Origin of the sequence: Flavobacterium hungaricum (genome assembly GCF_015182285.1) — a bacterium.
In the GTDB taxonomy this organism is placed as follows: Bacteria; Bacteroidota; Bacteroidia; order Flavobacteriales; family Flavobacteriaceae; genus Flavobacterium; species Flavobacterium hungaricum.
Genome location: NZ_PRDM01000008.1, coordinates 1 through 115,343 on the forward strand (window position 1 = coordinate 1; position 115,343 = coordinate 115,343).

Annotated in this window: 99 protein-coding genes, 2 tRNA genes, 3 rRNA genes and 2 riboswitches (1 of these 106 running past the window's edge); of the genes, 61 read left to right on the plus strand and 43 right to left on the minus strand. The window is 36.2% G+C overall.

Annotated features, from left to right (window positions below; genetic code table 11):
- From C4F50_RS25000 to rrf, 5 genes are all read left to right on the plus strand, one after another.
- A 16S ribosomal RNA gene (locus C4F50_RS25000) occupies positions 1 to 82 on the plus strand; the annotation flags it as partial.
- A 125-nt stretch (positions 83 to 207) separates the two neighbouring features.
- Positions 208 to 281, plus strand: a tRNA-Ile gene (locus tag C4F50_RS25005).
- Between the two features lie 158 nt (positions 282 to 439).
- Positions 440 to 513, plus strand: a tRNA-Ala gene (locus tag C4F50_RS25010).
- Between the two features lie 137 nt (positions 514 to 650).
- Positions 651 to 3,531, plus strand: a 23S ribosomal RNA gene (locus C4F50_RS25015).
- Between the two features lie 154 nt (positions 3,532 to 3,685).
- Positions 3,686 to 3,795 (plus strand): 5S ribosomal RNA (rrf, locus tag C4F50_RS25020).
- 296 nt (positions 3,796 to 4,091) lie between these two features.
- Here rrf and C4F50_RS25025 read toward each other — a convergent pair.
- Positions 4,092 to 5,744: a serine hydrolase domain-containing protein gene (locus C4F50_RS25025; RefSeq protein ID WP_194141367.1), complete on the minus strand. Its 1,653-nt coding sequence runs from the start codon at positions 5,742 to 5,744 to the stop codon at positions 4,092 to 4,094.
- Positions 5,745 to 5,824: 80 nt separating this feature from the next.
- Complete coding sequence (locus C4F50_RS25030; protein ID WP_194141368.1) at positions 5,825 to 6,631, minus strand: AraC family transcriptional regulator; 807 nt, start codon at positions 6,629 to 6,631, stop codon at positions 5,825 to 5,827.
- A 172-nt stretch (positions 6,632 to 6,803) separates the two neighbouring features.
- Here C4F50_RS25030 and C4F50_RS25035 point away from each other — a divergent pair, with 172 nt between their 5' ends.
- Positions 6,804 to 7,163 carry a hypothetical protein gene (locus C4F50_RS25035; protein WP_194141369.1) on the plus strand — a complete coding sequence of 120 codons (360 nt, stop codon included), beginning with the start codon at positions 6,804 to 6,806 and terminating at the stop codon, positions 7,161 to 7,163.
- A gap of 98 nt (positions 7,164 to 7,261) precedes the next feature.
- Here C4F50_RS25035 and C4F50_RS25040 read toward each other — a convergent pair whose 3' ends face one another.
- From C4F50_RS25040 to C4F50_RS25055, 4 genes are all read right to left on the minus strand, one after another.
- On the minus strand, positions 7,262 to 7,804 hold the full coding sequence (locus C4F50_RS25040) for an NAD(P)-binding domain-containing protein (RefSeq protein ID WP_194141370.1): 543 nt from the start codon (positions 7,802 to 7,804) through the stop codon (positions 7,262 to 7,264).
- A gap of 298 nt (positions 7,805 to 8,102) precedes the next feature.
- Positions 8,103 to 8,873, minus strand: coding sequence for an alpha/beta hydrolase (locus C4F50_RS25045; RefSeq protein WP_194141371.1), 771 nt, complete (start codon positions 8,871 to 8,873; stop codon positions 8,103 to 8,105).
- Between the two features lie 7 nt (positions 8,874 to 8,880).
- Positions 8,881 to 9,420 carry a hydrolase gene (locus tag C4F50_RS25050; protein WP_194141372.1) on the minus strand — a complete coding sequence of 180 codons (540 nt, stop codon included), beginning with the start codon at positions 9,418 to 9,420 and terminating at the stop codon, positions 8,881 to 8,883.
- A 104-nt stretch (positions 9,421 to 9,524) separates the two neighbouring features.
- On the minus strand, positions 9,525 to 10,136 hold the full coding sequence (locus C4F50_RS25055) for an isochorismatase family protein (RefSeq protein WP_194141373.1): 612 nt from the start codon (positions 10,134 to 10,136) through the stop codon (positions 9,525 to 9,527).
- Positions 10,137 to 10,358: 222 nt separating this feature from the next.
- Here C4F50_RS25055 and C4F50_RS25060 point away from each other — a divergent pair, with 222 nt between their 5' ends.
- The 8 genes from C4F50_RS25060 to C4F50_RS25095 all read left to right on the plus strand — a co-directional run bounded on the left by C4F50_RS25060 (position 10,359) and on the right by C4F50_RS25095 (position 18,533).
- A complete protein-coding gene (locus C4F50_RS25060; RefSeq protein ID WP_194141374.1) occupies positions 10,359 to 11,255 on the plus strand; it encodes a carbohydrate kinase family protein in 897 nt (298 codons plus the stop codon).
- A gap of 245 nt (positions 11,256 to 11,500) precedes the next feature.
- Entirely contained in the window at positions 11,501 to 12,022 is a 522-nt protein-coding gene (locus tag C4F50_RS25065; protein ID WP_194141375.1) for an RNA polymerase sigma factor, read from the plus strand.
- Between the two features lie 46 nt (positions 12,023 to 12,068).
- The gene (locus C4F50_RS25070) at positions 12,069 to 12,278 is read left to right on the plus strand and encodes a hypothetical protein (RefSeq protein ID WP_194141376.1); all 210 of its coding nucleotides are present in this window, start codon (positions 12,069 to 12,071) and stop codon (positions 12,276 to 12,278) included.
- Entirely contained in the window at positions 12,263 to 13,129 is an 867-nt protein-coding gene (locus C4F50_RS25075) for a FecR family protein (protein ID WP_228012141.1), read from the plus strand. The genes C4F50_RS25070 and C4F50_RS25075 overlap by 16 nt, the downstream gene beginning before the upstream one ends.
- A 99-nt stretch (positions 13,130 to 13,228) precedes the next feature.
- Positions 13,229 to 15,841, plus strand: a complete 2,613-nt coding sequence (locus C4F50_RS25080; protein WP_194141377.1) for a TonB-dependent receptor — start codon at positions 13,229 to 13,231, stop codon at positions 15,839 to 15,841.
- Positions 15,842 to 15,845: 4 nt separating this feature from the next.
- A complete protein-coding gene (locus tag C4F50_RS25085; RefSeq protein ID WP_194141378.1) occupies positions 15,846 to 16,685 on the plus strand; it encodes a DUF4249 domain-containing protein in 840 nt (279 codons plus the stop codon).
- A 106-nt stretch (positions 16,686 to 16,791) separates the two neighbouring features.
- The gene (locus tag C4F50_RS25090) at positions 16,792 to 17,430 is read left to right on the plus strand and encodes an NAD(P)H-binding protein (protein WP_194141379.1); all 639 of its coding nucleotides are present in this window, start codon (positions 16,792 to 16,794) and stop codon (positions 17,428 to 17,430) included.
- A gap of 548 nt (positions 17,431 to 17,978) precedes the next feature.
- Positions 17,979 to 18,533 (plus strand): REP-associated tyrosine transposase, encoded by a 555-nt coding sequence (locus C4F50_RS25095; protein ID WP_194141380.1) that lies wholly within the window; start codon positions 17,979 to 17,981, stop codon positions 18,531 to 18,533.
- Positions 18,534 to 18,731: 198 nt separating this feature from the next.
- Here the strand turns inward: C4F50_RS25095 and C4F50_RS25100 are convergent, their stop codons facing one another.
- Positions 18,732 to 20,222 (minus strand): aminotransferase-like domain-containing protein, encoded by a 1,491-nt coding sequence (locus C4F50_RS25100; RefSeq protein WP_194141381.1) that lies wholly within the window; start codon positions 20,220 to 20,222, stop codon positions 18,732 to 18,734.
- Between the two features lie 66 nt (positions 20,223 to 20,288).
- On the opposite strand from C4F50_RS25100, the gene C4F50_RS25105 reads away from it, so the two are divergent.
- The 13 genes from C4F50_RS25105 to metQ all read left to right on the plus strand — a co-directional run bounded on the left by C4F50_RS25105 (position 20,289) and on the right by metQ (position 37,320).
- A complete protein-coding gene (locus tag C4F50_RS25105; RefSeq protein WP_194141382.1) occupies positions 20,289 to 22,151 on the plus strand; it encodes a TonB-dependent receptor plug domain-containing protein in 1,863 nt (620 codons plus the stop codon).
- Positions 22,152 to 22,331: 180 nt separating this feature from the next.
- Positions 22,332 to 22,532, plus strand: a riboswitch (cobalamin riboswitch).
- A gap of 112 nt (positions 22,533 to 22,644) precedes the next feature.
- Entirely contained in the window at positions 22,645 to 24,690 is a 2,046-nt protein-coding gene (locus C4F50_RS25110; protein ID WP_194141383.1) for a TonB-dependent receptor, read from the plus strand.
- A complete protein-coding gene (locus tag C4F50_RS25115) occupies positions 24,687 to 25,832 on the plus strand; it encodes a DUF5074 domain-containing protein (protein ID WP_194141384.1) in 1,146 nt (381 codons plus the stop codon). Before C4F50_RS25110 ends, C4F50_RS25115 begins: the two co-directional genes overlap by 4 nt.
- Before the next feature lie 5 nt (positions 25,833 to 25,837).
- Positions 25,838 to 27,121, plus strand: a complete 1,284-nt coding sequence (locus C4F50_RS25120) for a PKD domain-containing protein (RefSeq protein WP_194141385.1) — start codon at positions 25,838 to 25,840, stop codon at positions 27,119 to 27,121.
- 39 nt (positions 27,122 to 27,160) lie between these two features.
- Positions 27,161 to 28,402: a hypothetical protein gene (locus C4F50_RS25125; protein ID WP_194141386.1), complete on the plus strand. Its 1,242-nt coding sequence runs from the start codon at positions 27,161 to 27,163 to the stop codon at positions 28,400 to 28,402.
- Between the two features lie 4 nt (positions 28,403 to 28,406).
- A complete protein-coding gene (locus C4F50_RS25130) occupies positions 28,407 to 29,630 on the plus strand; it encodes a hypothetical protein (protein WP_194141387.1) in 1,224 nt (407 codons plus the stop codon).
- 64 nt (positions 29,631 to 29,694) lie between these two features.
- Complete coding sequence (locus C4F50_RS25135; protein ID WP_194141388.1) at positions 29,695 to 30,639, plus strand: DUF4465 domain-containing protein; 945 nt, start codon at positions 29,695 to 29,697, stop codon at positions 30,637 to 30,639.
- Between the two features lie 177 nt (positions 30,640 to 30,816).
- Positions 30,817 to 30,915: riboswitch (SAM riboswitch) on the plus strand.
- 237 nt (positions 30,916 to 31,152) lie between these two features.
- Complete coding sequence (locus C4F50_RS25140; RefSeq protein WP_194141389.1) at positions 31,153 to 32,136, plus strand: TlpA disulfide reductase family protein; 984 nt, start codon at positions 31,153 to 31,155, stop codon at positions 32,134 to 32,136.
- A gap of 199 nt (positions 32,137 to 32,335) precedes the next feature.
- The gene (locus C4F50_RS25145) at positions 32,336 to 33,811 is read left to right on the plus strand and encodes an aminotransferase class V-fold PLP-dependent enzyme (RefSeq protein ID WP_194141390.1); all 1,476 of its coding nucleotides are present in this window, start codon (positions 32,336 to 32,338) and stop codon (positions 33,809 to 33,811) included.
- Between the two features lie 71 nt (positions 33,812 to 33,882).
- Positions 33,883 to 34,347, plus strand: a complete 465-nt coding sequence (locus tag C4F50_RS25150) for a cupin domain-containing protein (protein WP_194141391.1) — start codon at positions 33,883 to 33,885, stop codon at positions 34,345 to 34,347.
- Between the two features lie 440 nt (positions 34,348 to 34,787).
- Positions 34,788 to 35,819, plus strand: coding sequence for a methionine ABC transporter ATP-binding protein MetN (gene metN, locus C4F50_RS25155; protein ID WP_194141392.1), 1,032 nt, complete (start codon positions 34,788 to 34,790; stop codon positions 35,817 to 35,819).
- A complete protein-coding gene (metI, locus tag C4F50_RS25160) occupies positions 35,812 to 36,465 on the plus strand; it encodes a methionine ABC transporter permease MetI (RefSeq protein ID WP_194141393.1) in 654 nt (217 codons plus the stop codon). The genes metN and metI overlap by 8 nt, the downstream gene beginning before the upstream one ends.
- Before the next feature lie 42 nt (positions 36,466 to 36,507).
- Entirely contained in the window at positions 36,508 to 37,320 is an 813-nt protein-coding gene (metQ, locus tag C4F50_RS25165) for a methionine ABC transporter substrate-binding lipoprotein MetQ (RefSeq protein WP_194141394.1), read from the plus strand.
- A 114-nt stretch (positions 37,321 to 37,434) separates the two neighbouring features.
- On the opposite strand, the gene C4F50_RS25170 is transcribed toward metQ, so the two are convergent.
- Both C4F50_RS25170 and C4F50_RS25175 read right to left on the minus strand, forming a co-directional pair.
- Positions 37,435 to 37,896 (minus strand): DUF1810 domain-containing protein, encoded by a 462-nt coding sequence (locus C4F50_RS25170; RefSeq protein WP_194141395.1) that lies wholly within the window; start codon positions 37,894 to 37,896, stop codon positions 37,435 to 37,437.
- Between the two features lie 301 nt (positions 37,897 to 38,197).
- The gene (locus C4F50_RS25175; RefSeq protein WP_194141396.1) at positions 38,198 to 38,533 is read right to left on the minus strand and encodes a winged helix-turn-helix transcriptional regulator; all 336 of its coding nucleotides are present in this window, start codon (positions 38,531 to 38,533) and stop codon (positions 38,198 to 38,200) included.
- A 428-nt stretch (positions 38,534 to 38,961) separates the two neighbouring features.
- On the opposite strand from C4F50_RS25175, the gene C4F50_RS25180 reads away from it, so the two are divergent.
- The 3 genes from C4F50_RS25180 to C4F50_RS25185 all read left to right on the plus strand — a co-directional run bounded on the left by C4F50_RS25180 (position 38,962) and on the right by C4F50_RS25185 (position 41,174).
- Entirely contained in the window at positions 38,962 to 39,705 is a 744-nt protein-coding gene (locus C4F50_RS25180; RefSeq protein WP_194141397.1) for an SDR family oxidoreductase, read from the plus strand.
- Between the two features lie 284 nt (positions 39,706 to 39,989).
- On the plus strand, positions 39,990 to 40,118 hold the full coding sequence (locus C4F50_RS25795; RefSeq protein ID WP_255521144.1) for a hypothetical protein: 129 nt from the start codon (positions 39,990 to 39,992) through the stop codon (positions 40,116 to 40,118).
- A gap of 93 nt (positions 40,119 to 40,211) precedes the next feature.
- Complete coding sequence (locus tag C4F50_RS25185) at positions 40,212 to 41,174, plus strand: hydrogen peroxide-inducible genes activator (RefSeq protein WP_194141398.1); 963 nt, start codon at positions 40,212 to 40,214, stop codon at positions 41,172 to 41,174.
- Between the two features lie 116 nt (positions 41,175 to 41,290).
- On the opposite strand, the gene C4F50_RS25190 is transcribed toward C4F50_RS25185, so the two are convergent.
- The 4 genes from C4F50_RS25190 to C4F50_RS25205 form a co-directional block, all read right to left on the minus strand.
- Entirely contained in the window at positions 41,291 to 42,076 is a 786-nt protein-coding gene (locus tag C4F50_RS25190) for an alpha/beta hydrolase (RefSeq protein WP_194141399.1), read from the minus strand.
- A gap of 214 nt (positions 42,077 to 42,290) precedes the next feature.
- Positions 42,291 to 42,707 carry an OsmC family protein gene (locus C4F50_RS25195; RefSeq protein WP_194141400.1) on the minus strand — a complete coding sequence of 139 codons (417 nt, stop codon included), beginning with the start codon at positions 42,705 to 42,707 and terminating at the stop codon, positions 42,291 to 42,293.
- 354 nt (positions 42,708 to 43,061) lie between these two features.
- Positions 43,062 to 45,398 (minus strand): hypothetical protein, encoded by a 2,337-nt coding sequence (locus C4F50_RS25200; protein WP_194141401.1) that lies wholly within the window; start codon positions 45,396 to 45,398, stop codon positions 43,062 to 43,064.
- 269 nt (positions 45,399 to 45,667) lie between these two features.
- On the minus strand, positions 45,668 to 45,895 hold the full coding sequence (locus C4F50_RS25205; protein WP_194141402.1) for a hypothetical protein: 228 nt from the start codon (positions 45,893 to 45,895) through the stop codon (positions 45,668 to 45,670).
- A gap of 464 nt (positions 45,896 to 46,359) precedes the next feature.
- Here C4F50_RS25205 and C4F50_RS25210 point away from each other — a divergent pair, with 464 nt between their 5' ends.
- The 6 genes from C4F50_RS25210 to C4F50_RS25235 all read left to right on the plus strand — a co-directional run bounded on the left by C4F50_RS25210 (position 46,360) and on the right by C4F50_RS25235 (position 51,650).
- The gene (locus tag C4F50_RS25210; RefSeq protein ID WP_194141403.1) at positions 46,360 to 46,773 is read left to right on the plus strand and encodes a cupin domain-containing protein; all 414 of its coding nucleotides are present in this window, start codon (positions 46,360 to 46,362) and stop codon (positions 46,771 to 46,773) included.
- Positions 46,774 to 47,241: 468 nt separating this feature from the next.
- Positions 47,242 to 48,234 (plus strand): alpha/beta fold hydrolase, encoded by a 993-nt coding sequence (locus tag C4F50_RS25215; protein WP_194141404.1) that lies wholly within the window; start codon positions 47,242 to 47,244, stop codon positions 48,232 to 48,234.
- A 221-nt stretch (positions 48,235 to 48,455) separates the two neighbouring features.
- A complete protein-coding gene (locus tag C4F50_RS25220) occupies positions 48,456 to 48,866 on the plus strand; it encodes an organic hydroperoxide resistance protein (RefSeq protein WP_194141405.1) in 411 nt (136 codons plus the stop codon).
- An 83-nt stretch (positions 48,867 to 48,949) separates the two neighbouring features.
- Positions 48,950 to 49,690 carry a DUF1223 domain-containing protein gene (locus C4F50_RS25225; protein ID WP_194141406.1) on the plus strand — a complete coding sequence of 247 codons (741 nt, stop codon included), beginning with the start codon at positions 48,950 to 48,952 and terminating at the stop codon, positions 49,688 to 49,690.
- A 195-nt stretch (positions 49,691 to 49,885) separates the two neighbouring features.
- Positions 49,886 to 50,902, plus strand: coding sequence for a sensor histidine kinase (locus tag C4F50_RS25230; protein WP_194141407.1), 1,017 nt, complete (start codon positions 49,886 to 49,888; stop codon positions 50,900 to 50,902).
- A complete protein-coding gene (locus C4F50_RS25235; RefSeq protein ID WP_194141408.1) occupies positions 50,883 to 51,650 on the plus strand; it encodes a LytR/AlgR family response regulator transcription factor in 768 nt (255 codons plus the stop codon). Before C4F50_RS25230 ends, C4F50_RS25235 begins: the two co-directional genes overlap by 20 nt.
- A gap of 151 nt (positions 51,651 to 51,801) precedes the next feature.
- Here the strand turns inward: C4F50_RS25235 and C4F50_RS25240 are convergent, their stop codons facing one another.
- From C4F50_RS25240 to C4F50_RS25250, 3 genes are all read right to left on the minus strand, one after another.
- Positions 51,802 to 52,197, minus strand: coding sequence for a DoxX family protein (locus C4F50_RS25240; RefSeq protein ID WP_194141409.1), 396 nt, complete (start codon positions 52,195 to 52,197; stop codon positions 51,802 to 51,804).
- A 432-nt stretch (positions 52,198 to 52,629) separates the two neighbouring features.
- Positions 52,630 to 53,511 (minus strand): DMT family transporter, encoded by an 882-nt coding sequence (locus tag C4F50_RS25245; RefSeq protein WP_194141410.1) that lies wholly within the window; start codon positions 53,509 to 53,511, stop codon positions 52,630 to 52,632.
- A 30-nt stretch (positions 53,512 to 53,541) separates the two neighbouring features.
- Entirely contained in the window at positions 53,542 to 54,066 is a 525-nt protein-coding gene (locus C4F50_RS25250) for a GNAT family N-acetyltransferase (RefSeq protein WP_194141411.1), read from the minus strand.
- 177 nt (positions 54,067 to 54,243) lie between these two features.
- Between C4F50_RS25250 and C4F50_RS25255 the strand changes: the two genes are divergently transcribed.
- Positions 54,244 to 55,107, plus strand: coding sequence for a LysR family transcriptional regulator (locus C4F50_RS25255; protein ID WP_194141412.1), 864 nt, complete (start codon positions 54,244 to 54,246; stop codon positions 55,105 to 55,107).
- An 89-nt stretch (positions 55,108 to 55,196) separates the two neighbouring features.
- Here the strand turns inward: C4F50_RS25255 and C4F50_RS25260 are convergent, their stop codons facing one another.
- The 9 genes from C4F50_RS25260 to C4F50_RS25800 all read right to left on the minus strand — a co-directional run bounded on the left by C4F50_RS25260 (position 55,197) and on the right by C4F50_RS25800 (position 65,434).
- Positions 55,197 to 55,643 (minus strand): GNAT family N-acetyltransferase, encoded by a 447-nt coding sequence (locus tag C4F50_RS25260; protein WP_194141413.1) that lies wholly within the window; start codon positions 55,641 to 55,643, stop codon positions 55,197 to 55,199.
- A gap of 288 nt (positions 55,644 to 55,931) precedes the next feature.
- A complete protein-coding gene (locus C4F50_RS25265) occupies positions 55,932 to 57,152 on the minus strand; it encodes a DUF763 domain-containing protein (protein ID WP_194141414.1) in 1,221 nt (406 codons plus the stop codon).
- A gap of 365 nt (positions 57,153 to 57,517) precedes the next feature.
- Complete coding sequence (locus C4F50_RS25270) at positions 57,518 to 57,844, minus strand: DMT family transporter (protein ID WP_194141415.1); 327 nt, start codon at positions 57,842 to 57,844, stop codon at positions 57,518 to 57,520.
- 73 nt (positions 57,845 to 57,917) lie between these two features.
- Positions 57,918 to 58,478 (minus strand): Crp/Fnr family transcriptional regulator, encoded by a 561-nt coding sequence (locus tag C4F50_RS25275; RefSeq protein ID WP_194141416.1) that lies wholly within the window; start codon positions 58,476 to 58,478, stop codon positions 57,918 to 57,920.
- A gap of 134 nt (positions 58,479 to 58,612) precedes the next feature.
- Positions 58,613 to 60,079, minus strand: coding sequence for a TolC family protein (locus C4F50_RS25280; protein ID WP_194141417.1), 1,467 nt, complete (start codon positions 60,077 to 60,079; stop codon positions 58,613 to 58,615).
- A 145-nt stretch (positions 60,080 to 60,224) separates the two neighbouring features.
- Complete coding sequence (locus C4F50_RS25285; protein ID WP_194141418.1) at positions 60,225 to 63,347, minus strand: efflux RND transporter permease subunit; 3,123 nt, start codon at positions 63,345 to 63,347, stop codon at positions 60,225 to 60,227.
- 49 nt (positions 63,348 to 63,396) lie between these two features.
- On the minus strand, positions 63,397 to 64,491 hold the full coding sequence (locus C4F50_RS25290) for an efflux RND transporter periplasmic adaptor subunit (protein ID WP_194141419.1): 1,095 nt from the start codon (positions 64,489 to 64,491) through the stop codon (positions 63,397 to 63,399).
- A 232-nt stretch (positions 64,492 to 64,723) separates the two neighbouring features.
- Positions 64,724 to 65,083 carry a hypothetical protein gene (locus tag C4F50_RS25295; protein ID WP_194141420.1) on the minus strand — a complete coding sequence of 120 codons (360 nt, stop codon included), beginning with the start codon at positions 65,081 to 65,083 and terminating at the stop codon, positions 64,724 to 64,726.
- A gap of 228 nt (positions 65,084 to 65,311) precedes the next feature.
- Complete coding sequence (locus C4F50_RS25800; protein ID WP_255521145.1) at positions 65,312 to 65,434, minus strand: hypothetical protein; 123 nt, start codon at positions 65,432 to 65,434, stop codon at positions 65,312 to 65,314.
- A 196-nt stretch (positions 65,435 to 65,630) separates the two neighbouring features.
- Between C4F50_RS25800 and C4F50_RS25300 the strand changes: the two genes are divergently transcribed.
- From C4F50_RS25300 to C4F50_RS25330, 7 genes are all read left to right on the plus strand, one after another.
- Positions 65,631 to 66,170: a phage tail protein gene (locus tag C4F50_RS25300; RefSeq protein ID WP_194141421.1), complete on the plus strand. Its 540-nt coding sequence runs from the start codon at positions 65,631 to 65,633 to the stop codon at positions 66,168 to 66,170.
- A 39-nt stretch (positions 66,171 to 66,209) separates the two neighbouring features.
- Positions 66,210 to 66,749, plus strand: coding sequence for a phage tail protein (locus C4F50_RS25305; protein WP_194141422.1), 540 nt, complete (start codon positions 66,210 to 66,212; stop codon positions 66,747 to 66,749).
- A gap of 15 nt (positions 66,750 to 66,764) precedes the next feature.
- The gene (locus tag C4F50_RS25310; RefSeq protein WP_194141423.1) at positions 66,765 to 67,304 is read left to right on the plus strand and encodes a phage tail protein; all 540 of its coding nucleotides are present in this window, start codon (positions 66,765 to 66,767) and stop codon (positions 67,302 to 67,304) included.
- Positions 67,305 to 67,373: 69 nt separating this feature from the next.
- Positions 67,374 to 68,504, plus strand: coding sequence for an ABC transporter substrate-binding protein (locus tag C4F50_RS25315; protein ID WP_194141424.1), 1,131 nt, complete (start codon positions 67,374 to 67,376; stop codon positions 68,502 to 68,504).
- The gene (locus tag C4F50_RS25320; protein ID WP_194141425.1) at positions 68,501 to 69,439 is read left to right on the plus strand and encodes a formyltransferase family protein; all 939 of its coding nucleotides are present in this window, start codon (positions 68,501 to 68,503) and stop codon (positions 69,437 to 69,439) included. Before C4F50_RS25315 ends, C4F50_RS25320 begins: the two co-directional genes overlap by 4 nt.
- A gap of 15 nt (positions 69,440 to 69,454) precedes the next feature.
- The gene (locus C4F50_RS25325; RefSeq protein WP_194141426.1) at positions 69,455 to 76,423 is read left to right on the plus strand and encodes a T9SS type A sorting domain-containing protein; all 6,969 of its coding nucleotides are present in this window, start codon (positions 69,455 to 69,457) and stop codon (positions 76,421 to 76,423) included.
- A 53-nt stretch (positions 76,424 to 76,476) separates the two neighbouring features.
- Positions 76,477 to 77,328, plus strand: a complete 852-nt coding sequence (locus tag C4F50_RS25330; protein WP_194141427.1) for an outer membrane beta-barrel protein — start codon at positions 76,477 to 76,479, stop codon at positions 77,326 to 77,328.
- Between the two features lie 246 nt (positions 77,329 to 77,574).
- Here C4F50_RS25330 and C4F50_RS25335 read toward each other — a convergent pair whose 3' ends face one another.
- Positions 77,575 to 78,756 carry a hypothetical protein gene (locus tag C4F50_RS25335; RefSeq protein ID WP_194141428.1) on the minus strand — a complete coding sequence of 394 codons (1,182 nt, stop codon included), beginning with the start codon at positions 78,754 to 78,756 and terminating at the stop codon, positions 77,575 to 77,577.
- 87 nt (positions 78,757 to 78,843) lie between these two features.
- On the minus strand, positions 78,844 to 81,192 hold the full coding sequence (locus tag C4F50_RS25340; RefSeq protein ID WP_228012142.1) for a mechanosensitive ion channel family protein: 2,349 nt from the start codon (positions 81,190 to 81,192) through the stop codon (positions 78,844 to 78,846).
- Between the two features lie 423 nt (positions 81,193 to 81,615).
- Here C4F50_RS25340 and C4F50_RS25345 point away from each other — a divergent pair, with 423 nt between their 5' ends.
- Positions 81,616 to 81,909 (plus strand): winged helix-turn-helix transcriptional regulator, encoded by a 294-nt coding sequence (locus tag C4F50_RS25345; protein WP_194141430.1) that lies wholly within the window; start codon positions 81,616 to 81,618, stop codon positions 81,907 to 81,909.
- 124 nt (positions 81,910 to 82,033) lie between these two features.
- Here C4F50_RS25345 and C4F50_RS25350 read toward each other — a convergent pair whose 3' ends face one another.
- From C4F50_RS25350 to C4F50_RS25360, 3 genes are all read right to left on the minus strand, one after another.
- Positions 82,034 to 82,363 carry a DUF4870 domain-containing protein gene (locus C4F50_RS25350; protein ID WP_194141431.1) on the minus strand — a complete coding sequence of 110 codons (330 nt, stop codon included), beginning with the start codon at positions 82,361 to 82,363 and terminating at the stop codon, positions 82,034 to 82,036.
- Between the two features lie 133 nt (positions 82,364 to 82,496).
- Positions 82,497 to 83,237, minus strand: coding sequence for a LytR/AlgR family response regulator transcription factor (locus C4F50_RS25355; protein WP_228012143.1), 741 nt, complete (start codon positions 83,235 to 83,237; stop codon positions 82,497 to 82,499).
- A gap of 2 nt (positions 83,238 to 83,239) precedes the next feature.
- Positions 83,240 to 85,255, minus strand: coding sequence for a sensor histidine kinase (locus C4F50_RS25360; protein ID WP_194141432.1), 2,016 nt, complete (start codon positions 85,253 to 85,255; stop codon positions 83,240 to 83,242).
- A 247-nt stretch (positions 85,256 to 85,502) separates the two neighbouring features.
- Between C4F50_RS25360 and C4F50_RS25365 the strand changes: the two genes are divergently transcribed.
- Genes C4F50_RS25365 through C4F50_RS25380 form a run of 4 tightly spaced genes read left to right on the plus strand, consistent with a single transcriptional unit; the run spans position 85,503 to position 87,474 of the window.
- Positions 85,503 to 85,952 carry a hypothetical protein gene (locus C4F50_RS25365; RefSeq protein WP_194141433.1) on the plus strand — a complete coding sequence of 150 codons (450 nt, stop codon included), beginning with the start codon at positions 85,503 to 85,505 and terminating at the stop codon, positions 85,950 to 85,952.
- A gap of 2 nt (positions 85,953 to 85,954) precedes the next feature.
- Positions 85,955 to 86,422, plus strand: coding sequence for a hypothetical protein (locus C4F50_RS25370; protein ID WP_194141434.1), 468 nt, complete (start codon positions 85,955 to 85,957; stop codon positions 86,420 to 86,422).
- A gap of 49 nt (positions 86,423 to 86,471) precedes the next feature.
- Complete coding sequence (locus tag C4F50_RS25375; RefSeq protein ID WP_194141435.1) at positions 86,472 to 86,912, plus strand: hypothetical protein; 441 nt, start codon at positions 86,472 to 86,474, stop codon at positions 86,910 to 86,912.
- A 19-nt stretch (positions 86,913 to 86,931) separates the two neighbouring features.
- On the plus strand, positions 86,932 to 87,474 hold the full coding sequence (locus tag C4F50_RS25380) for a hypothetical protein (RefSeq protein ID WP_194141436.1): 543 nt from the start codon (positions 86,932 to 86,934) through the stop codon (positions 87,472 to 87,474).
- Between the two features lie 292 nt (positions 87,475 to 87,766).
- Here C4F50_RS25380 and pdeM read toward each other — a convergent pair whose 3' ends face one another.
- From pdeM to C4F50_RS25410, 6 genes are all read right to left on the minus strand, one after another.
- A complete protein-coding gene (gene pdeM / locus C4F50_RS25385) occupies positions 87,767 to 88,399 on the minus strand; it encodes a ligase-associated DNA damage response endonuclease PdeM (RefSeq protein ID WP_194141437.1) in 633 nt (210 codons plus the stop codon).
- 5 nt (positions 88,400 to 88,404) lie between these two features.
- The gene (locus C4F50_RS25390; protein ID WP_194141438.1) at positions 88,405 to 90,864 is read right to left on the minus strand and encodes a ligase-associated DNA damage response DEXH box helicase; all 2,460 of its coding nucleotides are present in this window, start codon (positions 90,862 to 90,864) and stop codon (positions 88,405 to 88,407) included.
- A gap of 147 nt (positions 90,865 to 91,011) precedes the next feature.
- Positions 91,012 to 92,613, minus strand: coding sequence for an ATP-dependent DNA ligase (locus tag C4F50_RS25395; protein WP_194141439.1), 1,602 nt, complete (start codon positions 92,611 to 92,613; stop codon positions 91,012 to 91,014).
- Between the two features lie 383 nt (positions 92,614 to 92,996).
- A complete protein-coding gene (locus tag C4F50_RS25400; protein WP_194141440.1) occupies positions 92,997 to 93,998 on the minus strand; it encodes a ligase-associated DNA damage response exonuclease in 1,002 nt (333 codons plus the stop codon).
- 19 nt (positions 93,999 to 94,017) lie between these two features.
- Complete coding sequence (locus C4F50_RS25405; RefSeq protein WP_194141441.1) at positions 94,018 to 94,377, minus strand: YidH family protein; 360 nt, start codon at positions 94,375 to 94,377, stop codon at positions 94,018 to 94,020.
- Positions 94,378 to 94,417: 40 nt separating this feature from the next.
- A complete protein-coding gene (locus C4F50_RS25410; RefSeq protein WP_194141442.1) occupies positions 94,418 to 94,732 on the minus strand; it encodes a hypothetical protein in 315 nt (104 codons plus the stop codon).
- A gap of 209 nt (positions 94,733 to 94,941) precedes the next feature.
- Here C4F50_RS25410 and C4F50_RS25805 point away from each other — a divergent pair, with 209 nt between their 5' ends.
- On the plus strand, positions 94,942 to 95,073 hold the full coding sequence (locus C4F50_RS25805; protein WP_255521146.1) for a hypothetical protein: 132 nt from the start codon (positions 94,942 to 94,944) through the stop codon (positions 95,071 to 95,073).
- A 202-nt stretch (positions 95,074 to 95,275) separates the two neighbouring features.
- Here C4F50_RS25805 and C4F50_RS25415 read toward each other — a convergent pair whose 3' ends face one another.
- From C4F50_RS25415 to C4F50_RS25440, 6 genes are all read right to left on the minus strand, one after another.
- Positions 95,276 to 95,908 carry a DsbA family oxidoreductase gene (locus tag C4F50_RS25415; protein WP_194141443.1) on the minus strand — a complete coding sequence of 211 codons (633 nt, stop codon included), beginning with the start codon at positions 95,906 to 95,908 and terminating at the stop codon, positions 95,276 to 95,278.
- Between the two features lie 395 nt (positions 95,909 to 96,303).
- Positions 96,304 to 97,422 carry a DNA polymerase III subunit beta gene (gene dnaN / locus C4F50_RS25420; RefSeq protein ID WP_111283020.1) on the minus strand — a complete coding sequence of 373 codons (1,119 nt, stop codon included), beginning with the start codon at positions 97,420 to 97,422 and terminating at the stop codon, positions 96,304 to 96,306.
- A 108-nt stretch (positions 97,423 to 97,530) separates the two neighbouring features.
- Positions 97,531 to 99,216: a gliding motility-associated ABC transporter substrate-binding protein GldG gene (gene gldG, locus C4F50_RS25425; protein WP_194141444.1), complete on the minus strand. Its 1,686-nt coding sequence runs from the start codon at positions 99,214 to 99,216 to the stop codon at positions 97,531 to 97,533.
- A complete protein-coding gene (gldF, locus tag C4F50_RS25430; protein WP_194141445.1) occupies positions 99,216 to 99,941 on the minus strand; it encodes a gliding motility-associated ABC transporter permease subunit GldF in 726 nt (241 codons plus the stop codon). The genes gldG and gldF overlap by 1 nt, the downstream gene beginning before the upstream one ends.
- A 210-nt stretch (positions 99,942 to 100,151) precedes the next feature.
- Positions 100,152 to 100,448 (minus strand): putative quinol monooxygenase, encoded by a 297-nt coding sequence (locus C4F50_RS25435; protein ID WP_194141446.1) that lies wholly within the window; start codon positions 100,446 to 100,448, stop codon positions 100,152 to 100,154.
- A gap of 360 nt (positions 100,449 to 100,808) precedes the next feature.
- Entirely contained in the window at positions 100,809 to 101,636 is an 828-nt protein-coding gene (locus C4F50_RS25440; RefSeq protein ID WP_194141467.1) for an SAM hydrolase/SAM-dependent halogenase family protein, read from the minus strand.
- A gap of 256 nt (positions 101,637 to 101,892) precedes the next feature.
- Here C4F50_RS25440 and C4F50_RS25445 point away from each other — a divergent pair, with 256 nt between their 5' ends.
- The 11 genes from C4F50_RS25445 to C4F50_RS25495 all read left to right on the plus strand — a co-directional run bounded on the left by C4F50_RS25445 (position 101,893) and on the right by C4F50_RS25495 (position 112,931).
- A complete protein-coding gene (locus C4F50_RS25445; RefSeq protein ID WP_194141447.1) occupies positions 101,893 to 102,843 on the plus strand; it encodes a PhoH family protein in 951 nt (316 codons plus the stop codon).
- A 157-nt stretch (positions 102,844 to 103,000) separates the two neighbouring features.
- The gene (locus C4F50_RS25450) at positions 103,001 to 103,393 is read left to right on the plus strand and encodes a c-type cytochrome (RefSeq protein WP_194141448.1); all 393 of its coding nucleotides are present in this window, start codon (positions 103,001 to 103,003) and stop codon (positions 103,391 to 103,393) included.
- Positions 103,390 to 103,902: a hypothetical protein gene (locus tag C4F50_RS25455; protein WP_194141449.1), complete on the plus strand. Its 513-nt coding sequence runs from the start codon at positions 103,390 to 103,392 to the stop codon at positions 103,900 to 103,902. Before C4F50_RS25450 ends, C4F50_RS25455 begins: the two co-directional genes overlap by 4 nt.
- A 141-nt stretch (positions 103,903 to 104,043) precedes the next feature.
- Positions 104,044 to 104,415, plus strand: a complete 372-nt coding sequence (locus C4F50_RS25460) for a DUF1801 domain-containing protein (RefSeq protein WP_194141450.1) — start codon at positions 104,044 to 104,046, stop codon at positions 104,413 to 104,415.
- Positions 104,416 to 104,548: 133 nt separating this feature from the next.
- Entirely contained in the window at positions 104,549 to 105,376 is an 828-nt protein-coding gene (locus C4F50_RS25465) for a Cof-type HAD-IIB family hydrolase (protein WP_194141451.1), read from the plus strand.
- A gap of 267 nt (positions 105,377 to 105,643) precedes the next feature.
- Positions 105,644 to 107,989: a S9 family peptidase gene (locus C4F50_RS25470; RefSeq protein ID WP_194141452.1), complete on the plus strand. Its 2,346-nt coding sequence runs from the start codon at positions 105,644 to 105,646 to the stop codon at positions 107,987 to 107,989.
- A gap of 160 nt (positions 107,990 to 108,149) precedes the next feature.
- Positions 108,150 to 109,103, plus strand: a complete 954-nt coding sequence (locus C4F50_RS25475) for a phosphoribosylaminoimidazolesuccinocarboxamide synthase (RefSeq protein ID WP_194141453.1) — start codon at positions 108,150 to 108,152, stop codon at positions 109,101 to 109,103.
- A complete protein-coding gene (locus C4F50_RS25480) occupies positions 109,104 to 109,895 on the plus strand; it encodes a hypothetical protein (protein ID WP_194141454.1) in 792 nt (263 codons plus the stop codon).
- A 100-nt stretch (positions 109,896 to 109,995) separates the two neighbouring features.
- Positions 109,996 to 111,147: a glycoside hydrolase family 26 protein gene (locus C4F50_RS25485; RefSeq protein WP_194141455.1), complete on the plus strand. Its 1,152-nt coding sequence runs from the start codon at positions 109,996 to 109,998 to the stop codon at positions 111,145 to 111,147.
- Between the two features lie 488 nt (positions 111,148 to 111,635).
- The gene (locus C4F50_RS25490; RefSeq protein ID WP_194141456.1) at positions 111,636 to 112,019 is read left to right on the plus strand and encodes an ankyrin repeat domain-containing protein; all 384 of its coding nucleotides are present in this window, start codon (positions 111,636 to 111,638) and stop codon (positions 112,017 to 112,019) included.
- Between the two features lie 528 nt (positions 112,020 to 112,547).
- Positions 112,548 to 112,931: an ankyrin repeat domain-containing protein gene (locus tag C4F50_RS25495; protein ID WP_194141457.1), complete on the plus strand. Its 384-nt coding sequence runs from the start codon at positions 112,548 to 112,550 to the stop codon at positions 112,929 to 112,931.
- Positions 112,932 to 113,200: 269 nt separating this feature from the next.
- Here the strand turns inward: C4F50_RS25495 and C4F50_RS25500 are convergent, their stop codons facing one another.
- A protein-coding gene (locus C4F50_RS25500; protein ID WP_194141458.1) for an efflux RND transporter permease subunit crosses the window boundary here: on the minus strand, positions 113,201 to 115,343 show its 3' portion. Its footprint extends 956 nt past the window's final position; 2,143 of the gene's 3,099 nt are visible here — the last part of the coding sequence; its start codon lies off the right edge, out of view; it ends in the stop codon at positions 113,201 to 113,203.

The following is a 115,343-nucleotide window of genomic DNA, read 5'->3' on the forward strand; positions in this document are numbered from 1 at the left end:
GCTGCCTAGGGTAAAACTGGTAACTAGGGCTAAGTCGTAACAAGGTAGCCGTACCGGAAGGTGCGGCTGGAACACCTCCTTTCTAGAGCCTTGGTGTTAGTCTTCGGACACGCCTTGGAAATAAGATGGATATTTGATGTTTTGGAATTCCAAGACTGTATTACTCTTGCTGTTAATTTGAAAAAAAATGAAAATTAAGTAAAACAGAGTCTCGTAGCTCAGCTGGTTAGAGTACTACACTGATAATGTAGGGGTCGGCAGTTCGAGTCTGCCCGGGACTACTATTTGACTTTAGATTTAAGATCTCAGATTTTAGATTTAAAACAATAGACTGAAAAGCTTGATTTAAAGGAAATTCTGGAAGCTGGGATTCACCAAAGGAAATTAGATCAGAATCAGTAATCTAAAATCTGAATTCTAAAATCTAAGATTTAAAAATGGGGGATTAGCTCAGCTGGCTAGAGCGCCTGCCTTGCACGCAGGAGGTCAACGGTTCGACTCCGTTATTCTCCACTGGTTTACTATAAGCATAGTAAATAAAAGTTCATTGACATATTGAGATAAGAAAATAATAAAAGTAGAAAGCGTTTTTTACAATTTTATTGTAAAGAACAAAAAAAAACGGTCGTAATTAATTTTATGACTGGGTACAATAAGCAAAATAAGGGCGTATGGGGGATGCCTAGGCTCTCAGAGGCGATGAAAGGCGTGATAAGCTGCGAAAAGCTGCGGGGACGGGCACACACCGATTGATCCGCAGATACCTGAATGGGGCAACCCGTTATGTTGAAGACATAACACACCGATAGGTGGGCAAACCCGCTGAACTGAAACATCTAAGTAGGCGGAGGAGAAGAAAACAAAAGTGATTCCGTAAGTAGTGGCGAGCGAACGCGGAACAGCCCAAACCAGTCTTGTTACGGCCTGACTGGGGTTGTAGGACCACGATATTTTATGCACAAGGAACCGGAAGTTGCTGGAAAGTGACGCCGCAGAGGGTGAAAGCCCCGTATGGGCAACAAGTGTAATAGATAGTGGTATCCTGAGTAGGGCGGGGCACGTGAAACCCTGTCTGAATTTGGCGGGACCATCCGCTAAGGCTAAATACTCCTGAGAGACCGATAGTGAACCAGTACCGTGAGGGAAAGGTGAAAAGAACCGTGAATAACGGAGTGAAATAGATCCTGAAACCATACGCTTACAAGCGGTCGGAGCCCTTTCGTGGGGTGACGGCGTGCCTTTTGCATAATGAGCCTACGAGTTAACGCTGCTGGCAAGGATAAGTACTTCAGGTATGGATCCGCAGCGAAAGCGAGTCTGAATAGGGCGCTTTAGTCAGTAGTGTTAGACGCGAAACCGTGTGATCTACCCATGGGCAGGTTGAAGCTGTGGTAACACACAGTGGAGGACCGAACCGGTTGACGTTGAAAAGTCTTCGGATGACCTGTGGGTAGGGGTGAAAGGCCAATCAAACTCGGAAATAGCTCGTACTCCCCGAAATGCATTTAGGTGCAGCGTTATTTTAGTTATACAGAGGTAGAGCTACTGATTGGATGCGGGGGCTTCACCGCCTACCAATTCCTGACAAACTCCGAATGCTGTATAATGATTGATAACAGTGAGGGCTTGGGTGCTAAGGTCCAAGTCCGAGAGGGAAAGAACCCAGACCATCAGCTAAGGTCCCCAAATATATGTTAAGTTGAAAGAACGAGGTTTGTCTGCCCAGACAGCTAGGATGTTGGCTTGGAAGCAGCCATTCATTTAAAGAGTGCGTAACAGCTCACTAGTCGAGCGGACGAGCATGGATAATAATCGGGCATAAACATATTACCGAAGCTATGGATTTACAGTTTACTGTAAGTGGTAGGGGAGCATTCTGACAGGGCTGAAGGTGTTCCGTAAGGGATGCTGGACTGGTCAGAAAAGAAAATGTAGGCATAAGTAACGATAATGCGGGCGAGAAACCCGCACACCGAAAAACTAAGGTTTCCACAGCTATGCTAATCAGCTGTGGGTTAGTCTGGACCTAAGGCGAACCCGAAAGGGACAGTCGATGGCCAACGGGTTAATATTCCCGTACTGCTTATTACTGTGATGGGGTGACGGAGTGATGAAAGCGCCGCGAACTGACGGAATAGTTCGTTAAAGTACCTAACTATAGGCTCTACAGGCAAATCCGTAGAGCTTGGTGAAATACGATAGTACTCGGAGTCTTCGGACAAAGAGATAGTGCGCCTAAGGGCTTCCAAGAAAAACCTCTAAACTTCAGGTAATAAGCACCAGTACCGTAAACCGACACAGGTAGTTGAGGAGAGAATCCTAAGGTGCTCGAGAGATTCATGGCTAAGGAATTAGGCAAAATAGACCTGTAACTTCGGGAGAAAGGTCGCCCCGAGCAATCGGGGCCGCAGTGAAGAGGTCCAGGCGACTGTTTATCAAAAACACAGGGCTCTGCAAAATCGTAAGATGAAGTATAGGGCCTGACACCTGCCCGGTGCTGGAAGGTTAAGAGGAGATGTTATCTTCGGAGAAGCATTGAATTGAAGCCCCAGTAAACGGCGGCCGTAACTATAACGGTCCTAAGGTAGCGAAATTCCTTGTCGGGTAAGTTCCGACCTGCACGAATGGTGTAACGATCTGGACACTGTCTCAGCCATGAGCTCGGTGAAATTGTAGTAACGGTGAAGATGCCGTTTACCCGCAGTGGGACGAAAAGACCCTGTGCACCTTTACTATAGCTTAGTATTGACCTTGGATAAATGATGTGTAGGATAGGTTGGAGACTATGAAGCGGCGTCGCCAGGCGTTGTGGAGTCATTGTTGAAATACAACCCTTTGTTTATCTGAGGCCTAACCCCATATTGTGGGGGACATTGCTTGGTGGGTAGTTTGACTGGGGTGGTCGCCTCCAAAAGAGTAACGGAGGCTTCTAAAGGTTCCCTCAGTACGCTTGGTAACCGTGCGTAGAGTGCAATGGCATAAGGGAGCTTGACTGAGAGACATACAGGTCGATCAGGTACGAAAGTAGAGCATAGTGATCCGGTGGTTCCGCATGGAAGGGCCATCGCTCAAAGGATAAAAGGTACGCCGGGGATAACAGGCTGATCTCCCCCAAGAGCTCATATCGACGGGGGGGTTTGGCACCTCGATGTCGGCTCGTCACATCCTGGGGCTGGAGAAGGTCCCAAGGGTTGGGCTGTTCGCCCATTAAAGTGGCACGCGAGCTGGGTTCAGAACGTCGTGAGACAGTTCGGTCTCTATCTACTGCGGGCGTTAGAAATTTGAGTGGATCTGATTCTAGTACGAGAGGACCGAATTGGACTAACCGCTGGTGTATCTGTTGTCCCGCCAGGGGCACCGCAGAGTAGCTACGTTGGGAAGGGATAAGCGCTGAAAGCATATAAGCGCGAAACCCACCACAAGATGAGATTTCTTTTAAGGATCGTGGAAGATGACCACGTTGATAGGCTATAGATGTAAAGGCAGTAATGTCATAGTCGAGTAGTACTAATAATCCGTAAGCTTATGTACACCCTTTTCCCGGGTCCAAAGACCCGGGAGGAAACTTTCTAACCAAATTTATTGTATTTCTTTATCTCAGTATGTTAAGATATTGGTTTTAATTATGAATTGTCAATTATCAATTGTTAATTAAAACAGATTGCCCAAAGCAATTATAACTTCTTAAGGTGGTTATTGCGGCGGGGCTCACCTCTTCCCATCCCGAACAGAGAAGTTAAGCCCGCCTGCGCAGATGGTACTGCAGTTATGTGGGAGAGTATGTCGTCGCCTTTCTTTTTAAAACCCTGTTTCTATTGAAACAGGTTTTTTTGTTTTGAAACGGTTTGCAAAACAGGCGCATGTTTGGAATCATTCTTAAAAGCAGGGATAATCTGAAAAAAGAAGAACTCTGTCTTTCTTACTCCTCTGAATTGGCTTCTAAAAGCTCTTTTTGCGTTAAATAATTAAGTTACTAGCCAGCTCGCTTTTGCGGGCACGGATTGCAAATCTGCGCTGGCATTGTCTGCTAACTTTGCCTACGCTAACGTTGCGTTTGTTGAAGTGGTAAAACTTTTTTTTTATTCGATACGTTAGGGTTTAATTACAGCGGGAAGAATAAATTCCTGCATCATTCTAAATACCTGCGGATGAGCATAAGGTTTATTATAAGCTGTCGCTGTTATTACAATAACTAAGGGAATATCTTTAAAAACATAAACTTTGTTTCCTCCATTACCGCTGCAGCCAAAAGCTTCGTATTTTTTTTCATTTACGGTAAATATATCTTTCCAAAACAAATATCCATAACCTGTGAGATTTTCGTTTTGAGGGAAATAATTCGTAAAGCTTTTCTCTATCCAATCTTTAGACAGTATTCTTTTTCCGTTCCACGTTCCTTTGTTTTGGTAAAGTTGTCCGTATTTAGCTAAGTCTAATGTTTGTAAACCTAAACCTCCAGCTGTATTGGCTACTTTTTGCGGAGTGTACTTCCATTTGTAATTTTTGATTCCTAATGGTGAAAATAATTTCTTTTCGGCATAAGCTTCCAAACCGTTTGGAACTTGTTTGTGTATTATATCTCCTAATATAACGACGCCCGCAGTAAAGTAATCCCAGTTTTTTCCAATTTGTTTTGTAGAATCCATTGGAAGATCAAGTCCAAATTTGACCCAATCGCTTGTTGGATACATGTTTTCTTCATTTCCGGGAGAATCAGCATTTTGATCAGAGCCGTCAAAAGCAGAGCTCATTGTCAAAAGACTTTTTAGAGTAACTTGTTCTTTTTCGATAGAATAATTTTTATATTTTTTTAAATCGTAAAACTGGTTTAAGGATGCATTTTCATTTTTAATATAATCCTCTTTTATGGCTATTCCCATCATGGTAGAGGCAAACGATTTCCCGACAGATCTGGTATCGTGTAGTGTATTGCGATCTGCACCGTTAAAATATTCTTCGAGAAGTAATTCTCCGTTCTTTATAACAGCGATACTTGTTATATTTTTAAATCTTTTTTCCTCTATTCTTTTATTCAATTCACGAATAACAATGGTATCATATGCATTTTGTGAATTTTTCCATTCGCTTTGAGGAGCTATTTTTTGGATAGAAACTTGATTTTCATTTATCTCAATTTTTGCAGCTTCAATTTTAAGGCTTCCTTCCGCAATGATACTTCCAGTTTTTGTTTTGCCATCGGTTTTTAGATAAGGTCTAATCTCAATTTTTAGAACATGCGTACCAATAAATAATGCATCTTCACCGCCATTCCCGTAATAAAAGCGGCTCCATAAAAAACGGCCCCAAGATTCTTCCTGTAAAGTACTGAAAAAAGGAAGCTGAATAGTAGTCGATTTATTTTTGATTTGTGGAGTTCCCGCTCCTAGATTTAAATTTTCAGTATAAAGGAGTTTATTATCAACGTAGAAGGTAAACTGAAAATTTCCATTTTTAATTAATTCTTCCGCAGATAGACTGGTGTTTAGTTGGTGGAGATAGTTGGTTAATGAATTCCCCATGAAAATACGAATATAGAGATTGCTTTCTTTTTTAATTGGAAAGGTTTCCAAAAAATCACTTTCTTTTAGCTGTTCAAGTGGTATAGCGTTTCGTAGAAATACAATCTTTGCGATATTGGCGGCCTGTAAAGAATTTGTTATTACGTCTGGCTGTAAAACATTTTGAGATTTAGCAGTGAAGCATAGGATGAAAAAGCAGTATATAAAGTATAAATTTGTTTTCATTCTGATTATTTTTTAGTTTGGTATGTACAAATATATGTAATACAGTGCTTTATAAATAGAATGAAATTAACATCATACTTTTATAAAAGTGATTTTCGATATTGCAAAGGCGTTTTTCCCATTTGCTCTTTAAAGCATCTTATGTAATGACTTTGATCGGAAAAATTGGTTTCATAAGCAATTTCTGCTATTGATTTGTTTTTATGAAATAATAAAGAAAGCGATTTTTCGACTTTAAGTTTACGATTGTATTCTCCTAAAGTGGCGCCAAAATATTTTGGAAAATATCTGGAAAGATGAACAGGATGTATGTCTAAAAGCTCTGACAATTGTATGAGCGATAAATCGCCAGCTTTATTTTCGTGAAGAATTTCTTTTATAGTCTTAATCCATTTCGGAACTGAATTGTAGTTTTTTTGATTATTACATTTTATGTTTTGAAGCGAATTTATTAGCAAAGTATCAATTGTTGTATTTGTAAAATCATCATTCCTTTTGCTTTCGGTAAAAAGTTTGTAGAATAACATTTTTACATATGGAATTTCTACAGCAATATTACCTTTTAATGTATCCAATGAAAGATCAAACTGCTGCAGCCAATTTTGTTCTATTTCGATATGGAAACCACGAGTATATCCGGGAGGTTTTATATTATAATGGGCATCATCCCAATTATGGAAGAGAAGAGATCCTGGTGTACATTGATAAATTTCATTTTTATTACCTTCTAAAACTTTTCCTTCGAGTATAAAGGTAAAATAAGGTTTTTCATGATAATGCCAGTCCACTGTATCATGAGTATATTCGGTATCTGTAATAGTAAGACCGCCCAATTGAATATACCTATTGGTCTGTCCAAAAAATTGTCCTGTTTTTAGCTGTTTCATTTTACTTAAAACAATTATTGAGGTGTTTTTTGAGAATGTAATGTAGTGAATTTTTGTATAGGAATATAAAATATAAATAAACGGATGCTTTAGAAAAAGTACTCTTCATTTTTAAAATTACTAATTTTACGAGCTATTAGAAAATTTATAATGCTATTTTAAAAAGAATTAAATGATATTGCAAGATTTACCGGGGGAATATAAAATAATGGGGAGCAATCAGGATGAAAGTGATGAAATGACGTACAATGGGACTTTGAGTTTAAAGTTGGACCATAATAATCGAATAGTTGCAGATTGGCTTATTAATGACAGTCAAAAACAAAAAGGACACGGTTTTTTTAAAGACAATATTTTGGTAATTAATTTTAGTTATAAAGGAGATGATCGTAAAACCTACAAGGGAGTTGCGGTTTACAAATGCTTAAGCAAAGACGTTTTGGAGGGATTTTGGTCAGAAAAACATGGAAATCCGCTTTATCTGGGAACGGAAAAATGTTTACGAATAAAAAGTTCTGAACGGCTAAATTAATTATTATTCTATTACGAGGTTTTAAGCATCGTTTAGAAAAATCAATTTAACCATTCGGAATTTTTAAATACTTTAAAAATAGATCCTGTTTAAAATAGTTATTCAATCAGTTCAGCAAGATTCAAAAGAGTAAAATTTAGGTCTGAAAGCAGGTTTTTTACCTTCTCGTCTGCTTGAAGATTGTTTGAAGCATAGTATAAAATCTTTGCTTCATTTTTCATATTTAAATTATTTCGAGATGCTTCCAGGAGACTGTAAACTTTAACAACCGCAGCGTTAGGGAAAAGTGATGTTAAAGTTTGTGCGACAGTGTTTTTGTAAAAATCTTTTGTAATAGTCTTGCTGGATATCAGATAATTATGATGGATAATTATTTTATTAGAAAGATCGGGCAGTTGATTAATAATGGTTGTTAATTTTTCTTTTGGCACAAAAAGGATAATAATATCACTTAAAGCAGCTGTTTCTTGTATGGTTGAAATGGTTACGCTGCCGCCAATTTTTTCTGCAGCATTTTTAATTGTGTAATTGCAATCTATGGAGCTGATCGAAACTTTGTATCCAAAATCTGCACTTCTTTGTGCGAAATCTAAAGTAAAAGAGCCAACACCAATAATTCCAATGGTATTTTTTTTATTCATTAAATTGTAGAAATCCTATTGTTTTTTTGCTAAAAGTATGGATATAAAGTCTAAAACGCAGGATAGGGGAAATAATTTTAAATTGTTTTAAATTAAGATTGTTTATTTTTTAGGGGTTTTCTAAATCCATTTTTACAGTAATAGTTTAAATTGCAGCAAGAAAGCGAAAAAGAACCCCTTAAGAATTCTTTTCGTTACATAATAAGGGGTTCCAAAAATTATTAAGAATTTTATTTAACTCCAACTATTTTGAGTAGTTTGAAATCATTAAAAGATAAATTAAGTTCAAAATTTAAAACTACAAAGACTCATACCAATCTACAATATAGTCTGCAACAGTTTCCCAGCCTGGTTCACCGCAGATAAAGTGACTTTTTCCTTCAAAAATTTTGAGCGAAACCTGACTCCCTGCATCTTTGTATTTTCCAGCAATTGTTTTTGTGAGAGCAGGTGGAAAGATATGGTCGCTGCCGCCTCCAATAAATAAAATTGGGGCATGCGGTTTTTTAAAATCAATGTTCGAAAACGAATTTAAAACCAATTCACGGCTCACTTTATAACTTTCTGGCACGGCAAATTTTTCAAATGCTGTTCGTTTTTCATTTTCAGGAATTGTATTAAAGAAAGCATAGTCGTACCAGTCTCGGCTTCCCATAAAGAACTTTTTGGAAGAGAAGAATCCAAATGCGGGAATAACTGTTTTTAGCGTCTGAAAAGGCGGAAAAACATTCTTTGGCGGCGCACCGTCAATACTGACACCAGCAATAGCTTTGTCCATTTCTATTAACTTTAAAACCGCCATGCCGGCCATAGAATGCCCGATTATCAAGGGTTTTTCGGGTAATGTATTTAGTAAGGTATTGATATTGTTTACAATGTCAATAAAACCAGTTGCTGTAAGTTCGGGATGTACTTTGGCGCGCAATTCAGCTGGATTCCCGTCGTGGCCGGGATTCGCTGGAGCATAAACCTGATATCCTTTTTTTTCATAATGCTGTTTCCAATCGGCCCAAGTTTTTTCGTTTACAAAATTTCCGTGTATGAGCACAATAGTTTTTGATTTTGCCATGATTACTTTATTTAATTAGGTTTAAGATTTCTTTAAAATTTTCGTTTTTGGAGTTTTTAACCAATTCATAAAGGCACATTTCGACAGATGTAATCGAAGCACCTTTGTTTTGTAATTTATTTAAAGCCAGAATTTTATTTTCTTCTGTACGGGAAGAAATACAATCTGCAGCGATTTCCACTTCAAAACTGGCATCCAGCAGCCCTATTACGGTTTGGTAAACGCAAATGTGTGACTCGATGCCGCAGACAATCCACCGTTTTCTTTTAGACTGAATAATTGCTTCTTTAAACAAATTATTTTCTAAAGCGTTAAAAGAGAATTTTGCAATGGGTTTTTGGTTAGCAAATAGTTTTTGAAGCTCAGGAACCGTTGAGCCGAGTCCCGCAGGATTTTGTTCAGCACAAATAATCGGAAGAGACAGTATTTGACATCCTCGAATCAGTTTTTCCAGATTTTGAATCAGTTTTTCGCTTTCATGTACAATACGTGCCAATTTGCCCTGCACATCTATTACAATCAAACCGGTATTTTCTAGTTGCAGCATTTTTCTAATTTTGGATTGATTAAATACTTTTTCATGAAATAAAGTTAGTTAAAATATTTGTTTTCAGTGTTTTGTGTGTTTTTTTTTGTTTCTATTTAAAAAGATTACAGACTATTGATAAATTCTTGGGTTGAAACTAAACGATGCCCATAATGCGGAAAATTTGTTTCGACAGTTGCTTTAATTTCTTCCCAATTAAATGCTCCAATTGCATCTTTTATTAAGGTTATATGATAGCCGAGTTCTACACCATATCTTGCTGTAGAATCGACACACGTATTGGCCCTCATACCCGCGATAACAATTTTGTTTATTCCGTGTTGTTTTAATAGAAAATCAAGATCTGTATTTGCAAATCCGCTTGCAGTCCAATGATTTTGAGCTATTAAATCGCCTTCCTGCGGCTGCAGTTCAGGATGAAATTCTCCTCCCCAGCTGTTGTTCTCAAAAAGGTTTAAATTAGAAGACCCAAGGTGAGAGGGCGACAAAAAGTTCCAGTTCAAATAATCTCCTTTTTGTGTTTTTCTATGAGGAGCGTAAATAATCTGCAGCTGTTTTTTTCTGCACTCGGTTAGTATTTTTTTCAAATTAGAAACTACATTATTTCCAATAACCGTTTCTTTGACCGTATCCCATAACTTGCCGCCTTCTGAAAGAAAATCATTAAAAGGATCGATTACGATGAGTGCTGTTTTATTGTATTGAAGTGCTTCCACAATTTTTATTTTTTTGTTTGGAATGCCATAATTGTACCTAAAATTATAAGGCGCTTAAAACCAGTAAAATGAAGTGTTTTGGATTTTGCTATTCGCTATATTTAGAGAATTTGATTAAGGATTTACTTTATTTCAATAATAATTTGATTGGAGATTAGTACCTGTTTTTAATTGAAATTTTATAATTTTAAGGAATACCATTAATTATAAAACAAATTTAGAATGAACAACGGAAAAAAACTTAAGGCAGTTGCGTACGGAGAAGTGCTTTGGGATGTTTTTACGAACGAAAAAAAGATTGGCGGAGCGCCTTTGAATGTCGCTTTACGAATGAAGAGTTTAGGCGCCGATGTTGCGATGATTAGTTGTGTCGGAAATGATGAAGATGGGGAAGCCATTATAAATTATGTAAAAAACCTCAAATTAGAGACTGATACAATTGTAAAATCAGAAACTTTCCCAACGGGCTTAGTAACGGTAACTTTAGATAAAACGGGTTCTGCAAGTTATGATATTAATTATCCGTCTGCTTGGGATAAAATCGTTTTAAATGATCTGGCAAAAAAGAAAGTAGAAGAAGCAGACGTCTTAATTTTTGGTAGTTTGGTTTGTCGTGACGAAGTTTCTAGAAATGCTTTAGAAGCCTTATTACAAAATGATGTCTATAAAGTATTTGATGTCAATTTACGAAAACCGCATTATACTTATGATATATTAAAACACTTAATGAATAAAGCTGATTTTATTAAGTTTAATGATGAAGAGATAGCAGAAATTGCTGCGGCTTTAGAGTCACCATTTAAAACTTTAGAAGAGAATATTGACTTTATTGCAAAAACTGTAAACGTAAAAGGAATATGCGTTACAAAAGGCGGAGATGGAGCTGTTTTATTATGGGAAGGCAAACTATATAACAATGACGGTTACCCCGTTAAAGTGATTGATACAGTGGGAGCTGGAGATTCTTTTTTAGCAACATTAATAACGTCACTTCTAACAGGTAAATTACCGCAGGAGGCAATTGATCTGGCCTGCGCAGTAGGGGCTTTGGTTGCGGCGTCTCCAGGTGCAAATCCTGAAATTTCTGAAGAAAGAATTCACAATTTGATAAGCATATAAATAAGAAATATTTGACCTTGATTTTTGAAAAACAGCCTTAAGGCTGTTTTTTTGTTTTATGGTTGTAATTGAAAGAAATTATTGCTTAAGATTTCAATTAAATTGCAGTTATTTGCAGCGATATTTAAATTGGTAATGAAGACTGTTTTTCGAGGCTTTTTTTTATGCTTTGAAATAAATTGAAAACAGCTGCGTTACTACACTATTTGGAAAATCTGCCTTAAGAGAAATATCCAATCTGCTTTATGGAGAATAGAAAATTAATAATACGTTTAAAGAAAGGAAATGAAGCTTCTTTTAAGGAGGTGTATTTAAACTATTATGATAAACTCATTCATATTGCCAGAAAATTTGACTTTAAAGTCCTTACTCCAGAAGACTTTGTTCAGGAAACTTTTTTAAGACTTCATGCCAAAAGAGAACTGCTCAACGAAGAAGTTCTTTTTGACAAGCAATTGTTTACGATCTGCAAGAACATTATTATCAATCATGTTAATCGCGAAAACAAGATCATTTCGCTGGAACCATTAGGAATTGATCTTGCTGAAGAAGTTTCTGAAACAGGAATTTTTGAAGAAAGAAAAGAAAAATTTGATTCCTACATCAATCTGCTTCCAGAACAGCAGCAAAAAATATACACACTTCATAAACTAGAAAACCTTAGTTATAAGGAGATTGCAGCAATGACAGATCTTTCTGAAAAGACTATTGCCAATCATATTTATCTCGCTAGTAAATTTATTAGAAAAAAAATCGAAAACCATTAGGAACTTTTGTGATCTCGTTTGTTATATATAAAAACGAAGCACAGAAATGAATATTGAATCGTACAAAACAGATGTAACAAAGTTAGAAGATGCCGATATTTTGGTACAGCTTTTACAATTTGTTATATCCGACTGCGTCATGAATTTTGATTTGGAACATACTGATCATGTTCTAAAAATTCAAACCAACAGAGAAATCAAAGAAATGGTTTACGGCGTTTTTACCAAACAAGGGTTTAATTGTCAAATAATGTAAGGCTGAAAGAAATGGACGAGAAAAAATTAGAAGAAGAATTAAAGAAAATCTGGGACGAAACTCCTGTTTTACATTCTGAAAATGCAAAGGAAGCTTCGTGGGAAACTTTTCAATCAAAAGCTTTTGCTGCCAAAAAGTCAAAATTTAAAGTCTGGCAGTTTGCTGCGGCCGCTGTTTTGGTGTTTGGAGTTGCAGGATCTGTTTTCTTTTACAACAGTAATTCGCTTCAAAATGAGCTTTTGTTAGGTTCTACTGTAGTTGAGAATACCACATCGGTTGTAAAAACGGTTATACTTCCAGATAGTTCTAAAGTAGAATTGAATGCCAATTCTAAAATTACTTATGCCGCTAATTTTACAGTAAACAGAAAAATTGAAATTGAAGGTGAAGCTTATTTTAAAGTAAAAAAAGATAAAAAACATCCGTTTCAGGTTTTGTGTAACGATATTACAACGACTGTTTTAGGAACTTCTTTTATTGTGAAAGAACAGGCTCAAAACGGAACTATAGTAGAACTTTATGAAGGAAGCGTTCAAATCAATATCAAAAATCAGGATAAAAAATGGGTTCTTGAGCCTGGTGATAAGTTTACCTATCGCGAAAAAACAGCTGCGATTACCGATTTTAACCGATTTACGGATTTTGATAATGATAAACTTTCTGCTGTAACAGCTTATATTCAAAAAACTTATGGTTATAAAGTAACAATGCCGGAAGAATATCTTGGTAAACCAATTACGATTAGAATAAACAAAAAAGAAGATCTAAAAGATTTGACCCAATTAATAGCTGAAATGTATAATCTAAACTTTGAAATAAATGAAGAATTAAAAGAAATTGCTTTTCAGTAGAAAAGAAAAGGATGCACTAGCCGCGAAACTACACATCCTCCTCAAGGTCAGGATAGCAAGAGACTATCCGTTTAATATAAATCAAAAATACAAAAATTCATGAAGCATATAATTTCCGCGTGCTTTTTTTTATTCAGTTTATCGATGTTCTCACAAAAAGTGACGGTAACAGTAGATAAAACATTGACATTGAAAGAATTCTTTAAACAAATCGAAAGTCAAACCGACTTTAAATTTGCTTTTACAGATCAAATAGATACCAGCCAAAAGTATTTTACAGAAAAGAAAACGTTTACAAACGTCGACATTAAAAATCTGATTAACGAACTGAACAAGAATGCTGTGATTCAGTTCTCTATAACAGGTAATAATATTTTTGTAAAACAAAAAACAGCTAAGACGACTAAAAAAAAAAGCCGGCTGAGTGGAAAAGTTTTGGACGAAACAAATCAGCCGATTATAGGGGCTAATATTTTTATTAAAGAATTGCAAATTGGAGCGACTACAGATTTAAACGGGATGTTTTCGATTGATCTAGACAAAGGAAATTATACCGTTGTTATTAGTTATCTGGGTTATCAAAACAAGGAAAAACAGATTGCAATTGATAAAGATTTTAGAACTGATTTTAATCTGGAATCGAACAGCCAGGAATTGGACCAGGTAATTGTAAAGACATCCAAAGCGACTGATGTACGAAATACACAAATGAGTGTCAACAGGCTGACGATGGAAGATATTAAGCGTATTCCTGTCGCTATGGGAGAACCAGATCCTTTAAAATCGATTTTGAGTCTGCCAGGTGTTACGAACGGAGGCGATTTATCTTCTGGTTTTAACGTTAGAGGAGGCGCGGCCGATCAAAACTTGGTAATGCTTGACGGTGCGCCGGTTTACAGCGATTCGCATATGTTTGGATTTTTCTCTGTTTTTAATGCCGATGTAATCAGCGGATTGGATTTGTACAAAGGAGGAATTCCGTCTAAATATGGAGGGCGTGTATCGTCTGTACTAGATGTAAGCCAGCAGACTGGAGATTTTGACGAATATAAAGTCAATGGAGGAATCGGATTAATATCGAGCCGTCTTTTGGTTCAGGGCCCGCTTCAGAAAGAAAAAGGTTCTTTTATTTTGGCTGGAAGAACTTCGTACGCACATTTATTCTTAAAACTGGCAGATAATAAAAACTCTGCCATGTTTTATGATTTGAATGCCAAATTGAACTACCGTTTTAATTCTAAAAACAGTCTTGCATTTTCGGGTTATTTTGGAAGTGATGTTTTTGATATAAACGAAAGATTTGCCAGCACTTACGGCAATACAATGGGAAATTTAAACTGGAAACATAGTTTTTCTGACCGATTGATTACCAATATGTCCGTTTTTTACAGTGATTATAAATTTAGTCTCGGAATGTCGGCAGAAAATTTTGAATGGAACAGTAACATTAAAAGTTATGGTTTAAAATACAATTGGAACTATACGCAATCAGAAAAATTGAAAGTCAATTACGGAATCGACGGATTGTATTATGATTTTAATCCGGGTGTTGTAAAACCAACCAGTTCGACTTCGCAGTTTAATTACAAACAATTAGATAAAAAATACGCTTTAGAATACAGTGCTTATCTGGATTTAGAAAATCAGTTTTTTGATAAATTGACGATTCGTTACGGTCTTCGTTACAGTTCTTTTTTCCGTTTAGGAGGCGAAGAAATCAGTACTTATGAAGATGGAAAAGCAGTAATTTACAACCCGTTGTATAATATTTACGAGGAAGGAACTCCAACTGGTTCAACTTATTATAAAAAAGGGCAATCGATCAGCAATTTCAATAATTTCGAGCCAAGAGCGGCGATTTCGTTTGCTTTTAATGATAATACATCGATTAAAGCAAGTTACAACAGAATGGCGCAATACATTCATATGTTGTCTAATACACAATCGCCAATGCCAATGAATATATGGACTCCAAGCGGACCGTTTACAAAACCACAGCTTCTAGACCAGTATGCAGCAGGATATTTCCAGAATTTTAAAGACGGAGATTATTCTTTTGAAGGGGAGCTTTTTTATAAAAAAATACAAAACCGAATCGATTACATAGATGGAGCTAATATTTTGGCTAACAACAATATCGAACAGGTTATTTTGAACGGTAGAGCGAGATCGTACGGAATGGAAATTTTACTTAAAAAAAATACAGGAAAATTGACGGGTTGGCTTTCGTACACATTGTCGAGAGCAGAACAGCAGACTCCAGGAAGAACGCCGGAGGAGCCTGGAATTGCAGACGGAAAATGGTATTTATCGTCTTACGACAAACTGCATAATTTGAATATTGTTGGAAATTATTTATTTAACCCAAAGTGGTCCTTTAATGCCAACTTCACCTTACAATCCGGACGTCCGGCAACTTATCCAGACGGTTACTATGAATTTGGGGGTATTAATATTCCGAATTATTCTTTACGAAATGAAAACAGACTGCCATTATACCATCACTTAGATCTGGCTGCAACGTATACACCAAAACCAGACAAAAAGAAAGGCTGGCAAAGCTATTGGGTGTTTAGTATTTATAATATTTACAACAGAAAAAATACCGCTTCAATGCGATTTACTACGAACGAAGATACGGGTGTAAACGAAGCGAGAAGTTTGTCTATTTTCGGAATTGTACCGGGAGTATCTTATAATTTTAAATTTTAATATCATGCAGCGATTAAGAAAAGATATTTGGAAGAATAAAGTATTGGCTTTATTTAGTTTGATGATGATAATCCTTTTTTCGTCTTGCGAAGAAGTTGTAGATGTTGATCTGCAGACTGGAGAAGCAAAAATTGTTATTGATGCCGAAATTGTGTGGCAGAAAGGAACTGCGGGGAATGAGCAGGTCATAAAAATTAGTAAGATGGCTTCGTATTACAGTACCACAACACCAAAAGTTTCGGGAGCAGCTGTTAGAATTGAAAACAGTAATGGAGATGTTTTTACGTTTTCAGAATCTGAACCTGGAGTATACAAATGCACTAATTTTGTTCCAGTTCTTAATTCAGATTATAAGTTGTTTGTAACCGCCGAAGGAAAAAGTTTTACGGCTGTAGAAAAACTGACTTCGGTTGCGCCGATTAATAAAATAGAACAAAAAATGGTTCCTGATTTTTCGGGAGAAGATGCGATCGAATTGACTTTTTATTACACCGATCCTTTAGAGGAAACCAATTATTATCTAACCGATTATCAAAGCAGTTTCTTATTGTTTCCAGAATATGAACTTACAGATGATGATTTGTATAACGGAAACGAAATCAGCACTCGTTTTTCTAATGAAGATATGAAATCGGGAGACGTTGTAAATATTTTGCATCGCGGTATTTCTAAGAATTTCTATAATTATATGAATTTAATTTTAGAAGCTCAAAGCGCCAATCCGTTTATGGCACCGCCGGCAAATATTAGAGGTAATATCGTAAATGTCAACGAACAGAATAATTTTGCGCTGGGTTATTTCAGGCTTTGCGAAGCTGATAAAATAAGTTATCAGGTACAATAATTCTAAAAAAAATATCCGGCATTTGAGCAAAAGTTCTGCCGGATATTTTTTTTGTATCTTAGAAGTTTAATAATTTCAGTTCAATCTGATTTTTAAACTTCATTCTATGAAAGCAATTGTAATTGGCGCAACAGGTTCAACAGGAAAACACCTTGTAGATACACTTCTCGATGACAAAGATTATGAAACGGTTGTTATTTTAGTTAGAAAAACAACAGCGATAAATCATCCCAAATTAATAGAAGTGATTACTGATTTCTCTGATCTTGGAGCACTTCGTGATTCTATTAAAGGTGATGTTGCATTTTCGTGCCTAGGAACTACCTTGGCTGATGCAGGATCAAAAGAAAAACAATGGAAAATTGATTTTGATATTCCAGCTGCATTTGCGCAGATTGCCAAAGAAAATGGAGTAAATTCTTTTGTTTTAGTTTCTTCTTATGGCGCCTCTTCCAAAAGCAGTGTTTTTTATTCTAAGATGAAAGGTGAATTAGAAGAAAAAATAGAATCGTTTCTATTTAATCAATACATTATTTTTCAACCTGGTTCTTTAATACGCGAAGGCTCAACTCGTATGGGAGAAAAAATCTCAGTCAATCTGATTACTTTTTTGAATAAAATTGGAATTTTAAAGAAATTCAGACCGCTTTCTACTTCACTTTTAGCACAAAAATTAGCTAAGTCACCAAAAATTCTACCTCAAGGAAAAACGATTATCAAGTTGGAGCATATTTTTGAGTTTTAGCCAAATTTACAAACTTAACGCACAGTAACCGCAACGTACGTATACATAATAGTTAGCGCAATAGTTAGCGCAGATTTACAACCCAATAGTTAGCGCAGATTTGTAATCTGTGCCCGCAAAGCTTATACGCAAAGAAAAAAACATTCGCATACTCAATCTGTGCCCGCAAAGCTTAGCCCCAAAGTAAAAAAAATTCCAATGCTCAAAGCCCAGCACCAACACAATAATTAGCGCAGATTTGCAATCTGTGCCTGCAAAGCTTAGACGCAAAGAAAAAAACATTCCCATACTCAAAGTCCAGCATGAACCCAATAGTTAGCACACAATAGTTAGCGCAGATTTGAAATCTGTGCCCCGCAAAGTTAAACGCAAAGAAAAAAAATACATTATCATACTCAAAGAAATGAAATAGTAAATTTCAAGTCTACATTTTGTCGGCACAGACACAGCTTTTAAAGTTGCCGTAGCTAACTTTTACGATAGAGTTAAATACAAATTTTTTTTGTAAGTTAAATTTTACTTTTATATTTTTGCTTGAAAAATAATACATGTCGACAAAATATAAAGCAACGACCACAGAAGACGCTTATTTTATAACAATAACGATTGTGGAGTGGATAGATGTCTTTACCAGGCTAAATCAAAAAAACGCTATTATTGAAGCTTTGAAATATTGCCAAAACCACAAAGGTCTAGAAATATATGCATATTGTATTATGACTAATCACATTCATATGATGTGTAAAGGCATAAATGGATTTGTTTTGTCGGATATTATTCGGGATTTTAAAAAATTCACATCCAAGAAAATAATTCAAAATATTATTAATGAGCCAGAAAGCAGAAGAGATTGGATGCTTGAGAATTTTAAAAAAGCATGTGATCACTTAAAGAAAGAACAAAATTTTAAAGTTTGGCAAAACGGATATCACGCAGAACTTATTTATAGTAATAAATTTATAAGACAAAAAATAAATTATATTCATAATAATCCTGTAAAAGACAAAACTGTGAGCGCTCCTGAAGATTATTATTTTAGTTCTGCTAGAAATTATTCAAGTTTAGAAAATGATCTAGAGGTAGTGTTAATTGATTTAATTTAAACACTTTTTCTTTATTTTTCTCTCAAACTTTGCGGGCGCGGATTATAAATCTGCACTAACTGAGGTTTTTTTTTAACACTTTTTCTTTATTTTACTTTCAAGCTTTGCGTGCACGGATTACAAATCCGCGCTAACAAATCCGCGCTAACAAATCCGTGCTAACGATTGCGTAACGATTGCGTATATATAGACAACAAATTACAAACCGACAATACTTTTTAAAGAACTGCTCAAAATCGAAACTGCTTTTTCCATTTCCTCCTTTTCCAAATGACCAAATCCCAAACGTGTTGCTGTTAAATCTTTAGTTTGATAGAGGATAGTTTTAGGCAGAAACAATCCATTTGCGGCACATTCTTTTTGAAATTGAATTAAGTTAAAACGATCCAGCCATTCGACCCAAACAGCCAAACCTCTTTGCGGTACTTTAAATTTGATGCTGCCATTTAATTTTTCATTGAGAAGTGCGGTAAAATGATCGCGTCTTTCTTTGTAGATTTTTTTATTTTTTTTTGAAAGCCGATGCGCTTCACCCTCAGAAATCCATTCCGTTAAAACCTGCTCTTTAATCACATCGATTCCCGGTTCTAAAATATTTTGATGTTTTTCTAATTCCTTTATAAATTCGGAAGGAGCAGTAACAAAACCATAACTAAATCCAGACGGAAGCGATTTACCAAAAGATCCGATGTAGATGACACGTTGCTGCGAATCAAAAGCGGCTAAAGGCAGAACAGGATTATTGTCATAATGAAAATCAAAATCATAATCATCTTCCAAAATAATAAAACCGTACTGATTCGCCAGCTCCAATATTTCCATTCTTTTTTTCGCGTTAAGCGGAATCGTCGTTGGGTAATGATAATTAGAAGTCAAATATAAAATTCGAATTTTTGAAGTTTCGCAAATCTCTTTCAATCTTTTAGTATCAATTCCGTCCGCATTTACCGGAATCGAAATAATCTGTGCACCAGTATTGGTCAGCGTCATATTCGAATTGTAATAACCTGGAGAAGCCACAACCACTTTATCACCTTTAGCAATCAAAGCTTTGGTTACAAGATACAGACTAATTTCGTGACTGCTCGTAGTAAGAAGATTGGAAGTAGCAATACGCAAACCACGCGTTAAATTCAGATAATTCGAAAAATGAGTTTTAAAATTAGAATGGGAGCGAAGCAGAATCTGCTCGTAGGTTTTTGAGGTTTTCTGTCTTTTGAGTTTAGAAACATATAATCTCGCCAAAACATCGGTCTGAACCAAACGTAAATCGGGTAGTCCGTCGTTAAACTGATACGGCAGACTGCTGATCTCTGTCGGATTTTCTAGAATTGTAGATTTTTGAAATGAAAAACCAATAGCTGCATCAGAAGAGATTGGTTCTTTAGAAACGGTAAAATCGGCTTTGCTTTTTTGTTTTTGCTGTGATAATATAAATGTTCCTTTGTTCGGCAGCGTTTCAATCCAGCCTTGCGATTCCAGATCCTGAAACGCCTTTATTAAAGTATTTCGATTCACTTCTAACACTTTACACAATATTCTGGTTCCTGGAAGTTTGGTTCCTTCAGGAAGAAATCCCGTCTGAATAGCCTTTATAAACTCAAAAACAATCTGTAAATAAAGGGCTGTGCTTTCTTCGGGTTTAAGCAGAATGAAGCTTTTAAAAGGAATTTCAACCGGACTATTCATAATTACAAAACTGGTATACTTGATTAGTACGGCAAGGTACTACTTTTGCCAAAATTTTTAACCAAAATGAAAAAAATCTATCTATTGGTACTAACATCTATCTGTACTAATTTTTACGCTCAAACCAAGAAAGATTCGATTTTCGAGTTTGACGAGGTAATTATTAATCAGAACCGTTTTAGTACGCCTATTTCTAAAGAAAATAGAAATGTTTATGTAATTACAAGCGAAACTATAAAAAAGCTGCCGGGAAGAACCCTTCAGGAAGTTTTACAATATGCTAACGGAGTTGATATCAGACAAAGAGGACCGTTTGGAACTCAAGCAGACATCAGCGTTGACGGCGGTAGTTTTGAACAGACAGTTGTTTTGCTAAACGGCGCCAAAGTGATTGACTCGCAAACGGCTCATAATATGTTGAATCTGCCTCTTCCGGTAGAAGCAATCGAAAGAATCGAAGTGGTGCGAGGACCAGCGGCAAGAACTTACGGAATCAATAGTTTAACGGGAACGATTAATATTATTACTAAAAAAGCAAGTGATTCTGGAGTTTTAGTAAGTACGTATGCCGGCTCTAATTTTGAAAAAGATACTGAAGGAAGCGGGGATACTTTTTACGGAAACGGTGTTCAGGTTGGTGCTGTTCTAGGAAAAGAAAAACAACAGCACATGATTTTTGCATCACACGATAAGAGCAACGGTTACCGCTATAATACGGCTTTTGAAAACAATAAAATTTTCTACCAAGGAAATGTACAGTTTAATGAGGCTAATGAAATTCAAGCTTCGGCAGGTTACATCAACAACGGATTTGGTGCGAACGCATTCTACGCGGCGCCGGGCGACAAAAATTCAAGCGAAGCTGTACAAACTACTTTTACCAATATTCAGTCCAAACATTCGATTACAGACAGCTGGAAAATTATGCCGCGGGTAACTTACAGATACAATTATGACGATTATCGTTATTTGGGAATGGCTAATCTGAATGTGGGAAGAAGCCAGCATTACACCAACTCAATTGCAGGAGAATTAAACTCGACGGTAAAATTAGGAAAAGGCGAATTGGGTTTTGGAGCCGAATTTAGAAACGAAAATATTCATTCGTCAAATATCGGAGATCACGACCGCGAAAATGTGGGAGTCTACGCAGAATACAGAACCAATTTTACGGAGAAATTAAACGTAAATATCGGAACTTATTTAAACTACAACTCAGACTATAAATGGCAGCTTTATCCCGGAATTGATGCGAGTTACGAAATTACAGACGAATTTAAAGTAATCGCTAATGTAGGAACAAGCCAAAGAATACCGTCCTTTACCGATTTGTATTTGAAACAAACCGGAAATATCGGAAACGCCGATTTAGATTCTGAAAATGCTTTTCAGAGCGAAATCGGATTTAAATTCAACAGAAAAGCCTTGAGTTTAAATGCGAATTATTTCTATAGAAAAATTGATAATTACATCGATTGGATGCGTAACCTGACGACACAGCCTTGGCAGAGTCAGAACACAGGAGATTTAAACACCAACGGCGTAAACCTTCGCGGTACTTATAGATTTGATTTTTCTAAAGATTCAAGATTAAATATTGTTTTAGGATACACCTATTTGGATTCCGAATTCAAGAGTTCGCGAACAGAAATATATTCTAAGTATTTAATTTCTTCTTTAAAACATCAAGTAACCAATACAATAGATTATCAGTATAGAAATCTATCGGTATTATTTGCTACACGTTTTAACCAAAGAATCACAGGACCTTCTTACTGGATTAACGACTTTAGAGTTAGTCAGTCGATTAAGAAATTCACCATCTTTTTAGATGCCCAGAATATCTTTAATACCACCTATTATGAAGTGGGGGCAATTCCGCTGCCATCAAGATGGTTTACATTGGGAGCTAAATTTGTAACGTTTTAGTTTTACTTATTTTTTAGGATTAGTTAATGGAGAAAAGCCCTGCACGAGATATCTTTTGATATTTTGTGCAGGGTTTTGTATGTTTAAAATATACTTTCTATGAAATCGACTCGTTTACTGAAATTATTTTATAACACACATAAAACCTATTTAAACATCGTTTTTTATAAAGTTAGTTATATCTTTGCCATCGATTTTGGTCTGTTTTTTCATCAGAAAAAATAGTTAAAAGGGAATCAGGTGTAAATCCTGAACAGACCCGCTACTGTAAGTTCTATACAAGTCTTTAAACATTACTTATGCCATTGTCTCGCTTGCGGGATGAGAAGGCCGTTTGAAGATGGAACAAGTCAGGAGACCTGCCACGATCACATAGTTTAAAACTTTCGTGGTATGAAGTTGATGACACAAGATGGTAACCTGCTGCAGGACAGCGGGCCTATATCTATGTTTTTGTAATACATCACCGAGAGTTTTTTTTAAATAAATCGTGATGTATCATTTTAGAAAAACGTTTTTAGCTTTTATTTTATTTTTTCCTTTTTTGCTTCATTCGCAGACAGTGACCGATAGTTCGCGTGTTTTAAAAGAAGTTGTTTTAAAAGGAAAACCCTATCAGGAAGTGATTCCGGTACAAAGTCTTTCGGGAGTTCTACTCGAAAAATTGGCGAGCCATAATGTGGCCGATGCGCTCCGGTATTTTGCAGGAACCCAAATCAAGGATTATGGCGGCGTGGGCGGACTAAAAACGGTCGACGTCCGTAATATGGGAACCCATCATGTTGGTGTTTTTTATGACGGAATCCAACTCGGAAATGCCCAAAACGGTGTGACGGATCTCGGAAAATATTCGCTTGACGACATGGAATCACTGACGATGTACAACGGTCAAAAAAGTGAAATTTTTCAGTCGGCTAAAGATTTTGCTTCGGCCTCGGCTATTTATTTAAGAACCAAACGCCCTGTTTTCTCTGGGAGTAAAAAATCAAATCTGCTCGTTCGTTACAAAACGATGTCAATTGATTATCACGATCCTTCTTTTAGATGGGAACAAAAACTGAGTGACAAAGTAAGCCTGAGCGTGAGTTCTGAATACATTAAATCGAACGGAGAATATAAATTTAGATACAAAAGAAAAAATCAGGACGGAAGCGTTGCCTACGATACCACTGCAACAAGATACAACAGCGACATTGAAGCCTTTCGATTTGAATCGGGTGTTTATGGAAAAATAAACAACGGTTCGTGGGATGCCAAAGTGTATTATTATGATTCTGAAAGAGGCGCACCGGGAGCCATTGTAGAAAATAAATTCAGGGACGGATTCAGGCAGTTTGATAAAAACTTTTTTGCACAAAGCTTTTTTACCAAAGACATCTCTGAAAAATATAAATTTCAGGCAAAAGGAAAATTTGCCTATGACTACACGCATTACATTGCACGTGACACGACTAGTGTTTTAGGTGAAATAGTGACTGAGGGTGCACAGTCTGATGACAGCTATTTTCAGCAGGAAGCGTATTTCTCAGCCGTAAATCTCTACAGCATTTTACCAACTTGGGATGTTTCGCTGTCAACCGATTTTCAATACAATAAATTAAATGCAACCCGAAGAGGAATTCAGACCCAGTTTTCTTTTCCGCAGCGTTATACTGCACTGGTTTCGCTTGCCACTTCTTATCGCTATGAAGGTTTTAAAGTTTTAGGAAATGTCCTTGCAACCCGCGTAATAGAAGAAGTAAAATTCAACGCCAAAGCGCCTAATAAAACCGAATTCACACCCGCTTTATTTCTGGGTTATACTCCCTTCAAAAAATACGATTTCAATTTAAGGGCTTTTGCCAAGCGAATTTTCAGAATGCCGACTTTCAACGATTTGTATTATACGATGGTTGGTTCCAGTACTTTAAAACCAGAATACATGAACCAGTACGACGTTGGCTTTACCTGTAATTTTGGTGTAAAAGAAAGCTTTTTAGACAAATTTTCGATTCAGGCAGATGCCTATTATACCAATACGAAAGACAAAATTGTCGCAGCGCCTACAGGAAATTTATTCCGCTGGATGATGACCAACATCGGACAGGTAAAAGGAAAAGGAATCGAAACGGTTGTCAATTTAGGAACTCATATTGATAAAGTAAATCTCGCCGCCAATCTGACTTATGCCTATTCTCAAAGTCAGGATTTTACCAAATTTTCTGGTCTGGAATTATCTTCTTACGGCGATCAGATTCCGTATACGCCGTGGCACAGCGGTTCTGGAATTCTGAATGCAGGTTACGAATCTTGGAACTTTAATTACAGTTTTATCTACGTTGGAAAACGCTATAACGGAAACGTCAATAATATTAAAGTAAATGAAGTCCAGCCGTGGTATACGCACGATTTGGCCGTTCAAAAAGCATTTACTTTCAATAAATACAAATTGAATGGCACGATAGAAGTGAACAATGCTTTTAATCAGCATTATGAGGTGATATACAATTATCCGATGCCGGGGAGAACATTCAAATTTATAATCAGTTTTGAGATATGAAAAAGAGCATTATAAAAATACTATTTGGTTTAACCATTGCTGTTTCGCTGGTTTCCTGTCGCGAAGACGAAACAATATTTCTTTCGTCAGACGTAAGTGTTGCCGCACCGAGAAGTGACGGAAAGATTGAAGGATTTTATCTTCTTAACGAAGGTAATATGGGAATGAACCGAGCGAGTATCGACGTTTTTAATTACCGTACAGGAAATTATACCACCGATGTTTATTCGGAACGAAATCCGAATGTGGTAAAAGAATTGGGCGATGTCGGAAACGATATTCAGATTTATGGCGATAAGGTTTATGCAGTTATAAATGTTTCGAATAAGGTAGAAGTTTTAGACAAATGGTCGGCAAAACGCATCAAAAAAATCGACATTCCCAATTGTCGGTATGTGGCTTTTTACAAAGACAAAGCCTATGTGAGTTCGTATGCCGGTCCTGTTGCGATTGATCCGAATGCCGAAATTGGTTTTGTTGCCGAAATTGATACTACTTCTTTAGAAATAAAAAGAAAAGTAACCGTTGGTTATCAGCCCGAACAAATGGTGGTGCATAACGGGAAATTGTATGTGGCAAATTCTGGCGGTTATCGCGTTCCAAACTACGATCGAACAGTTTCTGTGATTGATTTGGAAACCTTTACAGAAATCAAAAAAATTGATGTCGGCATTAATCTTTACGGAATGCGTATTGACAGCCGCGGTGATATTTATGTAAGCTCCCGCGGTGATTACTACAACACGCCATCAAACCTTTTTGTGATTGATACCCAAACAGACGAGAAAAAAATGCAGCTGGATATTCCTGCTCTGGGAATGTGCCTCGTCGACGATCTGCTGTATTACTACAGTGTTTCCTGGAGTTATCTCACCAACAGCAACAAAATCACTTATGGAATTCTAGACACGAGAACCAAAAAAATCATCAGCGATAAAATTATTACCGACGGAACGGACAAAAAAATCATGATTCCGTATGGACTTCAGGTAAATCCAGAAACCAAAGAAATCTATATTACAGACGCTCAAAACTATGTCGTAACGGGGTATATCTACTGTTTTACACCAGAGGGAAAACTGAAATGGAAAACTACAGCGGGAAATATTCCTGCCCATATTGCCTTTATAACCAAAAAATAAAAAAAATGAATCAAAGAGTACTTAAACATTTTCGAATTGCACTATTTGCCGTTTTGGCAATAATGCTCACAAACTGTTCAGGCGGCGATGATAATTCTGGATCGGGTGGAGGAGAACCACAAACGAATGAGATTAAAACACAGCGTTTTGCGATTGTGACTTTAAGTTCAAATAGTAATGCGAGTGCAGATGCCGTTTACAATTGGTCGGCTGCTAACGTTTCATCAGAAAATTATTCGTTAACCAATGCCACTTCAAAAGAAGCTTTGTTTGCTGCTGCAGCAGAAGGAACGTATGTTTTTAATGTTGCAATTACGGATAAAGGAACCACTCAAACGCAAAAAGTAACTGTTGTAGTTGGAGAAGAAACCAAAGAACTAAAAAGCTTTATTTCTAAAGTGTTTGAATTTAAACCAGCTCCGGGACAATTTGTAAATGATCTTCCAGTGGCAAACGATGGCGATACAGCGGACAGAGTTTTGGCAAGAGCAAATTCGTATTTAGCCAAGAAAAACGGAGATCTTATTTCGCTTGGAGCTTTTGGCGGTTATGTGATTTTTGGTTTTGATCACAGTATCGTAAACGTAAAAGGCAAACGGGACTTTAGAGTTTTAGGAAATGCTTTTTGGGCAGAAGCCAATCCAAACCCAAATGCGGAGTTTCGCGGCGGAAGCAGTGAAGCGGGCGTGATTATGGTTTCGTACGATAAAAATAAAAACGGACTTCCGGATGATGAATGGTACGAAATCGAGGGCGGCGGTCATAAAATGGCAAAAACAATTCACAATTACGAAATAACCTATCACAGACCAGATCCAAATAAAATTCCGGTTTCGGGCGGAGGAACAGGAACGGTTCTTTTTACAGACATAGAATACATTTATTGGAAAGACAATCAGGGAAAAGACGGTTACTTGGCGCAAAATAACGCTTACAATCACTCTTTAGAATATTGGCCAAAGTGGCTTAAAGATCAGGCGACAATGACTTTTAAAGGAACCCGATTACCAGACAATGCAGTAGACGAAAGCGGCAACGGAAGTTACTATGTGCAATATGCATTTTTATACGGTTATGCTGACAATGCACCAAATAATGACAACGATTCTGCCATAGACATTGATTGGGCTATTGACCAAAATGGAACAAAAGTACAGCTTCCGGCAATAGACTTTGTAAAAGTTTACAACGGATTGAATCAGCAGGCGGGCTGGCTGGGCGAAAGTTCAACAGAGATTTCCGGAGCTTCAGATCTGCATCTTTTAGGAGAGAATATCCCAACCCGATAATTTTTAACCAGTATCAAATCAAATTATAATATCCAAATTATGAAAAAAAATGTTACCCATTTTTTATTGTCCGCGATGGCATTCGCCTTTGTTGGATGCAGCAGTGATGACAAACCAGACGAAAACGCGAATACAATAACAATCACGCTTCAGGAAAAGTATGAGACACCAACTTTTACAGTTTTAGATATCGCTCCTTCAGATGCAGGAACAAATGCTGTTTATGAATGGATTATGACCAAAAATCCGGTAGATCAGGTTACCGATTCTATTGTAGGAAGTACCAAAGATTTACGATTTACGCCAATTTATGCTGGTTCTTACGAATTTACATTGAATGTCACGGCTGGTGATAAAAAAGGAACTAAAAATACGATTGTAAATGTGGTAAACGAAACAGCGAATTACAACGCGTACATCACCCGAATTTTTGATTTTGATCCAGCACCGGGAATGTTTGCCAACGATTTATACAAAGATGGCAATTCTAAAGAAGATGTAATGAAAACGGCTTTAGGGAGAATTGACAAAACCAGTGTGGGATATCTGTTAGATTTGGGAGGTTTTGGCGGTTCTATTGTAGTAGGATTTGATCACACTGTTGTGAATGTTTCAGGGGCTAGTGATTTTAGAATTTATGGAGGTGATGTTTCCAATCCGACAGGGGCAAAGGCAAATCCGCCGGCACCGGGACTAATTTATGTGGCGTACGACAAAAATAAAAACGGAAAACCAGATGAAGACGAATGGTATGAAATAGCAGGAAGCCAGCACACAAAATCAACTACAACCCAGAATTTTAAAGTTACGTATTATAAAAAACCTGCTGGAGAACCTTTGGTAACTGCAAGTGCGCTTTTTCTAGATTACGAACATGTTTATTGCGAAAACAACAAGGAAGAAAAGTATTATTTGGCACGACCAAGAGCCAAAAAAGAATTTTATCCGTTATGGAAAACGCAGACTTCGGTAACGTATGAAGGAACAAGACTTAATGTAGATTTTAAGACCGCACGCGCCGGACAAACAACTTTATGGTATTCTACACCTCCAGAATGGGGATATGCAAACGCTATAAATCCAGATATCGATATTGACTGGGCAGTAGATAAAAACGGAAACAAAGCCAATCTTCCAGGAATCGATTTTATAAAAGTAATCAATTGTGTGAGCGAGCCAATGGGACTTTGCCAGCAGCAATCTTCAATGGCAGCGGTATTTGCTGGAGCAGGAGATCTTCATTTGTTAAAAAAATACAATTTAAAACCAGCAAAAAACTAAGAACATGAAAAAGTATTTAAAGTATAGTTTAGTTCTAATGGCTTGTGTTTCTTTTAATGCCTGTAATAGCGATGACTCAAAAACAGAACCTGCACCAGAGCCAAAGCCCGCTGCAGATCCTGTCATTACTATAAAACTAGCGGCAGAATTTGCTATAGAACGCTATAATGTAACCGAAATTGCTCCAGAAATAACAATCGATAATGCTGAAGGAAAAACGCCAGTTTACCAATGGTCTGCAAAAGTGACAGGAAAAGACGGTGTTGTAAAAGATTCTATCATTGGCGACAGCAAAACATTATTATTTATTGTACCCAAAACGGCCGTTTATGATGTAAATCTTAAGGTAACTGTAGATAAGATCGTTAAAGAAGCAGCCACTAAAGTTACAGTTTCTGAAACAGGAAAAACATACACTGCAAAAGCATCTAAATTAATCGATTTTGTACCAGCGCCTACACATTCGATTTACAGTTATACCACAAAAGACGAAGCTTTTCAGGAAACTCAGGAAATTTTAAATAATGGAAATGCTGTTTATCTGGGAACTTATGGAGGCTATATTGTTACCGCTTTTGACCATACGGTGATTAATGCTTACGGAAAACGTGATTTTACCGTTAAAATGACAGCAGGAAGCGCAACAACTAAATATGCTCCTGTAAGCATTGCGGTGGCTTATGATGCCAATAAAAACGGAATTGCTGATGAAAATGAGTGGTACGAAATTGCTGGAAGCGAGTATTATAAAGCGACTACAGTTAAAAATTATGAAGTAACCTACCAAAAGCCAAATCCTGCTGCAATCCCTGCAGCAGGCACAGCAGCGTGGCAGTACGATACTGCTTATCTTCCTTGGAAAGATAACAAAAACGGATCTGGCAAAATTACAAAGACTACCGCCCGAAAATTTTCTAATTATTACCCAGATTGGTTAGGAGACTCCTATACCCTGAAAGGTACAAAAGTAACAGTGCCCATAAAAGACGTAAGTGATGGTGCTGGAACCGCGTTCAATGTGGGAACTTTTGAATGGGGTTATGGAGGTATCAAAGATCCTTCAATAGACATTAGCTGGGCAGTAGATAAAGAGGGTAAAAAAGTGCATTTACCAGGAGTCGATTTTGTAAAAGTGTACGTTTCTTCATTTGCAGAATTAGGAGCTAACGGTCCCTTGACCAGTATTTTTGAAGAGGTTTCAGATTTAAATTTTACACAGGCAAAATAATATACATCCCATTTGTATTTCGAGAATTGTTAACTAATACTATTAATCCCTAAAACTATAAATTATGAAAAAAGCAGTTTATTTTTTGACGTTAGGTTTGTTGTTAGGTTTTTCATCCTGCAGCAGCGATGACGATGTTTTAAGCAATGAAGCAGCAGTTTCGGTTCTTAACAAATCAGGCAGCACCGCAAAAACTGCGGTAACAGATCCTTCAATAGGAACCACTACAACTCTTAATTTGACCAGTTCGCTCTTAAGCAGCGGCACAACAACTACTGGAGGAAAGTATTGGCAGGATACCTATACATCAAATACCAATTTAACCGTTGATATTTTTAAATTTTCGCATTCTGCAACATCTACGGGATACAATTACTGGGACGGATTTATTGTTTCTAATGTAAATGATATTACCAATTACGGAGCAGCAGGTACGGGAGGATCCAATAATTGGGTCGCGCATCAATGGGGGGCAATGGCAGGAAGCGGTTTTGGCACTTCAAGCACTATCGCTGCCGGAACACCGGGAACAACCGGAGATCCTTATATTGTGGCGTATTGGTCTAGCTATATGGATCCTCAATCGCCAGAAGGAACCACTTTTAGCGAAGCAAATTTCTCTAACTGGATCAAAATTGGAGACACAGGACTTTATCAGGTTCAAGGTTTAAAGATCAATATCCATCCTTGGCCTTATTACGGTTGTTTGTATGGAGACGGATTTGCAAGAGCCTTTACATCGGGAGACCGCTTTGAATTGTTAATTTACGGAGTAGACCAATCTGGAGTCATTACCAATCCGATTGTTCATTCGTTAGCAGATTATTCGGGTTCATCTTTGGTGATGCCTACAGGCTGGGTGAATGTAAATACCACAGATCTGGGAGATTTAGGAAATGTAAAGTATTTGATTTTCCAAATGGCTTCTACAGATTCAGATCCAACGTACGGAATCAACACAGCAGCTTATTTCTGCTTGGATAAATTATCCGTAAAACGTGTTAATTAATAAAGCTAAAGAGTCATTGAAAAATGGCTCTTTGTTTTTTCAATTACATTATAATTAGAATAGAAGAATAGGGCTTTTTTAGAGTTCCAAAATAATTTTTAGAGTTCCTTTTTAAACAAATTTGAAAAAAATAAATTTAAACTCTACTAATTTGATATAATTTATATATATTTGCATGACTTATCCAGAAAGACTGAGGGAATGGCCCTGTGATGTCTTAGCAACCTGTTCGTAAATAAGGTGCTAAATCCTTCCGCAGCAGCGGATAGATAAGAGAGATTCTCATGGAAATTCTGAATAAGCTTTAAATTTTTATAACTCTATTTTAAAATTAAAATGAAAGCGAAGCTATTCTTATTACAAGCCCAATCACACCGTCTTAATTTTTCTGCGATCGAAACACAAAGTTTAGTTTTTCGAATGCGTCGTTAATTTCTCCCTTTTTTAGTTCAGTACAAAAGACCATTTCACAATAGGTCGCAGAATTTTCATGTCCAATCTTAATTATAAAAAATGAAAAAAATACTCTTAAGTTTTGCCTTAATCTTTGGTTTAGCACAAGCCCAGTCACAAGAAACCAATTTACAGCTAAAAGGAACTGTAGTCGATACAGTTGCGCAATATGTTTATTTGCAAAAGTTTCATAATAAAATGTTCACTACGATTGATTCGGTTAAAGTGAAAGACGGAAACTTTAGTTTTAAAACCAAAGTAAAAACGCCGGAATTGTATGGCTTAAGTGTAAATACAGCAAATTCGCCGTTGTACATTTTCTTGGATAAAGGACCAATTACGGTAAAACTAAATCCAAAGAAATATTACAGCGGTTCTGTAGTCGAAGGTTCTGCACCACAGCAATTGTTTGACACGTATAGAAAAAGCAATGACATAGAAATCAGCAAATTCATAACAGAAAATCCGAAGTCTATAGTTGCGGCTTATGTATTGTACAGAAACTGGTCGTACCGCTTAACTCCGGATCAGATCACGCAGAATATTGCACTTCTTGATAAAAGTCTTCACACTACAACCTATGTAAAAGAATTAAAAGAACTGGTTACCGTACTAGACGGATTGGCGGTTGGTAAAAAAGCCCCTGATTTTACGGCCAACAATCCTGATGGAAAACCAGTTCGTTTTTCTGAAAATCTAAACGGATATACTTTGGTAGATTTCTGGGCTTCTTGGTGCGGTCCTTGCCGAAGAGAAAACCCGAATATCGTAGCGGCTTACAAAGAATTTCACGACAAAGGTTTCAACATCGTGGCAGTTTCATTAGACAAAAAGAAAGAAAATTGGATAAAAGGAATTCAGGACGATCATCTGAACTGGGTTCAGGTTTCAGATCTGCTTTTCTGGAACAGTGCGGTCGCTAAGTTGTACGGTGTAAGAGCTATTCCGGCGAATTATTTAGTCGATTCTAAAGGAATTATTGTTGCGAAAAACCTTCACGGAGAAGAATTACAATCAACACTTAAATCACTTTTGAATAAATAATCCTCATTTTTTGTCCTTTAGATCCCGAAGCCTCGGAAGAAGAATCACACTCGCAGCCAAGAAGGTTAGAAAACATTATTGCCGAGTTTGCTGCGCGGTTTCTCGATTCGGTCGAAATGACAAATCAGTTTAAAACACTTTGAATTCGCTTAAAGAATTCAATACAGAATAAAATATAATAATTAAAAATGATAAGGAAATGAATGCTATTGAGACAACAACAGAATCAATCGAATTGGAATGTTACTTTTCTGATTTCAGGAAAAACGCAATAGGTATAAATCACAGTTTTGAATCGGTTTATGGTAAACAGCAGCTGCTTTATGCAGACTGGGTAGCCAGCGGAAGATTGTATGATCCGATTGAGGATATCATGCGTAATAAAATCGGACCGATGATTGCCAATACACATTCATTTTCAAGTCAAACAGGAAAAGCTTCAACTTATGCTTATCAGCATGCGAGGGATATCATAAAAAAACACGTCAATGCAAACGATCAGGATGTTTTGGTCACAACCGGAACGGGAATGACGGCCGCTTTATCAAAGTTACAGCGCATTATGGGTTTGCGAAAAAACCTTGACGAAAAAGACAAGCCTGTCGTTTTTATCACCCATATGGAACATCATTCCAATCAGGTTCCTTGGTACGAAATCAATGCCGATGTGGTGATTCTGCCTTCAGATGAAAACAATTTAGTAGCTCCCGAAGTTCTTTCGTCAGAAATAAAAAAATATGCAGACCGAAGTTTAAAAATCGGTTCGTTTACAGCTTGTTCTAATGTAACCGGAATTATTACGCCTTATCATCAATTGGCTAAAATCATGCACCAAAACGGCGGCTTTTGTTTTGTAGATTTTGCAGCTTCGGCTCCTTATGTAAAAATCGATTTGCATCCCAAAGATCCAGAACAGCAATTGGATGCCGTTTTCTTTTCGCCTCATAAATTTCTGGGAGGGCCGGGAACCTGCGGTGTTTTGGTTTTCAACGAGAAATTATACAAATCTGATTTTCCAGATAATCCCGGCGGAGGAAATGTAAAATGGACCAATCCGCTCGGAAAATATTGTTACAGCGATGTAATAGAAGTGAGGGAAGACGGAGGAACACCAGGATTTTTGCAGGTAATGAGAACGGCTTTGGCTTTGCAGTTAAAAGATCAAATGGAGGTCGAAAAAATTGCGGCAAGAGAAAAAGAACTTTTGAACCTGTGTTTTTCTAAACTGCAGCAAATACAAGGTTTGTCAATTTTAGGAGATCTTAAAAGTGACCGAATCGGTTGTGTTTCTTTTGTGATAGAAGACATTCATTATAATTTAATCGTAAGACTTTTAAATGACCGTTTCGGAATCCAGACTCGCGGCGGCTGGTCTTGCGCGAGTACGTATGCGCATTATTTGTTCAATATTGATGAGAAAAGATCCAAAGCAATTACCAACGAATTATTAGAGAAAAACCAAACCAATAAACCGGGCTGGGTGCGTTTGTCCCTGCATCCGATTATGACCAATGAAGAACTTTTGTTTATCTGCGATGCGATTCAGAATGTTGCTTTAAATTATAAAACATGGCAGAAAGATTATCGTTACAATACAGCGACCAATGAGTTTGAAAGCATTCTGATTGAAGAAAATATCAAAGAAGAGGTCGAAGAATGGTTTAGACTGGAATAATTTTTTTGCCTCAGATAAAAAGATTAGCACAGATTTTCTAAAATCATAAAAAAGAATATCCAAAAAAATAAATGAAAACAATACCAAGAAGAGTCGTAACAGGTTTACGAAACGGAAAATCTATAATAGAACAAGACGCCATTGTAACCAACGTATCAGAACATTTTCCGGGATTAATCATTTCTGATATCTGGTCTACAGACAGCACACCCGCAAAATTCGAAGAAAAAAGCATTGAAAATACCGCGTTCCCCAATACGCCGCGAAACGGAAGCTACTTTCGGTACGTGCAGATTCCACCCGACAAAGATTTAGGAATTGTCGCGCCAGAAGGACAGCCGCATCCGCTGATGCACCAGACCGATACTTTAGATTATATCATTATCATTTCGGGCGAAATCTATTTGATCGTTGACGAAGAAGAAACTTTACTGCAAGCGGGAGACATTGTAATTCAACGAGGTACCAATCACGCTTGGAGTAACCGATCCGAATTACCGTGTATTCAATTGGCTGTTTTATTAGATGCAGAATAAATCAAAAGTATAGTCGCTGCTAAGGCAAATCGGCCTTTGCAATCCCGATCGCTTTCAGAAACGGATTTATAAATGAAATCTAAAGAAATCCGCGTCACAATTTGAAGCGGGCAAACAGACCAAATTATTACGCAAAGAACGGTAAATCAACAGAAAAGAAACAAAACTAAAGAGCAATCGATATAGTAGTCTACAATTTTGATAGGATAATAAAAGTTTTAGTGATTTATGCTTTAAAATTAAAATTATCTGTTTAAATTTGCAGCCACAATGAGAAATAAGAGCCTTAATATGAAGAATTATTATTGCAGCAGCATGATGTGCTGTTTTGCTGTTATGAAATTTTCTGATCTGGCTTCGATATAAATGATATTATGTATTTCAAAAAGCCTTTCATGAATAGTTGAAAGGCTTTTTTGTTTTGTAAATCTAAATAAGAAATGATTGAATTAAAAAATGTTACCAAAACGTTTCATCAAAAAGACAGAATCGTTACGGCTTTGTCTGATGTTTCGCTTAGGGTGCCGCCAGGGAAAATCTTTGGTGTGATTGGTACGTCGGGTGCTGGAAAAAGTACTTTAATACGTTGTGTCAATTTGTTAGAAAGACCTACAGGAGGCAGTATTATCGTAGACGGAAAAGCGTTAATGCAACTATCAAACGCAGAATTGGCGATTGAAAGAAGACAAATCGGAATGATTTTTCAGCATTTCAATTTACTTTCTTCACGAACCGTTTTCGAAAATGTGGCTTTTCCTTTAGAATTGACCGGAACTTCTAAAAGCGAAATCAAAACCCGCGTTTTAGAATTGCTGCAATTGGTTGGTCTGGCAGAAAAAGCAAACGATTATCCCGCAAGTCTTTCCGGCGGACAAAAACAAAGAGTTGCCATTGCAAGAACTTTGGCCAATAATCCGAAAGTTTTGTTGTGTGATGAAGCTACAAGTGCACTCGATCCTGCGACGACGCGATCTATTTTAAATTTGTTGAAAGACATCAACAAACGTCTTAACATTACCATTTTGCTGATTACCCATCAAATGGAAGTAGTCAAATCAATCTGCGATGAGGTGGCCGTTATCAGTCACGGAAAATTGATCGAGCAGGGAAGTGTAGGCGAAATTTTTGCCGATCCAAAACACGAATTGACAAGAGAATTTATTGCGTCTTCACTACATATTGATGTTCCAGCGGTTTATCTGGAAAAATTACAAAAAGAGGATAACGGAAATTTGAATCCGTTATTGAAGCTGGAAATGACAGGGAAATCGGTAAACGAACCGGTTATTTCAGAAGTTTCAAGACTTTTTGATACCGATTTCAAAATCGTAAGCGCGCAGATGGATCAGGCAGGAGATGTAAATTTTGGTGTTATGCTGATTGAACTATCAGGAAAACGCGAAAATTACGATGCCGCGATTCAATATTTCAATTCAAAACACATTAAAACAGAAATTATAGGTTATGTCTGATTCGATTATAGATTTATTGTTAAAAGGAACATGGGAAACCATTGTAATGACCTTTGTATCGGGCTTTTTTGGTTTTTTAATCGGGCTTCCAACCGGAATTTTACTTTTCCTGACCCGTAAAAACCAAATATTAGAACAGCCGGTTTTAAACAGAACGGTATCGTTTTTAGTCAATGTTTTTCGTTCTATTCCATTCATCATTTTAATCGTTTGGATGATTCCGTTTACGCGTGCCATTGTCGGAACTTCAATTGGTGTCAGTGCCGCTTTGGTTCCGTTAAGTATTGGTGCAGCGCCGTTTATTGCCCGCTTGGTCGAAAATAGTTTGTTAAGTCTTCCGTCTGGATTAATAGAAGCCGCAAGGGCTTTGGGCGCAACGCCATTTCAAATTGTTTACAAAGTATTGCTGCCAGAAGCTTTGCCTTCGTTAATAAACGCGGCTTCCATTACCTTAATCACTTTAGTCGGATATTCTGCTATGGGCGGTGCCGTTGGAGCAGGAGGTTTAGGGCAAGTCGGTTATCAATACGGTTATATAGGTTATGATGCCGTTACCATGAATTCGGTATTGATCTTATTGGTTATTCTGGTATTTCTGATCCAGTTTGCCGGAGATTTTTTATCCAAGCGATTTGATCATCGATAGTTATCAATTAAAAATTAGGAATTAAAAATTAAAAATAGTGTTATGAAAATAAATTTTATAAAGACTTTTGGTGTTCTTGCTTTGTCATTAGTACTAGCGAATTGTGGAGAAAGTAAAAAGAACGATCCGCATTTTATTAAAGTAGGTGTGGCAACAGGACCAGAATTAAAAGTGGCCGAAGCTGCTAAAAAAGTAGCCAAAGAAAAATTTGGATTAGAAGTAGAATTGGTTTCTTTTAACGATTATGTGGTGCCAAACGAAGCTTTGAGCCAAGGCGATATCGATGCCAATGCTTTTCAGCACAAACCGTATTTAGACGAGCAATCTAAACAACGCGGTTATAAATTGGCAATTATCGGTAAAACATTTGTTTACCCAATTGCAGCTTATTCTAAAAAAATAAAAACGCTTGCTGAATTGAAAGACGAAAGCACGATTATTATTCCAAACGATCCTACAAACGGCGGCCGTTCTTTATTGCTTTTACAGAAAAACGGTTTATTAAAATTAAAAGACGGCGTTGGTTTACTGCCAAAAGTAACCGACATTGTGAGCAATCCTAAAAAACTGAAAATTTTAGAATTAGAAGCACCTCAATTGCCTCGCGCGTTAGAAGACGAAAATGTTTCAATCGCAATTATCAACAATACATTTGCTTCTGCAGCAGGATTAGTTCCTTCTCGTGATGCATTGTTTGTAGAAGACAAAGAATCGCCTTATGTAAATTTGGTGGTAAGTCGTGAAGACAATAAAAATGAAGAAAAAGTAAAACAGTTTTTACAAGCTTTTCAATCTCCAGAAGTAGAAAAAGTTGCCGAAGAACAATTCAAAGGTGGTGCTGTAAAAGGCTGGTAAAACGCTGTTTTCCAACAAATAAAAAAGCCTGTAAATGTATGTTTACAGGCTTTTTTTCGGGAAAATTATATATAAATCAAATATATTATGGCGTAATTATTTGAAGTTTTATTATTAAGAAAGTACAGTTTCAGCGATATGCGATGTTGTTTTTTGAGTAAAATTAAGCGTTAGCGGATCTAAATTTCCGTAGAAAAAAGTATCTAAAACCTGCTGAAATACAGGATCAGCATTTTCTACCTGAACAAATAAACTCATAGAAGAATGTAGTTTTCTCGCATCTAATTCGCCCAAAATAGTTTCGGCCGATTTTTTACTTAAAGTCAAAAGAAGCTTAGAGATTTCTACCAAATGTTTCCTTAAAATAGGGTGATTTAAAAAATCTTCTGCCTCTTTTAAATCTGCTACTGCATAGTAATCAGAGAGGGTGCTTTTGCCTAAACCTTTTATCTGTGGGAATATAAACCACATCCAGTTGGTTTGTTTTTTGCCTTTTTTGATTTCAGAAAAAGCAGTAAGATATAATTTATTTTGTGCGTCTAAAAAGCGGGTCAAATCATTTTTTGCGTAAATCATCTTTTGATTATGGTTTTAAATGGTTCGTAATTCTGGGAAAGCAATTATGAATTTCTTTATCCAAAAATAGATTGACAGCAAGAGCTTTTAGTTATACAATTTTCTTCCGTTTTTATATAATTATAATAAAGCCGCATTATAATTGTATAAAATCTTGTTTGTGTAGGGTAACTTATTGATAACTATTGATTTACTTCAATTGTATTTATAAGACCAATTTCTAAATCTGATAAAATCAGTGTTTATCGGCGTTTTGGGCTAGCCAATCTGTAGAATCCGCATCAAATGAAAGCAGTAAAATTTAGTATTTGCTTACAATTTCAGACCGATGCTGTTTTCCCCACGCAATCATGGCTTCTATTACAGGCGCAAAAGTTTTACAATAGGGTGTCGAAACATATTTTACCTGAATTTCGGCATCGCGGTCTTCTATGCGTTCAATCATCATGTTGAGCTCCATATCTTTCAGTTCACGCGAAAGCATTCGTGTCGTAATGCCCGGAATCGAACGTTCGATTTCGCGGAAACGATGATTTCCGTTGCAGATCGAATTGATGATCGGCAGTTTCCATTTACCGCCCAAAACGTGTAAAGTGTCTTGAAGCGCCTGTACTTCTTCTTTTTGATTTCTTTCCATCTTATTCTAATTTTTTTTTTTCGCCACGAATTCACGAATTGTTTTTTTTAAGTTTTTCCGCCACGAATTCACGAATTGTTTTTTTATTTTTTGCCACTAATTCACGAATTGTTTATTAAAGTTTTTTTTCGCTAATTCACGAATTGTTTTTTTTTTTTAAGTTTTTCCGCCACGACTCGACCGAAGGGACAGACGAAGTAATTCACAAATTGTTTAATCACTAATTATATTCATTGAGTATCAACAAATAATTAGTGTAATTAATCACATTTTTATCACATAGATTATAAAAATAAATTCGTGAATTCGTGGCTATAACTTAGCTCCTTGTCATGGATGGAATTACTTTGGTATACTTCATGATACTGGTTACAAAGTTATACCATTTTGGATTTAAATTTGTCAAATAATTTTAAAATAAATTCAAAATGAATACTTCAGAAAACAAAATAGTTGTCATTACAGGCGGTAACAGCGGCATAGGCTATGCAGCAGCAAAACAATTTAAAGCCGAAGGCGCAACCGTAATTATTACCGGAAGACGAAAGGAAGCAATCGAAAAAGCCGCTGCAGCATTAGATGCGATTCCGTTAGTGGCAGACCAATCTAAAGTTGCCGATATCGAAAAACTGGCCGAGCAGGTAAAAAACAATTTCGGTTCGGTTGACATTCTGTTTATCAATGCCGGGATCGCAGGTTTAGGCACCATCGACCAAACTTCAGAAGAATTGTACGACAGTATTATGAACGTCAATCTAAAAGGTGCGTTTTTTACGTTAAGCAAATTCATTCCGATTTTAAAAGACGGTGCTTCGGTAGTATTTCTTTCTTCAAACACCGCCAGTATGCCGGGGCCGGGAGCTTCGGTTTATTCGGCAAGTAAAACAGCTTTGAATTCGTTTATGAAATCAGCTGCACTAGAATTAGCGCCAAGAAAAATCAGAGTCAATTCGGTAAGTCCGGGACCAACTCAAACCGAAGTCATGAACAAAGTCGGTCTTGACGAAAACACCGTAAAAGGAATTATGGATGTTGTCGTAGAAAAAGTACCGCTAAAACAAATGGGAAGGGCAGAAGATGTAGCCAAAATGGTGTCGCATTTGAGCAGCGAAAATGCAGGTTTTATTACTGGCGCTGATTTTATTATGGACGGCGGGATGGTTTTGTCTTAAATTTTAAGGTGCTGAGTTGCTGAGGTTCTAAGGTTCTAAGGTGCTGAGTTGCTAAGGTTCTGAGGTTCTAAGTTACTGAGTTGCTGAGTTACTGATTTACTGAGGTGCTGAGTTACTGATTTACTGAGGTTCTGAGGTTCTGAGTTTTTTTCTTCTGATTATGAAATAAAAGTCTAAAGCTTTCGCCTTCAAATACTAAAAATAAAAGCGATCGGTTAAGATCGCTTTTTTTATTTCAAATAAGTTTGTTTGAAAAAACATCATTATAGAATGATAAACACAATATGCTCCAAAAACTACTCCATCTGCATTTACTCCATTCTGTTATGGTGTTCTTTATTATGTACGATAAATTAGATGTTTTGGATTTTACTTTCTATGAAAAAGATGATAATTATTTTGATTCTAAATAAGTTCGGTTTTTTAGAACTTTGGAAAAGTTTTCAAAAGAAATTAAAAATAAAAACTTAGTACCTTAGCATCTCTGTACTTAGAAACTATAACACATGACCATTCAGCAATTAAAATATATTGTGGCCTTAGACGAAGAACGGCATTTTGCAAGAGCTGCCGAAGTTTGTATGGTAACGCAGCCGGGACTTACCATTCAGTTAAAAAATCTGGAAGAAGAAATCGGCATTAAGATTTTTGATCGAAATAAAGTACCCTTGACACCCACCGTTTTGGGGATCGAAATTATCAATAAAGCCAAAAAAATACTTCGTGAAGTCGATGAAATTCGTGATTTTGTAATCAACGAAAAAAATCTGCTGGAAGGAGAGTTAAAGCTGGGTATTATTTCCACTTTATCGCCTTATCTGATTCCGTTATTTATTCAGGCAATGAAAGAAGCGGCGCCCAATGTACATTTTATTATTAAAGAAGGCTATACCGGACACTTAATGCGCGATTTAGAAACGGGAGCCATTGACGTTGCCATTATGGCAACACCAACCGGAAACCCGAATTTAATCGAACATGTTGTTTTTAAAGAACCATTTGTGGCGTATTTAAATCAGACGCACCCGATGGCGAATGATGAATTTTACGAAATGCAGCCTGGCGACAAAACAGAATTATTATTGCTGCATCATGAATATTGCTACAACGCACAACTGCTGGACATCTGCGGACTTAAAACATCTGATAAAATAAAGGAGCAGTTTACCTACGACATCAATTCGATAGAAACCTTAAAAAATCTAGTTCGCGCCCATTTAGGATTTGCGATTATTCCGAAACTTTCTACTATAAACGAATCGGGCGGTCTTTTTAAACCTTTCAAAGAACCCGTTCCCGTAAGAGAAATAAGTCTGGTAGTTTCCGATTCTTTCTCCAAGAAATTACTATTGGAGAAAATGAATGAAGCGATCTGGAACTGCCTTCCCGAATCACTCAAAAAAGATTTTAATTATAAAAAAATCCGCTGGAACGATTCTCCTTATTTTATAAAAGCTGTTAGTAAATAAAATTCCAATACTAAAAATTCCAAATTCCAAGTTACTGTATAGTTTGGAATTTGGAATTTTTTTATTTGGAATTTCCTCCAAATCCATTGGAATTTGGAATTTTAAAATATTGAAATTTATTTTTTAAATGATGCCTCAATAATCACATTCGCTACTTTCTCTGGCTGCGAAATAAACACTACATGACTGCCTTTAATTTCAGTAATTTTTGTGTTAGAACGTTTGTACATTGCCACCTGAATACTTGGAACAATACTTTTGTCTTCAGTTGCTACGATTCCGTAAGAAGGTTTAGTTCTCCAAGCGGCATTAGTGATAGGTGTTAAAAAACCTTGTGCATAAAAAGCACCTTGCGAAGCATACATAAAATCTGCTTGTTCTTTGCTCAAATCTCCTGCAAAACCAGCGTGGAATTTAGCTTTATCATAATATGCAATTCCTTTTTCATCTGGAGCCAATACACCATTTTCTGGAGCTGGAGGAGCAGTTTGTAGCCATTGAACAGAATTTTCGCCCTTATCAGGCTGTAAAGCTGCCACGTAAACCAAAGCCGCTACTTTTGGGTGATTTCCAGCTTCTGTAATTACAGTGCCGCCCCAAGAATGTCCCACCAAAATGGTCGGTCCGTCTTGTTTGTCTAAAGCTAAGTTGGTGGCTTTAACATCATCCTCCAAAGAACTCAAGGGATTCTGAACGATGGTTACATTATAGCCTTTTTTAGTCAAAACTTTGTATAAACCTTGCCATCCAGAACCATCTGCAAATGCACCGTGAACCAATACGACATTTTTAATTTGTGGAGCTGCTGCTTTTTGCGCGTTTACGTTTGTTACTGTTAGAAGTAAACTGAATAGTACTACTGCGAATGAGAAATAACGATTTAATATATTTAATGTTTTCATTTTATTTAGATTTTAGATTGTAATTATGATTATGATTTGTCTCAATTTTGTCATTTCGACGGAGGAGACCCGAAAGATAGCGAACAGGCGAAGCAAATCTCCGCGAGTAGCTCTACAAAGATTGGTTATATTCTTTGTGGAGTTTCTGGCGTATCCTTCGACTCCGCTCAGGAAGACAAAGCCTTGTGTTAATTTGGAATTTAAAATTTGGAATTTAATTAAGCGTAACAGTCAAAGTAATTTCAGTATTCAACAATTTAGAAATTGGACAAATTTCTTTTGCTTTTTGTGCCGTTTGCTGAAAATCTTCTGCAGAAATTCCAGGTACTTTACCGGTAAGTTCTAACTGAATTAAAGTAATGGTTCCGTCTTCAAAAGTTACTTTAGCCGTAGTGTCTAAATCTTCTGGAACAAAACCAGCTTCAGACAATAAAAAGCTTAATTGCATTGTAAAACAGCCAGAATGCGCCGCAGCGATTAATTCCTCAGGATTGGTTCCAACACCCTGCTCAAAACGAGTTTTGAATGATAATTGTGCATTATCTAAAGTGGTGCTTTGTGTACTAATGGTTCCTTTTCCTTCCATTCCTGTACCTTTCCAGTTTGCGTTTGCTCTTCTTGTAAATTTCATGATTTTTATTTTTTAAATTATTTTTTAAGATGTTCAAATCATTTCTTTGATTTTGATGAGACAAAGGTATAGGGAAGGTGTTTATTAACCAAATTAATAATTTTTAATAGTTATAAAAATAATTTATAAGTATTGGATTTGCTGTGTGTGGAGGAGAAAGTCGGAGTAAAATAAAATGGGGAAGGGAAGAAGATGTTGCTAAAATGGTGTTGAATTTGAATAATAAAAGTGCAGTTACTGGGGTTGATTTTATTATGAATGGTGAGATGAGTTTGGGATTATTGTTTTTAACAAATAAAAAAAAGAGCTTAAAATTTATAAGCTCTTTTTAATTTAAAAATTTGATGATATATATTACTCTACTACTAAATATGATTTAATTACACCATCAAATTTCTTTTTATAATTATCAGAATATTTACCATGTCTCATAAAAAAACTCGATTCTTCCCCTAATAGTAATAAAATTGCAGGTATAGCATCTTCAATCTGTAAAATTGAAGTAAAATTATCGAGTGAATACGAACCTTCTTTACGATTATAATAATCATAAATATTTGATACAATTTCATCTACTGGTTGACTATCGCTATATTCAACTTCAGTTTTTATCGAATCTTCTTTATTTATTTCGTAAATATAAGTATCTCTAATTTCTGCAAGACCTCTTGATAATTTTGTACCAGAGGCTGATTTTAAATCAATAATACTAGTTAAAATGTCAGACAGCTTTTTAACACCACGAACTACTTCAAATTCAGTATCTATCATTGATAAAATCTCATTTGAAATTGCACTACTATTAATTTTGAAGTTTAAAAGTGAAGTATGATCAAGATACTTTCCGGGTTTGAATAAGTGCCAATATCGTAAGCTTGGATTGCGTAATTGATATTCTTTTCTAAATTCTTTAAAAGTATTATCCCAAGTTATTACAATTGGATCAATTAGATCAATATCTAAATCATAAATATGCATAAACAGTAAACTGTCAAATTTTAATGATCTAGCCTTACGATTTGATTCATTTCGGGAGTATATTTCTCCTAAAGTTTTTGAAATTCTTTGAAAATCACTTCTAGTTTTATAATCTGTATCGTATTTATGTACAACATCAATATTAATTTCGTTTACTTTTAATAACTGTATAAGAAATTGTTGCAAGTAATCATTTTTATCATCTTTTTGAACCATATTTAATGATATACCGAAATCTTCTATATAGCTTCTAAAACTTCCATCAAAAAGTTTTTTTTCTTTTACTTTCAAAAAGAAATTTAGTAATTCATTACTTGTTCCTCCCAATTTTTCAAGTAATCCTGTGTCATAAATTGGGATCATTTTAATTGTCCTATTTAAGTAATCTGCTAACTCAATTACATATGGTTCAATAGTATTATATATAGTATTATTTTCCTTGTTTTTAATTAATGAAAACAAACTTTTTGTGACTTTGAATCTATAATTATCATATTCAAAATCTTCTTCTTTCATGACCATTAATAAATTTAGCAAAACGGGTGTATCTAAAAAAACTTCTTTATTCTGTCTCCTAGTATAGGAATCAAATTCAGAACTATTTATTAAATCTTTGTATAGTTTTCCAGCAGAAATTTTTATAATAAAGTCATTTTCGCTACATAATGAAATAACTTCATAAATAAAATTTTTAATCTGAGTTTTATCTGTTAATGATTCATTTACATATGATATAAGGTCTTGAATTTCAATATTTTCTCCATTTTCTTGTTCATAAGCTTCATTAATTTCATCTAAGTCAATTTCTTTATATTTTTTAAAAATATTATAAATTTTATCGATAATAATTTTAAGTTCAATATTCCCATCGTAATTATTTATTATTGATTGTAAATTAGTAAGGAATTCTCTTTCAAGTAAATCTGAATCAGCTTTTATACTTTTTAATTTATTTGATTCATTTTCAGTTAATTGATATTTATAAAGGTCGACTTTTTCAATTTTATGCTTGACAAGTAAATTGTCAATTATTTTATTACAATAATATTCAGGATTTTGAAGATTAAATTCATTTTTTAATTGCTCCTGAATGTCACTTTTAGAAAGTATAGTATTAGAGCAATTGAAAAATGCATTAAGAACAAATGCATTTATAAAACGTTCCTTTAATTCTAAAGAATCGCTGTTATGATTTAATAAATCAAAGCAAAGTTTATCATTTTCAGTAAAATATGTTTTTTCGTGATTTAGAAATTCGCCAAGGATATCTCTCAATTTATTTCTCGAAGCTGCAAAATCTGGTTTTTCTAAATATGTTGCAATTAACTTATTATCAAATATTTCTAAAGAAATAGAATATTCTCGTTTAGCAATATCCTGCAAATTATTTACCTTTTCTTCTGAAGCACCTTTAGAATAAAAAAAATAAAAATTTTCAGAGAATTGATGTTTTTGTATATTATTAAAAATTTTTACCAGATCTTTTTCTAATTTATTGTACACATTTGAATCGACTGTTACTTGCAGTGGAATTTTTTTTGCAATTCTATTGATGAAAATTTTCATATCTATTCCTCCATCACTTTTCCCATCAGTAAACGAAACGGTATCAACTTTAAAATAATCTTTTATAAAAACTTTTATAAATTCATCAAATTGATCTTTAGTTAGACCATATATCCATCGGGTAATATTTTTTGTGTAATCATTCATATCTAATATTTTCTTATTTTTTGATTAATGGTTCTAATTAATTTTTTTTATGGGATAATTCTTTGTAAATTATTAAAGTTACAAACATAAAGAAAGATTTTAGAATTAATGAATGGAAATCCGTAATCTGTTAATTAATATTCTCACAAGTGTAATAATAATCAAAACCCAATCAACCCGTATTTCTACGGTATTTTCTTTAATAAAAAAACAAACCCCTCAATCTAAAAAAGATCAAGGGGTTTAATTTTTTCAAAAGTTTAGAAACCTTATTCCAAATCCAGATACGGATTTAAAGTTTCGGCTAGTTCGTTCAGCCAGGTGAAACTGTCTCTTAAAGCCTTTTCGGATGAAAGATGTTGGTCGTTCATGACATTTAAGGCAAGGTTAAAATTTACCAATCGTATCGCTTTTGCCATCGAAAGAGGATCAATTCTGTCGGTGAAGAAGTTCAACAGCCTGATTTCGGCTTCTTTTGAAAGGGTGTTGGTACTCATATTCTTTATTTTTAGGAGGTATAAAACCCATGCAGCTAAGGTGTCCTACGCTATAAAGAAAGCGTTGCGGTTGTTTCCAATACCACCACCATACCACACGGGCATAAATTTTCTTTCTGAATTCATGTTCTTTATTTTTAGGACTACAAATATATTAAATCTGATTGGGTTAATAGTAAGAAAAATAATATGTTTTTTACTGAAGTTCTTTTTCAGAAATCTTTCCTTTTGAAAATGAGTGTCCTAGCCCTGATAGGAGCGGCATCCTTTTTCTTGCTTCTTTAGCAAGGAAAAGATATAGCGGATAGCAGGAAATAGCTCCTAAAAAATATTCCCACTTTAAACCCTGTCCACTTCAACCTGAAGTTTGTCCGTTTCAACTATTTTTTGATTTCGTAAAACGCATAGCCGCAATACTTTTGACTCAGAAATTAACAGAAAACAAATAGTAAAAATCAAAAATTATGGAAACGAAAAAACAAAAAACAGGGGTGGTAATCGCAATAATCATTTTAGGAATCATTGCGTTTTTGGTTCCCAATCAGATTGCAGCGCAGACGGGAGTAAAAAGAATCGATTTGCAAAAACACGATCTGAGTATTCCAGGACGTGAAATGATTCAGGCACGAATCGATTTTGAGGGGCATTCGGCTTTCGGTAAACATTTTCATCCCGGCGAAGAAGTCATTTACGTTGTCGAAGGTTCGCTCGAATATCAGATAGAAGGGGAGAAGCCGGTGACTTTAAAAGCGGGTGAAGTGCTTTTTATTCCGGCGGGCGTGGTGCACTCGGCAAAAAATAATACGGATTCTAAGGCTAGTGAACTGGCGACTTATATCGTAGAAAAAGGAAAACCTGTTTTGACTTTGGTTAAATAGTTTTTTTTGCCACGAAGACACTAAGACGCAAAGGTTTTTAATGCAAAGATTTATAAAGTTTTTCGCCCGCTGATTTAGGAAATTGAGCAGATAAAATAGAATCTGCTGATCTGCTAAATCTGCGAGAAAAAAGAAATCCGTTTTATCAATTTAATCTGTGGCTAATAAAATTGGAAAGTTTTGGTTTCACGCAGATTTAAAAAGATTTGAGGTGATTTAGCAAATTGATCATCAAATAAAAAATCTAAAAAAAATCTGCTTTAATCTAATCCAATCTGCGTGAAAAAATGTCTTTTAAAAAATCTTAGTGTCTTAGTGCCTTCGTGGCAAAAAAAACAGCAAAGCAAAAGCTGTCCAGTTCAACCTTCAATTTGTCCGTTTCACCTTTTTTCTCCTTTCAAAACGAGGCTTCTCAAAATACCTTTGACGAAGAAATTAACTAATCAATAATCTATAAAACAACTTATTATGAAAACGATACAAAATACAACAAACAACATTTTACGCCAATTTGCTTTAATCGCAATATTTGTATTAAGCGTAAATTTTAGCAATGCACAATCAGAAAATCCGCTTGGGACTTTCAAACAAATTAATGCGGGATTATTAAATGTGGGTTATGCCGAAGCGGGTCCGCAAAACGGAACAACGGTTATTTTGCTTCACGGCTGGCCTTACGATATTCATAGTTATAGTGAAGTGGTGCCGCAATTGGTTTCAAAAGGGTATCACGTGATTACGCCTTATTTACGCGGATTCGGAACTACTCGCTTTCTTTCTGATCAAACGTTTAGAAACGGACAACAAGCCGCTCTTGCTCAGGATGTAATTGATTTAATGGATGCTTTAAAAATCAAAAAAGCGGTTATCGGCGGGTTCGACTGGGGCGCACGAACTGCGGTTGCGGTTGCGGCGCTTTGGCCAGAACGTGTTCAGGGACTGGTTTCGGTAAGCGGTTATATTGTAGTGAATCTGGAAGCGAACTTAAAACCGTTGCCGCCGACGGCAGAATACGGCTGGTGGTATCAATATTATTTTGCAACAGAAAGAGGGCAGTCGGGTTATTCTCAGAATACTTACGAATTCAACAAACTGATCTGGAAACTGGCTTCTCCAAAATGGAATTTTGATACTAAAACCTACGATCAAACTGCTCAGTCTTTTGACAATCCGGATCATACAGCAATTGTGATTCACAATTACAGATGGCGTTTGTCGCTTGCTAACGGAGAATCTAAATACGATGCTTTGGAAAAAAGACTGGCTGCAAGACCTTCAATTTCGGTTCCGACCATCACAATTGCCAGCGATTTTGACGGCGCAGCAGCAGACGGAAAAGCGTATGCGAACAAATTTACAGGTAAATACGATCACCGAATTTTAAAAGATATCGGTCATAATGTACCGCAGGAAGATCCTAAAGCTTTTGCACAGGCGATAATTGATGTGGCGGGGAATTGAGATAATTAGATAATTTGTCAATTAGATAATTAGATAATTAGTCAATTAGGGAATTTGTCAATTAGGGAATTAGTCAATTAGATAATTAAATTCAATATCAAAAATCAAATTCAATTACAATATCAAAAATCAATTGCAATATCAAAAATCAAATTCAATCACAATTTTTTTTAACAATCTAAAATCTATCCCGAGGCTTCGGGACTAAAATCCAAAAACTCATGGAAACAAAAATTTTATACACAGGAAAAACGCATACTACAGGCGGGAGAAACGGAATGTCGCAAAGTTCAGACTTAAATTTAGACATTAAGTTAACTCCTCCAGGAAGTTCAGGTTCTGGTACTAATCCGGAACAATTGTTTGCGGCGGGCTGGTCGGCTTGTTTTATCGGCGCGATGGGATTTGCGGCTGCAAAACTTAATGTAAAACTTCCGGCTGAAACGGCTGTTGATGCTTCGGTTGACTTGTGTCTGACAGGAAGTGAATATTCGCTTCAGGCAAAATTAGACATCAGCTTACCGGGAATTGAATATGAAACGGCCAGACAAATTGTGGCAGGCGCGCATCAGACTTGTCCGTATTCTAAAGCGACAAGAGGAAATATTAATGTAGAATTGAATATTCTTTAAAACTCATTTTTAACCTGCAGGATTTCTAAAACCTTGCAGGTTTCTTTTTAATTATTACAAAAAAAACAGACCTGATTTATCACATGAAAAATATAAAAATAATACCCATTTTAGTACTTCTTTTTCTCTTTCAGGGAAATCGAATTTGGAGTCAAAACTCGAATAATAAAGGCTTTACGCTTTTAGAATTATTCACTTCAGAAGGCTGTTCGAGCTGTCCGCCGGCAGATGAATTGCTGGGACGAATAGAAAACGAAAACAATAACCAGCTTTACATTTTGGCGTATCATGTCGATTATTGGGACAGACAGGGCTGGAAAGACATTTTCAGCCAGGCAAAATTTACCGAAAGACAATACGAGTATGCAAAATGGCTTGGCAAAGAGCCTGTTTATACGCCTCAGGCGGTTGTAAATGGAAAAAAAGATCTTATTGGTTCTAACGAAAAGGAAATTAGAACTGCGATAAAAAATAGGATTTCTAAATCTCAAAATTTAGATTTAAGTGTCGAATCTGGTTTTACGGCTTCTAAATTGAAGCTCAATTATACCTTGGACAAAATTTCTAAAGACACGAAATTATTGATTGCTGTGGTGCAGAAATCGGCCAAAAGTAATGTAAAGAGAGGGGAGAATGCGAACAGGATTTTAGCGCATTATCAAATTGTGCGCGAGCTGCAAAGTGTAAAACTGACTTCTAATTTGAAAGGAACTGTGACTTTGAATCTTCCAAAAGATTTTAATTCTAAAGATTTTGCAATTATTGGTTTTGTTCAAAATAACAGCGACGGAACTATTCTGACGGCAGATCGAATAAATTTATAATCGATAGTTATTTTATTAAAAATTAAATAGATAGCGGTTTGTATTTTATTTTCTGCTTTAAATGAAAATAACTGCAAATCGAAAGCTGTAAAACCCGACAGATTTTTAAAATTTGTCGGGTTTAATGACAGCAGTAAACTTCAAAACAAAAAATCCTATCTTTGATCAAAGAGGATTTAAAAAAAACAAATTGATATGGAAAAAGTAACACGCTTTCAGGTTTCGAAGCGGTTGATTTGGGGAAGCTCTATTTCGCTTGCTGTTTTGGCCTCGGTTCCCAAATTATTTGACACTTTTTCAAAACCCGCAGATATTGTAATCAATTCTTCGATTACGTTTTTATTCTCTCTTTTTATCTGGTATTACAATATTTACAGTCTGCCCAAATTTACAACCAAACGAACGTCTAAAAGTTTTGTAAACGGTAAATTATTTTTAAGCGTTCTTCTGGGTATTGCCATTATGGTTTTGCTGGTTGTAGCGCATCAGGAACTTTTTCAGTTTGCGCAGATGGACGCGCCGATTATGTTTGAACTTCGCGGGGTTTTAATCAACCTGATTGTGTATATGTTTGTGCATTTGCTTTTTCAAAACTATCAGACGCGTCAGATCGGATCGGAGCTGGAACGCGCCAAAATGCTCAATCTTGGGGCGCAGTACGATCTTTTGAAACAGCAGGTAAATCCGCATTTTTTATTCAACAGTCTGAATACTTTAAAATCGATGGTGGATATAAACGATCCCAATAGTTCTGATTTTATCCTGAAATTATCCGATTTCTATCGTTTTACATTAGAAAGCCGTAAGCTGGATTTGATTTCTTTAAGGGAAGAAATCGAAATCCTGGACTCGTATGTGTACCTTCTAAAAGCCCGTTTTGAAGACGGATTTGAATTAATTAATACATTAAATGACGAGCAATTAAAAGCTGTAATTCCGCCTTTTACGATGCAGCTGCTAATAGAAAACTGCATTAAGCACAATGTGGTTTCTTTAGAAAAACCTTTGATCATAAAATTATATTCTGAAAATGATTGTATTGTGGTCGAAAATAAAGTACAGCTGAAACGGGGCGCATTATCAACAGGATTTGGTTTGGATAATATCACCCAGCGATTTGCACATTTGATTCATAAAGAAATTGTAATAGAAAAAAACGAAACCATTTTTAAAGTAAAAATACCCGCAGTTTATGACAATCATAATAGTTGAAGATGAAGTAAAAACAGCAAAAGCATTAGGGCAGTTAATTTTGAGTATCCGTCCCGATGTTCAGATTTTGTCGTATATCCAAAGCATTGACGGAGCCGTTAGTTATCTGTTAGAAAATGGGCAGCCGGATTTAATTTTTATGGATATTCAGCTGGCAGATGGTTTGTCTTTTGAGATTTTTAAAAGTGTAAAAGTGCTCTCACCCGTTATTTTCTGTACCGCTTTTGATGATTATGCTATTGATGCTTTTAAGTCTAACGGAATTGATTATGTGTTAAAGCCGTTCTCCCGCGAAAGTATTGCGCTGGCAATGAATAAAGCGGCAGAACTGCAGAACTTTTTTCAGCGCAATAACAAACAAATGCCTGACTTTGAGTATCTGCTGAGCAAAAGCAGCGAGAACAAAGGAAAGAGCAGTTTTTTGGTTTTTAAAAACAATAAATACCAAACTGTTCAAACGGAAAATATTGCTTATTTTTTTATTAAAAACGAGACGCCGACGATCATGACTTTTGATAAAAACGAATACCAGCTGACACAGTCTTTGGATGAAGTTTCGAAACTATTGGCGCCGGTTCAGTTTTTTAGAATTAACCGGCAGTATTTGGTCAATTTTGCCGCTATTCGCGAAGCAGAGCATTATTTTTCGCGAAAGCTGCTGATTAAACTGATCGTTCCTACAGAAGAAAAATTATTGGTAGGAAAAGAAAAATCAACAGCTTTTTTGAATTGGCTGGAAAACCGATAAAATTTAATCGGGAATAAAACATTTTAAAAAAAGCAGACCTGATAAAATTAAGCTTATAATAAAGATGATTTTTTTCATTGGATTGTAGTTTAAGATTTAGAAACAAAAACTGCCTAGGACCAAATCTTAGGCAGTTTTATTTTGCTCAATATTAGTTTAGAGTGGCTGGAGTGTATGTTGCAGTGTACAATTTTCTGTACATTGCATAGGTTACACTTACCATTACAAAAGCGATGACTGCGTCTGTGGCAGCGCCAAAACCGAGAACAGCAATTTTGGAAAAGAAGGCAAAAATGATGTCGAAAAATACACCTGCAAATACCCATTCTTTTAATCGAAGTAATTTATTCGGAATCAATAAAGTGATGACACCCGATAATTTGAACACCCCTAAAATGTATATAAAGTGCGCCGGATAACCTAATTGCTGCGTAATTCCCCAAACTAATGGATTACCTGTTAATTCGAAAAAACCGCTGGCACCAAACCAAAGAGAAGTTAAAATTGTTCCTGTCCAATAAATTGTTTTTGTTGTTTTTGAGTTCATGATTTTTGATTTTAAGTTATTTAACGAGACAAAGGTGCGCGGAAACAACTTCAAATAAAATCACAAAAACAGTGAAGTGGACAAAGTTGGGGTTAAAGTGGACGGGGAATGGATTTTAGATTTTAGATTATAGATTATAAATTTTAGATTTTAGTCCCGAAGCCTCGGGATAGATTATAGATTTTAGATTATAGATTTTAGTCCCGAAGCCTCGGGATAGATTATAGATTTTAGATTATAGATTTTAGAATATATAATTTATTTAGTTTCAGTTTCTCCTATCATCTATCATCTATCATTTAACATCTAACATCTAACTTTTAACCCATAACCCTTAACTCCTAACTTCTAACTCCTAACTCCTAACTCCTAACTTCTAACTCCTAACTCCTAACTTCTAACTCCTAACTTCTAACATCTAACCTCTAACATCTAACTCCTAACTCTTAACCTCCAACCCCTCTTCAATTTCACCTCAGAAATTATAGTTGCGGCAAAAATCAGGCTGCCACCGATTAGTAAGCGCCAGGAAAGATTTTCGCCAAGGATAAAAAAAGCACCGATGGCACCAAAAACGGGTTCGAATAAGTAAATTACGGCAACGCGTTCGGCAGATAAATAGCGCTGCGTGATGTTTGAAACGGTGTACATAAAAGCGGTAGAGAATAAAGCACAGTAAATGACACCCATCCAGAAAGTATTTTTTTCGGGAAACCAATCTGCCTGCGAATCGGTAATGGCCAGAGAAAAAGTAAATAAGGCACAAAAAGAAAACATGGGAACGATGGCGTACAAAAGATTCATTCTGGCAGCATGTTTTTCGACCGAAATCAAATAAACAGCAAAGCCAAAAGCTCCGGCAATAGTGTATAAATCGCCAATGTTTATGGTGAATTTGTCTTTTATGGCAATAATAAACAAGCCAGTTAAGGCGGTAAAAGCGGCGATCCAGATTTTTAAGGATGCATTGGTTTTATAAACTGCCAATTTTAATAACGGAATAATAATAACAGTCATTCCGGCAATAAAAGAGCATTGAGAAGCATCGGTAAAAGTGAGTCCGATGGTTTGTAAATGAATACCCAGAAACATCGGAACCGCGAGTATAAACCCCGTTTTGACTGCTTTGGCATTTGTCTTGCTGACGTATTTCCAGAAAATGACACTCAAAACCAATACTGCCAATAAAAATCGGTAAAACAAAAATGTAGAAGGCGAATAACTGCCAATTGCCAATTTGGTTACGGAATAGGAAATTCCCCAAAATGCAGTTCCGATGACTAATAATAGGAGTAGAAGTTGTTGTTTTTTCATTTTTTCTGAAGCCTTTTTGTTTGTTGTTTTTTAATGAAGTAAAACTTTTTTCATCAGTAAATCGGTTTGTTCGTCGTTTCCTAATTTGAAAATGTGGGTGTCAAATTGTACAAAACCATTTTTAGTATAAAAACTAACGGCTCTAAAATTCTCTTCCCAAACGCCCAGCCACATATACGAAGCTTTTAGTTCCCGAGCCTTTTGTTCTGCCTGCGCATAAAGTGCCTGTGCGGCTTTTTTACCGTGAAATTCTTTTGCCACATAAATTCTTTCGATTTCAAGGGCATTCAAATCTTGTTTTTCGGTCTGGGCTTCTCCAGTATTTAATTTTAAATAGCCAATAACTATTTCATCCAATTCGGCTAAATAAAAGTATGATGAGTGATTATTTAATTCTTGGGTAAGTTTTGCTGCAGCGAAACTTTCTTCCAAGTATTTCGCCATATTTTCATCTGAATTCACCTCGGCGAATGTCTCAGAAAAAGTCTGTCTGCCAATTGCCTGCAGTTTTATGAGATCATCAATAGTGGCTTTTTTTATTTTTAGATTCTCCATATTTTTTTAGTTGGTTATTATTTTTAATGTGCGATAAAAAGAAACTTGTTTATCATAAAGAAGTGATTGAAAAATAGACAGGTTTCTCAAACCTATGATTTTCTGTGTTTAAAAATATTCGATCTTTTAATGCGTTAAACTTGATTTTTACTCTTAATAAATGCGTAAATTGCATCAATGGATTTACAGCAAATTAAATATTTTTTAGCGCTTTCGCGTGAACTTCATTTCTGGAATACAGCCGGAAAAATGAATATTACGCAATCGGCGCTCAGTCGTCAGATTCAGTCGCTTGAAAATCAGCTTGGCGTGCAGTTGTTTGAACGTAATAAACGCAATGTTAAACTTACTGCAGCGGGGCAGTTTCTTAAAGAAAAATGGGAAGTCGAATTGAGTAAACTCGAATTCATCCATCAATCGGCACGACAGATTCAGCTTGGCGAAAGCGGTACGATTACTATCGCGCATCCTGATTCTATTTCGGCTTCCATTATGCCCGATATTCTATCACGAATTTCCAATTCTTATCCAAAACTTAAAATTAAACTGATTCAGGTTCTTTATGAACATCAGCAGGAATTGCTGCTCAATTATAAAATTGATCTTGTAATTACGAGAGACATCAATACTTCTCGTGACATCTGCTCGGAGAAATTTCATACCGATAATCTCGCTATCGTGGTTCCTGAAAATCATCCGTATCAAACTCCAGAAGATCTTACGAAAGAAACACTTTCTTCTCAGAAATTTATTCTGCCGACAAACGACGAAGGAAGCAGTTACAGCGATTTGATTCGACGCTTATTCAATTCTTTTGAAAATGCTCCCGAAGTCTATCTTCATTCTGAATTCGGTTCAGCCATTATTGCTTTGGTTCGAAAAGGGCTCGGAATTGCGATTCTGCCGGATTCGTATGTTTTTCATGAAATCCCAGGAATCCGCTTTATCAAATTACCGCTGGAAACCGATTTGTATATCAATTGGAGAACCGAAGATCATAATCCTGTTTTGGCAAATGTGTTAAAGTTGATTATTCCGTAATACGGCGTTTAACTCAAAAAATTGACACAGATTTCAGTGATTTTTGATCTTGATTCTGTTTTGTAAATCCTTGTAAATCGTTATTTGCTTTAAGAACGTAACATTTCGATATGCGGAATCCCGTCTTCATCATAGACTTCGCCTTCTTCTTCAAATCCAAGCGAATTGTAAAATTTGGATAAATGATATTGCGCGCCAATTCGGATGGGGCCTTTGCCAAACTTTTCTTCACAGCCCAAAATAGAGGCTTCCATCAGTTTTACTCCTAAACCTAGTCCGCGATGCGAGGGAGCGATTACAACTCTTCCGATCGAAATTTCATTATAGGAGATTCCTTTAGGAAGCAAACGGGTACAGCCTGCCAATTGGTTATCGACATAATATAAAAGATGAAAACTTTTTTGATCTTTATTGTCTAAATCTAAATAGGGGCAGTTTTGTTCTACAACGAAAACTTCACTTCGCAATCGAAGCATCGCATACAGTTCGTGATTGGTTAATTCTTCAAATGTTTTTATGGAATGGCTGAATGTCATGTTTTTATTTTATGCTTTTTTATGCCAAAGATAGGATGTAGAATAATGACAAAAAATGCTATTTTTTTATCAGGTGATGCTGAAAATGCATTAATTTTTTAATTAGATAATTTGGCAATTAGATAATTTGGCAATTAGGTAATTTGGCAATTAGGTAATTTGGCAATTAGGTAATTTGGCAATTAGAAAATTAGATAATTTTTTTTGGTTGTATTGCGGTATAAACCACGGTTGAAACTGTGGCTGTGTTGTTTGTGGATTTATATTTCGAATATTAATTAACTGAAATTAAAATAACTTCAATTGATTATTTGGAGTGATGATTTTGCTTTTTGGAGGTTTGGAGTCTCCAAAAACGGTTTTTCCGCCGTATTTGTAGGATTCTGCTCTTTCTTTTTGAATTAATTCGTCTAAGTTATCGTTGGGTGTAAAACCTTTTTCGGCTCCTCTGGAGATTTCGGATAATTTTTTGATTGCTTCAATTTTATCGGAATTTCCAATTTTTGCGCGTTGTATGGCTTTTTGCAGAGTAGTAATAGTTTCGTCGTAAATAGTGATCGGGACAGGAAACGGATGACCGTCTTTTCCGCCGTGGGCAAAAGAAAAACGTGCAGGATCTTCAAAACGGGTAGGGGTGCCATAAATGACTTCGCTTACCAGAGCTAAGGATTGTAAGGCTCTCGGGCCCATTCCTTTTAAAAGTAAAAGCTCCTCAAAATCTTCGGGTTTATTTTCGTGAGTGGTCCATAGCATGGCGCCGAGACGTTTCATATTGACATCTTCGATTCTAACATCATGATGCGCAGGCATAGATAAATGCTGCATTTCTTTCATGATTTTTGTCGGCGATTCTTTGGTAAGTTCAAGGATTCCGTTTCTGGATTTTGCTGCAGATCCTGCGGTGAGATTTAGTATAGAACCTTGATTTTCGCCATATATAAAGGTATGCGGTTCGTTGATAAAAGACTGAAGGTCTTTAGAATGCCAGTGGTATCTTCTTGCCGTTCTAGAATCGGGATTCATTCCCTGCTGAATCACGGCCCATTGCCCCTTATTGTCTACAATAAAATTATGCTGATAGAGTTGAAATCCGTCCTGAATGGCGGTGTTGTCCACTTTTGCTGTAAGTCTGCTGCAGTTGGCAAGATCGTTTCCGTCGAGTCCGGTTTTGTTGCCAACGAATAAAAGTTCCTGCGGGGTTTTCATAGAATGTTTTCCTTTGCCGCCGCAGATGTAAATTCCGAGTTCCTGAGAATGCGGATTTACTGATTTTTTTAAAGCACCCAAAACAGAAGTGGTAATTCCGGAAGAATGCCAGTCCATGCCCATAACCGCGCCAAAACTCTGAAACCAAAATGGATTGCTTAGTTTTGAAATTACCTCAGAAGTAGAAAACTCTAAGGCAATAGTCTCGACAATCGCGAAACCTAGTTTTGACATACGATCGGCAAGCCACAAAGGAACGTGTCCGTAATGTAAAGGAAGATCTGCTGTGCCGGAACGTTTCATGTAATTGGGTTTTCTACAAAATTACGGAAAAAATATATAGGGTGTTTTAATCGCAAGGCACGCAAAGTTTTTTGGACATACTTTGCCTTAAAACGCTAAGTTCGCAAAGCTTTATCTATAGCTTTGCGAACTTTTTATTGTCACATTATAGAATGAATTAGGAGCGTAGACGCACTGCTGTGCGTCTCTACAATTTTCTTTGCGGTTAAAAAAAATATATTAATGTGAGACGGCTTTGAGGCCAATAATAGAACCTACTAAAGTTGTTAAGAAAAATAGTCTCCAGAATGCTGCTAGAATGAATTAGGAGCGTAGACGCACTGCTGTGCGTCTCTACAATTATCTTTGCGGTTAAAAAAAATATATTAATGTGAGACGGCTTTGAGGCCAATAATAGAACCTACTAAAGTTGTTAAGAAAAATAATCTCCAGAATGCCGCTGGTTCTTTAAAAATAAAAATACCAACCAAAACAGTTCCGACAGCACCAATTCCTGTCCAAACGGCGTACGCAGTTCCAAGAGGAAGCGTTTCGGTTGCTTTCATTAACAACAACATACTAATCGTTAACGAAATAAAAAATCCAATATACCAATAGTACATTTCGGTTCCTGTGGTTTCTTTTGCTTTTCCCAGACAAGAGGCGAAGGCAACTTCAAAGAGACCTCCGATGATTAAAATAATCCAGTTCATAGAGTTAAAAATTTATGATGCAAAGATCTTTTATGAAATTCAATTACAATTTAACAAATGATAAAAAATCAGTTTATTTTATCTCTGCCCGAATTCGGCTTAAACTGACTTGCGTAATGCCAAGGTAAGAGGCTATATGGCCTAATTGTACTCTTTGCAGTAGTTCGGGATGATCTTTCATTAAATCTAAATAACGTTCAGATGCATTTTTAAACTGTTTCGAAATCAGTCGTTCTTCTGTTTTGATCAATTCTTTTTCGGCAAATTTTCTTCCCCAATTGGCGATGTTCACATCTTCATTAAATAGTTTTTTAAGGTGTACCGTTTTTAATTCGTACAATTCGCAGTCTTCCAAAAGTTCTATTGTTTCGTAGCCCGGCTGTTCTTCAACATAACTTTTCATAGAGATAATTGTTTCGCCCTCTTTCCCAAACCAAAAGGTAACTTCATTATCGCGTTCTACATAAGCGCGGACCAATCCTTTTTTTATAAAATAAATATTCGATTCTACTTTGTTGGCTTTTAATAATATATGTCCTTTCGGAAATGTTATTTCTGTAATGGTATGCAATAAAGCCAGCTGTGACTGCTCAGGAAGCTGGTGTATAGCGTTAAGAATATTGGAAATATTCATAGGTTTTATTTTCTAATTTGGAATAAAGATACTTAGAATTCAAAAAAAATCCCATTCCGAAATAGAAATGGGATATAAAACAGCTCTGCAATGCGTTAACAAAAGCAAAAAACGGTTTTTGACCAATATATAAACTAATTTATGCCGCCGCCCAAAGCTTTGTACAACAAGACTTGAGAGTTTGCATTGCGAAGCTGAATATCTACAAAATCCAGTTCGGCCTGCAATTTATTTTTTTGTGCATTAATGATCTCCAGATAATTGGCATAACCGCTCAAATACAAATCGTTTGAAACATTTACCGCGATTTCGAGATGGTCGATTTCTTTGAGTTTGTATTTTAAAACATTTTCAAAAGCTTCATTTCGATGCAGTAATGCGCTTAATTCGTTAAAAGCTGTGGTTACCGTATTTTGGTACTGAAGAAAAGAGATTTCCTGTTTTCTGTTAGAAACAAAAAATTCTTGTTTGATTTGTCCTTTGTTGAAGACAGGAGCCGTTAAACCGCCCAGCAGCTGCCATGCGAGAGAACCTGCATCAAAAATAGTATTGAACGAAAAAGAATTAAAACCCGTATAACCTCCAAGATTTAAAGTTGGAAAAAAGGCTGCGCGTGCCGATTTTGCATCGGCGTTGCTTGCCAGTAATTCAAAATAAGCTTCTGATACGTCAGGTCTTTTATGAATGATCGAATCAACGCTTACTTTTTGGTTTAAAACGTCCAGATGTCCGGCTAGAAAATCAGAGCTTCTTTCGATTTTTCCGCCGTATTCGCCAAGGAGAGTCAATAACGCTTTTTCGGTTTGGTCGATGCTTAGTTTTAATTCTGATGCCTGGGCGTGAATATTATTATTTTGGGCATTAAATTGCTGCACCGCCAGTTCTGTAGCTTTACCCACAGATCTTTGTGCCGATACGATATCTAAGGCTTTTTGTTGTGTTTTTAAATTATCGTCGTAAATCGCAGCTTGTTTGTCAAGCGCAATGAGTTTGAAATACAAATCGGCAACATCGCTTAAAAGTCTTGTCTGCAATAATCGCATTCCTTGCTGTGAAGCAAAAAAACGCTGCTGTGCGGCTTTTTTACGATTGCTCAATTTTCCCCAGATATCTGCTTCCCAAGAAACTTTTGCACCTAAAAATAAGTTGGGTGTAAGATCTTCGTTGATTCTTTGTTTTTCGGTAATATTCTGCGAAAAGTTGGTATCGTAATTTCCAACTCCGTCCATAGTGTATTTTCCGTAACGTGTTCCAGAAACATCTGCGGCAAGATCCAGAGAGGGCAGAAGCGCTAGTTTTGCGGCTTTAAGATGCGAATTGGCAATTAGAATTCTTTCCTGCATGATTAAATAATCAGGATTTTGTGCTGCGGCTTTCTTTAGTAATTGATCTAGTTTGGAATCTTTAAAGTAAGTTTCTGTTTTTAGCGGTATAAATGCTGTCAAACTATCTGGAGATCTTTTGGTTTTTGAATCAAAATTCTCCGGCATTTTTGAAGCGCTTAATTTGTCACTTACTTTGGGTGCGGCACAAGCGGCGATGAGTAATGCGGATGCAATTACTAAAAGGCTTGATTTGTATCGATTGAATATATTTTTCATTTATTAGATTTATTTTATTGAATCCTGTTGCGTATGATTTTTAACACATAGAAAAAAAGTTTTCAGGTCTTTAAAAAGAATATGGAAGAAAGGGTTCCTGATATGCTTTGATTCTATGTGTTTAAAAAGGCATGTATTTCAAAAATTATTCAACAGGTTTGTTCATTGCTTTTTCAAGTTTGGCGAATAGTATGTACAATCCCGGAATAATCACAAGACCAAACACAGTTCCGATCAGCATTCCTCCAGCGGCAGCTGTACCAATAGAACGGTTTCCTACGGCACCGGCGCCAGAAGCGATACAAAGCGGAATCAATCCTGAAATAAAAGCAAAAGAGGTCATCAAAATGGGTCTGAAACGAAGTCTGGCACCTTCAATCGCTGCTTCGGTGATGTCTCGGCCGAGTTTGTTTTGTGCCATTGCAAATTCTACAATCAGAATCGCATTTTTGGCGAGCAGACCAATGAGCATGACGAGTGCCACTTGAGCGTAAATGTTATTGTCTAATCCTACGGCTAAGAGTGCGAGATAAGAACCAAAAACTCCAACAGGAAGACTCAATAATACGGGGAAGGGCAGTAACAGACTTTCGTATTGGGCGGCTAATAATAAATATACAAATAGTATACAAAGCGCAAAAATGTAAATCGTTTGGTTACCCGAAAGAATCTCTTCTCGTGTCATTCCAGACCATTCGAGTTCAAAACGGCTCGGAAGTTTTTCTGCTGCAATTTTTTCTACTGCCGCAATGGCTTCTCCAGAGCTGTAGCCTTCTGCAGCTTCTCCGTTGATCATGGCTGACATGTACATATTGTAACGCGTCAGAACTTCTGGTCCGTAAACTCTTTCTAATTTTATAAAGGTCGAAAACGGAACCATTTCGCCGGCATCATTTTTTAAATACATATCGAGAATGCTTTCTGGATTTTTTCGAAACTGCGGACTCGCCTGAACCATTACTTTATACATCTGCGAAAAACGGATAAAATTGGTGGCGTAAAAAGATCCTAACATGGTTTGCAGAGTCGCCATTGCGTTGTCTACAGAAATTCCTTTTTTGGCCGCCAGATCATAATCAATATGGATTAAATATTGAGGGAAAGTGGCATCAAAACTGGTAAAGGAGTTTTGTATTTCTGGCGAAGCATTCAATTCTTTAATGAAGTTTTTGGTTACTTCATCGGTATTGTTGATGGTACCTCCAGATTTATCGAGCAAACGAAGTTCAAAACCACTGGTGTTTCCAAAACCAGGAACAGTCGGAGGGGCAAAAATTTCAATTTGCGCATCTGAGATACCTTTTGTTTTTTCGCTTAAAGCGGCAATAAAATCATTTACAGAAATATCACGTTCGCTCCAGTCTTTTAAGTTAATCATACCCATTCCGTAAGAAGCTCCGGCGATTTCGGTTACAATACTGTATCCGGCGAGTGTCGTAACATTATCGACTCCTTTAATTCCTTTTGCAATACGGGTTACTTCATCCAGCGCTTTTTCGGTACGTTCTACCGTGGCGCCTTGAGGTGTTGTTACGCTCACATAAACCATTCCTTGATCTTCTGACGGAATAAATCCTGATGGCAGCAATTTGCTGGTTCCCCAAGTGAGAAGACAGAACAATACTAACAAACCGATTGTGATAGAAGTTCGGTCGGCAAACTTCATTAATATTTTTATGTATTTTGAAGTTACATTGTCAAACCAATTATTGAATTTGGTGAAGAAACGATCCAGCAAAGATTTTTTTTCTTTATGAGGATCATGTGCTTTTAGCATAATGGCACAAAGAGCAGGAGTAAGGGTAAGGGCGTTAATTCCGGAAATGACAATACTAATGGCCATTGTTAACGAAAACTGCCTGTAGAAAACTCCGACGGGACCGCTCAAAAAGGCAACGGGAATGAATACGGCTGCCATTACGATTGTAATTGCAATTACGGCTCCTGTAATTTCTTTCATCGCGCTGATTGTAGCGTCCAAAGGTTTCATGTGTTCTTCGGAGATTTTGACGTGAACGGCTTCTACGACGACAATCGCATTATCAACTACAATTCCGATGGAAAGAACCAATGCAAAAAGCGTTAATAAGTTGATCGAGAATCCCATCATAGACATAAAGGTAAACGAACCAATAAGCGCGACAGGAACTGCCAATACGGGAATCAATGTGGATCGCCAGTCTTGCAGGAAGATAAAAACCACAAAGGCAACCAGAATAAAAGCTTCTATTAAGGTTCTTAAAACCTCATCGATAGAAGCATCAAGAAAACGCGAAACGTCGTAAGCAATATTAAAATCCATTCCGGGAGGAAAAGAAGAACCTTTTAGTTCAGTCATTTTTGCTTTTACGCTTTCAATAACTTCAGAGGCGTTAGAACCTGGACGCTGTTTCAACATGATCGAAGCCGAAGGTTTTCCGTCGGTTTTAGAAACCATTCCGTAACTCATAGCACCGAATTCGATGTTCGAAATGTCTTTTAATCTTAAAATAGTTCCATCTGCATTGGCTCTTAAAGCGATTTCTTCGTATTGTTTGGGTTCAAAGAATTTTCCGCCGTACTTAATTACATATTGCAGCTGGTTATTCATTTGTCCCGAACCTTCACCGACTTTACCCGGCGCGGCAGAAATATTTTGTTTTTGAAGTGAATGGATCACTTCGTTTGCCGAAATATTATACGAAAGCATCTTTTGCGGATCGAGCCAGACACGCATCGAATATTCTTTTTGTCCCATGATTTCGGCACGACCGACACCATCAATACGTTTTAACTCCTGCAGGATGTTGATATCGGTAAAGTTAAAAATAAACTGTTCGTCCTGCGTTTTGTCTGTACTGGTAATGTTTAAGTACATCAGCATACTGTTGACCTCTTTTTCTGTGGTAACTCCGGCACGGATTACCTCTTCGGGAAGTTCGTCGAGTATGGTGGTTACACGGTTCTGCACGTTTACGGCGGCTAAATCGGGATCGGTTCCTACTTCAAAGAAAACCTGAATTAAGGTTAAACCATCGTTAGAAGTTACGGTAGACATGTACGTCATGCCGGGAACACCATTTATGGCCCTTTCTAGCGGAAGCGCGACGGCATTGGCAGAAACCTCAGCGTTTGCTCCTGTATATTTTGCTGTAACGGTTACAGAGGGCGGTACAATATCTGGAAATTGGGTAATGGGAAGCTGGAACAAAGCCAGTAATCCCAAAAGTACTATCATAACCGAAATGATTAATGACAATATTTTTCTTTTGATAAATAACTCTATCATTTTATATTTTTTAGGTAAATAATCGGACTGTGTTTGTTGGGTCTAAAACCTACATTTGTTTAATGTTGATTTTGTCGCCGTCTCTTAAAGACTGTGTGCCTTCTTCTACAATAAGATCGTCGCTTTTTAGGCCGTCATTTAAAATATAAACATCATCAAGAGTGCTTCCAATAGTAATATTGGTCATTTTTACTTTTCCGTCTTTTTTGTTTACCAGAAATACATATTGTTTGTCCTGTATCGAAAAAACTGCTTTTTGCGGAATTAATATCGCATTGGTTTTGGGTTCTGAGATAATTAATTTACCCGAAGTTCCGTGTTTGATAAATCCCTGCGGATTGTGAAATTTTGCTTTGTATTGAATGGATCCTGTTTCTCTGTCAATTTCTCCGTCGGCAGTTCTTAATTCGCCTCTTTGGTCGTATACCATTCCGTTTGGCAATACGAGTTTGATATCGCCTTGATTGTTGAGGCTTTTATCTTCCATCATTTGGAAATAAGTATTTTCGGGAATAGAGAAATAGGCGTAAATGTCATCCAGCTGTGAAACGGTTGTTAATAAGGAACCATTTTCGACCAGACTTCCTTCTTTAAACGGAATTCTGTCAACCGTTCCGTCAAATGGAGCGCGGATGGTAGTGAAGTTAATCTGCTGGTTTATTGCTTTCTTTTCTGCAGCTGCGTGAGCTACTTTCGCAGCTGCGGCATCATATTTTGCTTTGGATAATTCTAATTCTTTGTCTGCAATTACTTTTTTATTAAAAAGGGTCTGTGCTTGTTCTAACTCTACTGTAGCGATTCTTAAATCGGCCATAGTGGTTTTAAAAACGGCTTCGGCTTTTAAAAGTTGTATCTGCAGTTCTACGTCGCTTATTTTAAAGAGAATTTGTCCCTTTTTTACTTTTTGTCCTTCGCTTACATATACTTTGTCGAGCAGGCCGGGAATACGAACATGAATTTCGACATTGTTTTTGGCGTGTACATCGGCTACAAATTTGCTCGAAACGATGGTATCTTTTAAGGTGACTTTGTAAACCGGAACTGTTTTGATGTCTTTGGCGTTGTTTTTTGCTTTATCTCCACACGAGACTAAAACTAACAGGGATAGACTGAATAATAAAAATTGATGTTTATAGGTGTTCATTTGTATTTAGATTATGATGTAAATAGGTATTCTCCCTTATCATTTTTGAGGGAGTCTTTAGCATATTAAATTTGGAATAGAAAAAGTAAACGGTCTGCTTTTTTTGGATGAAGGTGCCGTTTCTTAAAGGAAGTTTTTATATAAAAAGTATATTTTTTGTACCGAATATAGGGACATAGAAAATGTACTCAGATAAATCTGAAAAGATATAAAAACGAACTATTCCTGAAATCTAGAATAATTGATACAAGTGAAGATGTGTATGTCTTTCTAGCTGAAAGATAGACGCAATGCCATAAATTAAACTCTTTTTGTAAAGTTTAAAATTGATGAGATTGCTGTAATAAGGCGCTTTGATGGTACTTTGTTCTAAAGTCGTAGCTCTGCCTTTTATTTTCTTTTTGACAATGCAGTGAAGGTCTACACTTTTGGAAGAAGCATAATCTGAAGAAAAATGATAAGTGTCATCTGCCGTAACGCTGTCAAGAATGATACATTTATTATGCTCAGAGGGTAGTTTGTACGTCTCGGCACTTCTAAAAAAAGAAAGCAGCGATAATAAAACTATGTATATGAACTTAATAGGTTTCATTTACAGGGAATGTGGATTTTGTATTTGTTGTTTTAAATGGACTTGTAATTGTTCTCAGCGAGCCAAATATACTAATTAGAAAAGCAAGGATTCTTAAAATTTTGCAAAAATGGCCAAGATTTAATATTGAAATTGGTGTTTGTAAATTTTAGATTGTTTGTAATTGAGTTCAATGTTTTAATAAAAAAGGCAGGAAGAAACCAAAAGCGAACTTCTTTTTTCCTGTTTTTAATTCCAGTGATAAAACAAGAGTAACTCTTCTGCATCATTATTTGTTTTTGCTTCACGATCTAAATTCCAATCTTCCTCCAAAAAAGGATTTCGTGACAAGAAAAACCCGTCTTGTGACATATTTTTCAGTTTATATGCATAAGACACTTATTTTTAACATAAAATTCAGACAAAAACAGGTAGAAACACCTGCTAGTGAGATTTTTATGTTTTGTAAATTCGCTTTACTCGAAATAGTGTGACACACGTTACAAGGCGCTGAGAGACAATTTTGCTTACATCAACTAGAAATATAAACTATCTAAATTAATAAATTATGGAAGGAACAGTAGGAGAAATCCGCCTCTTTGCGGGAGGGTTCGCGCCTAAAAATTGGGCGTATTGTAACGGGGCATTAATTCAAATAAGAAGTAATACTGCACTATTCTCTATTTTGGGAACAACTTACGGCGGCAATGGTTCTACTACTTTTGGCTTGCCAAATCTTGCAGGACGTGCAGCAGTGGGCGCAGGTCAGGGACCTGGACTTTCTAATTATGATTTGGGTCAATCAGCCGGAGCAGTGAGCGTCACACTAAACACCACGCAGATTCCTCCTCATACTCATGTTTCTTCTGCTGTTATTTCTCTCCCAGCTTATTCTGATGAAGGAAATGCAGCTACTCCAGCTGGGAATGTCTTAGCTTCTAGAGCAGGAATGTTCAGCACTCTTGCAGTAGATACAGTTATGAAAGGTGCGCCTTACACTGTAGCAGTCTCCGTTACTGGAAACAACGTTCCACTGCCTCTCTCTCAGCCATCACTAGGCATGAACTATATTATCTGCATGTTCGGGATCTTTCCTTCTCGATCATAACGTTTTTATCAATTTAATTTAACTTATTAAAACATTATTATGGAAGGAACTATCGGAGAAATTCGCGTATTCGCAGGTAATTTTGCACCCGCAGGCTGGTCTTTTTGCAATGGCAGCGCACTTGCCATATCACAATTTGAGGCTCTATATGCATTAATTGGAACAACATACGGAGGAGATGGGGTGAATACATTTTTACTTCCTAATCTTCAAAGCCGTATTGCAATAGGAGCAGGGCAGGCACTTGGTCTGCCTAATGTGGTACTTGGTCAAATAGGTGGTGCTGAATCAGTAAACATGTCAGTAAATCAAATGCCTATTCATAACCATATTGGTACCGCCAGCATTTCTATTGCTGCTTATTCGGGAACAGATACACAAGGATCTCCAACAGGTGCCATTTTTGCTGGCGCGTCATCGACTTACTCAAGTTTAGCCGCAGATACTGAACTAAAACCTGCGACGGTACCCGTAACTCTGGGTACAACCGGAAATGGAGCACCTATTGATATTATACAACCTTACCTAGCAGTAAACTACATCATTTGCACATTAGGTATTTTCCCTAGTAGAAACTAATCTCACACAATCATCATGGAAGGATATATAGCAGAAATTCGCTTATTTGCACCAAACTTTGCACCTAAATATTGGGCATTTTGTTATGGACAAATATTACCGATCAATACTAATCAAGCTCTTTTTAGTCTTTTAGGCACAACTTATGGCGGCAACGGAGTTACAACATTTGCATTACCAGATCTTAGAGGACGTACTCCTATGGGGACTGGAACCCCTGTTGATTTACCTGCGTGCGTACTCGGACAAATACAGGGTAACAATTCTGTAACTGTATTGAGCAGCAACCTACCTGCTCATACTCATAGCGGTGTAAATGAATATACCATGGGAGCCTACTCTGATGAAGGGAATAAAGGATCACCAACAGGAAATAATATTGCTGCATTACCAGCATTGTTTTCTAAAAAAGCAGCTGATACCACTTTAAGACCATTTGCACCAGCAATAACCATAAATACCGCAGGAGGCAGTCAGGCGCTCCCTGTGCAGCAGCCTTACTTAGGACTGAACTATATAATATGCCTGTACGGAATCTTTCCGTCAAGAAACTAATTTCTATTTGCCATACAGGGTGTCTCAGCAAAATCATTACGTCGGGCCACCCTTATAATACCAAACTCTATGAATATAGCTTTACTATTACCACGCTCTGTTCTTTATCCTTCTATATCTTTTGATATATTGGACGGATTAAAAGCCTGTTTTAAAAATATGGGTTTAGAGGGAGCGCACCAAATTACAACAACCAGTATTGGTGTTGCCGGAAAAAATGAAGAAATATATACAAGTTGTGAACAGCTGTTATTAAACGGTACTGATATCATAGTAGGATACATGAATCCTCTTTCTGCGGAACATATTCATCCTCTTTTTGAAAGTTCTGGAAAAACACTTATAGTCCTTGACAGTGGTTATCACTTTCCTTCTTTCGACGGAAAGCTGTCTCATGCTTACTTTATTTCATTACAAGGAAATCTCTGCTCCCGCGCCATTGTACGAAAAGCTTTAGAAGAGGAACAAAAAAACTTTGCTTTTACTTGTTCTTTTTATGATGCAGGATATCGTGCTCCTTATTCGTACGCATTCGCAGCTGAGGAAAAAGGTGCTGTCATTGGTTATAATCATATTACACCCTTAAAAAAAGCTGATTTTAGCCTTGAAGCTTTAGCGGGTTATCTTGAAAATAATAAAGATACAGCAATACTTACTTCCTTTTGCGGCGATATGATTGAGGACTTTTTTAGAGAAGCTCAAAAACTTACGAGTATTTCTTCGTGCAAAACTTACGGCAGCGGTTTTACCGCAGAGGAGTGGTGGATGAGCAAAATACCTTATCCAGGATACGATTGGAGCTGTTCTGTTCCTTGGTCTTCAAAAATAGAATCTGAAGAAAATCAAGAGTTTATAACTATAATGGAAGCACTAAGAGCACACAAAGCAAATGTATTTTCATTATTGGGCTGGGAAGCGGCTCTGTTTATTTCGATCATGAATAAAAACGCAATTGATGGACTGACCATTAATTCTCCGAGAGGAACCGTTTTTATGAACCCCAATACAGGTTTCTCAGAAGCTCCCGTTTATTATGCAACTGTTACAAAAAATGAAACAACAGGTAATTGCCATTTGGATCATGTAACAGAGGCTGCGAATCTGGACAGCGAAAGAGAAAGTTTAAAACAAAGTATAGAAGCTGTCAGAGATACGGTTTCTAACTCATGGCTTAATGCTTATGCCTGCTTAGATTCATGACAGCGAAATCTGATATTGTTGTTTTATGCAACCACCGTATGGCTTTTACCGCTATACAGGTACTATATACCATTGGGAGATTACACTGTATTGCAATACCGGAATACAATGAAGAAATAAAAGACTTTTATACTGCTTTTGCTTCACAGGCAGGAATAAAGCTGGTTTTTCTTGAAAAAGAAAAACGAGAAGTACAATTAAAGGAATTACTAAAGAGTACTGAAATAAAATACATTTTTACAATGACATTTCCATGGAAAATATCCGAGCAGATCATAAACCAGCATCCTGGGGTATTTTATAATTTCCACTATGGTCTTTTACCAGAAATGAGAGGATCAGATCCGGTATTTGAATCTCTTCGTCAACAAAAAAAAGAAACCGGAATTACAGTTCATCTTATCGAAAAAGAAATTGATAAAGGCGCCGTTATTTTACAAAAGAAACTGCCCCTGAATATACCTGTAACTCACGGCATGTTATGTACAAATTTATCTTATGTAGGTGCTGACTGTATTCCCGAATTGTTAGTTCTTCTTGAAGACAATACCAGAGGTGCTGCACAAGAAGAAACAGCTTCTCACTATTACAAAAGACCCAATGCTTCGGATGTCTGTATCAATTGGCAAAATCAGGATGCCAGTACAATAGAAGCATTAATAAGAGCCTGTAATCCTTGGAATAAGGGAGCTTATACGCAATGGAACGGATGGAATATACGTATTCTTGAAGCTTCTCAAACGAGTTTTAAACTTCAACATTCTCAAAAACCTGGAACTATTTTAAATAGCGACGACGAAAAAGGGCTTATTATAGAGTGCTGCAACAATACACAACTTCGTGTCAATATTGTTTATACAGACGAAGGATTCATGAGTGGGCATAAACTGCTCATTTTTGGTATCAAAAATGGCGAACAACTTACCTCTTTATAATTTAATCACTTTACTATGAAAAATTTTTACTCACAAATTAAAAACTTTCTAAATATCGCCCTTTTTTTGGGGATATTTCTGCAAAGTTACCGGGCTAATGCTCAAACTACCCTCGCGGTAGGAGATATTATCTTTACGGGATACGATTCAACTCCTCCTACAGTAGGCGGAAATGATAAGTTTTCATTTGTATTACTTACTAATATTTCGGCCGGTACAACAATCAGTTTTACTGACAGAGGATATACCGGCGCCGCGTGGCGGCCGAGCACCGCCTCAGAAGGATCTGTTACCTGGACATCAGGAACTGCAATTCCTATGGGAACAGAAATACTTATAGTTGGTCTTACGGCTTCAACTTATAATCCTGCTACCACTACCTTAACTCCAAATGGTACAGTGATATTAACAGATGGAGGAACTGCTGGACAAGGTTTAATCTTGTCTAATGTTGGTGATCAGATCATTGCTTTTCAAGGAGGCACTGGGGTAATTTCAGGTGCCGGTGTAACAGTCATATCAGGTATTACCTATTACGAATGTGGTACAAATACTACTAGTGCAACTTGGGACAGTACTTCGGACTGTACTATCGGGCCAAACTCTTCTGTTATGCCTCCGGGATTAACAGGGGGTACAAGTGCTTTTTACACAGGAACAATAAGTGGTACTCTAGCTCAATCTTCAAAATATAACGGTAACGGAGCACCTTTCACAACAGCAGCTCAAATTAGAGCAGCTGTAATGAATCAGGCGAATTGGACTCTTTCTACAACAACATTATCGATGCCGTCAAGTGCGCCGTTTTTAGGAGTTCCGCCAGCAATTACAGGTAATCCTCCAAACAGAACGATTTGTAATAATGGCAATACGACCTTTAACGTTACGGCTACTAATGCTACTGGCTACCAATGGCAGGTAAACACGGGCAGCGGTTTTAACAATATAACAAATGGTGCACCTTATTCTGGTGCACCTTCAGCAACTTTAACCATCACTGGTGCAACTTCAGCAATGAATGGTTATACGTATCGCGCTGTGGCAACAGGAACAGGTTCTGCAACTTCAAATCCTGCAACCTTAACTGTTTCTAATACAACTGTCTCTACTACTTCGCAAAGTAATGTAAGCTGTTATGGTGGGGCAAACGGAGTTGCAACTATAGCTGCTACTGGTGGTATCGCGCCTTATACTTATTCATGGTCTCCATCTGGAGGGACTGCAGCGATGGCTTCTGGATTATCTGCAGGAACTTATACGGTTACTGTGACTGATAATATTGGTTGTTCAGCAACACATAATGTAATCATTACCCAGCCTGCAATAGCTCTTAACGGAACACCTTCTACAACGGCAGTTTCTTGTTTTGGTGGAGCTAACGGAACTGCTACAATTGCACCTTCAGGAGGTACTCCAGGGTATACGTACTTATGGTCAAACGGTGCTACAACTGCTACAGCTACGGGACTAACAGCAGGAACATACAGTGTTACTATTACAGATGCAAATGGCTGTCCAAGAGCAATTACTGGCATTGTCGTAGGACAACCTGCCGCTGCTGTTGATGGAACAGTTTCTACAACTGCCGCTTCTTGTAATGGAGGATCAAACGGAACTGCTACAGTTGTTGCTACTGGAGGAACAGGTGCTTATACCTATGTATGGTCACCAACTGGCGGTACAGGAGCAACTGCTTCAGGATTAGCTGCGGGAACTTATAGTGTAACCGTAAGAGATGCCAATCTTTGTCAAAAAGTAATCGCAGGAATCGTAATAACACAGCCTGCTGTCCTTAATGGAACAATAAATAGTACCAACGTTTCTTGTAATGGAGGATCAGACGGAACTGCTGCAGTTACTGCTTCTGGAGGAACGGGCGCTTATACCTATTTATGGTCAAACGCTGCTACGACTGCTGCAGTTTCAGGATTAGTACCTGGGAACTATAGTGTAACTATAACTGATGCGAACAATTGCAACAGAACTATAAACAATATTATTATAACACAGCCTTCAGTGGTTAACGGAACAATTTCTACAACTGCTGTTTCTTGTTTCGGAGGTTCTAATGGAACCGCTACAGTTGTTCCTTCGGGAGGAACTCCTGGTTATACCTACTTATGGTCTAACGGAGCTACTACTGCTACTGCTACAGGATTAGCTGCAGGAACTTATAGTGTAACCGTTACAGATTCCAAAACTTGTTCTAGAACTTTTACTGGTATTATAGTCGGCCAGCCAGCTTCTGTTATTGATGGAACAATTTCTACAACTGCTGTTTCTTGTAATGGAGGATCAAACGGAACTGCTACAGTTGTTGCTTCTGGAGGAACTCCGGGTTATACCTATTCCTGGTCACCGACTGGCGGTACTGCAGCAACTGCTACAGGATTAGCCGCAGGAACTTACACTGTAACTATTACCGATGCCAACGCTTGTCAAAAAACAATCAATAATATTACAATTGGCCAGCCGGCTGCTGCTGTTGATGGAACAATTTCTACAACTGCCGTTTCTTGTAATGGAGGATCAAACGGAACTGCGACTGTTACTCCTTCTGGAGGAACGGGAACTTATACCTATTCATGGGCACCGTCTGGCGGTACAGCAGCAACTGCTACAGGATTAGCTGCAGGAACTTACAGTGTCACTATTACCGATTCCAATCTTTGTCAAAAAATAATTACGGGTATTGTAGTAGGCCAGCCTGCTATTGCTCTTAACGGAACTATCAGCACGACAAGTGTTGCTTGTAATGGAGGATCTAACGGAAGTGCTGTAGTTATTCCTTCAGGAGGAACTCCTGGTTATACTTACTTATGGTCAAACGGCGCTACAACTTCTGCAATTTCAGGATTGACTGCGGGAGTTTACAGTGTAACGATTACAGATGCCAACTCTTGTTCAAGAGTAATTAACAACATTACCATAACACAACCTTCAGTTATTAACGCAACTATAGCTACAACAGGTGCTTCTTGTAAGGGAGGATCTAACGGAAGTGCTTCAGTTGTAGCTACAGGAGGTGTTCCTGGTTATACCTACTTATGGTCAAACGGAGCTACAACAGCTACAGCAAATGGTTTAAGTGCAGGAACTTATAGCGTAACGATTACAGATGCCTACGCTTGCCCAAGAACTTTTACTGGCATTGTAATTACCGAGCCGGCTGCTGGTGTAGATGGAACAATTTCTACAACTGCTGTTTCATGTTTTGGCGGCTCTAACGGAATTGCTACAGTTAGTCCTTCTGGAGGAACGGGTCCTTATACCTATTTATGGGCACCGACTGGCGGTACAGGAGCAACTGCTTCAGGACTAGCGGCAGGAACTTACAGTGTAACTGTTACTGATTTCAACAATTGTCAAAAAACAATTACTGGTATTGTAATTGGTCAGCCGGCTTCTAGTGTTGATGGAACAATTTCTACAACTGATGCTTCATGTTTTGGCGGCTCTAACGGAACTGCTACAGTTAGTCCTTCTGGTGGAAGTGGTACTTATACCTATTTATGGGCACCGTCCGGAGGTACAGCAGCAACTGCTGCAGGATTAGCAGCAGGAACTTACAGTGTAACCATAAGTGATGCCAATTTTTGTCAAAAAACAATTACGGGTATTGTAATTGGTCAGCCTGCTGTTGCTCTTAGCGGAACAATTGCTACAACTTCAGTTTCTTGTTTTGGAGGGGCTAACGGAACTGCAACAGTTACAGGTACAGGAGGTACTCCAGGTTATACCTACTTATGGTCAAACGGTGCGACAACAGCAACTATTACAGGATTACCAGCAGGAATATACAGTGTGACTATTACAGATGGTAATACTTGTTCAACTACTATAAACAATATAACAATTAACCAGCCAACTGGTATAAGTGCAAATCCATCACAGGTTAATGTGAGCTGTAATGGCGGCGCCAACGGTTCTGCGACAGTAGCGCCAACAGGCGGGGCAGGATCTTATACGTATCTTTGGTCAAACGGTGCGACTACAGCTTCAATAAACGGTCTGTCAGCGGGAGTTTATGATGTTACTATAACAGATGGCAGCTCTTGTCCAGTATTGCAAAGTTTTACTATTGATCAACCTGCAGTTTTAATAGCTTCAGAAGGTTCAAAAACAAATGTGAGCTGTAATGGAGGTGCTAATGGTACTGCAACAGCAGCAGTAACAGGAGGTGTAACTCCTTACTCTTATTCATGGTCGCCTGCAGGCGGATCTGGAGCAACAGCTTCAGGGTTAGCAGCGGGTACTTATACGGTAACGGTTACAGATGGTAATGGTTGTACAGCAACTGAAAGCTTTACAATCACTGAGCCAGCAGCATTTACCGTATCGAGAACACAAACCGATGTAACATGTTTTGGAAATGCAACAGGATCTGCAGCTGTAACGGTTAGCGGTGCTACAGCTCCTTACACGTATTTTTGGGCTCCAACAGGTGGAACTGCAGCTGCAGCTACAGGACTTGCAGCAGGAACTTATACGGTAACTATTACAGATAATAATTTATGTCAGACTACAGAAACTTTTACGATTAGTGAACCAGCTCCTCTAACAGCTTCATCAGGGACAATTACCAATGTAGGTTGTTTCGGAGATGCAACTGGTGCAGCAACTGTAAATGTAACTGGCGGATCAGGCGCTTATACATACTCATGGGCACCTTCTGGAGGTACTGCAGCGACAGCTTTAGGATTAGCCGCGGGTACTTATACAGTAACTGTTACAGATGGTAATTTATGTCAGATTACACAAAGTTTTACGATTACCCAACCTGCTGCACCTCTTTCTGCAGTAACAGCAACAACAGCTGTGAGTTGTTTTGGAGGAAGTAACGGTACAGCATCTGTTTCAGTTTCAGGAGGAACTTCAGGTTATACCTATGTATGGGCTCCATATGGAGGAACTGCAAGTACAGCTGCTGGACTAGCTGCTGGTAACTATAGCGTAACCATTACAGATGCTAATGGATGTGTGCTTGTTGAAAATGTAACAATTACAGAACCAACTCCATTTACAACTTCTATTTCTAAAACAGATGTTTCTTGTAATGGAGGCAGTAATGGTTTTGCAACGGTTACAGCAACTGGTGCAACAGCTCCATATACTTATTCTTGGTCTCCTTCAGGAGGAAATGCAGCAACAGCAAGCGGATTAGCGGCTGGTACCTACACGGTAACTATTACAGATAGTAATGGATGTACTGCAACTGAAAGCGTAACTATTGGCGAGCCAACAATAATTACTGCAGCCACAACGCATATTGACGTAACTTGTATTGGAAGAACTGACGGATCTGCAACTGTAACTCCAACAGGAGGAACTGGTACTTATACCTATTCATGGGCACCATCTGGCGGAACTGCGGCAACAGCTTCAGGATTAGCTGCGGGAACTTATGTGGTAACCATTACAGATGCTAACGGATGTCAGGCAACAGAATCGGTAACGATTTCAACTACTCCAGATAGTACGGCACCAGTTCCTGATGTAGCCAACCTGCCTGATATTACAAACTACTGTTCTGTTTTATCATCGCAGATTACAATTCCAACAGCAAGTGATTATTGTGCGGGAACTGTTACTGCAACTACTACAAGTCCTCTTAACTATACAGCTGAGGGAACTTATGTAATCACGTGGAGTTATGATGACGGAAATGGTAATATTTCAACACAAAATCAAAATGTTAAAGTATTGGCTTCACCATTAAATCAGGTAACTTTTACCGGAGCAGCTTATACTTATAACGGAAATGCACAAACAGTACAAGTTTCAAATCTTCCTGCGGGAGCAAGTGTAGTATATACTACTTCTCCAGCAACAGGAACATCAAATGGCGCTGTTAATGCGGGTGTTTATACAGTAACTGCGGTGATTTCGCCGGCAGCAACTGCTTCTAATTGTTCACCAGTCACGCTTACTGCACAGTTAACAATCAATAAAGCACCACAGCAGATCACTTTTCCTGCATTAGGAATAAAAACTCTTGGTGCGGTAAATACCTTTAATTTAACTGCTGTTGCAAGCTCAAACCTGCCTGTTACTTATACTTCTACATTTACAACTCCTTTACCAGCTGCAACTGTTACAGCAGCGGGAGCAGTTACAATGGTAAGACCAGGCGAAATAACGATTACAGCACAGCAAAGCGGAGACGCCAATTACCTGCCAGCAGTAAGCGTTTCGCAATTACTAGTGATTAAAAACAACGACGTAACAATAACTAAAGTTACGCTTGGTAATAAAGTATTTACAAATCCAGCGAAGAACCTTTACTATTTGATGGAATGCGGCGAAAACAATGTAAACGTGTCATTTGTTAATGAAACGAACGCAACGTTCAGCCCAGCTGCTAATTTGACTGTTAATTCTCCTAAACCAGGAATTTATACACAAAATGTAACCGTTACTTCTGAAGATGGAAGTACAACTGCTACGTATGTGATAACAGTCGAAAAACCATTTGGTTTCTATGATATTGTACATCAAAAATTCAATAACGTATTGTTAGTTAACAACAATCCTCAAACAAATGGAGGTTATGAATTTGTTGCTTACCAATGGCTTAAAAACGGTCAGGTTATCGGAACAAACCAATATTTTTCAGCAGGGGATGTTTTGTCTAATACATTAGATTTGAATGCTGATTACAGTGTAAAATTGACAACTAAGGATGGAAAAGTACTGCAGACATGCAGCACCAAACTTCAAGCACAAAATTCATTTCAGATTAAACTTTACCCTAATCCGGTTCAAACAGGAAAAACAATTACTGTAGATGCCGACTTACCGCAAAGCGATCTGGATAATATGCAAATTAGTCTTTACTCTGTTTCTGGTCAATTGATCACAACCGTGAAATCATCAACTGCTCAGACTCAAATACAATTACCTCAAACAGTAGAAAGTAATATGTATTTGGTAGTTCTTGAATCAGGCAGCATCAAGAAATCATTCAAAGTAATTGTAAAATAAACAAAACCATGCCGGTAACAGATCATAATGTTACCGGCTAATACAACTTTAAGATGAAAAAGTATATATGTACCTCGATAAAATCTATAGCTGCAATGACCGCATTACTAGCTGTATGCCTTCAGGGTTATAGTCAGGATAAAAAACACGAACTATCGGCAGCTGTTGCGGGGCCGGCTTCCTTTCTAAAATACAGTTCAGGTGCTGGTGAAGTACCAGGAAACGGGTTTAGCGCAGGAATTCGATATTCGTACTATTTAAGTGAAACTCTAAGTATTGGAATTGGTGTAGAATACCAAACGTACAGTTCCGATGCAAAATTTGCATTTGTAAACGGTCAGTACGCGGCAACTGATGCTGAAAATGAAAACTTTCTGTTCCGATACAGAGCAACAAACTTTAGAGAAGAACAAAAATTAGGCTATGTAAATGTTCCAATTGGAATCCAGTTTGAAACTCCGGGAACTACTCAATTGTATCTTGCTGCAGGCGCCAAAATAGGATTTGCTGCCAGCGGTACTTATGAAAGTAAAATTCAAAACCTTACAACAAGCGGTTATTATCCACAATACAATGTAGAATTATTATCTCCTGCATTTGCTGGTTTTGGTTCTTTCAATGATGTAAAAACAGGCAAACAGGATATTACTACCGATGTATCTTATTCGGCTACTTTTGAAACTGGTGTAAAACAAAAAATCGGAGACAGAAGTTCTTTTTACCTGGGTGTTTATCTGGATTACGGTCTGAATAGCATCTATGATAAAGAAGGAAATAAGAACCTGGTTCAGTACAACCCTGAACTTCCGGTACAATTTCAATACAACAGTGTATTAGATTCTCCTTTAGCCAATGACGTCAGATTGGTTTCATATGGTCTTAAGCTGAGGTTCGCAATACGCTAAACTTAGAAAATAAAATGCAGCTTTTTTTTCCGTAAGGAGAAAATTTAAAAAGTCGATTTCGTGGGGGAAATCGGCTTTTTTTTATGAAGATAAACCAGCTGCGGGATAGTTTAATCAATGCTAAAGAGTTGACTTTTATAATTGTATTTTTTAAAAGAGCAATGCGATTTCCTAAGCGGATTGATCATAAGTATAAAAGGCGGTAATTTTATAATTACCGCCTTTTAAAATTTAGCTGTTCCAATTTTATTTGGATATTTCGTACCAAGGAATTTCAAAATTTCCTTTCATAAAATAAACATTTACAGGATCATTAATAGTATAGGTTTTGTATTCTTCCTGAGTAACAGAAACTTCATCAGGATTTTTTTGATCTCCCCAAGCGGTGAGTTCTAAATAATAACTCGTGCTTTTGCCCGTACTGGTTCTTTTGTTTAAAACCTTTGTATGAAAATGTACAGGCTCTGATGTATCAAGAGTACAATTTGTAAAAATTACTACACCATAGCTATATTCAGCCATTAAAAACATTAAGAATAATACTGAAAAAACCTCTTTTACTTTAGTAAGTTGAAATTCGGAATTTCCAATCATAAACAAAGCCATAAGAACTAGAGCTATAACAGTCATTGGGAGCCAGATATTCGAATAATCAAGTATATTAAAATCGAGCAGCGTTCTGATAAAAAGTGCGGTTGAGGGGAAAAACAGTCCGGCAAAAATAGACGGATAACTGGAATTCTCACGGCTGTCTATTTGAACTAAGCCTTTGTAATATTTTACTATAATTAAGGCGATTATAGGAAATAGGATACACGAGCCCACGACCAACCAATAAGGCTTAGGAAAGAAAAAGGCACAGACTGCGGCAATTCCGCCTATCCAATTGAAGATTCTGACTGTTTTTGCAGTACGCTGAAGCAATTCTTCTCTTTCTTTTTTTGTCCCTCCAAAATTCGGATTGTTAAGAATGTCTTTTTTCTCATTCTTTTTCTGCTGCACATCAAGATTAGGATACTCATTTTTAAGCCAATCTTTAATATCGTTGAGGTTGGCCGTCTGCAAAGCAATTTTAATAGTTTTTTGATCCTCTCTTTTAGATTCGATTAAAATAAATTTATCATTTATTCTGTAGCCTTTTATATCATGAAGAAGTATTTCTCTTTTAGAGAATGCACCAATACGCGTAATTTTATGAGTATCGATGATGAATTTTCCTTTTGCAGTGTCTAAAATTCCGAGAACAAAAACTACTATCATTATAATAGACAGCGGTGCCAGAAAATAGTTATGAACTTCTGTTTGAATGTCGTTTTTAAATCCCGGAAGAAACGGCATAAACAATAAAAAGCCAAATAAAGTAATAAGGAGCAGACCGCCGATATAAATTAAGGCCGCCCAAAATTTTCCCATTTTATATTCTTTCATTTTTAGAATGTTTTATAAACGTAATTAGATAATTTTTCAACAACAAAAAAGGCGGTAATTTTACAACTGCCGCCTTTAAAATTAACTTTAGCTGGAGAACGTCAAACCTTTCTCTTTAAAGCTGCTGTAAAGTTCCTGACGAGCACTGCTGATCGTTTCTTCGGTACGATAAATACTGCACCAGAATTTGATCAATAGTTTGTATTTTCCATCAGAAATAGCACTGTAATAGATCTGAGAAGTTTTAGAATTATTAACCAGCGGCAGCTTCAATAATGTTTCGTTTACAATTGCATTAATTTCTTCTGGAATGGTTTCGCCGTTAATTTCAAAAGTAATTTCTACCAATTTAAAATTATCAGTATACGTCCAGTTAGTAATGTTTTGAGACAATAAATTACCATTCGGAATAATAATTTCGGCACCATTTGGCGCATTGATTTTGGTCGTACGAAGCCCCATCGATTTGACACGGCCAGATTCTGAACTTATTTCTACCACATCGCCAATCTGAATCGGTTTGTCAAAAATTAAAATAATACCCGAAACAAAATTATTAACCACATTTTGAAGACCAAGACCAACACCGACTCCTAATGCTCCCAAAAGAATACTCAGTTTGTCTAACGGCATTCCAGAGGCTGCAACCGCCAGCAGATACCCCGCTATTAAAACAACTAATCGTGTGATCAATAATTTAGAATGCTGTCTCTTATTGATGTTTTCTTCGTTTTCATCGTCAATTTCACCAAAGAAATAAGCAACATAATTTTGCAGTAAATGCGCCATCCAGATAATGATGAAGAATAAAACGATATTACCCAGCGTAAAAGTAATACTTCCGATGGTGTTGGGATGGCTCAGCAATTTTTGAATTGCAGCACGCAGCGATTCCCAAATATTCAAATTAGAAGCAATCACAATCAGCCACATATAACTGATCACGATGATAAAAGGTTTTTTTAATGTATCGGATAAACTTTCGTAATCAAACATTTTTTCGATACCTCTTTTTACTCGTGTTGTGTAGATCTGCAACAGAATAATTTCTAAAAAAATCTTTAATAAGACACTTAAAGCTACAATTTGAGTAAGCGAAATAAAAGCGGTAAGGCTCAGCATGTTTGAAAGTGAAACTCTTCCAAATAAATTATAAAGAATCGACAAGCCGTTTAATCCGATGAAAAGGATGCTTGCCCATTTAAAAAATCGTTTAATGTAAAGCTGTTCTTCTAAAGTTTTAATTTGCACCAATCCGTAGCGAATACCAAGCACATTGATGGCAATAAAGGCACAACGCTGTAACAAACCAATTGTAATAAATAAGTCTAAGAAACAAAGTGCAAAGAACAAAGCTAGAAGCATAAGCCAATTGCGCATCGCAACGCCTGACCATTGATTTTTAAACAAAACCGTTAAGGCTCCCAATAATGCCAGCTGCAGTAATTCTAAAAATAGGGCAGGTGCATACAAATTGGTGACTACTGCAATATTTAAGGCAATAACCACAATAGGAATTAAAACGCCTCTATTAAGATATTTAAAATTGAATTGGGACAGATTTTTACTGTGTCCGTTTTCTTTTAAATATTTGATGTTTCGTGAAATGTACCAAAACAAAATTCCCATAAAAAAGCACAGCGTAATCAAACCGCCGGCTTTATAACCTAAATAATAAGCAGCAACATTTTCTTCTATAATAATTTTTGCCTTGATATTGTGGGCTATTTTTTTCTTCACGGCCGAATCGCTGGTCTGCCAAAGCGACGGATATTCTTTATTGAAAATACTAATTCCAGATTTTTCTAATTTGCCTTCAACCGTAACCAACGCATTCGAAACCGAAATTTTGCGTTGTACAGTCAATCTTTTTTTGTTGTTTAAAACCGATTGATTTTTGGTCATTAAACTATCAGTTGCAATATATCTCTTTTTAAGATCGGCAAATTCTTTTTTAAATTGTTTACGGCGTATGGTGTCTCGTAACAAAGTAATTAAAGTTTTGTCTTTGCGAAGGTCAATAACTCTTTTTTTGATTTCTTCGAGATGGCCATTTCGTTCATTAATGGCTTTGTTCTGCTCATCCAGCTCCTGCTGAATTTCCTGCAGCACTAAGCGGTACATCTGCTGATTACGAACATTTGGATTGGCGCCTTTTAAACTTGACAAAATAAGCTCAAGTTTGCTTTCGGTGCGTTTCATTTCTCCAAAAAGATGAAAAGTACTGCCCTCAAAATCGGTGTCGTTATAAGCCGACTCCAGGACTTCGCCGGCTTTCTCAATTGCCATCAAATAGTCGCTGTCTGTAGCGGTAGTGTCGTTGAATAATCTTCCTGAACTTTCCTTTTTCGGAACTGCTTTTGTCTGAGCAAAGCCTTGCTGAACTAAGAAAAGGGATAAAAAGAGCGTAATAAAATAAAGATGTTTTCTAATCATGGTCATAATGTATAGGGCGTATTTAGGGAGTTCAAATTTAATTTTTTTTACAAAACTTTGGGGTAATAAAAAATAAATTAAACGAGGCATACTGAATTTGTCCGTAAAGGCTCAAAGATGCAAAGGTTCAAAGCGACCAAGGTTTTCCGTAGAGGCGAACCGCAGTGCGTCTAACATTGGATTTACAGTAAAGTATTTGGTAAAAATAATGTAACGCAGAGAAAAGAGGTTTTCATAGAGTTCAAATAACTTGCTCACTCTGCGAAATTTTCAGTGTACTCTTCGTTAGAAAAATAAAACCTCGGGTAAACTTTCTCAATTTTACTCTGTTTTCTTTTTTTGTTTTACATTTTACGTTAAGTTTGAACAAATTAGAAACCAAATAGCATTCTCAAACAAATAGGCAGTACTGCAATTGTATTTATGGAAGAAAAAGAAACCTGTCCGGCACAAAGACTTTTAAAAATATTATCGGGGAAATGGAAAGCGGCAATTTTTCGTTTGGCTGTTGAGTCGCCTTTACGATTTAATAGTTTGCTGCGGCAGATTCCGGGTTCCAACAAGCAGTCTTTGTCTGTTGCTTTGAGAGAGTTGGAAGAAGAGGGACTTTTAGAAAAAACAACTGTAAAGCTAAAACCGCTCCATATTGAATATCATTTGACCGAAAAAGGAAAAACGGTGATTCCGATTTTTCAGCAGTTAGAAGGATTGTCTTAGCTTATACAAAAAAAGGAAAAATTCCTAAGTACTATTCTGTATTCTGACCCAAAATACAGAGGTTCTTTAAGAATCATCCTAATTCAAAAAATAAAAACGGCAGTTAAAAAAGAGTCAATTCAAATTAGTTTATAAAACCAAATTGATTTTCAAAAATTTTTCCAATAACCGGGATTGGCTTTTTTTGTTCGTTGGCAGCATTTATAATTCCAAAAATCCATAGAATAAAAAGAATGTATCCAATGTAGCTTAAAAAATACAAAGACGGTACTGCAGCCACCACTACAGAAAGTGCAATGTTTAGGATTAAGGAAACTATAAAAATTCCGAATCCTTGTTTTAAATGATAGTTGACCAAATCACTTTTTGGTGTTAAATCTTTACTTTTAACAAAAGCTATAACCCAACCAATAATAGTTATATAGCTCAAGATAGAAAGGGTTTTGTTGTTCATCGTTTACGTTATTTATTGAGGCAAAAATAGAGGTACAGAACAAGATTCTCAAGAGCCGCTTTGTCTTCGGTAGTTTTAGATTGGTATTGGTATTATTTAAATCGGTATAGGGTGAAATAATCTTGGTAAAAAGTTAATTTTCGTCTTTCATCAGTTTAAAAAACTGCTCTTTTTTTCCTCTCGAAATCGGCACTACAGACTTATCATTCATATGCACCATTCCTTCTCGGGAATAACTCACAATCGCATTAATATTGATTAAATGCGATTGATGAATCCTGAAAAACAAAGGAGGTTCTAATAAATCTTCATAATTTTTAAGAGGTTTAGAAACCATTATTTTTCGTCCGTCTGTTAAAAAGAAAGTTGTATAGGATCCCGATGTTTCGCATCTGATAATCTGCTCCAGTTTTACCACATACATCGCTTCCTGCGTTGGCAGGATGATTCGGTCTGGAGTTTTAGAAAGATTGTGCTGCAATTCTGTTAACTGCTGTTTTTGAAGCACTCGCTGCTGCTGCACCTCAATTCGTTCAATAGCTGTTTTTAGTTCTTCAGGATCAATAGGTTTCAAAAGATAATCGACCGCGCTGTACTTAAAAGCATTTATAGCATGCTGTTCGTAAGCCGTGGTAAAAATGAGATGAAAAGAGTTAAACGAAATTTGTTGCAATACATCAAAACCAGTTCCATTTTGGAGCATGATATCCATAAAAACCAAATCAGGTTTTAAACGGTCAATCAGTTTTACAGCTTCGTCTACACTTTCTGCGTAAGCGATAATCTGGATCGTATCGGGAGCTGCCATTTCGAGCATAATAGACAATGCTTCACTAATGCGCTTTTCGTCTTCTACAATTATAGTTTTGTACATTTTTATAAAATTGGAATAGTAATAATAACCAAACATCCAGAGCTGTCCGTTTCAGGATCACGTTCTAAAACCTGAAAACCAGCAAACGGATAATCTTTCTTCATTTTAGAAAGCCTTTCGTCTGTGATAGTGGCAGACAAAGAATGATGATTGTCGTTTATTTTTAGTTTTCTAGAAGCCGTTAATCCAATTCCGTTGTCTTTTATGGTACAGATTAGATTTTCTTCATCATTTTGCTTAAAATATATTTCTAATAAGCCTTTCGAATCTTTTTCGCGCGGTTTTAATCCATGCTCAACGGCATTTTCAATAAAAGGCTGAATCAGCAGGGGGGGAATAAGCAGGTCGGTTTCTACCGCCGCGTCACATTCAATAGTATAATCAAAACTATTGTTGAGGCGCAGCTGCTGCAGTTCGATATAATTGGTCAAAGTACCAATTTCTTCTTCCAGCGAGATCGTTTCTTTGCGCGACTGCTCGAGAACCTGACGGGTGAGTTTTGCAAATTTAGTAAGATACGAAACCGCAGGAATGGTGTCTTTTTGTAAAATCATGCTTTGGATATTCCCTAAAGCATTAAAAATAAAATGCGGATCCATCTGCGAGCGCAGCAATCGTCTTTCTATAGAGAGTCTTGCCGCAAGATTTTCGAGTGTTTCTTTCTCCATTAACTGCACTTTCAATTCGCTGTTAGCCTGTTCCTGTTTCAGAATTTCTTCTCGATTGAGATAGTATCTTTGTCTGTAATAATACGATCTGAACATGAAAATCAAACCAATTAAAAGTACTCCTGCGATCCCGTAGCCCAAAAGTTTATTTTTTTGCTGCAATTCATTTTCTAATTCTAATTGCTGGATGCGTTCCATTTTTTTGGAAGATTCGTATCTCGCATCGGCATTCTGAAGTACTTTTTGAGTGTTCTCGTTATACTTTAATTGATTGTACTTAGTGTACAAAGTATCATAATGATAATAAGCTTCAAAATCTTTTCTTTTTACTGAAACATCCTTTAAGCAATTGTAAAAAACAGCCAGCAGATAATTGTCTGTATACGGAAGACTCTGCTGGTATTTGATTCCTTCTATAAACAGCAGTTCGGCCTTTGCATAATCTCCTTTTTCGGTATAATAATAGCCCTGCAGTCCTATAGCACTTCTGTAAATAATCTTGATATTGTATTTTTTGGCAATGACCGTTGCTTTCTGTAGATTTTCTAAAAATGCAGTTTCATCCATTGGTTTTGGACCTTTAGAATACAGATCTGCCAGATTTATGTAAGCAATTCCGATGTTACTTTTACTGATGATTCTATGGGCATTTTGCTCCGCGAGAAGCACCGTTTCTTTAAAAAAATCTACTGCAGGCTGCCATTCTTCATTGAATCCCGAATCAAGTTTATCGGTCAGATAACTGCCAAAAGCGAGCCTCGCGTACAGCTGGCTTTCGGGATCTTTCGCTTTTTCAGCATGATGCAAAGCTTCCTGCGCATATTTTTTGACTTTTTCTGGTGAAGCCGGCGAAAATAAATACGATATGTCCGAAGCTATTTTGGCACATTGGCCGTGTGCTTTTATTTTAGAAAAAAGCTCGTACGCTTTTAAAAGGTTTTCTATTGCCTGAGGTTTGTCTTCAATATAAGACTTTAAAGCTCCCATCGAATAAAAAGCGAATGCCTTTGCTCGTATTTTATTGGTTTTGCTGGCTAATACAAAAGAAGAATCTGCGTATTGCGAGAAAGCTTTGAGATGAAGTAAACGCCGCTGTGTTAAAGCTAAATAGGAATAACAGATGATTTGATCCTCGATATTGTTTTTTTTCTTGGCGAGTTCTAATGCCTGAAGCTGGATTTTTTTACTTGAAGAAGAATCAGAAAAACGCTTTTCGTAACCGTATGCCGCAATTTTTTCTATTGAAGAAATTTCCTGTGCATTGCTATTCGAAACGAATAAAACCATGAAGTAAAACAACCATTTTGCTTTTTTGATTTGTACTGGATTTATGAATTTTTTGGACTGCATGTATAGTGGTTAGTGCTGCCAAAGTACAAATTGCAAACAGATCAACCAAAAAATAAAGAGCACTTTTTTGGTGTAAATACCTGTGTTTGTTAAGGTTTTAGAAGTGCCGTGACTGCCCCTGAATCTCAATAATCAGGCAGGATTACCAAATAAAAACTTAAAGCATCCATTTGCCAATTCTGAATTGGTACAAGAAGATCTTCGCAGTAATCTTGCTGCTATAAATTAATTTTTAAAATACTAAATTATGAATAAGAAATTTTTTACAATCGTATTAATAGCATGCTGTTTTTTTTCTGTTTTGACATACGGACAACAAGATGATAAACGCATCAAAATCGAAATTTTGGTAAAAGACGGTGCCAAAACCATAAAAGCACCCATTCGTTCTGCTACTTTTTCTTTTACCAAAAGTGTGATTAATACTGAAACGAACGAAGTTAAAAATAACTATTATTTTTCGCTTGATTTCGAAAAACAGGATATTGTATTGCTGGCGGCTTTTATGAGAAACAAAACCGGCATAGACGGTCAGATTATCATGACAGATTCTTACGGAAAAATGCCTGTCAGAAAATTTGATTTTACTAAAGGAAGAATTGATTCTATGAGTGACCAGATCACAGCCGATTATAATAGTTCTTATATATCGCTTCTTTGCGACACATTAGTAATTGACGGTGTTAAAATTGATTAAAGATGTCTGAATTTAAAAAATTTACTAGAGAAGGAAATCTGTTGGTAATGAAAAGACAATACGGTTTCGGGTTAATTGTTGTGATCGGAATGGCTGCTTTGACTGCAGCAGGAATGTGGAACCAAAACTCGGCCATGATCTGGATTTTTGGTATTCTTACCGTTTTATGTTTTATTTCGATCTGGCAGGAAAATTTCAGTATTGACCTCCATAAAAAAGCATTTATTATTAAAAACGGTCTGATCAATAAATCTGTCGAAATTCCGTTTACCGATTTTGTAAATTTTGAAATGGTAAAAGTCAGACACAACTTTATCACTACAAATGTTTCTCTAAATCTGTATTATCTTAAAGATGACAAAGAAAAATGTACCGGTATTGCACAGAGTTTTTCGACCAGATCATTACAGGTTTTGATGAATGAAATCAATGAAATTTTGAGCCAAGATGACTATTCAAGAAAGATATAGTATAGAAGAAACGTTGAACAGTTTCTCCCTTTGTCCCAAAAAACCATCTGTGAACTTATCCAAATGGGTTTTGTCTGGAATTTTGGTTTGTGGTACAGGATTGTTCTTCGTTCAAAAATATATCGATAAACAAATGTTTTGGGTAATTGGTGTATTCTTAGTATATTTTTTCCTGCACAGTTTATACGATATCCAAATAGGTCCAAAAATTCGCTATACATTCGATCAGCAAAACAATGCAGTTTACAAAAGCAGTCTGTTTTTTTCTAAAAGAAAAATTTTGAATCTGAATGAAGCGGTGATTTTTGTGCATTCTGAAATGGGAAGCTGGTATTATTCTTTGGGAGCACAGAAAAGCCAGTTTGTAAAAAATTACAGGATAAGCGAGAATTTTAGTTCGAGCTCAAAAAAAGACAAAAGAAAAAAAGAATATGATGAAGTTATATTGATGAAAATTGATAAATTGATCCTGTCTATGCAACCCAGCTAAAACAATACCCAAGGTAAATATGAAAGCCAAAACGATAACATTTTTTCTAGTACTGATTTGCATTTCATCATGCAATCTTATCAAAGATGATCCAAACGAAATTTTCCAGCAGATTGGTTTAAATGCCAATAAAATTCCGTCTAGTTTTGAAAGGGTTTTTAAAGAATTTCGTCAGCAGAAAGCAAACGGAACGCTGCAGTTACCAGCTGAAGACGGAAAAACAATGCGAAAAGCAACTTGTGTAGAAGTTGTAAATTATGCTTACGCGAATACTTTTAAAAAAGACATTGAAAGGATTAAAGATTTAAATCCCGACGATGATGCTGTCGAAATTGTAAATTCAGGAATCGATTTGTTTGAATATGCAGATCAAATTCAGAGTAAAGATTTCATGATAATTGCAAAAATGATTGATGAAGGAAAAAGCGATGAAGAAGTTGATAAAGCTGCTAGAAATCTGGACGATACGAAAGGGATTGAACTTGATAAGAAGTATACCAAAGTAATGAATCTGTTGCTGCCGTATGCCGATAAAAAAGGAGTAGAGTATAAAAAACTCTAATTATTTTTTAACCGAAAAAAAAACAATATGATCAATTGCCAGCATCTTTAGATGCGGGTTATAATTTGAAAATAGAATTGGCTTTAGCCGAATAGGATTTATTGGGCTAAAGCCTTTAAGTACGCTTTATTTGAACCTCCAGATAAATCTGGAGGCAATTGATATTTTTGGTAAAGATTAAACAAGTGCCAAACACATCGAGCTAGGTGTGAGAAGCTGGTTTCTTTCAATTACCTTTATTTAGTCAAGAAAAATCTATGTTTCTATGTGTTAGAAAAAACTGCATTTTAGCCTAATTATTTATCAGAATAACTTCATTTCCGGCTATGGCATAAACGATGTCATCTTGGTTTGGTTTTAAAATATATTTCCCTGTAAACTCACCAAACGCAGGCAGAATCAATTGATTGGGTTTCTGAAAAAAGCAGCGCAGCTTTAAGGTTTGCAAACCAAGTCCGCGAAGTGTAATGCCTGGATGAATGTGGCCTGAAAAATTAAAAAAGTTTTCTTTTTCTGTTGGATGATGTGTAAAGAAGAAACTCCCAATTTCTAACAGCTGTACAACCTCAATTCCGATTTTATGGTAATGTTTTTCATCAATGATATCATGATTTCCCGCCACAAGAATTAATTTCCCAGTGCAGACCGTTACCCAATCCTGAAACAACTGCCATTCGGCATTTTTGGAACTGTGAAACAAATCACCCAGAAAAATTACTTTATGGGGACAAAAAAGTTCAATTACATCGGTTAACCGTTTAAAATTTTCTGCCACAGCATTTTGCGGAATTGCGATGCCGTGTTTTCTAAAATGGGAAACTTTCCCTAAATGAACATCAGATATAATCAGGGTTTTTTCTTTTTCCCAAAATAAAGCACCGCTGGAGTGAAGGTTAAAGTATTCGTCTTGTATTTGAATTTTCATAAATTTTATTTCATGTAAGAAGCCGTCATTTTCTGAATTCTTTCGGCCAATGTCTCGCTCGATAATTTTTCTCTAAGGCGATCTGTAATAATAGGAAAACTAAAAGGTGTCGGTTTTAAACACTGTTTCCAGACAATTTCTTGTTCTTGAATCCGTTCTAATGCCATAATCAAACGGCCTTCTTCAAGCTGATGCTCAAAAGTTTCCCGATAAGCCTGATGCAAAAGTAAATTATCAGGTTCAAAATCACGAAAGACTTCAAACAATAATTGAGAACCGCTTTGCAAATGTTTTGTTTTGACCATTTTTCCCGGAAAGCCAGTAAAAACCAATCCTGCAATTACAGAAATATCCCGAAACTTTCGGCGTGCCATTTCAGTAGAATTCAAACTTTTCTGCAAATCATGGTGCACATATTCTGTTGACAATAAATTATTGTCCAGCATTCCCTGAATATCAATTTCCTGATCTGAAAGCAGTTCGAAACCATAATCATTATAAGCCAGAGAAAAACTGATCGATTGGATCAAACTGATTCTAAAAGCCAATAAACTGGCCAAAGCTTCATGTACAAAACGCCCTTCGAACGGATAAAAAATGGCATGAAATCCTTCTATTGTTTTAAAAGTTTCGATCAGGAATTCATCTGCAGTGGGAACAATAGATTCTTTTCGCTGTCTTAGAAACAAAGGTTTTAGCGCTTTTAGTTCGGGCGAAAGATTTTCGGTATTCGCGCGATACAATTCCTGACGAAGCAGTTCGCTCATTTGTGCCGAGAGTGCCATACGGCCGCCCATCCAGCTGGCGATTTTAGATTCCTTTTTCGGACTGGCTTTTTTGACCAAAACCTGCATATTGCGAATGGCAAAAAGTTCGAGTTTTTTTCCTGCAAAAATAAAAGTGTCACCAGGTTTTAATTTAGAAATAAACCATTCTTCGATTGTCCCAATATAACCGCCGCTTATAAATTTTACATTCATTACTGCATCACCTACAATGGTTCCAATCTGCATTCTATGGTGCATGGCGATCATTCTGCTCGTTATTTTGTAACAGCTGTTTTCATCAATTTCTACTTTTTTAAATTCATCATAAGCATGCAGGCTCTGGCTTCCGTTGGTAATAAAATTTAGAATCCAGTTCCAATTTTCCTTAGAAATGGTTTGATAACTAAAGGTTTTACTGATTTCTTTAAAAATTTCATCGGGAAAAAAACCGTCAGAAACGGCTAAAGTATTGAGATATTGAACCAGAACATCCCAGCTGTTTAAATACGGAACTCGATCTTCGATAACTCCGTTTTCAACCGCTTTTTTTAAAGCCGAAGCTTCTATCAATTCAATAGCATGAGTGGCTAGAAAATAGATGACGCTTTCTTTTCCAGGCTGGTGGCCGCTTCGTCCGGCCCGCTGCATAAAGCGTGCAACACCTTTGGGTCCGCCCACCTGAATAATCGATTCTACAGGCGCAAAATCAACTCCCAGATCTAAACTTGAAGTACAAACTACTACTTTCAGTTCTTCGTTTCGAATGGCATTTTCTACCCAAAGTCTCGTTTCGCGGTCAATACTCCCGTGATGCATCGCCATTTCGCCCGCAAATTCCGGATATTTTTCTAATAATCGCTGGTACCAGATTTCGCATGCAGAACGAACATTTGTAAAAATTAAAGTTGTTTTACTGGCTTTTATAATTTTTGCAGCCTCATCTATCAAATGAAGTCCCATGTGCCCGCGCCAAGGATAGGCATCCATTTTTTCTGGAATTACAGAAACTACTTTTATTTTTTTTTGAATGTGGGCTTTTATCAAAACAGAATTGTGGTAAGCCTCGGTATCTATGCCAAGCAAAACTTCCTGTGCCTGCTGCAGATTTCCAATAGTGGCCGAAATGCCCCAGATGCGGATGTTTTTTGCAACGGTCTTTAATCGCGATAGTGCCAATTCGACCTGCACGCCACGTTTTGTTCCAAGTAATTCGTGCCATTCGTCAATCACAATCGAGCTGCAATTTTTAAAAATGTTTTCATAGCCTTTTGAAGCCAAAAGCAATTGTAAACTTTCTGGAGTTGTAATCAGCAGATCGGGCATTTTTCCTTTTTGTTTGGTTCTTTCTGCAGTCGAAGTATCTCCAGAGCGTATTCCAACCGTCATTTTAGCCTCTAGATCCGTAATAACCCGTTCGGCAGCCTGCTTGATTTCTACAGAAAGAGAACGCAGCGGCGTAATCCAAATCGCTTTTAATCCGGGATTATGTTTGGTTTTATAATTTGGATTTTCTTTAATATAATTTAAAACAATCGGGAGCCATAAAGCGTATGTTTTACCGCTTCCTGTCGGCGCATTCAACAACCCATTTTTACCTTGCAGAAAAGCAGTCCAAGTCTGGGTCTGAAACGGAAAAGGTTTCCATCCCTGATTGGCAAACCAATTATTTGCTATCGTAAAAAGTTCTTCTCTATTCATTTATATTTTTTTTTCTGCAAAGGCGCTAAGCCACAAAGTTTTTTGCCGTGAATTGCACTGATTTTTTGACTGCATTCTCCATTAGTCTCGCAAGTTGTGTTCGAGTTTCCTTTTAGCCGAAATGACAAAATAGCGCGTTTAATAACTTTAAACAATCATATCTTTCAAATCGTCAATAGAATTGGCTTCTTCAATTTTCTTATCATGCCTCCATCTTAAAATTCGCGGAAAACGGGTTGCAACCCCGCTTTTATGTCTTTTAGAAAGAGAAATGCCTTCAAAACCAATTTCAAAAACCAATTTTGGCGTAACACTTCTTACGGGACCAAATCGTTCTAATGTATTTTTTTTGATAAAATCATCTACCATTCTAAATTCGGCATCAGTTAATCCAGAATACGCTTTTGCAAAAGTGACGAGTTCCCGTTCATTATTTTCATTTTCCTGCCACAAAGCAAAAGTATAATCGGTAAAAAGGTTTGAGCGTCGTCCGTGGCCTCGCATGGCGTAGGTAAGGACAGCATCTATTGTCAGCGGTTCAATTTTCCATTTCCACCAATCTCCTTTTTTTCTGCCCACCAAATAGGGCGAATCTTTTTTCTTCAGCATTAAACCTTCACTTCTCATTTCGCGCGAACCCATTCTTTCTGCGGTCAATTCCTCCCAAGAAGAAAATTGAACTCTCTCAGAAAGCTGCATGGGAATATTTTTATCTTTTGTGTTTTCAAATAATGACTCTAGCAAAGTACGACGTTCTTCGTACGAAAGATTTCTAATATCCTTTCCCTGCCATTCTAACAAATCATAAGCTTTTATAATTACTGGAGTATTTTTTAAAACAGAAGCCGATACGTTTTTTCTTCCAATCCTGGTTTGCAGTTCATTAAAAGTACCAATTTGGTTTTCTGTAAAAGGAAGTATTTCGCCGTCAATAACAGTTCCGTTCGGAATAACACCTATAAAAGAACCAAATTCAGGATACTTATCAGTCACCAATTCTTCACCGCGGCTCCAAACGTAAATTTCGTCTTCGCGAATAATAGTCTGCGATCTAATTCCGTCCCATTTATGCTCTGCGCTCCAATCTTCTGGATTTCCCAAATTCTCAGGTTCGCCTTCAATCGGATAGGCTAAATAAAAAGGGTAGGGCTTTGATAAATAATCGCTGCTTTTTTCGTCCAAAATCAATTCCTGAAAACTAATCGTATTCGGATTCCAATCTCCCATTAATTTATAAGCCAATGTATCTTCGTCAACATTTTGTGCCTTAGAAAGTGCTCGCGTCATTAGTTTTTGACTTAAACCAATTCTAAAACTGCCAGTAATTAATTTCGTAAAAACGAATCGTTCATAATAATTTAAAGCCAGCCAATTGTTCTGCAGATATTCTTTCTTTTCAGAATCTGTTTTCTTTTTTAGCGCAATAATTTCCTGTAAATATTCTGTGAGTCTTTTGTCCGAATGTTCTTTTGTGGTCGGAATAACCAATGCAATCGTTTCAGCCAAATCGCCTACAATATGATAACTTTCTTCAAACAGCCAAAGCGGAATACCAGCCAATTCATTCGCCCACAAACGCAGCAACGTTGTATTTACTGGTCGGGGAGGACGTCGGTGCGAAAGTATCGCAATAGTCCAAACTTTATCTTCATCGCTGGCTTTCATAAAATAGTCAGTCAAAGCATCGACCTTAACCGAAGTTTTGTTTGAACTGTCTAATGCTTTTATGAGTGCAGCAAAGTTTTTCATTTTTTTTCTGTTTGAAGTTAAGTGTTAGGAGTTAGATGTTAGAAGTTAGATGTTAGATGTTAGGTGTTAGATGTTGGAAGTTAGAAGTTAGAAGTTATACGTTAGGTGTTAGATGTTAGATGTTAGATGTTAGATGTTAGATGTTAGATGTTAGATGTTAGATGTTAGATGTTAGGTGTTAGGAGTTGAGTGTTAGGAAAGTTAGATGTTAGTTGTATTCTAAGTGTTTAAACAAAATTCTTTTGAAAAATATCCTTTAAACTTAATACGTTTAACTTCTAACCCATAACGCTTAACTCACAACTCACAACTCACAGCTCATAACTCATAACTCATAACGCATAACTTATAACCCATAACTCATAACTTCTAACCCCCACAACTCAACTGTCTTCATCATTAGTTTCTCCGTCATATTGCGTATGTGCAGTTCTGGCATCGTAACCTAATTCTCTTAAATATTTTGAAAAAATGTCCGAATAGCCATGTGTGCAGATTACTCTTTCTGCGCCGGTTGCTTTTATGCTCTCTAAAAGTCCTGTCCAATCGCAATGGTCGCTTAGAACGAAGCCTTTGTCTACGGCACGTCTTCTTCTGGCGCCTCGAAAAGCCATCCAGCCACTTGCAGAACCTGTTACAAAGGGAGTCATTCTTCTGATCCAGGTACTGCCGTGCGCGCTTGGCGGTGCAATTACGATATTACCAAGCAAATCCTCTTTTTTTGTTTCAGGCGTTATCCTTATCGTTGGCGGCAGCTGAATCAGCGGTCTCACAATTTCAGTCATATTTTCGATCGCTCCGTGAGTGTAAATACGTCCGAGACTTGGATCGAGATTTTTTAATAAACGCTGTGCTTTTCCCAAAGAATATCCAAAAAGAATAGAAGTTTTTCCTTCTGCACGATTTTCTGCCCACCAATTATTGATTTCAGTCATTACATCAGCTTGTGGTTCCCATTTAAAAGCAGGAAGGCCAAATGTACATTCTGTTATAAAAGAGTGACACTTTACGACCTCATACGGAACCGAGATTCCGTCGTCTTCTGTTTTATAATCACCCGTAAAAACCCAGACTTCGCCTTTGTATTCTACTCTAATTTGGGCAGAACCAATAATATGTCCGGCAGGATGAAAAGAAAATTTTACGCCATTTATGGTAAAAGTTTCATTCCAGTCTTTACCCGAAACATTAATATCGCCCAAACGGTGTTTTATGATTGAAACATTGGTATGATGTGTAATGTAATTTTGATGCCCCCAGCGCGCATGATCCGAATGTCCGTGTGTAATGATGGCATTTGTAACTGGACGCCACGGATCGAGATATACGTCTGCCTGCTGACAGTAAATTCCTTTGTCGTTAAAAGCTAATAAAGGCACACTCATTTGATGTCTATGGAATTAATTAAGTTTTGGCAGCAATAATCAAATAGGCTATCAGCGAAATGCTTAAAGCAAAAATCACCGTAGTAATAAAATTTAGAATTACTGTATAATATTGATATTTGCTTTTTGTGAGCAAATAGGCTAGTTTTTGATGCTGTAAAGAAGATAAAAGTATCGTCATTGCACCGGCAATTAAAAGTCCCACACCTATGCCGTGTGTATAATTGTTGTTTAAAGCAGCCGTTTCGGACCAATATTGAGAGGGAAGCTGTTTTAAAAATAAAGAGACTTTTACAGCCGCAAAACCGAAAATCATGATTCCGATTCCAGTTCCCAGCCACGGTACTATTGCTTTTTGGTTAGAAAGATATTCACTCATAATTTCCTGGTTATTTTATAAGTATTTAGATAAGAATCTTTTAATAATCGAAATTTCTGTACGGAGGACAATTGTATTTGTCATCTTCATGATCTAAATTAAAACTATCGTAGGGATTGGTATCGTCGTAACTTGAATAAGGCGTGTTATCTTCAGCATGGTTTAAACCGCTTTCGATAATCTCGAAAGAAGAGATGGGATCACAATATTGCTTATAAGTAGTATCCTGATTTTGTCCTGAAGTAAATTCGTCATCCAAAGCCTCATTTTCGTGTGCTGTATCAATATGGTCTGGTTTACTGCATTGGTGAGAATCAATTTTTCTGCTGTCTAAAGTATTGGCAATTGTTTTCATAACGAATATTTTTAAATTAGTAGAAATTTACTTTTATCGATATACAAATTTGAAAATTAGACGGTTAAAAATTTTATAGGATTCAATTTTAATCTTACATGATTTATTTATAAAGGATTTTTATTTTGTAAAAATCAATTTTAATTCTATAAAAACAGGAGGTAAGTATTTTGCAACTTTGTATATATTAATTTAAAAATTAAATAGTTATGGAAACTTCAAGAAAAGATTCGAAATCTGGAATGAAAGATTCTGGAAAAACTCAAAAATCAGCAACTGATTCTAGAGGGAAAAAAAGTACTGCAAAATCAACAGATTCAAAAGGTAGAGCAGGTCATTAAAAGTTTTTAGTAAACACTAAAAAATAGAAGCGTGCTGTTTAATTGTAAACAGCACGCTTTTAGTTTAAAAACGATATTGGAAGTTGGTTATTAAACTTAATAGTAAAGTATGTAACTTAAAAATACTAAAAAAATACCAGCTTCGGTTTATATTTTAAAAGAAAGTTTTTAAGGAATGTATAAAATCAAATAAATAGCGAAGTTATTTTGTTGTTACTGCTTCGATTGTTTTGATAAAGGCTTCAACCGGCTGTGCGCCAGAAATGGCATATTTGCGGTCGAATACAAAAAAAGGAACACCTTGAACTCCAATTTCGCCCGCCTCTTTGATATCAGATTGTACTTCTTTTAAGAACAAAGTATCGCTTTCTAAGACTGCTCTGATTTCGGTTTCTTCCAAACCAGCCTCAATTCCTAATTTTATCAAAGTCAATCCGTTGTTGAGATCTTCTCCATCTGTAAAATAAGCTTTAAAGAAAATCTCTTCCATTAGGCCGCCAAGATTTTTGGTTTTGGCTAATTGAATGATTCGATGTGCGTTTAACGAATTTGATATAACCGCTTTATCAAAATTATAATCCAAACCTACACTTTTTGCTCGTTCTGCAACACCTTTGTGCATTTCTATAGATTGTTCTACAGACATGCCTTTTCTTTCTGCCAGAAACGTATAAACGTTTTGATTTGGATTTGAAGTAATGGTGGGATCAAGTTGAAAGCTTTTCCACTCAATTTCAACATCATGATCTGGAAACGATGCCAATGCATTTTCCAATTGTCTTTTTCCGATATAACAAAACGGACACATAATGTCCGACCAGATTTCTATTTTCATTTTGCAAAGTTAAAGAAAAAAATTGTTTCAAGTTTGAAGTTTCAAGTTTCAGGTTTGAAGTTTCAAGTTTCAGTTTGATATACTTATGTTGTTTAACCGCAAGGTTCGCTAAGTTTTTTTTCTAAAGTTTAAGTTTACGAAATAAAAAAGTTCGCAAAGCTTTATGATAACTTTGCGAACTTTGCGAAAAACCTTTGCGACCTTTGCGGTTAAACCTGAAACCTGAAACTTGAAACAAAAAAAAAATCAAATAAAAAACCGCAAATCTTAAATTAAAGAATTGCGGTTTCTAGGTATAAAAAATGGTTGGTTAATAGCGATATCTTTTTTTTTACAATGATATGTCTTTAATTTGAAACTAAAAAAAATCCCTGTAACAAAAAGAAACTTTGATGTTAACTATTTAACATTACAGGCATTACCAACATTGTAACAGTTTCTCCTTCTTCTAAGCCGTCAACAGGAGTCAAAATTCCAGCTCTGTTTGGCAGCGACATTTCAAGCATAATCATGTCTGATTGTAAGTTGGTCAGCATCTCTGTTAAGAAACGAGAGTTGAAACCAATTTGAAGATCGTCACCTTGATAATCACAAGTTAATCTTTCTTCTGCTTTGTTTGAGTAATCGATATCTTCTGCAGAAACATTTAATTCTGCTCCAGCGATTTTTAAACGAATCTGGTGCGTAGTTTTGTTAGAGAAAATCGCAACACGACGAACAGAACTTAAGAATAAAGAACGATCAATCATTAGTTTGTTTGGATTTTCTTTTGGAATTACTGCTTCGTAATTCGGGTATTTTCCGTCGATTAAACGACACATCAAGATATAATTGTCAAATGAGAAAGTCGCATTTGAATCGTTGTATTCAATTTTTACTTCAGCATCAGAGCTTCCTAAAATACTTTTTAAAATGTTTAAAGGTTTTTTAGGCATAATAAAATCAGCAACCTGAGATGCTTTAACATCTGTACGAGCGTATTTTACCAATTTATGAGCATCTGTAGCTACAAAGATCAATCCTTCTGGCGAGAACTGGAAGAAAACTCCAGACATTACCGGACGTAAATCATCGTTTCCGGCAGCGAAAATAGTTTTACTTACTGCAGTTGCCAAAACCTCTGCAGGAACTAAAGTAACAGATGGATCTTCTAAACTTACTGCTTTAGGAAATTCTTCTCCTGCAGCGTAAGCTAAGGCATATTTACCAGAATTTGAGCTGATTTCTACAGTATTATTGTCTTCAACTGTAAAGGTAAGAGGCTGTTCTGGGAATGTTTTTAAAATTTCAAGCAGCAGTTTTGCTGGTACAGCAACGCTTCCCTTACTTGTAGAATCGATCGATAATGTAGCAGACATTGTCGTTTCAAGATCTGAAGCCGAAACTGTCAACTCATTATTGTTTAGTTCAAATAAAAAGTTGTCTAAAATAGGCAACGTATTGTTACTGTTGATTACACTACCTAAAACTTGTAATTGTTTTAATAAGTACGAACTCGATACTATAAATTTCATCTGTTTATTTTGTTTTTTGTATGGATCTTATTAGCAAATAAAGGGCTAAATATACGGATTACAAATATATCTTAAACTATCCAAACTATGACATTTTTTTATTAACATCTATTTGCTGTATTTTCTTTTTCTTACAAAAGTAAAAATCAAACCAAAAACGGCTAAAATTAGAATTGGAACTCCGATAGTTATGAATTGTGTCAGGGTATAAGTTTGATAAACTTTTTCTTTGTCTAATAATGGCAGCTCTACGTCTTTGCTTCTAATGTTAATAAGTCCGGTATCATCCAGCAGATAATTGATGCAGTTCATGATAAAGTCTTTATTATCGTAGAGATTTCCTGTTCTTTGGTCGTAACCTAATTCAACCGGCATCCCGTTTTTGTCCAATTGATTTCGTATTAAATCTCCATCAGCAATTACAATCATTTTGTTTGGTTTGCCTACTGCTGCAAAAGAATTGTCTTTGAATGGCAGGACTCTATTCTCAAAAGCAGAATGAAAAGATCCTTCGAGTAAAACAGCAAGCGGAATATTTCCTTTATTTAAATAATCTTGCGGCGTTGTTTTTTCCGTTACCATGTTCAGATTGATTTCTGATGGGGTCCCAATGGTTTTTGAGTATTGAGAAGACTGTAATAAAACCGTTTTTTTGATTCCGTTTTTTAAAGTGTCAATCGGGCTGGCAAAATCAAATTTAATTCCACCCAGATTTTTCACGATCGCATGCTGGCTTGTTGGGTAAACTTCTGGTGCAAATTTCCATTTAAACTCCTGGTACTGTGTTGCACTTCCTTGTTCTCCAGTTGCCAGTTTTATCGGGCTTCCGTATTCGTCTTTTACTAAATCGGGATTAATTCTAAAACCGTATTTGAAGAACATGTCGTTTAGATTCAAATCTCTCGGGTACGCCAGTGTCGCCCCCATATCATTGTACAAACTGTCCATATCGGCAGCCACTTGATCAATTAACCAAAGTGTTTTACCGCCGCTGATAATATATTGATCTAAAACTTCTTTTTCTTCGTCGCTGAATTTTTCAGTAGGTTTAGAAATAATGGCTAAATCGTATTTTTTCAGTTCCTTTAAAGTTCCGTTTGGGTTTTTAGCAACCGAATCTAAAGTAAAAGGCCCCATTAAATAACTTTCGTGAATCTGCATCAGCATTTTAGCAATATGAACTTCACGCAGCTCGCCATTGCCCTTTATAATTGCAATTTTCTTCTGTTTGTTTTTGGTTATTTTATTGATAGCATCTGCGATAGAATATTCTAAATGCTGAATAGAACCGATTACTTTTTGTGTAGTCGAAGCACCCATTCTGTTTTTTAACAAAGGAATATTAACTTCTTTGTTGTTGTAAACGGCAACTCCCCACGGAAAAACCATCGCCTGTGACTGTTTTCCTTTGTCGTCTACAGTTAAATTTATCGGGGTTAATCCTTTTTTGAAAAGCGATTCGGTCAAATCCATGCTTTCGTCTTCGTTCTCCATCGGATTTACAAATTCGAAAACAATGTTTTTATTATAAGCCTGAAACTCTTCTAATAATTGTTTGGTTTCCTGTTGTAAACGTTTAAAATCTGCAGGAAGTTCGCCATCCATATAGATTTTTATAGACAACGGATTTTCTACTTGTTTTACAATTTGTAAAGTCGTTGGCGATAAAGTGTAGCGTTTGTCTTTGGTTAAATCAAAACGTTGAAAAAACAACGTTCCCAGTACATTTAGAACAATTAAAATGAAAATCGTTATTCCTAATGTTTTGATATTTTGCTGAGTAGATGGTTTCATTAGGCCTTAAAAGATTTTAATTGGTAAACAGTACAAGATAAAAATGCAATGGCAATGCTTAGAAAATAGATCACATCGCGTGTATCAATTACCCCTCGGCTCATACTTTTAAAATGATTCTGCATTCCTAAAACTGAAATAAAACTACCTGAACCAGGAATTAAGGAAGCGATTTCTTCAAAACCAAAATAAAGGAAAAAGCATAAGAAAACAGCAATAATAAAAGCCATAATCTGGTTTTCTGAAAGGGTAGAAGTAAAGATTCCGATTGCTGAATACGAAGCGATTAAAAACAATAATCCGAAATAAGAACCAATTGTGCTTCCCATGTCGATATTCCCTTCTGGCGAGCCTAAGTCTGAAATTACTTTTACATAAATCAAGGTTGGAATAATCGCTAGAATAATTAGTAAAAACGAACCAAAGAATTTTCCGTTTACAATCTGCCAAATTGATAATGGTTTGGTTAATAATAATTCGAGCGTTCCCTGTTTTCTTTCGTCAGAGAAACTTCTCATGGTTACGGCCGGAATCAGGAAAATAAGGATCCAAGGCGCCAAAGTAAAAAATGGCGTTAGATCGGCATAACCTGAATTTAGTATGTTATAATCTCCTTCAAAAACCCATAAAAAGAGTCCGTTGATAATCAGGAAAATTGCTATAACCAAATAGCCGATCGGAGAGCCAAAAAAAGATTTTATTTCTCGTAAAATGATTGATTTCATTTATTTTGTTTTTGTTTCAAGTATTATTGTTTCAAATTGTTTTGCTTCGCGTTTTTCTAACCGCAAAGGACGCAAAGTTTACGCTAAGTTCGCAAGGTTTTGACACAAAGCTTTGCGAACTTAATGTTTAAATAAACCTACTACATTATAATCTTTGCGTTCTTTGCGGTTAATAGTTCTTTGTTTCAATATAATTTTAAACAGGAAACTTTAAACCAAACTAACAACTTTATCCACACTCCACGCTTCTGGTTTTGCATTGAACAGCTTTTTTGTAAAAGTCCAAACCGAATCAAAAAGTTCAGAATTTCTATAATTTTCCAAATCAGCTTCGGTTTCCCAATAACTGTAAGTGAAAAAGATGCATTTGTCATTTTTATCCTGATACAGTTCTAAAAAACGATTTCCTTCAGCGTTTCGTATTTTGTGTTTTATCGTTTCAAAATTCTCCAAAAAAGCAGGAATATTTTCTTCGTGAAAACTCATTTTTACAATTCTGACAAACATATTATTATTTTAGATTTTAGATTGTAGAGTTTAGATTTTTTTGTATTGTCTAAAATCTTACAGGTGCGCAAAAATACCAAAATTGATTGTTGTTTTAAATAAAAAATGAAATATTATAAGTACATGATTTTTTCACAATATTGTCATTCCTGAGGAAGGAGGAATCTTCGTGCACAGCTCCGCCTATAAAATAGCCAATCTTTGTAGAGTTACTTGTGAAGATTCCTCCTTCGTCGGAATGACAAGAAGACGAAATATAATCAATGTAAATCTGCTCAATCTGCAAAATCTGCGAGAGAATTAATCTAAAATCTATACCGTCCCGAGGTTTCGGGATTGGGACTAAAATCTAAAATTAATTTAAGAAAACTTAATCGTAATGACATCACGATAATTCAATCCTAACAAACTATTTGCAGAGCCAACCTTAGAAGGGTTACTTCTAAAAATAGCAATTTCGAGAAATCCAGCTTCATTAAAAATAGCGAGTTTTTCTCCCTCATAAGTCTTAATCGGATATTTGTCTGAAGTTGCAATAGCCGAATAGCTTGGCAGAATGGTCTTGATGCTTTTTGGCTTCATGACAATTTCATAAGGACGGCCTTTTGCGACTTCAAGGAACTGCTGTTTAGAAATATTGGTCACAACATTTCCGAAATGATCTATATAAATAACATATCCTTTTAGAGAGTTTCCATCGTTTGCAACAACAGCCTGCAGTTCGGTTACTTCTTTTAAGGACGGAATTTCTTTTCCGATCACGTTCAATAAACCGCCTTTGGATAAATGCGATGCCACCTGAATAAAAATATCCAGATCGGTAAATTCAATCGGAAAACGATCGTGAATATTGATGGCAACAATTTTCTGCGGTACAATTTTTTGCGTCAGCATACTCAAAATGCCATTGTCTGCACAGATAAAGTAGTGGTCGTTCCACTGCATGGCAATGTGCTGGTTTTCTTTGTTACGTTCAATATCGACCCCAATTAAGTGCACAGTTCCTTTTGGAAAGCTCAAATAAGAAGCGCCAATAATGTAACTGGCTTCGGCAGTATTAAAGGGATCAATGTCGTGAGAAATGTCAATTATCTGAACCTTTGGGTTTTCAGAAAGTATTTTACCCTTCAGCGAGCCCACAAAGTAATCTTTAAGGCCGTAGTCGGTAGTAAGGGTAATTATTGACATCATTTTGTTTATAACTATTGATAGTATTTGAATCTAATTTTCATTAAATTTGAGAAATGCAAAGCTAGTAATAGTAAAGACAAATTGAAAGAAAGTAAACACAATTTGTAAAATTAGCAGCAGTTGGAAGTTTTAAGTATTCAGTTCTATTCGTTTAGAAAAAAGGAACACTCAAATCGGAATACTGTTACTTTAAAAATGAACCCGACAACTCTAAAAATAATAACTGAATTATTTAATTTAAAAACTACTTCATTTGAACGAAAGAATAATCGAACTAGTAGATATTGCACCAAAAGAGTTTTGGGGCGCGCAGGACAGCCATCTTGAAATTATTAAAAAGTATTACCCGAAGCTTAAAATTGTAGCGCGAGGGACAACTTTGAAAGCGTTTGGCGAAAAAGAAGTTTTAGACGAATTCGAAAAAAGATTTCAGCGATTAATGCTTCATTTTACACGTTATAATAATATAGATGATAATGTAATCGAACGTGTAATCATGAGTGACGGCCAAGAAGAGAAGAGAGGTTATGATCATGACAAAATCTTAGTTCACGGCGTTGGCGGCAAGATCATAAAAGCGATGACTCCTAATCAGCAATTGCTGGTTGATACAATTAAGAAAAACGATATGGTATTTGCCATTGGTCCAGCTGGAACAGGAAAAACCTATACGGGAGTTGCGATGGCGGTTAAAATGCTGAAGGATAAAGAAGTGAAAAGAATCATTCTGACGCGTCCAGCGGTAGAAGCCGGTGAAAATCTTGGGTTTCTTCCGGGAGATATGAAAGAAAAACTGGATCCGTACATGCAGCCGCTTTATGATGCCTTACGTGATATGCTGCCCAACGAAAAACTCGAAGATTATATTTTAAAAGGAATTATTCAGATTGCGCCTTTAGCATTTATGCGCGGCCGTACACTTGATAACGCCTTTGTAATCTTGGATGAAGCTCAAAATACTACTCATTCGCAGATGAAAATGTTTTTGACGCGTATGGGTAAAAACGCCAAATTTATGATTACGGGAGATCCTGGTCAGGTCGATTTGCCAAGAAGAACTATTTCTGGTCTTAAAGAAGCGATTTTGGTGCTGAAAGATATTGACGGAATCGGAATTATTTATTTGGATGACAAAGATATTGTGCGCCACAGATTGGTTAAAAAGGTAATTGACGCTTATAAGCAGATTGAAAATCACGATTGATTTTTGAAGAATAATTTTGCCACAGATTAGAGAATTAGAAAGATTATATAAATCTGTAAAAATCCTTTTAATCTGTGGTTTAAAACATTTAATATTCGTTTTGTATATTTTAAATAATGATACAAAACGAATATTTTTTTAATAGAAAAAGAACTTTATGAAAATTAAGATTTTTTGTTTCGTATTTTTAGTCATTTTAATTTCTTGTAAAAAGAAAGAAATCGAAGAAAATGATTTTTATAAAAAACGAACCCAAGAAAAAAATGAACGTGTATTAGAAGCAATCGGGAAAAAATATTTTGAAAAGAACTGCTATGGATGCCATGCTGATAAAGGGGCAAAAGACAATCATTTAGAGAATGCAATTCAAAATGACAAATACAATTATCAGTTCCTTAAAAATTTTATTACAAAACAAGACAGTCTTTTAAAGAATAAAAATAAAGAAGCTTTGGCATTAAAAGATTGGAGTAATAATAATAGCTACGTACATAATTTTGAATTTAATGAAAGTGAAATTAAAGCAATTTTATATTATCTGAAAAAATGAAATTAAAATCCATCTATTTAATTTTAGGGATACTGTTCTTATTCATTTCATGTAATAAAAAACATGAAACTGAAACCGAAATTGAAAACAAATTTGTCAAAACTTGGTATGATACAGAATATATTATCCCAGGCAGATCAAAATTGATTATTAAAAAAGATAGTACATTTAATTACACTTCAGCAGGTTGTGATTGGAGATCATTTTCTAAAGGAAAATGGAAAATGTCTGGAGATTTTATTGAGTTAACAAGTACAAAAGTCGATACTTGTTATGTTGTTTTTCCTTTTTTAGATTGTGGTTTTTTTGATAGAAAAAATAAGGAAAGATTACTGACTATTCCTAATTGCGAACCAAAGGGAAACAGTGATTTTTGTTTTTTTAATAAAGAAAAATTTTACCTTAAAAATGATTCATTAGTTTGTAAAATTAAACCAGAATCAAAATGTCCTGACACTTTAAAAATTGTTTTTGCAAAAACACCTAAAATTCCAAAACATTATAATTAAGGGAATGATTATATTTATTTAAATCTATACTTTGCACTTACAGAATGTTCGAATTATAATAGCATATACATAATTTTATTTTTGATGGTAACTTGGTTGAAGCCATTTTATATTATTTAAAAATAAATTAAATATCAGAAAATGAAACAGCTGGATGATTTCTATTTAGATCAAGAAGAACCTGCAAAGGGAATATTTTTAGCATTAAAAGAAATTATTTTAAAACAAGATGCAAACATTACTAATACTCTAAAATACGGAATGCCTTTCTTTTGTTATAAAGGAAAAATGTTCTGCTATTTATGGATTCATAAAAAACACAAACAACCTTATATCGGTATTGTTGAAGGAAAACACTTTGATGAACCTTTTTTATTGCAGGAAGCACGTTCAAGAATGAAAATTATGTTGTTTGACCAGAATCAAGATTTGCCAGTAGAAAAAATTGAATATGTAGTTGCTAAAGCAATAGATTTATACAAAACTGGAATTATAAAAACCAAAACCAAGTGAAATTATTTATTTGATGAAATAGTTAAATAAATAATAAACTTAACGCATTTAGGGTTTTCAGATGTCTCAAACTTTGCTCTTCCGGGCTTAAATCCTTAAATTTGCTTCAATCACAAAATGATTGATTATTAATATGACAAAACTTAAAAATATAAAAGTAGTAGTAAGTGATCTTGACGGAACATTACTTAATACTGCACACAGAATATCAGACTATACCAAATCTATTTTTCAAGAACTTCATAATCAAGGTTATTTAATTGTTGTAGCCACAGGCCGCCATCATCTTGATGCCATGGCGATTATCGAAAAGCTTGAAATCCCCGTTTATTTAGTAAGTTCGAATGGAGCGAGAATTCATTCGCCAGAAAAAGAAGAACTTTTTGCCTTCAACTTAGACAGCGATGTGGTAAAAGCAGCTTTGAATGTAGAAATCGATCCAGAAATTACGGTGGTTTTATTTAAAGAAAATGTTTGGCAGACCAATAAATGGAATGAAAGATTGAATGCTTTTCAGGAGGAATTAAAATACCGCCCAGAATTGGTTGATTATAAAGCGCTGCAGGATTTTGGAGCGATTAAAATTTTCTTCTCTTGTCCAGATCACGAAAAATTAGTAAAACTGAAAGATGCTATTTTAGAAAATTCGTCTGAACATCTGCACCATGCTTTTAGTCTGCCGACTTGTTTAGAATTTATGGATAAATCGATCGATAAAGCCGTGGCAATTGAAAGAGTTTTGGAAAGAGCGGGACATACGTTGTCTGAAGCGGTTTCTTTTGGAGATGGTTTCAACGATGTTCAAATGCTTTCTGCTTCGGGAAAAGGCTTGATTATGGGAAATGCTCCAGCACTACTAAAAGAAACTTTACCGAACTTAGAAGTTATAAAAACAAATGCAGAAGACGGAGTAGCAAAATATATCGCATCAAAAATCTTGGATAAAGAATTTGCAAGCTGAGACAACGCATTTTGTAATTCTTTCTATTACAGATTGATTAAAAAAATATAATGGATTTCATAAGAGCTGATTATTTAATTAATCGGCTCTTTTTTTTTATTTGTTTTTCAAATACAAAAAAAAGCCATCTTTCTACTAATAAAATCAGCCTTCAGGTTTTTAAATAGTTTAATTGCAAAAAATATATTCAAAGTTTAGCATTTGTTAGAGAAAAAACATTTTTTTAATAATTTTCAAAGTGTATTTTTGTTTTTCAAATCTATTACCATGACAAAAAACATTTTTTTTCTTGCCTTTTTATTTCTTTATACAGCGGCTAACAGCCAAAGTTTAAAATTAGAAGAAATAATGAAAGGCGATTCTTTTATTGGAAATCAACCTGCAAACGGACGCTGGTCGCTAGACGGCAAAAAGGTTTATTTTGAATGGAATCCTACAGATGATTTCGGACCAAGTACCTACTCTTGGCAGAAAGGACAAGCAAAACCAGTGCTTGTAGAACCAAAAGAGGCCGCTTTTTCTAAACTTGATTTTAAGAGAAGACCTAATTCTGATGTGGTTTATTACATCGAAAAAGGTACTTTGTATTCCTATTCTATCAGCGGTAAAACCACAAAAAAGATCCTTCAGCAAAGCACTCCTGTGTCAAATCTGGTATTAGGAAGCAATGCAGAGAATTTATTTTTTGAACAAAATCAGAATGTTTTTAAATACAACGCAAAAGAAGGAACGATTCTGCAGATTACGAATTTGAGTAAAGGCGTTAAAAAAGAAACTAAACCAGAAAAAGAAACTTTTTTAAACACGCAGCAAAAAGAGCTGTTTCAGTTTATAAAAGATAAAGATGCCCGCAAAAAATGGTTTGATGCCAAAAATAAACTTGTAAAGTCTGATTTTGCCAAAGAATATCTTTATGGTAAAGATGACCTGAGAAGTCTGAGAGTGAATCCGAACGGGAATTACGTTACCTTTACTTTGATGGAAGCATCGGAAGGAAAGAAAGAAAAAATGGAAGTTTTTATTACCAGCGACGGTTACAACCAAAGTCCTGATACTAAAGAAAAAGTTTCGGTGAACAATTTCGTAAAAACACGTTTCGCAATTTATTCGGTTGCAAAAGATTCTGTTTATTTTGTTAATTTCTCGACTTTAAGCCACATTCAGGATACGCCGGAGTATTTCAAATTATATGATAATTTAAAAGACAAGCCGAAAGAAGATAAACTAATCATTGCGCAGGCACCTATTTATAATGAAAGCGGTTCTCTTGCAGTAGTTTCTATTAGAAGTCAAGACAATAAAGACCGTTGGATTGTAAGCTTAAATCTAGAAAAAGGAACTTTTGAAGAAATAGATCATCAGCATGACGAAGCTTGGATTGCGGGACCTGGAATTCCTTCATACTCATTTTCATCTGGAAATGTAGATTTTTTAGGAGACAACGAAACGGTTTATTTCCAGTCTGAAGCAACAGGTTATTCTCATTTATATACTTATAACTTTAAGACCAAAAAGAAAACGCAGCTTACAAAAGGAAATTGGGAAGTTCGCGATGTTACTTTATCAAAAGACAAAAAAATTTTCTATTTGTCTACCAATACGACACACCCAGGAAACAGAGATTTTTATAAACTATCTCCTGTTGAAGGAATTTTGCAGCCAATCTTGACTAAAGACGGTGCGCATGAAGTGGTGCTTTCGCCTGACGAAAAATCTTTATTAGTGCGTTATTCGTATAAAAATATTCCTTGGGATTTTTATATCGCAGAAAATAAAAAAGGCACTTCTTTACAGCAGATTTCGTCTTCAACAACAGACGCATTTAAAAAATACCAATGGAGAACTCCAGAAGTTATTACGTTTAAAGCGCAGGATGGAACTCCTGTAAATGCGAGAATTTATACCCCTAAAGCAGAAAATGCTAACAAAGCAGCCGTAATTTTTGTACACGGAGCAGGTTACCTGCAGAATGCTCATAATTTTTGGAGTAATTATCATAGAGAATACATGTTTCATAACCTGTTAACCGATTTGGGTTATACCGTTTTAGACATTGATTATAGAGGAAGCGACGGTTATGGAAGGGATTTTAGAACTGGAATTTATCGTTTTATGGGCGGAAAAGATCTTTCGGATCATTTAGACGGAAAAAAATATTTGGTTGAAAAATACGGAATTGATGCGGATAGAGTAGGAATCTATGGTGGTTCTTACGGTGGTTTTATCACTTTAATGGGAATGCTTACGGCTCCAGGCGAATTTAAATCGGGTGCAGCTTTGCGTTCTGTTACAGATTGGGCACATTACAACCACGGTTACACGGGCAATATCTTAAATTTTCCAGAAACAGATCCAGAAGCTTACAAGAAAAGTTCTCCGATATATTTTGCAGATAACTTAAAAGGAAATTTGGTAATGCTGCACGGAATGGTGGACGATAATGTTGAATATAAAGATATTGTACGTTTATCACAACGTTTCATCGAATTGGAAAAGAAAAACTGGAGTTTAGCTTCTTTCCCTGTTGAGTCTCACGGATTTAAAGAAACATATTCTTGGATTGATGAATACAGCAGAATTTTGAATTTATTTAATTCGACGCTTTTAAAATAATTTTTAATCAAAATTATGCAATAAGATGACTTTGTCAAAGTTTAAAACTTTGACAAAGTTTTTTGTTTTAAAACGATACTGAAAACTACAAATTAAAATTTCATTTTCATTACAAATAATCTAAATTTGCATTCATTAAAAACAACACAACAAAATCAAAATGAGCAATACTATTACAACTACAAATTTTAATTTCCCGAATCAGAAATCGGTTTACCGCGGAAAAGTTAGAGAAGTTTACAACATCAACGACGACCTTTTGGTAATGGTAGCAACCGACAGACTTTCGGCATTTGATGTAGTTTTGCCAAAGGGAATTCCGTACAAAGGACAGATCTTAAACCAGATCGCTACAAAATTTATGGAATTGACTCAGGATATTGTTCCAAATTGGTTGATTGCCACACCAGATCCAAACGTTGCTGTTGGGCATTTATGCGAACCGTTTAAAGTTGAAATGGTAATTCGCGGTTATCTTTCCGGCCACGCAGCACGCGAATATGCAGCAGGTAGAAAACAAATCTGCGGTGTTGCAATGGCAGAAGGCCTAAAGGAAAATGACAAATTTCCGGAACCAATTATTACGCCGACTACAAAAGCAGATAATGGTTCTCATGATGAAGATATTTCTCGTGAAGACATTTTAGCAAAAGGAATCGTTTCTGAAGAAGATTATTTAGTTTTAGAAAAATATACTCGTGCTTTATTTCAAAGAGGAACTGAAATTGCCGCTCAAAGAGGATTAATCTTAGTAGATACAAAATACGAATTCGGAAAAACTAAAGACGGTGTTATTGTATTGATTGATGAAATTCACACTCCCGATTCTTCTCGTTATTTTTATGCCGAAGGATACGCAGAAAGACAAGCAAAAGGCGAGGAGCAAAAACAATTGTCAAAAGAATTTGTACGCCGCTGGTTAATCGAAAACGGTTTTCAAGGTCAGGAGGGACAGCAGATTCCAGAAATGACAGACGCTTATATCGAATCTGTTTCTGAAAGATATATTGAATTATACGAAAACATTCTTGGCGAAAAATTCGTAAAAGCAGAGATTGATAATATTGACCAGCGCATTGAGAAAAATGTTTTAGATTATTTGAAGAGTCTCTAAATGCAGCTTACTAAGAAAAAAGGCTGTATCATTATTCTTGTTGGATTCATTTTGTTTTTCGTAATGATGTGTTCAACAGGTATTGCGATGTTTAAGTTTGCATTAAAAGAAGGCGGAGAACAAAATAAAAGAGATTCTTTAAGAAAAAAAGAAGAATTAAGATTTGATAATCTGCCGGTTATAAAAGCAGCACTTGTAGATACCAACCGAATAAAAACTCCTTTTTCTAAAAAAGAAGCCAATGTTTGTTTCATGAATTTTGGAATTACCACCCTGCATCACAGGAGCAGACGAGGTAAAAATGATATTTCGGACAGAAGGTATTATGTTACCGAATACGCGACAGAATTTACCTTGTTTAAAAATCGAGAAATAAAACTGCTGATAAATGGTAAGGAATATGTCTTGAAATCAAAAAGAATAATTCTTACAGATGTTAACTACGCTAGGGAAAAAAGAAGAGCAGGAAACATTGGCAGTATTTTTTCGACCAAAGAAAAGTATGATGAAGTTCTTTTTTTAGAAGGTCATGAAAAATATCGTGAAGAATATAAAATTACGAAAGAGCAGCTAGATGAATATCTAAAAGAACTAAATGTGTTTTGTTCCTTTAGAGATGAATATGACATGATTAACTGTTATTATTTTTCCAGATTTGATAGCAAGAATACACCAAATGACTGTGATTTGTTTATTGAAAATTATCATTTAAAAGAAATTGTTTACAATGTTGGAGATACTATTTCTTTTAAAGGAAAAATCGTAAACAACGAAGTGGTGCCGCTTTATTAATTACTATGATAAAATACATCTAGGGATTGATAAAAAGATACCAAATTTCTTTATGACTAAATAGTATTTTTCGGGTTTAAAAAACAAACTATTTTAAACCATGAATTTAATAAAAGATATAAAACCTGCCCTCCTGATAGTATTACTGTCAGCAGGGCATTTTCTTTTTGCGCAAATTGATAAAAAAGCGACAAAGGAAACGAAGACGTTATACGAGAATTTAAAAATAATCTCTAAAAAACAGATTCTTTTTGGACATCAGCATGCATTAGAATACGGTCACGGCTGGTCTAATGAGCCAGACAAATCAGATGTAAAACTGGTAACAGGTTCTCATCCTGCTGTTGTAGGGATTGATTTTAGTGATTTTTCTGGACGATCAAAAGAACAGATTGAAAAAGCAAAAGAAAATTTGCGTCAGAATGTAATCAGTACTTACGAACGAGGCGGCATTACAACAGTTTCATGGCATTTTAATAATCCAGCTTCTGAAGGCGGATTTTATTATAAGGAAGGAATTTCGACTGCTTCAATGGCTTTAATTAAACCTGGCGGATCTCATCACGAGCAGTATAAAGAAATTCTAAAAACGATTGCCGATTTTGCACATTCGGTAAAAGCAAAAGACGGAACATTATCTCCGATGATTTTCAGGCCTTTTCACGAGTTTGACGGTGGTTGGTTCTGGTGGGGGAAACCTTATACTTCTCGTGAAGATTTTATTGCTGTCTGGCAGTTTACCGTTTCTTATTTAAAAGATACTTTGGGAGTACATAATTTTATTTATGCTTTTTCGCCAGACAATCAATTTGCTGATGCAAAAGAATATTTAGAACGTTATCCGGGTGATCGTTATGTTGATATGCTCGGAATGGATGATTATGGCGATTTTGGACGAGACGGAAAATACGATTTTGAAGCAGGGCTGAAAAAGCTTAAAATTTTTTCGGATCTGGCTGTAAAAAAGAAAAAATTAGCGGCATTTACGGAGACTGGTTTAGAATCCATTCCAAATCCAAAATGGTGGACAGAAGTTTTATTAAAGACTTTAAAATCTGAAAAATTACAATTGTGTTATGTCTTAGTCTGGCGAAATGACATTACCAGTCCGACACATTATTACGCACCTTTTCCCGGACAAGTTAGTGAAGCCGATTTTATTCGGTTTTATAATGATCCTTTTACATGGTTTGAAAATGATATAAAAGACATTTATAGACAAAAGATGAAAAAACTTGAAAAAATTAGATAAATAAATGAATTATTGAGAGGCAAAATGTTCATTTTTGTTCACTCAAATCGTCCGAAAAATAAACAAATAAGAGACAATATTTTGTAAGAATGAAAGTTTATTCTTTCTTTTTAAAATATTTTTAATTTTGTTAATATTAACAATTTACCGCTGTTTCGATCGCATTTTTTTGCATTTAATATAAATTTTCTGCCTTTTGTAGAAATGTTTTTAACGTAGCGTTAAAACACTTCATTATTGCTTTTTTCAGATACTATAATTTGAAAATTTAAAAATCAAATATTTTACGATAATCTACAATATCGGTACATTTGCAATATGTTTTATAAAGAATTACGATTTAATTCTGTTAATTATTTACAATTCCTTAATAATGAATTAATAATTGTCTGATCGATTATTATCTAAATAGACCATTATTAGGTATAATTAATCGCGTAGTTGATATAAAACACTTGATAATTAATATTTTAACAAATAAAGTCATTATGAAAAATTCAATTATTTACTTAGGATTGGCATTAGTTGCCTTTGCAAATGTTTCGACAGCTTCAACTCAAAAAATTGCAGTTGCAAATGAAACTTCAAATTCAGTTGTTTTCGACGGAACGCCTCTAGTTACTGCTGTACAGAAAGGCGATATTGAAGTGATTAAAAAATTTATTGAATACGGAGTAAATGTAAACGAAAGATCAGGAGATATGTCTCCATTAATGATGGCTGCACGTTATAATAAAGTTGAAATTATTAAATTATTACTTGCTGCTGGTGCAAATGTATCAGATAAAAATGATAAAGATTTTACAGCTTTAAAATATGCTGAATTATCTAAAGCAACAGAAGCTATCGCAATTTTAAAAGATTTGAAATAATATTTTAAACTATTTGTTTATAGATTGAATCCCTTTCAAATAATCAGCTGGATTATTTGAAAGGGATTTTTTTTAAACAAGTATATATAGTCGCTTTAATTTTCTAAAGAGCATTCTTTTACTATTTAATTATGAAATAAATCTAATAGGTTATTTCCAATTCTCTTCAATTATTTTTTTTCGTCTTAAAAGTTTCTTTTGTTTTAATAGTCTGTTGTGAAGTCCTTATTTCTCGCTGATTTTAAAATGCTTTAAAGTCTTTTAAAACAAACAGTTTCAATAAAACTAAATTTTATTTTCTGCTTTTTATTATTTTTTTTCTGAAAAAGTGTAACATTTTGACTTTTTAGTAGTCTATTATATCAGAACTAAGAATTCGACAACATTTAGTTTTAGATTTTTATAAATCTTTAAGGACATGTTAAGAAATAGTTAAAACAAGGTACTTTGTATTGCATAATAGTAAAAATGATTTACCTTTACCAAGAAATTAAAAATCATCAATCAATCATTTAACAATCAATCATTATGAAAAAATCAGTAATTTATTTAGGAGTAGCTTTAGCAGCATTTGGAAATGTGGCAATGGCATCAAATCAAGGAACTTTAGTGGTAAAACCAAGAATCGAAGTTTCGAACTTTTTCTCTTCACCATTGCATGTTGCAGTGAGTAAAGGCGATGTAGAAGTGGTGAAAAAATTTATCGCTTATGGAGCAGATGTTAATGAGACATCAGAAGACATGACTCCATTAATGATCGCTGCACGTTACAATAAAGTTGAGATTATCAAAGTTTTATTAGAGAATGGTGCACGTCCAAGCGATAAAAATGATAAAGGTTTTACAGCTTTAAAATATGCGCAATTATCAAACGCAAATGAAGCTGTTGCAGCTTTGAAAGATCTTAAATAAAATTTTAAAAAGTTTTGAGTTAGTAAACGGCCTTCTTGAGCAAAGGCCGTTTTTTTATGCCTAAATTTCAGGAGTAATATAATCCAGAGCGAATTTTTTTTAATAGAATATCTTGATATACAGTTTGGAAAAGATATTTCTCCACAATTTAGTCTTGATCTGATCCTGCAGACCAGGGTGAATTGTAATCAAAAAAGCACCATTATTTCTAATGATGCCTTTCCTTTTTTTAAACCCAACAATTTGATTTAAAACTAAAAAAAAAAATATTACTCAATTGGTACATGTTTCTTTCTATTGAAAACCCAGAACAAAATCGGGAAAACAAGTAAGGTAAGCACCGTAGCTGTCATCAGTCCGCCGATAATTACAATTGCAAGCGGTTTTTGAGATTCTGAACCAATTCCTGTAGAAATCGCAGCAGGCAGTAATCCTATCGAAGCCATTAAAGCAGTCATCACAACAGCTCTTGTTCTGGCTTTTACTCCCATGAAAATGGATTCTTCGAGCGTAAACTTGGCCTTGAGATTATGATGAAACTCCGATATCAGAATTACACCGTTTTGAATACAAATTCCTAAAAGGGCAATAAATCCAACTCCTGCGGAGATTCCAAAATTCATTCCCGTAATGTGCAGTGCGATGATACCGCCGATAATTGCAAAAGGAACATTGGCTAAAACCAAAAGAGAATCTTTAAAGTTTCCGAATAAAATAAATAAAAGAACAAAAATCCCAATTAAACTGATCGGTACAACCTGAGCCAGACGAGCACTAGCCCGTACTTGGTTTTCAAATTCGCCGGTCCATCCCGTTGTGTAACCCGCCGGAAGTTTTAATTTATTAACTTTTGACTGCGCTTCTGCAATGGTACTTCCTAAATCTCGATCACGAACAGAAAATTTTACCCCGATAAAACGTTTCGTGTTGTCTCTATAGATAAATGCTGGTCCTGTAATGGTTTTAATATCACAGATTTCTTTTAAAGGAATTTTGATACCGTTGATTGTAGGCACTTTAATTTCGGCCAAATCTTTTTCGTCTTTTCGGTATTCTTTTTCAAAACGAACTCTTACATCAAATTTTTTCTCATCTTCATACTTTTCTGTTGCCGTTTTTCCGCCAAAAGCAAGTTCTAAAACTGCCTGTGCATCGCTTAATGTTACGCCGTAAGCCGCCATTTTTTCTCGGTCCAGAATTACGCTGATTTCTGGCTGTCCGACATTTCTAAGAATTCCAGCGTCTTTAATACCAGGAATATCTTTTATTTCTGCATAAACTTTGTTGGCAAGTTCATCAAGTTTATTCAAATCATCGCCATAAATTTTTACCGCATTAGAAGCTTTAAAACCAGCAACAGACTCAGCTACGTTGTCAATTACAGGCTGCGAATAGTTGTAATTAATCCCTTGGTGAACTTTCAGTTTGTTATCCATTTCGTTAATCAATTCATCCATAGAAATATTGCGTTTCCACTCTGCTTTTGGTTTTAAGTCAACTTGCAGCTGTATAAAACCAAATCCGTTCGGGTCCGTTCCGTCGTTGCTTCGTCCTGTTTGCGATAACACATTTTTAACCTCTGGAAAAGTTTCTAGATCTTTACGAATCATTGCCGCAGTTTTGACACTTTCAGGAAGCGATGTACTCATTGGTAATTCTGCAGTTACCCATAAAGCTCCTTCATTTAATTGTGGTAAAAATTCGGTTCCTAAGAAACCTGCCGAAAAGAAAATAGCTCCTAATAATGCTGCAGAAGCAGTTAAAGTCTGCACTTTGTGCTTAAAAGTCCAAGTAAAACCGGCTGTTACAATTCTATCCCAGAAATTAACAAACGGATTGTTTTTCTCTTTAACATTTTTATTCAATAAAATATGAGAAAGAACAGGGACTAAAGTCAGAGTAAAAATTAAAGCTCCAAGCAGCGCAAAACCAAGTGTAAAGGCTAGGGGAGAGAACATTTTTCCTTCTACCTTCTGGAATGAGAAAATAGGAAGTAAGGCTGTAATGATAATCAGTTTAGAAAAGAAAATAGCTTTACCCATTTCTGTTCCTGTTTTCTTGATCAAACTGCCTTTTGCAATTTTATTGAATTTTTCCATTCCCAATTGATGCGCTCGATGATCTAAGACTACAAACAATCCTTCGACCATCACAACGGCGCCATCAATAATAATTCCGAAATCGACCGCACCTAAACTCAATAAGTTGGCACTCATGCCCATCATTTTAAGACATAGGAAGGCAAATAATAATGAAAGCGGAATTACGATAGAAACGGTAAAAGTGGTTCGCCAGTCTGCCATAAACAAAAATACAACACAGGTTACCAGAATGATCCCTTCAAATAAATTGTGCATTACCGTCTCGGTCGTAAAATTCATCAAATTATCACGATCGTAAAAAGTTTCAATT

Coding starts and splice junctions, on each gene's coding strand:
- C4F50_RS25145 (WP_194141390.1), top strand. CDS start 32,336: ATGAATGCTATTGAGACAACAACAGAATCAATCGAATTGGAATGTTAC.
- C4F50_RS25275 (WP_194141416.1), bottom strand. CDS start 58,478: ATGAATATTTCCAATATTCTTAACGCTATACACCAGCTTCCTGAGCAG.
- C4F50_RS25100 (WP_194141381.1), bottom strand. CDS start 20,222: ATGAATAGTCCGGTTGAAATTCCTTTTAAAAGCTTCATTCTGCTTAAA.
- C4F50_RS25805 (WP_255521146.1), top strand. CDS start 94,942: ATGGAAACTTCAAGAAAAGATTCGAAATCTGGAATGAAAGATTCTGGA.
- C4F50_RS25030 (WP_194141368.1), bottom strand. CDS start 6,631: ATGAAACAGCTAAAAACAGGACAATTTTTTGGACAGACCAATAGGTAT.
- C4F50_RS25230 (WP_194141407.1), top strand. CDS start 49,886: ATGGAAAAAGTAACACGCTTTCAGGTTTCGAAGCGGTTGATTTGGGGA.
- C4F50_RS25235 (WP_194141408.1), top strand. CDS start 50,883: ATGACAATCATAATAGTTGAAGATGAAGTAAAAACAGCAAAAGCATTA.
- C4F50_RS25345 (WP_194141430.1), top strand. CDS start 81,616: ATGGAAGAAAAAGAAACCTGTCCGGCACAAAGACTTTTAAAAATATTA.
- C4F50_RS25120 (WP_194141385.1), top strand. CDS start 25,838: ATGAATCAAAGAGTACTTAAACATTTTCGAATTGCACTATTTGCCGTT.
- C4F50_RS25360 (WP_194141432.1), bottom strand. CDS start 85,255: ATGCAGTCCAAAAAATTCATAAATCCAGTACAAATCAAAAAAGCAAAA.
- C4F50_RS25465 (WP_194141451.1), top strand. CDS start 104,549: ATGACAAAACTTAAAAATATAAAAGTAGTAGTAAGTGATCTTGACGGA.
- C4F50_RS25265 (WP_194141414.1), bottom strand. CDS start 57,152: ATGAAACGTTCCGGCACAGCAGATCTTCCTTTACATTACGGACACGTT.
- C4F50_RS25025 (WP_194141367.1), bottom strand. CDS start 5,744: ATGAAAACAAATTTATACTTTATATACTGCTTTTTCATCCTATGCTTC.
- C4F50_RS25225 (WP_194141406.1), top strand. CDS start 48,950: ATGAAAAATATAAAAATAATACCCATTTTAGTACTTCTTTTTCTCTTT.
- C4F50_RS25380 (WP_194141436.1), top strand. CDS start 86,932: ATGAAAGCCAAAACGATAACATTTTTTCTAGTACTGATTTGCATTTCA.
- C4F50_RS25410 (WP_194141442.1), bottom strand. CDS start 94,732: ATGAAAACAATTGCCAATACTTTAGACAGCAGAAAAATTGATTCTCAC.
- C4F50_RS25475 (WP_194141453.1), top strand. CDS start 108,150: ATGAGCAATACTATTACAACTACAAATTTTAATTTCCCGAATCAGAAA.
- C4F50_RS25370 (WP_194141434.1), top strand. CDS start 85,955: ATGTCTGAATTTAAAAAATTTACTAGAGAAGGAAATCTGTTGGTAATG.
- C4F50_RS25490 (WP_194141456.1), top strand. CDS start 111,636: ATGAAAAATTCAATTATTTACTTAGGATTGGCATTAGTTGCCTTTGCA.
- C4F50_RS25320 (WP_194141425.1), top strand. CDS start 68,501: ATGACAGCGAAATCTGATATTGTTGTTTTATGCAACCACCGTATGGCT.
- C4F50_RS25395 (WP_194141439.1), bottom strand. CDS start 92,613: ATGAAAAACTTTGCTGCACTCATAAAAGCATTAGACAGTTCAAACAAA.
- C4F50_RS25050 (WP_194141372.1), bottom strand. CDS start 9,420: ATGCTGCAACTAGAAAATACCGGTTTGATTGTAATAGATGTGCAGGGC.
- C4F50_RS25260 (WP_194141413.1), bottom strand. CDS start 55,643: ATGACATTCAGCCATTCCATAAAAACATTTGAAGAATTAACCAATCAC.
- C4F50_RS25140 (WP_194141389.1), top strand. CDS start 31,153: ATGAAAAAAATACTCTTAAGTTTTGCCTTAATCTTTGGTTTAGCACAA.
- C4F50_RS25335 (WP_194141428.1), bottom strand. CDS start 78,756: ATGAAAGAATATAAAATGGGAAAATTTTGGGCGGCCTTAATTTATATC.
- C4F50_RS25405 (WP_194141441.1), bottom strand. CDS start 94,377: ATGAGTGAATATCTTTCTAACCAAAAAGCAATAGTACCGTGGCTGGGA.
- C4F50_RS25350 (WP_194141431.1), bottom strand. CDS start 82,363: ATGAACAACAAAACCCTTTCTATCTTGAGCTATATAACTATTATTGGT.
- C4F50_RS25330 (WP_194141427.1), top strand. CDS start 76,477: ATGAAAAAGTATATATGTACCTCGATAAAATCTATAGCTGCAATGACC.
- C4F50_RS25170 (WP_194141395.1), bottom strand. CDS start 37,896: ATGATTTACGCAAAAAATGATTTGACCCGCTTTTTAGACGCACAAAAT.
- C4F50_RS25495 (WP_194141457.1), top strand. CDS start 112,548: ATGAAAAAATCAGTAATTTATTTAGGAGTAGCTTTAGCAGCATTTGGA.
- C4F50_RS25065 (WP_194141375.1), top strand. CDS start 11,501: ATGGAGAATAGAAAATTAATAATACGTTTAAAGAAAGGAAATGAAGCT.
- C4F50_RS25470 (WP_194141452.1), top strand. CDS start 105,644: ATGACAAAAAACATTTTTTTTCTTGCCTTTTTATTTCTTTATACAGCG.
- C4F50_RS25250 (WP_194141411.1), bottom strand. CDS start 54,066: ATGGAGAATCTAAAAATAAAAAAAGCCACTATTGATGATCTCATAAAA.
- C4F50_RS25090 (WP_194141379.1), top strand. CDS start 16,792: ATGAAAGCAATTGTAATTGGCGCAACAGGTTCAACAGGAAAACACCTT.
- C4F50_RS25195 (WP_194141400.1), bottom strand. CDS start 42,707: ATGAAATTTACAAGAAGAGCAAACGCAAACTGGAAAGGTACAGGAATG.
- C4F50_RS25315 (WP_194141424.1), top strand. CDS start 67,374: ATGAATATAGCTTTACTATTACCACGCTCTGTTCTTTATCCTTCTATA.
- C4F50_RS25255 (WP_194141412.1), top strand. CDS start 54,244: ATGGATTTACAGCAAATTAAATATTTTTTAGCGCTTTCGCGTGAACTT.
- C4F50_RS25085 (WP_194141378.1), top strand. CDS start 15,846: ATGCAGCGATTAAGAAAAGATATTTGGAAGAATAAAGTATTGGCTTTA.
- C4F50_RS25800 (WP_255521145.1), bottom strand. CDS start 65,434: ATGTCACAAGACGGGTTTTTCTTGTCACGAAATCCTTTTTTGGAGGAA.
- C4F50_RS25440 (WP_194141467.1), bottom strand. CDS start 101,636: ATGTCAATAATTACCCTTACTACCGACTACGGCCTTAAAGATTACTTT.
- C4F50_RS25325 (WP_194141426.1), top strand. CDS start 69,455: ATGAAAAATTTTTACTCACAAATTAAAAACTTTCTAAATATCGCCCTT.
- C4F50_RS25435 (WP_194141446.1), bottom strand. CDS start 100,448: ATGTTTGTCAGAATTGTAAAAATGAGTTTTCACGAAGAAAATATTCCT.
- C4F50_RS25290 (WP_194141419.1), bottom strand. CDS start 64,491: ATGAACACCTATAAACATCAATTTTTATTATTCAGTCTATCCCTGTTA.
- metQ (WP_194141394.1), top strand. CDS start 36,508: ATGAAAATAAATTTTATAAAGACTTTTGGTGTTCTTGCTTTGTCATTA.
- C4F50_RS25175 (WP_194141396.1), bottom strand. CDS start 38,533: ATGGAAAGAAATCAAAAAGAAGAAGTACAGGCGCTTCAAGACACTTTA.
- C4F50_RS25205 (WP_194141402.1), bottom strand. CDS start 45,895: ATGAGTACCAACACCCTTTCAAAAGAAGCCGAAATCAGGCTGTTGAAC.
- C4F50_RS25245 (WP_194141410.1), bottom strand. CDS start 53,511: ATGAAAAAACAACAACTTCTACTCCTATTATTAGTCATCGGAACTGCA.
- C4F50_RS25305 (WP_194141422.1), top strand. CDS start 66,210: ATGGAAGGAACTATCGGAGAAATTCGCGTATTCGCAGGTAATTTTGCA.
- C4F50_RS25200 (WP_194141401.1), bottom strand. CDS start 45,398: ATGAATGATTACACAAAAAATATTACCCGATGGATATATGGTCTAACT.
- C4F50_RS25190 (WP_194141399.1), bottom strand. CDS start 42,076: ATGAAAACATTAAATATATTAAATCGTTATTTCTCATTCGCAGTAGTA.
- C4F50_RS25295 (WP_194141420.1), bottom strand. CDS start 65,083: ATGAAACCTATTAAGTTCATATACATAGTTTTATTATCGCTGCTTTCT.
- C4F50_RS25035 (WP_194141369.1), top strand. CDS start 6,804: ATGATATTGCAAGATTTACCGGGGGAATATAAAATAATGGGGAGCAAT.
- C4F50_RS25070 (WP_194141376.1), top strand. CDS start 12,069: ATGAATATTGAATCGTACAAAACAGATGTAACAAAGTTAGAAGATGCC.
- C4F50_RS25390 (WP_194141438.1), bottom strand. CDS start 90,864: ATGAATAGAGAAGAACTTTTTACGATAGCAAATAATTGGTTTGCCAAT.
- metI (WP_194141393.1), top strand. CDS start 35,812: ATGTCTGATTCGATTATAGATTTATTGTTAAAAGGAACATGGGAAACC.
- C4F50_RS25450 (WP_194141448.1), top strand. CDS start 103,001: ATGAAAATTAAGATTTTTTGTTTCGTATTTTTAGTCATTTTAATTTCT.
- C4F50_RS25180 (WP_194141397.1), top strand. CDS start 38,962: ATGAATACTTCAGAAAACAAAATAGTTGTCATTACAGGCGGTAACAGC.
- C4F50_RS25125 (WP_194141386.1), top strand. CDS start 27,161: ATGAAAAAAAATGTTACCCATTTTTTATTGTCCGCGATGGCATTCGCC.
- pdeM (WP_194141437.1), bottom strand. CDS start 88,399: ATGAAAATTCAAATACAAGACGAATACTTTAACCTTCACTCCAGCGGT.
- dnaN (WP_111283020.1), bottom strand. CDS start 97,422: ATGAAATTTATAGTATCGAGTTCGTACTTATTAAAACAATTACAAGTT.
- C4F50_RS25095 (WP_194141380.1), top strand. CDS start 17,979: ATGTCGACAAAATATAAAGCAACGACCACAGAAGACGCTTATTTTATA.
- C4F50_RS25060 (WP_194141374.1), top strand. CDS start 10,359: ATGAACAACGGAAAAAAACTTAAGGCAGTTGCGTACGGAGAAGTGCTT.
- C4F50_RS25105 (WP_194141382.1), top strand. CDS start 20,289: ATGAAAAAAATCTATCTATTGGTACTAACATCTATCTGTACTAATTTT.
- C4F50_RS25240 (WP_194141409.1), bottom strand. CDS start 52,197: ATGAACTCAAAAACAACAAAAACAATTTATTGGACAGGAACAATTTTA.
- C4F50_RS25215 (WP_194141404.1), top strand. CDS start 47,242: ATGAAAACGATACAAAATACAACAAACAACATTTTACGCCAATTTGCT.
- C4F50_RS25150 (WP_194141391.1), top strand. CDS start 33,883: ATGAAAACAATACCAAGAAGAGTCGTAACAGGTTTACGAAACGGAAAA.
- C4F50_RS25110 (WP_194141383.1), top strand. CDS start 22,645: ATGTATCATTTTAGAAAAACGTTTTTAGCTTTTATTTTATTTTTTCCT.
- C4F50_RS25040 (WP_194141370.1), bottom strand. CDS start 7,804: ATGAATAAAAAAAATACCATTGGAATTATTGGTGTTGGCTCTTTTACT.
- C4F50_RS25340 (WP_228012142.1), bottom strand. CDS start 81,192: ATGATTAGAAAACATCTTTATTTTATTACGCTCTTTTTATCCCTTTTC.
- C4F50_RS25210 (WP_194141403.1), top strand. CDS start 46,360: ATGGAAACGAAAAAACAAAAAACAGGGGTGGTAATCGCAATAATCATT.
- C4F50_RS25080 (WP_194141377.1), top strand. CDS start 13,229: ATGAAGCATATAATTTCCGCGTGCTTTTTTTTATTCAGTTTATCGATG.
- C4F50_RS25280 (WP_194141417.1), bottom strand. CDS start 60,079: ATGAAAAATATATTCAATCGATACAAATCAAGCCTTTTAGTAATTGCA.
- C4F50_RS25130 (WP_194141387.1), top strand. CDS start 28,407: ATGAAAAAGTATTTAAAGTATAGTTTAGTTCTAATGGCTTGTGTTTCT.
- C4F50_RS25270 (WP_194141415.1), bottom strand. CDS start 57,844: ATGAACTGGATTATTTTAATCATCGGAGGTCTCTTTGAAGTTGCCTTC.
- C4F50_RS25400 (WP_194141440.1), bottom strand. CDS start 93,998: ATGAGTGTGCCTTTATTAGCTTTTAACGACAAAGGAATTTACTGTCAG.
- C4F50_RS25045 (WP_194141371.1), bottom strand. CDS start 8,873: ATGGCAAAATCAAAAACTATTGTGCTCATACACGGAAATTTTGTAAAC.
- C4F50_RS25355 (WP_228012143.1), bottom strand. CDS start 83,237: ATGTACAAAACTATAATTGTAGAAGACGAAAAGCGCATTAGTGAAGCA.
- C4F50_RS25460 (WP_194141450.1), top strand. CDS start 104,044: ATGAAACAGCTGGATGATTTCTATTTAGATCAAGAAGAACCTGCAAAG.
- metN (WP_194141392.1), top strand. CDS start 34,788: ATGATTGAATTAAAAAATGTTACCAAAACGTTTCATCAAAAAGACAGA.
- C4F50_RS25485 (WP_194141455.1), top strand. CDS start 109,996: ATGAATTTAATAAAAGATATAAAACCTGCCCTCCTGATAGTATTACTG.
- C4F50_RS25415 (WP_194141443.1), bottom strand. CDS start 95,908: ATGAAAATAGAAATCTGGTCGGACATTATGTGTCCGTTTTGTTATATC.
- C4F50_RS25135 (WP_194141388.1), top strand. CDS start 29,695: ATGAAAAAAGCAGTTTATTTTTTGACGTTAGGTTTGTTGTTAGGTTTT.
- C4F50_RS25115 (WP_194141384.1), top strand. CDS start 24,687: ATGAAAAAGAGCATTATAAAAATACTATTTGGTTTAACCATTGCTGTT.
- C4F50_RS25365 (WP_194141433.1), top strand. CDS start 85,503: ATGAATAAGAAATTTTTTACAATCGTATTAATAGCATGCTGTTTTTTT.
- C4F50_RS25310 (WP_194141423.1), top strand. CDS start 66,765: ATGGAAGGATATATAGCAGAAATTCGCTTATTTGCACCAAACTTTGCA.
- C4F50_RS25795 (WP_255521144.1), top strand. CDS start 39,990: ATGCTCCAAAAACTACTCCATCTGCATTTACTCCATTCTGTTATGGTG.
- gldF (WP_194141445.1), bottom strand. CDS start 99,941: ATGAAATCAATCATTTTACGAGAAATAAAATCTTTTTTTGGCTCTCCG.
- C4F50_RS25285 (WP_194141418.1), bottom strand. CDS start 63,347: ATGATAGAGTTATTTATCAAAAGAAAAATATTGTCATTAATCATTTCG.
- C4F50_RS25300 (WP_194141421.1), top strand. CDS start 65,631: ATGGAAGGAACAGTAGGAGAAATCCGCCTCTTTGCGGGAGGGTTCGCG.
- C4F50_RS25480 (WP_194141454.1), top strand. CDS start 109,104: ATGCAGCTTACTAAGAAAAAAGGCTGTATCATTATTCTTGTTGGATTC.
- C4F50_RS25455 (WP_194141449.1), top strand. CDS start 103,390: ATGAAATTAAAATCCATCTATTTAATTTTAGGGATACTGTTCTTATTC.
- C4F50_RS25220 (WP_194141405.1), top strand. CDS start 48,456: ATGGAAACAAAAATTTTATACACAGGAAAAACGCATACTACAGGCGGG.
- gldG (WP_194141444.1), bottom strand. CDS start 99,216: ATGAAACCATCTACTCAGCAAAATATCAAAACATTAGGAATAACGATT.
- C4F50_RS25185 (WP_194141398.1), top strand. CDS start 40,212: ATGACCATTCAGCAATTAAAATATATTGTGGCCTTAGACGAAGAACGG.